This is a genomic window from uncultured Pseudokineococcus sp., from assembly GCF_947499845.1.
Lineage (GTDB): Bacteria > Actinomycetota > Actinomycetes > Actinomycetales > Quadrisphaeraceae > Pseudokineococcus.
In genome coordinates, this window is the sequence record NZ_CANMPM010000002.1 from 57,672 (window position 1) to 173,014 (window position 115,343).

The following is a 115,343-nucleotide window of genomic DNA, read 5'->3' on the forward strand; positions in this document are numbered from 1 at the left end:
TACTCCCCGGACGGCAGGTACTTCGTCGTCAGCACCACGGGCGCCTTCGGCGGCGGCAGCGGCAGCGGCACCCTGTGCGACAGCGTGAGCCGCTGGGAGACCGCCGCGGCCGGGACGGGCGCCGGCGCCCAGCCCTCCTGGGTGGACTACACGGGGGGCGACACCTCCTACGGCGTCGCGGTGACCGGGACGGCCGTCTACGTCGGCGGGCACTTCCGCTGGTTCAACAACCCCTACCGCGCCGACCGCCAGGGCCCCGGCGCCGTCTCCCGCGAGGGCGTCGCCGCCCTCGACCCGCGCAACGGCCTCCCCCTCGCCTGGAACCCGGGGCGCACCCGGGGCGTCGGCGCCCAGGCGATGCTCGCCACGGACGCAGGGCTGTGGGTGGGCAGCGACACCGACCGCTTCAACGACCGCCTCCGCGCCCGCATCGCCTTCGTGCCGCTGACCGGTGGCACCTCGGTGGCAGCCGACGACGACCCCGCCCCCTCCTTCCTGCACCAGCACCTGTACTCCGTGCAGCGCTCCGGCACCCTCTTCACGCCCGCGGCGCTGCAGCGCACGCCCGCTGACAGCCTCGCTGCCGGCACGCCCGCCCCGACCACGGTCGACCAGACCGTCGACTGGGCGAACACGCGGGGCGCCTTCCGCGTGGGCTCGACGCTGTACTACGGCCGCAGCACCGGCCTCTTCGCCCGCAGCTTCTCCGCCCAGGGCGCCCTCGGCCCCGAGCGCAAGGTCGACCTGCGTCCGGACCCGGCCACGGGAACGGCCATCCCCTTCTCGACGGGCAACCTGAGCGGCGCCTTCTACGACCCGGAGCGCCACCGCCTGTATTACACGCTGACCAACGACTCGAAGCTCTACTACCGGTACTTCACGCCCTCGAGCGAGGTGGTCGGCGCCGTCACCTTCACCGCCGGCACCGGCGGCCTGGACCTGCGGTACGTCGGCGGCATGACGCTCTCCGGCGGCCGCGTCTACTACGGCAGCACGAGCGACGGCGGCCTCCGCTCGGTCGCCTTCTCCGGCGGGTCCATGGTCAGCGGCACGGCGGTGCGCGTGGGCACGAGCACGAGCTGGCGGGGCAGCGGCATCTTCGTGGGCGGCCCCCAGGTCGACCAGCCGCCGACGGCGGTCGCCAGGGCCACCTGCACCGACCTGACCTGCTCCTTCGACGGCACCGGCTCCACCGACCCGGACGGGCCCCTGGCCTCCTACACCTGGGACCTCGGTGACGGGACGACCGCCAGCGGCCCGACGGTCTCGCACACCTACGCGAGCGCCGCGTCCCGCACGGTCCGCCTCACGGTGACGGACTCCGCCGGGACGTCGGCCTCCACCACGGCCACGGCGACGACCACGCCGCCGCCGGACAGGGCGCCGACCGCGGTGGCCACCGCCTCGTGCACCGACCTCTCCTGCACCTTCGACGGGTCCGGCTCCAGCGACCCCGACGGCCCCCTCGCCCGCTACACCTGGCAGCTCGGTGACGGCACGACGGCCGACGGCGCCGTCGTCTCGCACACCTACACCGACCCGGGCGAGCGGACGGCGACCCTCGTCGTCACGGACTCCGCCGGGACGACCGCCTCGGCCACGACCGTGGCGAGGACCTTCGCCCCTGCCACCACGCAGGTGGCGCACCGGGCCACCGCCTCGGCCGGGAGCACCAGCAGCTCGGTCTCCGTGGTCGTCCCGGCCGAGGTCCAGGCCGGCGACCAGCTGCTGCTCGCCGTCTCGACCAACCGCGCCGCGGTGTCCGCACCGCCCGCGGGGGTCGGCGACTGGACCGAGGCCGGCCGTGCGGTCGGCGACCGGGGCGAGCTCGTGACGACGCTCTGGGCGCGCACCGCCGACGGCACGGAGGCGGGCCGGCCCGTCGTCGTCCAGCACGACGCCGCGACGAAGTCGACGGCCGTGCTCGGCGCCTGGTCCGGCGCCGTGGTGGACGCGGTGGCCGTGGGCGGCTCCACGCCGACGGCGGGCACCCACGTCACCCCGACGGTCGAGGCGCAGCGCCCCGGCTCATGGGTCGTCTCGGTCTGGAGCGACAAGTCGAGCGCCACGACGACCTGGACGCCGCCCGTCGGCGTCCTCCCCCGGGCCACCGCCCTCACGGGCGGGAGCGGCCGGGTCACCGCGCTGGTCGCCGACTCGGGCGCCCCCGTCGCCGCCGGCACGGCCGGCGGCCTCGCCGCCACGACCGACGGCGGCTCCCTCAAGGCGGCCATGCTCTCGGTGGTGCTGCGCCCCCTCTGAGCCGCTGCGGGTCCTCACCCGCGACCCGCGACGCCCTGCTCCGGCCACGCCGGAGCAGGGCGTCGCCTTGCCGGTCGTCGGTCACCGTGCGTCCACGGCGAGGTCCACCTCGCCCGTCCTGCCCGGATGGCCCTACGCGCTGGTGCGCCTCCCCCGCCGATCGGGTGATTACGGGGACGACGGTCTCCGGAGGCGTCTACCGTCTGTGACGACTCGGGGCGCGGACGACGCCAGCAGCCGGGCGAGCGGGACGGGGACACCAGCATGGGCGTGCAGCAGCGGACGTGGACGACGAGGACCGGGCCGGGAGCCGCGCTCCTCGCGGCTCTCGCCGCCCTCCTCCTGGCCGTCACGACGGCGACGGACGCCTCCGCCGTCAACGCTCCGCACGCCGGCGTCGTGTCGGCTCGGCCCGCGGCGACGACGCCCGACGTCCTCGACGGCGCCGTCCTCGCCATCACGCAGGTCGGCGGCACCGTCTACGTCGGCGGCAGCTTCACGCAGGTGCGTGACCGCAGCACCGGCACCACGCTCGCGCGGCGCTCCCTCTTCGCCATGGACGCGACGACGGGTCGGGTGCTCACCAGCTTCGCCCCGGCGCTCGACGGCGCGGTCAACTCCCTCAGCACCGACGGCACCTCGCTCTTCGCGGGCGGCTACTTCAGCACCGTCAACGGCACGACGCAGCGACGCGTGGCCAAGCTCACCTCGAGCGGGGCGCTCGCGAGCGGGCAACCCCCGATGCCGAACAGCGGTGTCAACGAGGTGGTCGTCAGCGGTCAGCGCCTCTACGTCGGCGGCTCCTTCACGTCGATGGGGGGGATGGTGCGGAGCGGCCTGGCCGCCGTCGACAGGACGAGCGGGCGACTGCTGGCCGACGTCGACGTCCCCTTCGAGGGCCAGTACAACGGCGGCGCGACGAACGTGAAGCGCTTCGACGTCAGCCCGGACGGACGCACCCTCGTCGCCGTCGGCAACTTCACCACCGTCGGCGGCCAGCCGCGGCAGCAGGTCGCGGTGCTCGACCTGCCCGCCACCGGGCCCGCCGCGGTGAGCAGCTGGGCGACGGACCGCTACGACGCGGCGCGCAACACGGGCTGCTCGAAGAACTTCGACACCTGGACGCGCGACCTCGACATCTCCCCCGACGGCACCTACGTGGTCATCAGCACGACCGGCGCCTACGGGGGCGGCGCGAACGCGGGCGTCCTGTGCGACACGACGACGCGCTGGGAGATCGGCGCGGACGCGAAGGCCCCCGGCCAGCAGCCGACCTGGGTCGACTACACCGGCGGTGACACCACCTACGGCGTCGCCGTCACCGGTGCCGCCGTCTACGTCGGCGGTCACATGCGCTGGCAGAACAACGCCTTCCAGGGCGACCAGGCCGGCCCGGGCGCCGTCCCCCGCGAGGGAATCGCCGCGCTCGACCCGAAGAACGGCCTCCCGCTGTCGTGGAACCCCGGCAAGGAGCGGGGCGTGGGCGCCCAGGCGCTCTTCGCCACCTCTCAGGGCCTGTGGGTGGGCAGTGACACCGGTCGCTTCGCCGGGCTGCTCCGCCAGCGCCTCGCCTTCCTCCCCCTCGCGGGGGGGACGTCGGTCCCCGAGGTGCAGCAGGCCTCCCTCCCGGGCAGCGTCTACGCCGTCCAGCGCGGCACCGCCCCCTCGTCCGTGCTCTACCGGGTGAACGCCGGCGGACCCCTCGTGCTCAGCCAGGACGACGGGCCCGACTGGGCGGCCGACACGGCGACGACGTCCCCGCTGCGCACGTCGGGCAGCTCGACGTCGTCGGGGACCACGTCCTCTCTCGACGCGAGCGTCCCCGCCGGCACGCCGCGCGCCCTCTTCGACACCTACCGGTGGGACGGCGCCGGCGGCGACGAGATGCGCTGGCGCTTCCCCGTGACCGCCGGCCGGACGGTCGAGGTCCGCCTGCTGCTCGCCAACCTCTGCAGCTGCACGAGCCGGGCCGGCCAGAGGAAGTTCGACGTCGCGGTCGACGGACAGCTGTGGCTCGACGACCTGGACCTGTCGGCCTCCCCGGGCCACACGGTCGGCACCGTCCTGCGGCGCACGGTCGTCAGCGACGGCTCCGTCGACGTCGACTTCCTCCACGTCCTCGAGAACCCGATGGTCAACGCCATCGAGATCGTCGACCCGGCCGCCTCGGGGACGAGCGCCGTCTCCCTGGTCCGCCGTCCCGTCGACGCGACCGGAACGCCCGTCGGGCCCTCGGAGACCGTGTCGACCGACGCGAGCTGGGCGGCCGCCCGCGGCACCTTCCTCGTCGGGACGACCATGTACTACGGGACGTCCACCGGCCTGCTGGCGCGCGACTTCACCGACGGCGTCGCCGGGGCACCGCGGGAGGTCGACCTCCACGACGACCCCGAGGACGGACGGCGGATCCCCTTCCCCACGGGGCAGCTGACGGGAGCCTTCTTCGACCCCGCGACTCACCGCCTCTTCTACACGGTGAACGGCGACGCCCGGCTGCTGTACCGCTACTTCACGCCCGAGAGCGAGGTCGTCGGCGCCCAGACCTTCGTGGGCGACGCCGGCGGCCTCGACCTCTCCGGCGTCACGGGCATGGCGCTCGCCGACGGTCGGGTGCTCGTCGCCGGTCGCGACGGCTCCCTGCGCTCCATCGCCTTCACCGGTGGCGCCCTGAGAGGACCCGCGACCACGCTGTCGAGCGACGGCAGCTGGGCCTCCCGCGGTCTGGTCGTCGCCGGCCCGGCGCCGGAGCCGCCTAACCGGGCGCCGTCGGTGGTGGCGGCGGTGACGTGCGCGGGTCTGACCTGCACCTTCGACGCGACCGGCTCGACCGACGCCGACGGGACCATCACCGGCTACGCCTGGGACTTCGGTGACGGCACCACCGGCACCGGCGCCAGCACCCAGCACCCCTACACCACCCCCGGCGAGCGGACCGCGACCCTGACCGTCACCGACGACGACGGCGCCACCGCCACGACGTCCGTGACGGCCGCGCCCGAGCCCCCGCCGACCAACGTCGCCCCGACCGCCGCGGCCACCGCGACCTGCGACGAGCTGGCCTGCACCTTCGACGCCACCGGCTCGACCGACACCGACGGCACTATCACCGCCCACGCCTGGGACTTCGGCGACGGCACCACCGGCACCGGCGCCACCACGCAGCACACCTACGCCACCGCCGGTGACTACACCGCCACCCTCACCGTCACCGACGACGACGGCGCCACCGCGACCACCACCACGACCCTCTCCCCCCGCACCACCCCGCCGCCGGCACCGACCACCCCGATCGCCTTCCGCGCCGCCGCCGACAACCAGGGCAACGCCGGCGCCGCCACCGTCACCCTGCCCGCGTCCCTGCGGGCCGGCGACCAGCTCCTCGTCGTCCTGACCACCAACCGCGACGCCACCCTCGGCGCCCCCACCGGCGCCGGCGACTGGGGCCAGCCCGTCCAGCAGGGCACCGGCGACAAGGGACAGGTCGAGACCACCGTCTACGCCAAGACCGCCGACGGCACCGACGCCGGCCGCACCCTGCGCATCACCTTCGACGAGTTCTCCAAGTACACGATCACCGCCACCGCGCACAGCGGCGCCGTCCTGGAGTCGGCCACCCTGGCCGCCGAGACCGCCAACCGCGCCGCCCACACCACCCCGCCGGCCACCACGACCGTCCCCGGCTCCTGGGTCGTCTCCTACTGGGCCGACAAGACCAGCGCCACCACCGGCTGGACCTCCCCCGCCGCCACCACGGACCGCGCCGAGACCATCGGCACCGGCGCCGGGCGCATCACCTCACTGCTCACCGACTCCGGCGCCCCCCTGCCCACCGGCCCCCACCCCGGCCTCACCGCGACCGCCGACTCCGCCACCCTCAAGGCCACCACCCTCACCCTCGTCCTGCACCCCACCCCCACCGACGGTGGCGGTGAGGGCGGAGACGGGACCGCGGAGCCGCCTAACCGGGCGCCGTCGGTGGTGGCGGCGGTGACGTGCGCGGGTCTGACCTGCACCTTCGACGCGACCGGCTCGACCGACGCCGACGGGACCATCACCGGCTACGCCTGGGACTTCGGTGACGGCACCACCGGCACCGGCGCCAGCACCCAGCACCCCTACACCACCCCCGGCGAGCGGACCGCGACCCTGACCGTCACCGACGACGACGGCGCCACCGCCACGACGTCCGTGACGGCCGCGCCCGAGCCCCCGCCGACCAACGTCGCCCCGACCGCCGCGGCCACCGCGACCTGCGACGAGCTGGCCTGCACCTTCGACGCCACCGGCTCGACCGACACCGACGGCACCATCACCGCCCACGCCTGGGACTTCGGCGACGGCACCACCGGCACCGGCGCCACCACGCAGCACACCTACGCCACCGCCGGTGACTACACCGCCACCCTCACCGTCACCGACGACGACGGCGCCACCGCGACCACCACCACGACCCTCTCCCCCCGCACCACCCCGCCGCCGGCACCGACCACCCCGATCGCCTTCCGCGCCGCCGCCGACAACCAGGGCAACGCCGGCGCCGCCACCGTCACCCTGCCCGCGTCCCTGCGGGCCGGCGACCAGCTCCTCGTCGTCCTGACCACCAACCGCGACGCCACCCTCGGCGCCCCCACCGGCGCCGGCGACTGGGGCCAGCCCGTCCAGCAGGGCACCGGCGACAAGGGACAGGTCGAGACCACCGTCTACGCCAAGACCGCCGACGGCACCGAGGCCGGCCGCACCCTGCGCATCACCTTCGACGAGTTCTCCAAGTACACGATCACCGCCACCGCGCACAGCGGCGCCGTCCTGGAGTCGGCCACCCTGGCCGCCGAGACCGCCAACCGCGCCGCCCACACCACCCCGCCGGCCACCACGACCGTCCCCGGCTCCTGGGTCGTCTCCTACTGGGCCGACAAGACCAGCGCCACCACCGGCTGGACCTCCCCCGCCGCCACCACGGACCGCGCCGAGACCATCGGCACCGGCGCCGGGCGCATCACCTCACTGCTCACCGACTCCGGCGCCCCCCTGCCCACCGGCCCCCACCCCGGCCTCACCGCGACCGCCGACTCCGCCACCCTCAAGGCCACCACCCTCACCCTCGTCCTGCACCCCACCCCCACCGACCGCTGAGGGGAGCAGGCCGCGAGGAGCGAGGTCGCCTCAGCCGTCTCCGAGGAGGAAGACCTCGTCGAGGACGCCTAGGAACTGGTCGTTGTCCTCGCGCGTGCTCTTGCCGCCGATCCTCAGGGGCCCGCTCGGCGACACGTCGAGGCCGGGAGGCAGTTCGGCCACTCCTCGCCGGGCTCCGTCGACCAGCACCTCGAGGCGCGCGCCGGACCTCTGGCAGGAGAGCTCGTGCCATCGACCGTCCGCGACGGAGACGTCCGCCTTCGCGACGTGGATGTCGGACGACCCGGTCCCGACCACGACGCACGACGGCCGCCCGGGCGTCCCGTCCACCTGGAGCTTCCACTGGCCGCCACCGTCGGTGGAGAACCCACGCTGGAGGACGTTGGCTCCCTTGGAGGTCTCCTGCGGCGTCATGAGGATCGCGGCGCCGTAGGCGAAGTGGCCGTCCCCGGGAGGCGGGTCGTCGTCCTGGACCACCAGCAGCGCCTTGCGGCACGCGGAGGGCGCGTCTGGACGGCAGGATCCGTCAACGAGTCGGAGCGCGCGGCCTCGTCCGTCGCGCCCCGGGACGAGGAGGGGTCCACGCCCCGAGCCCTCGGCGCGCACGACGGCGAAGCGAGACGGGCCCGCTGCCAGCACCGCGCCGTCGCCGAGCTCGTCCGAGCCACCACCGACCTCGTCCAGCGTCAGGTCGAGGTGCTTGACGCCGGCCGGGGTCGTCGGTGCCGGGGAGACGGCGGTCGTCGGGTCGCTCCGAGCACCCGCCCCGCGCGCCGGCGGCTCCGAGGGACCGGAGCAGGCCGCGACGGCTGCGAGCAGTGCGATCGAGGCGAGCAGCGGCCCGGGCGCGAGTCGTCCGAGGTGCGTCATCCAGCGAGGCTCCCACCGGGTCGACGCGAGCGTCGGCCGACGGGCGGGTCGGGCGCCCCTCGCGCACGACGCCACCCGGTCGGCCGAACCGTCGTCGGGCGCGCAGGCGAGCGGTGCCCACCCCGCTACTCTCTCGTCGACCCAGTGGTCCGCGGACGTCCCGCGGTCCCGGACCGACACGCGGGAGGACGAGATGGCGCCCCCGGGGCCCCCTGCAGGCCGAGGCGTCGACGTCCTCTACGTGGGCGGCGTGCCGCGCAGCGGATCGACCCTCACGGACCTCATGCTCGACGGGCTGCCCGGCCACGTGGCCGTCGGCGAGCTCTTCTACCTGTGGCGCAACGGCGTGCAGAGGGACAACCTCTGCTCGTGCGGCGCCGCCTTCAGCCGTTGCCCCTTCTGGGACGCCGTGGGCGAGGTGGCGTTCGGCGGGTGGTCGGGCGCTCTCGCGACGAGAGTCCTGCGCTTGCAGGACGAGGTGGACAGGACGTCCCGCATCCCGCTCCTGCTCTCCAGGCGCGGCAGCGCGGCGTTCCGCGCGGCGCTGGCCGAGTACGACGACGTCCTCGGCCGGCTGTACCGGGCGATCCGGGACGTGTCCGGGGAGCGCGTCGTCGTCGACTCGTCCAAGCGCCCTTCCCTCGCCTACGTGCTGCGCGGTGCACGCGACGTGGACCTCCGCGTCGTCCACGTCCTACGAGACCCGCGCGGGGTCGCCTACTCCTTCAGCAAGGTCGTGCCCCTGCCTGCGGGGGCCTCCCACGAGTCGACGATGCCCCGCAGCTCGACGCTGAAGGTCGCTCGACGCTGGAACACCGTGAACGCCAGCATCAGCGCACTCCGGGCGACGGGCGTCCCCCTCGTCCAGGTCCGCTACGAGGACCTGGTCGCCCACCCCCAGCAGCAGCTGCGACGCGTGGCTGCCCTGCGCCCGGACCTCCCCCTCGCCCTGGGCGACCTGTCCTTCGTCGAGGACGGCGTGCTCCGCACGGGGACGACGCACGTCGTGGTCGGCGGACGGGTCCGCCTCGGCGACGACGCGGTGCGCCTCCGTCTCGACGAGGCCTGGCGTCGCGAGATGCCCGGGCGCTCCCGTCGCGCGGTCAGCGCCCTCACCGCCCCGGCGAGAGCGGTCTACGGCTACCGCTGAGGCCCCCGCCAGGTCCGAGCGGGTGGCGGGACGCTCGAGCAGGGCCGACGACCCCCGCAGCGGACCTATCATCTCCAGGGTTCGCGCGCCCCGGACCGGTAGAGCGCGAGGAGGGGGGGACGAGATGAGCAGCAGCAGCGGGACGGACTTCGGGTCGACTGACGTCGCCGACTACGGCCGTCGCATCACGCGACGCTGGTGGCTCGTGCTCGGGGGGGTCGCGCTCGGCCTCGCCGGTGGTGCGGCGGCGACGTGGGCCCAGACCCCCCTCTACACGTCGACGACCTCGGTCCTCGTCGAGTCGCCGAGCACCGGGGCCGACCAGCGCTCGGCCGAGATCAACCTGGACACCGAGGCCCAGCTGGTCAGGTCGACGCGGCTCGCCGACGAGGTGCGCGCCCGCCTCGACGTCGACCTCTCTACGACCGAGGTCCGTGAAGCGGTCACCGTCACGGTCCCCCCCAACAGCCAGGTGCTCGACCTGACCTTCTCGGCGTCCACGGCCGAGGACGCCCAGGCGGGTGCGAGCGCCTACGCGGAGGTGTACCTCGACCAGCGCGAGGCCGTGGCCGAGCAGCGCGTCCAGGACACCATCGACTCCCTCACGGCCCAGCTCGCCTCGCTCCGGGAGGACCTCGACCAGTCGGCGACACCGGGGACGGTCCTCCCCGGTTCGACCCAGCAGCTCCTGGCCGAGTCCCAGCGGGACATCATCATCAGCCAGATCACCGATCTCAACAGCCGCCTGGCGCCGCTGCGGGCCACCGCCGTCGAAGCCGGCGAGGTCATCTCGCCGGCCGGGCTGCCGCGGTCGCCGACCTCTCCCGTCCTCCTGCTGGACCTGGTGGCGGGGGCCCTCGTCGGCCTGCTCCTCGGCCTGGTGGCCGCGCTGGCCGCCGACCGCCTCGACAGGCGGGTCCGGCGAGCGTCCGACCTGGAGCGGGCGGCTGCTGTGCCGGTGCTGGCCGAGGTCCGCGACGGCGACCTCCGGGGCGCAGCCCTGTGCGCTTGCCACGACCGCGACTTCGACCTCATCCGCAACGAGCTGACCAGCGCCGACCCCACCCTGCGCGCCGTGCAGGTCCAGGACCTGGCCGGTGGAGGACCCGGGGCTGCCTGCTCCGCCCGGCTCGCCGCCGCCCTGCACCGGACCACCGGCTCCGGCACGCTGGTCCTCGCGTCCGCCGAGTCCCCCCTCGCGTCGTGGCTCGCTCTCGACGGTCGGCCGGGCCTCGCGGACGTCCTCCGCGGCGACGTCCCGCTGGAGGACGTGTGGATGCGTAGCGAGCAGCTGGGCGGCGTGGTCGTCCTCCCTCCGGGCCGCTCCGCGGACGACCTCGCCGACCTCGTGCAGTCCCCGCGCTTCACCGACGTCTTCACGCAGCTCCTGCGCGACCAGCGCGGTGGGGTGGTGGTCGACACCCCGGGTGCCGACACATCACCGGGCGCCCAGTCCGTCTCCCGCCTCACCGACGCCGTGGTGCTGGTCGCCCGCGCCGGCGAGACAGGGCTCGACCGGGCTCGCACGGCGGCGTCGGTCAACGAGCGGATGGGGGCACGGGTCTCCGGCGCCGTCCTGGTCGCGGGTCCCCGCCGAGGAGCACCCCGCCACGAGCACCGAGACGGCACACGCGCTGCCAGCGCTGCGCCGACGACGTCACGAGCGCACCGCTGAGCGCGCCGACCGGCACCCACCCGCGCACCAGGCCGCCCACCGCCGGCGCTGAGGTGGCCCCCTCGGCGGGGCGTCGCGCGCCGTGGACGCTCCCCGCGGGCTGGCCCGTCGCAGCGCTCGTCGCCGGCTACCCCGTCTGGTGGGTCCTGGGCCTCACCGAAGTCATCCTCCCTCTGGCCGCCGTGCCTCTCGCCCTCCAGCTGGTCAGGACCAGGCAGAAGCTCCGCCTCCCGCGGGGTGCGGGGCTTTGGGGGCTCTTCCTGCTGTGGGTCGTGCTGAGCGTCGTCGCCATGGACGTCGTCCCGGAGGGCACCCTGCCGCCGTCCGGAGGCGGGCGCTACGTCGCGGTCGCCGCGCGCCTGGCGAACTACGTGGCGGCCACGGTCGTGCTGCTGTACGTCGGCAACGCGTCCGAGCGGGTGCTGCCTCGCCGTCGGGTCATCACCTGGATGGCGCTGCTCGCCGTGTGGATGGTCGCGCTGGGCCTGGTCTCGCTCGTCCTGCCGGGTGCTCGCGTGCCGACTCCCCTCGGCGCCCTCCTGCCCGGGGGCAGCGCCTCGGCCCCCCTCGCCCAGGTGCAGAGCATCCTCGGCGCCAGCGCGCCGAGGCCGGCCGCCCCCTTCGCCTACACCAACATCTGGGGCTACGTCCTCTCGCTGCTGCTCGTGTGGGTCGTGGTGGGCTGGGTCGTCCTGCGCTCCGGACGCGGGCGCCTCCTCGGCGTTGGACTGCTCGTCGCGGCGGTCGTCCCTCTCGTCCTCTCCCTCAACCGCGGCGTGTGGCTGGGGCTGGCGCTCGCAATCGCCTACGCCGCGGTCCGCCTCGCCCTCCGGGGGAAGCTCCTCGCAGTGGGGGCGCTCGTCGTCGTCGTCCTGGTGGGCGGCGGCGCCACGGCGGCGACCCCTCTGGGGGACGTGGTCAGCGCCCGCGCCGACGCGGGGCACAGCGACAGCGTGCGAGAGACGCTCGCGCGGGACGCCGTCAGGGTCGCCGTGGACTCCCCTGTGCTCGGCTACGGCACCACGCGCGCGGCCCGGGGCAGCGCGTCGTCCATCGCCGTCGGTCCCTCACCGGACTGCCCCCAGTGCGGGAGCCGCAACATCGGCAGCACTGGACAGCTCTGGCTCCTGCTCGTCTCGCAGGGGATGGTGGGGGCCGCGCTCTACTTCTCCTTCTTCGCCTCGGTGCTCTGGTCGGCGAGGAGGGACCACTCGGCCGTGGGCATCGCCGGGAGCGCCGTCGTCCTGCTGTCGCTGTACTACTCGACGATCTACGTCGCCCTCAACATGCCGCTCGTCATCACGCTGCTGTCCGTCGCGCTCCTCTGGAGGAACGGGCGGGACGCGAGCACACCGCTCGTCCCCGCGGCGGTGCGCCCGTGAACGAGCACCCGGGCGCTTACGTGGAGTCCATGGTCGAACGGCTGCACGGCGGTCCGCCCACGGAGCGCAGGTCTGGCAGCGCCTGGGCGGCGTTGCCGTCGAGATCCCGTCCGCGCCTGGTGGTGGGACCCGGCTCCGCGCTCTCCGCGGCCCGCTCGGTCAGCCGTCAGACACAGGGCCGCCGCGCCCGCACGCGCGTGTTCCGTGCCCTGGCGACCGCAGCCGTGGTCTCGGGCCTGCCCGCCCGCCTGTCGGCGTGCGCCGTGCCCGTCCGCGCGGACGACGACCGCTCCTCACCGCTCGGGGCCGTGCTCGACCTCCTGGGCGTTCCGAGGGCGCAGGTGACCATGTCGGTCGGTCCGCCCCGCGCCAACAGGAAGCCGGTCCTGCAGCTCAGCGACGAGGGGGGCCAGCCCCTCGCCTACGTCAAGGTGGGGCACGACGACCTGACCCGCTCGCTCGTGCGGCACGAGGCGCACTCGCTCGCGCGCGTCGCGGAGGCCGCCATCCCGACGCTCCGCTGCCCCGACGTCCTGGGCCTCGTGGAGCGGGAGGGTCTGGCGATGCTCGTCCTCGCCCCACTCCCCTTCCCCGGTCGGGCCCTGCCCAGCAGACGCGCCCAGGAGGCGCTCGTCCGCTGCGTGGCCGACGTGGCCTCCATCTCGGGCCCTCGACGCTCGTCGTGGTCGACGGGGCCCTGGGCACAGCGCCTCCGGGCGTCGCTGGCCGACTCGGGGCCGACAGGAGGACGGCTCCTCGAGCAGCTGGCCACGCTCACCGATCTCCATCCGGATCTGATCACCAGCACCTGGCACGGCGACCTGAACCCGGGGAACGTCCTCCTGCACCAGGGCGGGGCTGTGGTCTGGGACTGGGAGCGCTTCGAGGACGGACCTCCGCTGGGGGCGGACCTCCTCCACCACCACCTCTCCCGATCGCTCTTCGTCCGCGGTCAGGACCCGGCCGCCTCGGCCCGCTCCTCGCTCGAGACGGCACCCGACCTCCTGGCACCGCTCCTGCCGGCCGCAGACGGCCAGGAGGCGGTGGCCGTGGCCCGCATCTACCTCGTCGCCCTCGCGGCTCGCTACCTCGAGGACCGCCGGGACAACCCGACCTCGCCCGTCGCACGCGTCGAGGACTGGCTCCTCCCAGCGCTGGAGCGTGCACCGACCACCCCCCACACGACCCATCGCAGGAGGCGACCATGACGAGGCACCCGCTCGCGGAGACGGCGCGACGAGGGCTGCTCCGGGCCTCCGACGCGACGCTCCGGCTGTCGGCGCCGCTGCGCATGCAGCCCGACTTCCTGATCGTCGGGGGCCAGCGCTGCGGGACGACCTCCCTCTTCAAGACGCTGGCCCAGCACTCGGGCGTCGCACGGCCCTTCCTCCGCAAGGGAGTGCACTACTTCGACACCTCCTACGACGAGGGGCCCGCCTGGTACCGGGGGCACTTCCCCGTCGCAGCGACGTCCCGCCTGCGACGGGGCGGCCGTCGCGCCCTGACTGGCGAGTCCAGCCCGTACTACATGTTCCACCCCTTGGCGGCCGAGCGGATAGCCCGTGACCTACCGGGCGCGAAACTGCTGGCGCTCGTCCGCGACCCTGTCGAGCGCGCGTACTCGGCGCACGCGCACGAGAGCGCTCGCGGCTTCGAGACGGAGACCTTCGAGCGGGCGCTCGAGCTGGAGCCCGAGCGCCTCGCCGGCGCCCGCGAGCTGGTCCGCGCCGACCCCACGACCACCCACTTCTCCCTGCAGCACCACGCCTACGTCGAGCGGGGCCACTACGCCGAGCACCTCCGGAGGGTGGAGGCCCTCGTGGGGCGCGAGCGGCTGCACGTCGTGGACAGCCAGGACTTCTTCGACGAGCCCGTCCCCGTGTTCCGCGAGGTGCTCGACTTCTTGGGCCTGCCCGAGCAGCCCGGCATCCGCTTCGAGCAGCACAACGCTCGGAGGCGCTCGCCGATGGCCGGGGACCTCCGGAAGTCGCTCGAGGAGCACTTCGCTCCGCACGACGAGGCCCTGGCCCGCTGGTGGGGGCGGACGCCCTCGTGGCGGAGGTGACGGCACAGGCCGGACCGGCCGAGCCCTCCGTCGACGCCGGCGACCGCCACCTGCGGCGAGTCGCCCGCGGCGGCGCCTTCAGTCTCGTCGGGGCCGTCGTCTCCGCCGTCCTGACGCTCGCCTTCACGGTGCTCGTCACGAGGAACCTGGACGGGGCGGACGCAGGCATCTTCTTCGCGGCGACGAGCGCCTTCGTCATCGCCTGCGCCGTCGCGCGGCTCGGCGTCCCGACCGGTGTCGTCTACTTCCTGTCCCGGCTGCGCGCCACGCACGAGGAGCACCGCCTGCGGCCGGTCGTGCAGCAGGCGGCGGTGGCGGTCGCCCTGCTCTCGGTCCTCCTGGCGGTCGCGGGCATCGTGCTCGCCCCGCAGCTGGCCGACCTCCTCGCCGCCGGCGCACGCGCGCCCGAGGTCGTCACGCTGGTCCGTCTCCTGGCCGCCTTCGTGCTCGTGGCGTCCCTCAACGACGTCGCCGTAGGGGTCACGCGCGGGTACGGGACCGTCCGCCCCTTCGTGCTGGTCGAGCGCATCACCCGCCCCCTCCTCCAGCTCCTGCTCGCCGGAGCAGCCCTGGCGGCAGGGGCGCGGAGCCCGCTCTGGCTGGGGCTCGCCTGGGTGGCTCCCTACGCCGTCAGCGCTGTGGTCCTGGGTCTCTGGTCCTCACGCCTGCGCCGTACCGTCGAGCGCCGGGCCGGTGCGCGGGAGCACGGCGGCTGGAGGGCCGAGGTCGCGACCTTCTGGCGCTTCACAGCCCCGCGCAGCGTGGCGGGTGTGACGCAGATGCTCCTCCAGCGGGCCGACATCCTGCTGCTCGCGGCCATGCGCGGCCCGGCTGAGGCGGCCGTCTACACGGCGGCCACACGCTTCCTCGTCTTCGGCCAGCTGGGTGGCGGCGCCATCAGCACGGCCGTCCAGCCGAAGATCGCCGCTCTCGTCGCACGGGACGACATCAGCGGCGCCCAGAAGGTGTACCGGGCCGCGACGGTCTGGCTCGTCCTCGCCTCCTGGCCCGTCTACCTCCTCTCGGCCGTCTTCGCCCCTCAGCTGCTCACCATCTTCGGCGCCGACTACGCACGCGGCACGAGCACCGTCATCGTCCTGAGCCTCACCATGCTCGTGGCCACGGCCTGCGGGGCGGTCGACGTCGTCCTGATGATGGCGGGCCGGTCGTCCTGGACGATGGCGAACTCGTTGGTGGCCCTGGCCGTCAACCTCGCGCTCAACCTGCTCCTCATCCCGCCCCTCGGGATCTTCGGCGCCGCGCTCGCCTGGAGCGCCTCCATCCTCGTCGGCAACCTGCTGCCGCTCGCCCAGCTGGCCCGCCACCTCCACCTCCACCCCTTCGGCCGCCCGGGTGTCGTCGCCATGGGACTGGCCGCGGGCTGCTTCGGCCTGGCGCCTGCGCTGGCGGCCCTCGCCTCCTGGACGGCGGCCGCGGTCGTCGCCGCCCTCGGCGCCTGCGTCTACACAGGTGCGGTCTGGCGCCACCGACGGCTCCTCGACCTGCACCAGTTCGCGGCCGTGCGCAGGAGGAGCTCATGAGCCCCCCCTCCCCTGCGAGCTCGTCCTCGGAGGGACGCCCACGAGCGCGCCCGGCGGGCCCCGTGGTAGTCGGCGTCCTCAGCCACCGGGACGCGCCCCTGCTGCGCCGACTCGTCGACCGACTGCTGGACGGGGAGGAGACCGTCGTCCTCGTGCACCACGACCCGCGCGGGCCCGAGCTCGACCTGCCGCGGTCCGACCGCGTCCTGCTGGCCAGGTCCCCTGTCGAGTGCCGTTGGGGTCGCCCGTCCCTCGCGCGCGCCGTGCTGGGCACCGCCACCGAGGCGCGCGACCGTGTGCCGGAGCTGTCGTGGTTCCTCCTGGTCTCCGGGCAGGACTACCCGTGCAGACCGATCGGTGACATCGAGCGGGAGCTCGCCTCGAACGACGCCGACGCCTACCTCAGGTGGTTCGAGGTCCCCACGGTGCCGGGCGCCGACGAGCACCCCTGGCAGGCGGTCACCCGGCGTCGGTACCTGCACCGGCGCCGGCTGCCCCGGTCGCACCGGTCGTTACCCCTGCCCCGGCGCCACCCCTTCGACCAACGGACGCCCTTGGTCGTCGGAGACATGTGGGTCAACCTGGGTCGACGTGCGCTCGACCACCTCATCGAGCAGCGAGCACGCCGTCCAGAGCTCGAGAGGTACCTCATGACCTGCTCGGTGCCCGACGAGGCGGTCGTCACGACGCTGCTCCACGACGGCGCGGAGGGTCTCCGGGTCGTCGGCGACCGGCGGCGGTACATCCGCTGGGTGCAGGGCGAGGCCCATCCGGCCGTGCTGGGCCTCCAGGACCTCGAGGCGATCAGCACCGGTGGTGACTTCTTCGCCCGGAAGGTCGACGGCGACCTCTCCCGGCCCCTGCTGGACGCGCTGGACGCACGGGCGCAGCGATGACGGGGACGACGACACCGGGTGGTGACCAGGTCCTCTTCATCGCCGGCCTCGGCCGCAGCGGCTCGACGCTCGTCGAGCGCCTCGTCGGCGACCTCCCCGGGGCCTGCCCCCTCGGTGAGGTGGTGCACCTGTGGGAGCGGGCGCTCCGCGACGACGAGACGTGCGGCTGCGGCACGCGGTTCTCCGCGTGCCCCTTCTGGACGGCCGTGGGCGAGCACGCCTTCGGGGGCTGGCACCACGTCGACGTGGACGAGGTGCTGGCGCTCAAGGCGAAGGTGGACCGGACGCGCCACATGCCGCTCATGCTCTGGCCCGTGCTGTCCCGACGTCGCGCGGCGGACGTGCGCCGGTACGCAGACCTCTACGAGCGCGTCTACGCGGCCGCGCGCGAGGTCTCGGGCGCCGAGGTCGTCGTCGACTCCAGCAAGCACGTCTCCCTCGTGCTCGTCCTGCGCAGGACCCTGACGGGGCTGCACGTGCTCCACGTCGTCCGAGACGTCCTCGGCGTGGCCCACTCCTGGCAGAAGGCCGTCCTCCGCCCCGAGGTCCGGGACGGGGACGCCCTCATGCCCCGCTATCGACCGGGCTACGTCGCCGTGGCCTGGAGCCTCTACAACAGCGTCCTCCTGCTTCTTCCCCGGACGGGGACCGACGTCCTCCTGCTCCGCTACGAGGACTTCACGGACGACCCTCGCGGAGCGCTGCGACGAGTGGCAGCGCACGCCGGTCTCCCGGCGGCCGGCGCTGACGAGCTCTTCGTCTCCGACCACGAGGTCGTCCTCTCCCCGAGCCACACCGTGGCCGGCAACCCCATGCGCTTCAAGACGGGGCGGACACCGCTGCGGCGGGACGAGAGCTGGCGAGCAGGACTCCGGCGCCGGGACGCGCTCCTGGTGACCGTCGGCACGGCACCCATCAGACGCCTTCTCGGCTACGGCCGGTTGGCCCGCTCGACGAGGAGGTCCCGTTGGACCAGCAGCACGTGACGGCGACCGGCGAGGCCGAGCACCCGGACGTCACGGTGGTCATCCCCACCCGGGACCGACCAGACCTCCTCCGCCAGGCGGTCGACGCCGTGGTGGCGCAGGAGTACGCGGGCCGTGTGCACGTCCTCGTCGTCTTCGACGGGACGAGCCCCGACCCGGGCCTCGAGCGGCAGGGGGAGCAGCGTCGGGTGACCACGACGACCAACGTCCGCAGCCCCGGGCTCGCGGGGGGCAGGAACACCGGCCTGGAGGCGGCCACGACCGAGCTCGTCGCCTTCTGCGACGACGACGACGTCTGGCACCCGTTGCGACTGGCGCGTCAGACGGCTCTCCTGACGACCCGCCCCGACGCCGTGATGGCGACCTGCGGCATCCGGGTGCGGTACGCCGACGTGAGCGTGGACCGACGCCTCGAGGCGGAGGCGGTGCTCCACGCGGACCTGCTGCGTTCGCGCCTCACCGAGCTGCACCCCTCCACCTTCCTCATGCGACGCGAGCCTCTCCTCCGGGAGGTCGGGCTCGTCGACGAGGCCATCCCCGGGAGCTACGCCGAGGACTACGACTTCCTCCTGCGGGTCGCCCGTGTCGCCCCCCTGGCCAACGTCCCCGACGCCCTGGTCGACGTCAGATGGCACGAGAGGTCCTTCTTCGAGGGCCGCTGGCGAACCATCGTGGAGGCCCTCGAGTGGCTGCTTCGCCGGCACCCCGAGTTCCACGGAGAGCGGCGCGGTCACGCGCGCGTGCTGGGGCAGATCGCCTTCGCCGAGGCGGCCCAGGGGCACCGGCGAGCGGCTGTGGGACGAGCGGTGCAGACGCTGCTGCGCTGGCCGCTGGAGCCGCGCGCCGCCCTGGCCGTCGCCGTGGCCAGCGGTGCGGCTTCGCCCGAACGCGTCCTGCGGGCGCTCCACCGGCGCGGCAAGGGCGTCTGACCGCCGCCCGCCCGTCCCGGGTGGGCAGCGGGCCGGCGCGCTCGACCGAAGACGCACAAGAGCGGGCGTGGGCGCGGCGTCGCCGCGTCCACGCCCGCTCTGGGCACTCTGCTCAGCTCGCGACGGCGGTCCGCCATGCGGCGATGGACGAGGCGTCCAGCAGCCGGAAGTCACCGCCCACCGTGCAGTCGAAGTAGAGGACCCACGACGCGCGGTTGTCGCGCAGCCACTTCGCCGAGGCGTCGAGCCAGCGCCCGCGCCCGACGCCGGTCGGGTCGTTGGCGAGCATCCGGCTGCCGAACTCGGCGATGCCCCACGGCTTGCCGACGCTCTCGGAGGCCTTCTTCACCGGACCGAAGAGGTCAGTCGGCGAGACGAACACGCCACGGTCCGCCTGCAGGTTGTAGCAGTCCCACCCGAGCTCGTCGACGACGTCGTCGCCCGGGTAGTAGTCCTTCCAGTTGCGTCCGGACCGGCTGTTGAGCGTCCAGCACATGAGGACGGGCGTGGCCTTGAGCTGGTCGTTGCCCACGCTGTCGGCGATGCGGTCCAGCCGCGCGAAGGCCGCGCGGAACTGCGCGGTCGTGAACTCGCCGCGCTCCACGTTGTCCTCGGGCTCGTGGAAGTAGGTCCAGCTGACCTGACGGTCGCGGGGCGCCTTCGCGAACCAGTCCTTGAAGTGCGCGTCCAGCTTGCCGGAGATGATGTCCGCCGGCGCCGCCTTGAAGGACACGACGACCGGACGTCCGCTGACCCCGGCGGCACCGGACCACGAGCCCGGCAGCCCCGGGTAGAAGACGCGCGTGGCGTCCATGCGCCCGAACTTGGCGTCCTGGCCCTTGAGCGCGTCGACGTAGCTCTGCTGTCCGACGGGGAAGACGTTGCTGCCGAAGAGCGTGCCCGACGTCGCGGGCGCGGGCGCCGGCGGCGGCGGGGTCGGCGTCACGGGCGGCGGCGGCGGGGTCGGCGTCACGGGCGGCGGCGGCGGGGGCGTCGGCCTGGCGGGCGGCGGCGGGGTGGCGGTCGTCACCGAGTACTTCACGACGAGCTTGGGCGCCGTGGCGCTCCCCGACTCCTTGCTGAGGATCTCGCTGACGCCGCTCGGCACGGTGACCGCGAAGTTGAGGTCCGCCGCCTCCTTGACCAGGCCGGTGACGTCCACGGAGAAGCCCTTGGTCCTCGCCGCGGGCGCGATGCTCGTGACGGAGCCCTTGGCGGCGGGCGCGGTGCGCCACGTCACGGTCTTCTCGTCCCAGCGGGCGGAGCCGAGGTTCGCCACGTCGACGCGCGCGGGCTGGTTGCGGCTGGAGCTGATGCGGAGCTCCGCCCCGGTGACCTCGGCGCCGGCGGGCAGCTTGGGCGCCTCGAACCGCAGGAGGGCCTTCTTGGTCATCGACGAGGTGGCCGCGGCCACCACCTTGGTGCTGGCGCCCGTGGTGCGCGTGGGCGCCTCCTTCTCGACGTAGGCGTCGGCCTTGACGACGCTCGTGGCGGTGCCGTTGGTCGTGGCGGCCTGGGCGGCCGGCAGCGACACGAGCGCCGCGCCGGCGACAGCGGCGCTCGCGGTCAGCGCCGTCAGCGAACGGCGAGCGCGGCGATGGTTCCTGGGCATATCTTCTCCTCGAGGGCGTGGGGCACGGGTGGTCGTGCCACTGCCTCGTCCCGCCGGGGGACGACCTGTACGCGGTGGATCGGTGGCGGTGCGCTGACGCAGCCGAACGGCGCATCCGTCGTGCTCTGTACGGGTGAGGAGCGGGGCGCTCGGCTCCTCGGGACTCTCGGTGCAGCGACATATCAGTTCAGCTGGGCCGCAGGAGGCACGGCCGAGCAGGCCACCGACGAGCGTGAGCAGTCGTCACCGACCGTGACATGCCCGTTCGGGGACGGAGGAGGATAAGCACGTGTACGCGCAGATGGGTGAAGTCGGCACCATCCAGGTTGACGAGGACGTCGCCGAGGTGGTCGACCTCCTGGCCCGTTCCGGCGTCGCGGGGGTCGAGGTGGCGCTCGTCGACGGGAGCGTCGCTGCCTCCCTCCTCCCCACATCGTCCGACCCCCGGGCGAGCACGCTGACGCTCGCCCTCCCCGACGTGGCCCCGGTCGACAGCGGTGGCTCACTACGGCTCGTCGACCCCGAGCTCGTCACCTTCGCCGTGCTCGAGGACGTGGCCACCGCCCCCGCCCGCGTCGGGAGCCGCCTCGAGGGCCGCCTACGGCAGGCCTCGGAGCGAACGGCCGCCACCTTCCCCGAGCTGGACCTCCTCTTCGATGCTGACGCTCGCGGAGCGCGCGCCGTCGTCACCGACCGACTGCTCCTCGCCGAGGACCTCGAGACGTTGCGAGCGCGGGAGGGCGACCGTCGCCTCGTGCTCGTCGGCCTCGTCGGGGAGGGACGCCCCGTCCCTCGAGAGGTCATGGCCCGGGGACTGAGCGCCGCGGCGGCGGAGCTGGCCGGGGAGGACGGCGCGACGTCCGCGGTCGTCACGCTGCTGCGTCTGCCCGCCGTCCGCGACGCGGACGTGCTCCTGCCCGGGCTGCTCGAGAGCGCGGGGACCGTGGACGCGGTGCGGGTGGCTCCCGTCGACCGCAGCGGTGGGAGCGCCGACTCGCTCCCCGTGCTGACGGGCGGCCCGACAGCCGAGGCGTGGGAGGAGCTGGTCCGCGGGCTCCGGCGCGGTGTGGAGCCAACGTGGCCGGCGGCCCCGCCCGCAGTCCTCGAGGAGCTCCGACACCTGTACCCCCCGCGCACCGCCCAGGGCGTGGCCCTGCTCTTCACGGGCCTCTCTGGATCGGGCAAGTCGACCGTTGCCGCGGGCGTCGTCGCCGCGCTGCGCGCCGAGGGCAGCCGGACCGTCACCGTCCTCGACGGCGACCGCGTGCGGACGATGCTCTCCTCGGGGCTCACCTTCTCCCGGGAGGACCGCGAGCTGAACGTGCGCAGGATCGGCTACGTGGCCGCGGAGGTGGCCCGGCACGGGGGCACGGCCGTCTGCGCCCCCATCGCGCCCTACGCGTCGACGCGCGCGGAGGTGCGGAGCATGGTGGAGGAGGCCGGCGGCGTGCTGCTCCTCGTGCACGTGGCCACGCCCCTGGAGGTCTGCGAGGCGCGAGACCGCAAGGGCCTCTACGCCCGGGCGCGTCGCGGCGAGATCCCCGCCTTCACAGGAGTCAGCGACCCCTACGAGCCGCCGACGGACGCGTCGCTCGTCCTCGACACCAGCCGGCAGGGGCTCGAGGAGTGCGTCTCCGCCGTCATGGCGCTCCTCCGCGACGAGGGGCTGGTGCTCGCGCCCGCCCCGGCCCCGTAGGTCAGCCGTCCGCCCGACGGGCGCCGATGCGCCGGCGAGCAGGCTTCCGGCGTCGGCGCGCCTCGTCCACGACGGCGCCGACGACGACGCCCACCCGGCGCGCGGACGCCTCGCGCCGCGCCTGCTCCCCCTCGGGCGTCGTGCTCGCCGCCGAGGGGTCGCCCAGCACCCGCTCGACGAGGCGGTCGAGCTCGTCGACGTCCTCGCAGAGCAGCACCATGCCCTCGCGCCCCATGCGCCGGCTGAACAGCTGCTGGTGCTCGTCGACGTGCTCCCCTCGGGACGGGTCGCGCGGGACGACGACCGGGACGAGCCCGGCACGACGCGCCTCCATGATCGTCGCCGGGCCCCCGTGGCAGACGACGGCGCTCGCCTGCTGGAAGAGGGACTGCATCTCCTCGTGCGGGACGAGGGCGCTGGCCCGGACCCCCGACGGGGCCGGCGTCGCCCCGTGCTGCACGTGGACGACGACGTCACGCCGCCCGCTCCCCCAGCGCTCGGCCCACTGCACCAGCCGGGCGAAGGGGTGGTGGTCGGTCCCGACGAGGACGAGCACGAGCGGCGGCTCGGGCAGCGACTCGATGGGCAGGGCCTCGCGCGGCCGGAAGGTCGTCACAGCAGGGGTCCCACCACGGTCGCCCCCGGGTAGAAGGCGAGCTGCTCCTCCCACTGCACGAGCATCCGCGTGGTGAAGGGCCGACACAGCCGCCCCGTCAGCGTCGGGCCGTCGAGGCGGTCGAAGACCTCGACGTAGACGGTCGGCACGCCGAGGGCGCGGGCGAGGACGAAGAAGGGCACCGCCACCGCCGCCCCCGACGAGATGACGACGTCAGGACGCCTGTCGCGCAGCACCTCCCAGGCGAGTCGGGTGTTGCGGAGCAGGTTCCTGATGTTCCTCGTCGTCGGGTGGTGGGCGGGAATGAGGACCTCGTCGGCGAGGAGACTGAGGGCGTCCTCGGTGTCGAAGCAGACCCACCGGCGCCGGCTCTCCACGAGCTCGGAGGAGAGGGTGACGAGCTGGGCGAGGTGCCCACCGCTCGAGCAGACGAGCAGGACGTCTGGCGGCACGCGCCGCTCGTCGGCTCCGGCCGCGCGCTGGCGGAAGGGGACGGCCGCGCGTCGCTCGACCAGCACGTGCTCCCGGTCCGCCGTCGAGGACGACCGGCGACGGACGCGCGGTGCCGCGTCCTCCCGCGTCCTCGTGAAGAGGCTCATTCCGCGGCCGTGATCATGCCGGCACCCACGGTCCTGTTCGTGCCCTCGTCGATGAGCACGAAGCCGCCGGTCGTGCGGTTGCGGCGGTACTCGTCGGCCAGCAGCGGCGTCGTGGTCCGCAGCCGGATGCGCCCGATCTCGTTGAGCCCCAGCTGGGTCGAGGACTCGTCGCGGTGGAGCGTGTTGACGTCGAGCCGGTACTGCAGCTCCTTGACGACGGCGCGCGCCGTCCGCGTCGTGTGCTTGATGGCGTACTTGCGGCCCGGCACGAGCGCCGACGACTCGTCCATCCAGCTGACCATCGCGTCGATGTCCTGGCTCGGCGTCGGGGCGTTGTGCGGGCGGCAGATCATGTCGCCGCGCGAGACGTCGAGCTCGTCCTCCAGCCGCACGGTCACCGACATGGGCGGAAAGGCCTCGGCCACCGGCCCGTCGGCCGTCTCGATGGAGGCGATCCGCGTCGTGAAGCCCGAGGGCAGCACCATGACCTCGTCGCCCGGCTTGAGGACGCCGCCGGAGACCTGCCCCGCGTAGCCGCGGTAGTCCAGGTGGCGGCCCGACTGCGGCCGGATGACGTACTGCACGGCGAAGCGGGCGTCGACGAGGTTGCGGTCGCTCGCCACGTGCACGTGCTCGAGGTGGTGCAGCAGGCTCGGCCCGTCGTACCAGGGGGTGCGCGAGGAGCGGGAGACGACGTTGTCGCCCTCGAGCGCCGAGACCGGGATGACCGTGAGGTCGGGCACCTCGAGCTTCGTGGCGAAGGAGGCGAAGTCGCGGCGGATGCCCTCGAAGACCTCCTCGGAGAAGTCGACGAGGTCCATCTTGTTCACCGCGAGCACGAGGTGCGGGACCTGGAGCAGCGTCGCGAGGAAGGCGTGCCGGCGCGACTGCTCGACGAGGCCCTTGCGGGCGTCGACCAGGATGAGCGCCAGGTCGGCCGTGGAGGCTCCCGTGACCATGTTGCGCGTGTACTGGATGTGGCCCGGGGTGTCCGCGATGATGAACTTCCGCCGCGGCGTCGCGAAGTAGCGGTAGGCGACGTCGATCGTGATGCCCTGCTCGCGCTCCGCGCGCAGGCCGTCGGTGAGCAGCGCGAGGTTGGTGTACTCGTCGCCGCGGTCGCGGCTGGCGCGCTCGACGGACTCGATCTGGTCCTCGAAGACGGTCTTGGTGTCGTAGAGCAGCCGCCCGATGAGGGTGCTCTTGCCGTCGTCGACGGAGCCGGCCGTCGCGAAGCGCAGCAGGTCGGCGTCCCGCTGCATGGCGACGGGGGCGCCGGCGACGGGCTCGGTCGGCTCGCTGGTGTGCGTGCTCATCAGAAGTACCCCTCGCGCTTGCGGTCCTCCATGGCGGACTCGCTGAACTTGTCGTCGCCGCGGGTGGCCCCGCGCTCGGTGATCCGCGTCGTCGCGACCTCCTCGACGATCTTCTCGACCGTGTCGGCCTCGGACCGGACGGCGGCCGTGAGGCTGGCGTCGCCGACCGTGCGGTAGCGGACCCGCGCGGTGAAGACCTCCTCGCCCTCCCGCGGGCGGCAGACCTCGTGGACGGCGAAGAGCATCCCGTTCCGCTCGAACACCTCGCGGTCGTGGGCGAAGTAGATGGCGGGCAGCTCGATGCCCTCGGCCGCGATGTAGGACCAGATGTCGAGCTCGGTCCAGTTCGAGAGGGGGAAGACGCGGATGGACTCCCCGGGGTGGATCCGCCCGTTGTAGAGCCCCCACAGCTCGGGCCGCTGGTTCTTCGGGTCCCACTGACCGAAGTCGTCGCGGAAGCTGAAGATGCGCTCCTTGGCCCGCGCCTTGTCCTCGTCGCGGCGGGCCCCGCCGAAGACCGCCGTGTAGCCGCCCTTCTCGAGGGCGTCGAGGAGGACGGGCGTCTGGATGCGGTTGCGCGTGCCGTCCGGCGGCTCGGTGACGAGACCGCGCTCGAGGGCGTCCGGGACGCTCGCGACGACGAGCTGCAGGCCCAGCTGGGCCGCGCGGCGGTCGCGCAGGTCGAGGACCTCGGCGAAGTTGTGGCCCGTGTCCACGTGCATGACCGGGAAGGGGATGGGCGCCGGTGCGAAGGCCTTCTCGGCCAGGCGCAGCATGACGATCGAGTCCTTGCCGCCCGAGAAGAGCAGGACGGGGCGCTCCAGCTCCGCGACGACCTCGCGGATGATGAAGATCGCCTCGGCCTCGAGGGCCTGCAGCTGGGTGAGCTGGTAGCGGCCGGCGGACGACGTGCCGGGGGAGGTCATCGGGCGGTCTCCGGGGTCGGTGCGGTCTGGTCGGACGGGCGGGCCGCCACCCGGGCGATGGCGGCGAGCACGCGCTCGGCCACCTCGGGGCGGGCGACGACGAGGTCGGGCAGCGTCGGGTCGGGGCGGTTGTAGACCAACGGCGAGCCGTCGACCCGGCTCGTGTGCAGCCCGGCGGCCCGCGCGACGGCGACGGGCGCCGCGGAGTCCCACTCGTACTGCCCGCCGGCGTGCACGTAGGCGTCGGCCTCGTCGCGCAGCACCGAGGTCGCCTTCACGCCGGCCGACCCCATGGGGACGAGCTCAGCGCCGAGCTCCTCGGCGAGGGCGGTGACGAAGGCGGGCGGCCGGGAGCGGCTCACCGCGAGGCGGACGACGTCGGGGGCGCCCTCGGGCCGCTGCGGCGCCGGGTCGGTGGAGTAGGTCGTGCCCGCGGCGGGCATCGCCACCGCGCCGGCGACGAGCTCGCCGTCCTCCCACAGCGCCACGTGGACCGCCCAGTCCGTGCGGGCGGGGACGCCGTCGCCGCCGACCTCGGAGAACTCCCGGGTGCCGTCGAGCGGGTCGACGATCCAGACGCGGCGGGAGGTGAGGCGGACGGGGTCGTCGGCCGCCTCCTCGGAGAGGACGGCGTCCTCGGGGCGGTGCTCGGCGAGGAAGGCGGCGAGCGCCTCTTGCGCGCTGCGGTCGCCGGCGTCCTTGAGCTCCCGCCCCCCGCGACCCTCCGACGCGAGGCGCTCGCGGACGGCGAGGAGCACCCGACCGGCCTCGTCGGCTGCCTGGCGCGCCAGGTCGGCGTCGCTCGTGGCGGTCGGCATGGTCGGGTCCTCCTGTGCTGGCGTCGTGGACGGGGCCGCGGTCGGTCCGGGGAAGGCCCGCCCTGCCCGCCGAGGCTATCTGTCATGAACACCGCATGTCCGCGCGTTCACCCATCGGCTCACCGGCTGTCACCCGACGGTCTAGCGCGGAGCCGCCCCCGGACTGTCGTGGACGTTCAGTAGGCGCCCGACCGCCCCAGCACCGCCCGTGCGGTCTTCCACAGGATCAGCACGTCCATCGCCAGCGACCAGTTGTCGACGTACCGCAGGTCGAGCCGCATGGACTCCTCCCAGGAGAGGTCCGCGCGCCCGCTGACCTGCCACAGGCCGGTCAGCCCTGGGCGCACCCGCAGCCGCAGGTGCACGGAGTCGTGGTACTCGACGTACTCGCGCGGGAGCGGCGGGCGGGGCCCGACGAGCGACATGTCGCCGCGGACGACGTTCCACAGCTGCGGCAGCTCGTCGAGCGAGAACCGGCGCAGCACGCGGCCCACCGGGGTGACGCGCGGGTCCACCTTCATCTTGAACATGAGGCCGTCGCGGTCGCTCTGGTCGGTGAGGTCGTCGACCTGCCGGTCGGCGCCCACGACCATGCTGCGGAGCTTGTACATCGTGAAGAGGGAGCCGTCGACGCCCACCCGCTCCTGGGCGAAGAAGGCCGGGCCGGGGCTCGTGAGGCGCACCGCCAGCGCGGAGGCCAGGAGCACCGGCGACGCGGCGAGCAGGAGCAGCGACCCGAGGGTGCGGTCCAGGACCGCCTTGCCCAGCAGGCGGCCCGAGCGCGCCGACGGACGCTCGACGTGCAGGAGCGACAGGCCGGCGGCGGGGCGCAGGTGCACCGACGGGCCGGTCACCTCGACGAGCCCGGGGGCGACGACGAGGTCGGCGCCCGTGGGCTCGAGGGCCCACGACAGGCGGCGCAGGGCGGGCCCCGACAGGTGGGAGCCGACGACGATGACGACGTCGACGTCGTGGTCGACGACCGCCTGCGGCACCTCGGCGACGGCACCGAGGCAGGGCGGTTCCCCCTCCCCGTCGAGGTCCCACTGGCGCGGGAGCGGGACGGCCACGCCGACGACCCGCATGCCGTGGTCGGCGCTCCGGCGGAGGTCGCCGACGACCGACCGGACGCTGGAGCCGTCGCCCACGACGAGGGTGCGCAGGGCCGCCGTCCCGTCGGCTCGCCGCTGGCCCCGCAGCCAGACGCGCAAGCGGTGCCGGTGCAGGGCGGTCAGCAGGGCGACGAGCGGGACGACGACGAGGACCATCCGCCGCGGCACGAGGAGCTGGAGGCTGAAGGAGACGACGCCCACCGCCGCCACGACGGCGACCGCGGCGCGCAGGATCGAGGAGAACTCGTCCGGGCCGTCGCCGACGCGGCGCCACTCGTAGCCGCGCAGGACGGCGAGGGTCCCCACCCAGCCGGCGGCCGAGAGGACGGAGAGCCCGACCACGGCCAGGGCGTCGAGCCGCACCCCGACGTCGCGCAGGGTCACGGCGGCGACCGCGACGACGACGAGCGCGACCACGGCGTCACCGAGAGCCGCGCGCACGAGGAGCGGCGTCGTCCACGCGGAGCGACGGCGCACCGCCGCGAGGGCGGGGTCGTCGCGGTAGACCTCCCGCTCGAGCACGAAGGGCGTGCGGTCGGTCCAGGGGCGGCGGCTCGGCGCGGGGTGGGCGCGGCGGTCGGGGTCCGGCGGCAGGTCGCCGCCGAGGCGGTCTTCCTCGACGCGGGGTCCGACGTCAGCGCTCATGCGCTCGTGCACCTCCAGGCGGTCGAGGGGCGGGGTGTCCAGGGGCTCGTCGCCCGCCGGAGCGGGCGGGTCTGGTCCGGTCGGCCTCCGGGACGCTACTCAGCGCCGGGGGCGGTGGCACGCACTTCGTCCAGATCCACCCGGACGGACCCGTCCCGCCGCCCGGCGGTGGAGCAGCGCGGCTAGCGCGGGGCGTGCACCTGCTGCTGGGCGGCCTCGAGACCCCGCAGGACCACGAGCTCGACGGCGTCGGCCGCCTCCTCGAGGAGCACGGGGAGGTCCCGGCGCTCCGCGGAGCCGAAGGGCTTGAGGACGAAGTCGGCCGGGTCCATGCGCCCGGGCGGACGGCCGATGCCCACGCGGACGCGGACGTAGTCCTTCGTGCCGAGCGCCTTGGACGTGTCGCGCAGGCCGTTGTGGCCGCCCTCCCCGCCGCCGCGCTTGAGGCGCACGACGTCCCCGGGCAGGTCGAGCTCGTCGTGGACGACGACAACCCGCTCCGGGGGGACGGAGAAGAAGCGCGCCAGCCCGGCGACCGGGCCGCCGGAGACGTTCATGTACGTGCTCGGCTTGGCCAGCACGACGGCCGGGCCGGGGCGCCCGCCGGGCAGCACGCCCAGGCGGGCCTGCGCGACGGCCGCGCGCGCCTTGTGCGAGCGGAAGCCCGCCCCGGCGCGCGCCGCGAGGACGTCGAGCACCATCTGGCCGACGTTGTGCCGCGTGGCCGCGTAGTCGGGGCCGGGGTTGCCGAGCCCGACGACGAGCCAGGGCCCGTCCTCGGCGCCGTCGGCCGGGGACGCGGCAGCGCCCCCGGCGGAGCGGTCCGCCGGGGGCGCGGGGTGCGCGGGAGCCAGGGTCAGCTCTCGTCGCTGGTGGCCGGAGCCGCCTCGGCCTCGGCGTCGGCGTCGGACTCGTCGCGCTCGATGCCGAGCTCGCCCTCGGCCTCGGCCAGCTCGGCGTCGACCTCCTCGGCGGTGCGCGCCGCGGAGACGTTGACGACGAGGGCCTCCGGGTCGGTGACCAGCGAGGCGCCGGCCGGGAGGGAGACCTGGCCGGCGAGGACCTGCGTGCCGGCCTCGGCGCCCTCGACGGAGACGGAGACGCTCTCGGGGATGCGGAGCGCGTCCACCTCGACGAGGAGGGTCTGGTGGTCCACCGTCACGACGGTCTCGGCGGCGGCCTCGCCCTCGACGTGGACGGCCACCTCGACCTCGACCTTCTCGCCGCGGCGCACGAGGACGAGGTCGACGTGCTCGATCTCGCGGCGGCGGTGCTCGCGCTGCACGTCCTTGACGAGCGCGAGGACCTCCTCGCCCTCGACGTCGATCGTCAGCACGGCGTTCTCGCGCTTGACGGCGAGCATCGTCGCGTGGCCCGGTAGCGTGACGTGGCGGGGGGCCTCGCCGTGGCCGTAGACGACGGCGGGGATCATGTCCGAGCGGCGGATGCGGCGGGCGGCGCCCTTGCCGAACTCGGTGCGGGTCTGGGCGGACAGGCGGATCTCGTCGGCCATGGCGGTGCTCCTGGGGGCTCGTCGGCGGCGTGCGCGGTGGTCTCGCGTCCTGCGGCGGCTCGCGCGGACGGCACGGGGCGGGCGCCGCCGTGACCACCGCGTCGAGTGCGGGGCGCCCGGCCGAGCCGGTGCGCCTCCCTCGCCGAGGCAACCGCGCGAGCATAGCCGCCGGCGCGGGCCCCGCGCGCCACGGGGCGACGAGGGCTCCGGCGGGCGGCCGGCCCCGAGGACCGGCCGCGGCAGCAGCCGTCAGGAGCGGGCGGCGGTGAGCTCGCGCTCCCCCTCGTCCTCCCCGGAGCCCTCCCCCGGGCCCCAGCCGGCGTCCTGCCCCAGCGCCCGCTCTCGCCGGTGGCGGCGCACGGCGTAGACGACGGCGCCCGCCCACAGCAGCGCGAGCAGCGGGTAGACCCAGACGCCGGCGGAGCCCTCGACGTCGAAGGCCCGCAGGAGGGTCCGCACGTTCGTGACGACGATGACGCCGCCCACCGCCGCCCCGAGCACCCGCGCGGGCAGGTACCGGACGACCCAGGCGGCGACGGGCGCCGCCACGACCCCGCCGACGAGGAGGGCCGACACGACGACGAGGTCGAGCCCGGCGGTGCCGAGCCCCAGGAGGAAGCCGAGGCTGGCCGCGACGGCGACGACGAACTCCGAGGTGTCCACCGAGCCCACGACCTTGCGCGGCTCGACGCGGCCGGAGCCGAGCAGGGCCGGCGTCGCCACCGGCCCCCAGCCCCCGCCGCCGCTGGCGTCGAGGAAGCCGCCGAAGAGCCCGACCGGCACGAGGAAGCGCGAGCGCAGGCGCCCGGGGCGGCGCACCAGCGAGCCTGTGGTGAAGCGGACACCCACGTAGACGCCGAGCGCGAGGAGCACGCCCGCCATGTACGGCGCGGCCGCCTCCGTGGAGAGGCTGCTGAGCGCCGTGGCGCCGAGGAAGGAGCCGACGGCACCGGGGACCGCGAGCCGGCCCACGATGCGCCAGTCGACGTTGCCGAAGCGCCAGTGCGAGGCGCCGGAGGCCAGCGTGGTGCCGATCTCGGCCAGGTGCACCGAGGCCGACGCCAGCGCCGGCGACGTGCCCGAGGCGATGAGCAGCGTCGTCGACGTCACCCCGTACGCCATGCCGAGGCTGCCGTCGACGAGCTGCGCCGCCAGTCCGACGAGAGCCAGGACGATCCATCCGCGCACGGTGACCTCACTAAGTTGACCAGTCTTGTCGGGAACACCGTGGTGCTCATCGACCGCCGCGTCAAGGGCGGGGCGGCGAGGTCGCCGGATCGGGCGACGCGCGCCGCTCCGCTGCTCCACACTCCCCTCGGGGCGGGGCGTGGGCGCCGCGACGAGGGGAGCCGTCATGGCAGGACGACCGGTGGCACGCCGCACGGTGCTCGCGGCAGCGGCGGCGGGGGCCGCCGCCACGGCGCTCGGCGACCGAGCGGTCCCCACGGCCGCCGCCGCCACCCCGGCGCTCGGCGTGGACGAGCGCGCCGTCTCCATGGCCATGCACGTGCACAGCTCCTTCAGCGAGGGCACGGCGAGCATGCACGCGCACCTCGACCAGGCGAGCCGCCTGGGCGTCGACGTCGTCATGTGGACCGACCACGACTTCCGGCTGCTGGCGCACGGGTACCGGACGGCGGTGCGCTTCGACGGCCTCGTCGAGGACGACGCGGTGAGGGCGACGTGGACGTGGACGCGCGCCGACGAGGGCACCGCCAGCTACGCGGCCGCCACCTTCGTGACCGACCCGCGCTCCCCCCGCCAGGACGGGCGCGCCCTCCGCCTGCAGAACCGCGCCCCCTCGCGCGCGACCACGTGGTGCTCGACGCGCTTGACGGGCTCGGTGAAGAACTCCCTGGCGACGACGAGCCTGGCGGCCACGGTCCTCGAGCTGGACGTCCTCGCCCAGGAGCTGGGCCCGGACGCGGAGCTGGTGCTGGCCGCCACGTCGTCCTACCGCCCCGCGACGGCGGGACGGCCCGCCGGCCAGTACCGCCTGGAGTACCGGATGGGGGGCCGCACCGGGCGCTGGACCGAGGCGGGGGGCCTGGTCGGCGTCGTCGGGCTGCCCGTCGCCGCCGGCTGGCAGTCCCTGGCGCTCGACCTGCAGGCGGACGTCGAGGCCCTGTGGCCCGACCTCGTCGCCGTGGACGCCGGCTTCTGCGGCGTCGCCGTCAGCGCCCGCTCGCGCCGGGGCGCCGCCGCGAAGGTCGTCCTCGACCGCCTCGAGATCGTCCGCACCCACCGCAGCGGCGAGCCGCTCGCCCTGCAGCGGGAGGCCATGGCGGCGTACGCGCAGCGCTACCGGTCCGTCCGCCAGCACCAGGGCAGCGAGATCTCGCTCGTGCGCCACCTCAACGCCTACGGCGACGGCCTGGTCCTGCCCACGCCCCCGACCCCGCGGGCGACGAAGGACACGAGCGTCGCCGCGGCGGAGGCGGCCGTGCGGGAGCTCCGGTCGAGCGCCGACCTCGTGGCTTTCAACCACCCGCTCGAGGACGCCCGGACGACCGAGGCGCTGGCCGACCTGCTGGTCTCGACGAGGGCCCTGGGGGCGGACGTCGTGGAGGTCGGCAGCAAGGAGGACCTGGCCTCGACCGTGGCCGCCTACGACGTGGCCGCCCGCAACGCGGTGCTCGTCACCGCCACCGGGGTGAGCGACGACCACACCGGCCGCGACTGGCTCGGCCAGGCCCAGCGCTGGCTGACCTCGGCGTGGGCGCCGTCGACCGACCTCCCCGACCTCGCCGCGGCGCTGCGGGCGGGGCGCGCCTGGTTCTGGGACCCCCGCGCGTGGCGCGGACAGGTGGACCTGCTGGCCGACGGGCGCACGCGCATGGGCGGCGTCCTCCTCACCCGGTCCGACTCCGTGGAGGTCGTCGTCACGGCGACCCCCGCGCCCGCGGGCGGGACGACGACGCTCGTCGTCGGCGCCGTGGACATGGCCGGCCGAGCGGACCTGTCGCCGCGCGTCACGCGCGTCCCGCTCGACGCCGGCGGCACGGTGCTCGTGGACGCGTCCCGGGACCGCGGCGCCTACGCGCGCGTGGAGGTCAGGGACGCCGGCGGGAGCCTGGTCGGCTTCTCCAACCCCCTGTGGATGCTGCACGAGGCGCCGGCCGGGGCACCCGCCGAGCGGCTCGGCTAGATGTCCATCCCGACCTCGTAGGGCGGCCGCCGGTCGGGCAGGTGGTCGACGACGACGTCGGGCAGCTCGTCGCGCACGACCATGGCGACGGTCGTGGCCTCGAGGATGGCGCGCTCGCTGGCGCGCAGGGCCACCCACACGTCCTGGAGCGCGACGGACGCCCCGCGGTAGTCGAGCTGCTCGGGCCGCAGGTTGCGCACAAGGGCCAGCGGGCCGTCGATGGCCCGGATGACGTCGGCCACCGTGAGCTCCTCGGGGTCGACGGCCAGGGCGTGCCCGCCGTCGGGCCCGCGCCGGCTCGTCACGAGGCCGGCGCGCCGCAGGTCGCGCAGGATCGCCTCGAGGAAGCGCTGCGGCACGGCCTCGGCCTCGGAGATGCGGTCGCTCGTGGCGCCGCCCGGCCGCGAGGCCAGCTGGCACACGGCCCGCAGCGCGTAGTCGGTCTTGGCGGTCAGGCGCACCGCTGGCTCTCCCCTCGGCCCCGTCGTCGCAGCCGGGGGCTCAGCTGTTGCCGTCGAAGAGGCTCGTGACCGAGCCCTCGTCGAAGACGGCGCGGATCGCGCGGGCCAGGAGCGGGGCGATGGACAGCACCGTGAGCTGGGGGAACCGGCGCTCGTCCGCGATCGGCAGCGTGTTCGTCGTGACGAGCTCGGTGATGGGGCTGTCGCGCAGGCGCTCGGGCGCCGGCCCGGAGAGGACGGCGTGCGTCGCCGCGACGAGCACCTGCGCCGCGCCGTTGTCGACGAGCGCCTGGGCCGCCTGCACGATGGTGCCGCCGGTGTCGATCATGTCGTCGACCAGCACGCAGGTGCGGCCCTCGACCTCGCCGACGAGCTCGTGCACCTTCACCTGGTTGGGCACGGTGGGGTCGCGGCGCTTGTGGATGATCGCGAGCGGCGCACCCAAGCGGTCCGACCACTGGTCGGCCAGGCGCACGCGCCCCGCGTCGGGCGACACCACGGTCAGCTGCTGGCGGTCGACCCGCGAGGCGATGTGGTCGGCGAGCAGCGGCATGGCCCAGAGGTGGTCGACGGGGCCGTCGAAGAAGCCCTGGATCTGCGCCGTGTGGAGGTCCACGCTCATGAGGCGGTTGGCGCCCGCCGTCTTGAACATGTCGGAGACGAGGCGGGAGGAGATGGGCTCGCGGCCGCGGTGCTTCTTGTCCTGGCGCGCGTAGGGGAAGAAGGGCGCGACGACGGTCGTGCGCTTCGCCGAGGCGCGCTTGAGCGCGTCGACCATGAGCAGCTGCTCCATGAGCCACTGGTTGATCGGCGCGGTGTGGCTCTGCAGGACGAAGGCGTCGGCCCCGCGCACCGACTCCCCGAAGCGCACGTAGATCTCGCCGTTGGCGAAGTCGTACGCCGACGTGGGGACCAGCTCGACGCCGAGCTCCTCGGCGACCTCCGCGGCGAGCTCGGGGTGAGCCCGCCCGCTCACCAGGACGAGCCGCTTCTCGCCGGTGGCCTTGATGCCCGTCATCGCGCGTCTCCCGAGGTGTCGCCGGTGGTGTCGTTGGTGGTGTCGCTGGGGGTCTCCCCGGCCGCGTCCTCGCGGGCCGACCGGGCGCGGGCGGCGGCCTCGGCCGACGGGCTGCCGGCCCGCCGCCGCTCGACCCAGCCCTCGATCGTCCGCTGGCGCGCCCGCGCCACCGCGATGGCGCCGGGCGGGACGTCGGCGTCGATGACCGACCCGGCCGCCGTGTAGGCGCCGTCGCCGACGACGACGGGGGCCACGAGCATGGTGTCGCTGCCGATGCGCACGTGGTCGCCGACGCGGCTGCGGTGCTTGGCGACGCCGTCGTAGTTGACGAAGACGGTGGCGGCGCCGATGTTCGAGCCCTCGCCGATCTCGGCGTCGCCGACGTAGGTCAGGTGCGGCACCTTCGAGCCGCGCCCGATGACGGCGTTCTTCGTCTCCACGTAGGCGCCGATGCGCCCCTCGGGCCCGAGCCGGGTGCCGGGGCGCAGGAAGCTGAAGGGCCCGACGGAGGCCCCCTCCCCCACCTCCGCGCCCCTGCCGTCAGTGCGCACGACCGACGCGCCGGCGCCGACGACGCAGTCGCGCAGGGTCGAGTCGGGCCCGACGACGGCGCCGCCGGCCACGCGCGTGGCCCCGAGCAGCTGCACGCCGGGCTCGAGCCGCACGTCGGGGGCGAGCTCGACGTCGACGTCCACCCACGTCGTCGCCGGGTCGACCACGGTGACCCCGGCCCGCATCCACCCCTCGAGCACGCGCCGGTTGAGCTCGGCGCCGGCCCGGGCCAGCTGCACCCGGTCGTTGACGCCCTCGGTCTGGGCGACGTCGTCGACCGGCACGGCGGAGACGGCGAGGCCGTCCGCGCGGGCCAGCGCCAGGACGTCGGTGAGGTACACCTCGCCCTGGGCGTTGTCGCGGCCCACGCGCGCGAGCGCGGAGGCGAGCACCGCGGCGTCGAAGGCGTAGACGCCGCTGTTCACCTCGGTGACGGCGCGCTCGGCCTCGGTCGCGTCCTTCTGCTCGACGATGCGCTCGACGCCGCCGTCGGCGCCGCGCAGGACCCGGCCGTACCCGGTCGCGTCCTCGAGGACCGCGGTGAGCACGGTGACCGCGCTGCCGGCGGCGGCGTGCGCGGCGGCGAGGTCCCGCAGCGTCGCCGGCTGCAGGAGCGGCGCGTCGCCGCAGGTGACGAGGACCGTGCCGGAGGGCTCGGCGCCCGTCGCCGCCACGAGGGCCTCGAGGGCGCAGGCGACGGCGCGGCCGGTGCCGGGGACGTCGTCCTGCTCGGCGACGACGACGTCCGCGTCCACCGCCCGCGCCTCGGCGGCGACCCGCTCGCGCTCGTGGCGGACGACGACGACGAGCCGCTCCGGGTCGGCGCCGCGCGCCGCGACGAGCGCGTGGCCGAGGAGGCTGCGCCCGCCGAGGGGGTGCAGCACCTTCGGCAGGGCCGAGCGCATCCGGGTGCCCTCCCCGGCGGCGAGGACGACGACGGCGGCGGGCCTGGGGCTGCTCACGCGAGCGGGCTCCTCGGGGCGGGTGGTCGGGGTGCACCGGAGCGGATGGTCGGGGGTGCACGGGGCGGTCGGCAGGCTCGGGGCGTCAGGCTCGGGGCGTCGGCGGCTCCCGCGGACGGCGGCGACCCTACCGCCCGTGCGGCCGGGCGCCGTCCGCGCGAGAGCCGGACGGGTGCGGGAGCGCGGCCCTCGCCGCGGCGCCCGCGGCGGCTCCCCCGCGAGGACTCGAACCTCGACCTCACGCTTCCAAAGAGCGGCGTCCTGCCGTTGGACCACGGGGGACCGCGGGCGGGCGCCCGCGCGCGGCGGGGCGGCACCGGCCCGCGCGCCGACGCTACCGGCAGCCCGTTCCCAGACGACTGCCAGCCGCTCGGCGGGCATGGCTACGCCCCCGTAGGTTACGGTCCCGTAGGTGACTTCCTCCACCGACAGCCCCGAGGCCGCCGCGGCCCTGCAGACACGGCTCCTGCGCGACCTGGAGCCCGTCGTCGCCGACAACCTCGAGCGGCACCTCAAGGCCACCCAGGCGTGGAACCCCCACGACTACGTGCCGTGGAGCGAGGGGAGGGACTTCGCCTACCTCGGCGGCACGGACTGGGAGCCGGGCGACTCCAAGCTCGACCCGGTGGCGCGGACGTCGATGGTCGTGAACCTCCTCACCGAGGACAACCTCCCGAGCTACCACCGCGAGATCTCCACGAGCTTCGGCCGGGACGGTGCGTGGGGCCAGTGGGTCGGGCACTGGACGGCCGAGGAGGGCCGCCACGGCATCGCGCTGCGCGACTACCTCGTCGTCACGCGCGGCACCGACCCCGTCGAGCTCGAGCGGCTGCGCATGGAGCACATGGCCGCCGGCTACGACCAGGGCGACAAGCCGATGCTCCAGACCCTCGCCTACGTCTCGTTCCAGGAGCTGGCGACCCGGGTGAGCCACCGCAACACCGGCCGCGCCACCGGCTGCCCCGTCGCCGAGGGCCTGCTGGCCCGCGTGGCGAAGGACGAGAACCTCCACATGGTCTTCTACCGCAACCTCCTCGCGGCGGCCTTCGACCAGGCGCCCGACGAGACGATGGAGGCCGTCCGCAACGAGGTCATGAGCTTCGCCATGCCGGGCGCGGGCATGCCCGGCTTCGCGCGCTCCTCGATGATGATCGCCAAGGCGGGCATCTACGACCTCAAGCTCCACCACGACGACGTCCTCATGCCGGTGCTGCGGTTCTGGAAGGTGTTCGAGCGCACCGACCTCGGCCCCCGCGGCGAGGCGGCCCGCACGGAGATGGCGCAGTTCCTCGAGACGCTCGACGAGCAGGCGACCCGCTTCGTCACGCGCCGCGAGGAGGCCGAGGCGCGGCGCGCGGCGCGCGTCGCGGGATGAGCGCCGCCCGCCCGAGCACGTGAGCACGACGGCCGGGGCCCCCCGGCGCGCGTCGCCGACGGGCGCGCGCCCCGGACGGGTGCCCCGGCGCACCTCTCCGGGGGAGGATGGGGCCGTGACGAGCACCAGGCCGCCCGCGCCGCGGCGGGCGCGGATGACCGGGGCCGAGCGCCGGGAGCAGCTGCTCGACGTCGGCCGGGCGCTCTTCGCGGAGCGCGGCTTCGAGGGCGCGAGCGTCGAGGAGGTGGCGGCGCGCGCCGCCGTCTCCAAGCCGGTGGTGTACGAGCACTTCGGCGGCAAGGAGGGCCTCTACGCGGTCGTCGTCGACCGGGAGGTCCGCCAGCTCCTCACGGCGATGACGGAGGAGCTCGACGTCGCGGGGCTCCACCCGCGGCAGGTGCTCGAGCGCGCGGCGCTGCGGCTGCTCGACTACGTCGAGGAGTCCACGGACGGCTTCCGGATCCTCGTGCGCGACTCGCCCGTCGCCACGAGCGGGGGCACCTTCGCGACGCTCCTGTCCGACATCACCCGGCAGGTCGAGCACCTCATGGCGCGCGAGATGGCCAAGCGGGGCCTGCCGGAGGGCGCGGCCCCCATGTACGCCCAGATGCTCGTCGGGATGGTCGCCCTCACCGGGCAGTGGTGGCTCGACACGCGGCAGCCCGACAAGGCGACCGTCGCGGCGCACCTCGTGAACCTCGCCTGGAACGGCCTCTCGCACCTGGAGGAGGACCCGGCCCCCGTCGACCCCGCGCGCCCGAGCGCCGCCGACCGCTCCCGCCCGGCCCGAGCCGAGCGGGCGGACGGCCCCCCTCAGCGCTCGAGGACCGCCACGACCCCCTGACCGCCCGCCGCGCAGACGGACACGAGCGCTCGGCCGCCGCCGCGGACGGCGAGCGCCTTGGCCGCGGAGGCGAGCACGCGCCCGCCGGTGGCGGCGAAGGGGTGGCCGGCGGCCAGCGAGCCGCCGTGGGGGTTGAGCCGCGCGCGGTCGACGGAGCCGATCGGCTCGTCGCGCCCGAGGCGGACGCGGCAGTAGAGCGGGTCCTCGAGCGCCGCGAGCGTGCAGAGCACCTGGCTGGCGAACGCCTCGTGGATCTCCACGACGTCGAAGTCCTGCAGGGACAGCCCCGTGCGGGCGAGGAGCCGGGAGATGGCGTGGACGGGCGCCATGAGCAGCCCCTCGGCGCCGCTGACGTGGTCGACGGCCGCGGTCTCGGCGTCGACGAGGTGCGCCATCGGCTCGAGCCCCCGCGCGGCGGCCCACTCCGGTGAGGACAGCAGGACGGCGCTGGCGCCGTCCGTCAGCGGGGTCGAGCTGCCCGCCGTCATGGTCGCCGTCCCCCCCTTCCCGAACACGGGGCGCAGCCCCGCCAGCTGCTCCGCGGTGAGCCCGGGGCGCAGGACGTCGTCGCGCTCGAGCCCCCGGTGGGGCACGACGAGGTCGTCGAGGAAGCCGCTCTCGTAGGCGGCCTCGAGCCGGTGGTGGCTCGTGAGCGCCAGCTCGTCCTGCGCCTCGCGCGAGATGCCCCACTCGAGCGTGGTGCGCGCCTGGTGCTCGCCCATGGAGAGGCCGGTGCGCGGCTCGGCGTTGCGCGGCGGCACGGGCACGAGGTCGCGGGGGCGGACGGCGGCGAGGGCGCGGGCACGGCCGAGCGCCGTCTTCTCCCGGTTCGCGCGCAGCAGCGCGCGGCGCAGCCCCTCGGAGACGACGACCGGGGCGTCCGACGTCGTGTCCGCGCCGCCGGCGACGCCGACCTCGACCTGCCCGAGCGCGATCTTGCCCGCGACGGACAGCGCCGCCTGCAGGCCCGTGCCGCAGGCCTGCCCGACGTCGTGCGCCGGGGTCGTCGGGTCCAGGACCGAGCCGAGGACGGCCTCGCGGGTGAGCACGAGGTCGCGGCTGTGCTTGACGACGGCGCCCGCGACCACCTCGTCGACCCGCTCGCCCACGAGGCCCGTGCGCCGCGCCAGCCCGTCGAGGACGGCGGTGAGCATCTCCTGGTTCGAGGCGCTCGCGTAGGCGCGCCCCGACCGGGCGAAGGGGATGCGCGTGCCGGCGACGACGGCGACGGGGCGCGGGCTGCTCGCGGGCCCGTACGGGCGCGGGGTGGGGGCCATGGCGTCACTGTGCCACGGACGGACGACGGGTGTTACCCGCGGGTAACTTCCGCCCTCGGTCGGCGGTAGCCTCGCCCCGTGCCCGAGACCACGCCGACCTCCTCGTCGCCCGGCGCCCCACCCACCGGGCCCACCCGAGCGCCGTCCACGGGGCCGTCCGCGGGGCCCGCTGCGGCCCCCGCCACGGGACCGCTCGCCGACCCGGGCGGACCGGTGGACCGCTACGCCGCCTTCGCGCGCAGCGGGCTCGGCCGCCGGCTCGTGCCGGGCCTCGGCCTGCCGGACCCCGTGCCGCTGCGCCGCGACGCGCCGGGCGCCCCCCTGGCGCCCGGCCCGGTGCTCGTCACGGGCCTCGTCCCGCCCGACGGCGCACCGCTCGTCGGCGACGCCGCCGGCGTGGCGGCCGCCGAGCTGGCCGCCGCGGGCGCGCGGGTCGTCGGTCCGGACGGAGCGGGCGGGGACGCGACCGCTGGTGCGGCCGGCGCGGTCGCCGGCGACGAGCGGTGGGGCGGCCTCGTCGTCGACGCCACCGCCGCCGCCTCCCCCGCCGACCTCGTGGGCCTCGTGGGCGCCTGCACGCCGCACCTGCGCCGGCTCGCGCGCGGGGCCCACGTCGTCGTGCTGGGGCTCGACCCCGACCGCCTCCCCGCGGGGTCGCCGGCCGCGGTGCGGGTGGCGCAGCGCGCCCTCGAGGGCTTCACGCGCTCGCTCGGCAAGGAGGTCGGCGGCGGTCGGACGGTCCAGCTGGTGCTCCTCGCCGAGGGCGGCGTCGGGGCCATGGGCTCGACGCTGCGCTTCCTGCTGTCGGGCCGCTCGGCCTTCGTCAGCGGCCAGGTGGTGCGGGTGGGCGCCCCCGTCCACGACCTGCCCTCCGGCGAGGACGCCCGCGGGCCGCGGCCGCTGGCGGGCCGTCGCGCCGTCGTCACCGGCGCGGCCCGCGGCATCGGCGCCGCCGTCGCGCAGCTGCTGGGAGCCCGGGGGGCGCACGTGGTGTGCGTCGACGTCCCGGCCGCGGCCGGCGACCTGGCGGCGACGGCCCGGGCCGTCGGTGGCGAGCCGCTCGTCCTGGACATCACCTCCGACCTGGCGCCCGGCCGCCTCGCGGAGGCCTGCGAGCGCCTCGGCGGTGTCGACGTCGTCGTGCACAACGCCGGCATCACCCGCGACCGGCGGCTGCGCAACATGCGGCCCGACGCCTTCGCCGCGGTGCTCGACGTCAACGTCGGAGCGCCGCTGCGCCTCACCGAGCACCTCCTCGGCGCCGGGCTGCTGGGCCGGGGCGGCCGGGTCGTCGGCGTCTCGTCGCTCGCCGGCATCGCGGGCAACGACGGCCAGACGAGCTACGCGGCGTCCAAGGCCGGGGTCATCGGCCTCGTGGACGCCCTCGCGCCGCGGGCGGCCGCCGCCGGGACGACGGTCAACGCCGTCGCGCCCGGCTTCATCGAGACGCGCATGACGGCGACCGTCCCGCCCCTGACGCGCCAGCTCGGGCGGCGCCTCGCCTCGCTCGGGCAGGGCGGGCTGCCCGTCGACGTCGCCGAGGCCATCGCCTGGTTCGCCGAGCCCGCGACCGCCGGGGTGCACGGGCAGGTGCTGCGCGTCTGCGGCCAGAGCCTGCTGGGGGCGTGAGGGTGGCCGCGCGGACCTCGCCCGGCGCCGGCTCGCCCTCCTCCGGCGGCCCCTCCTCCGGCGCCTCCCTCTCCGACGCCCGGTCCGGCCGTGCCGCGCCCCCTGCCACCGGCCGTGCCGCGCCCCCTGCCACCCGGGGCCGCCGACCGGCGTCCGCGGTGCCGCTGGCGCCGTCGCCCGTCCTGCTGGCGGGCGCCCTGCTGCCCCGGCGGCGGCCGGCGGACCTGCCCGACCGCGTCGTCGAGGCTCGCGGCGTCGTCGCCGACCCCGCCCACCTCGACGCGTGGGTGCGGGTCTGCGCCGGGCGCACCGGCGCGCCGGTGCCCGGGTCGCTGCCGGGCGCCTTCACGCACGTCCTGGCGTCCGGGGCGTCGATGCGGCTCCTCCTCGACCCGGCCTTCCCGCTGCCGCTGCTGGGGCTCGTCCACGTCGTGCAGCGCCTCGAGGTGCTGCGGCCCGTCGGCGTCCGCGAGCCGCTCGACCTCGCCGTCGGCGCCCGCGACCTGCGCCCGCACCGCCGGGGCCGCCAGCTCGACGTCGTCGCGACGGCGAGCGCCGCCGGCGAGGTCGTCTGGCGCGGCACGAGCACGTACCTGCACCGCGAGCCGGTGCCCGGCGGCGCCGCGCCGTCCTCGGCCGGGGCGTCGTCCTCGCCCGACGGGGAGCGCCCCGCCCCGCCCGCCGGCGCCGTCCGCTGGGTCGTGCCGGCCGGCACCGGCCGCGCCTACGCCGCCGTCTCGGGCGACCCCAACCCCATCCACCTCTCGCGCCCGACGGCGCGGCTGCTGGGCTTCCGCCGTCCCATCGCCCACGGCATGTGGACGCTGGCGCACGCCCTCCTCGACCTCGAGGGCCGCCTGACGCCCGCGCACGACGTCACCGCCCGCTTCCTGCGCCCCCTGTCCCTGCCGGGCCGCGCCGTCCACGGGTGGCGGGCGCAGGAAGACGGCGAGGGCGCCCTCTCCCTCGCCGTCCGCCGCGAGCGCGACGGCGAGCCGCACCTGCTCGCGGAGGTCGCGCCCCTCTGAAGCCGACGCCGCCACCCTCGCGCCCGCCCGACGACATCGAGGCTGCAGCCACCGAATGCCTTCCTCGTGGCTGCAGCCACGATGTGGTGAGCGGGGCGCGGGGAGCCGTGGTCAGAGAGCGGACCGGACCATGGCCGGCAGGCGACCCGGGTGCTCGACGTCCGCCCAGGTGCAGCGGATGACGTCCACCCCCAGCGCCACGAGGGCGTTGGCCCGCCACCGGTCGCGGTAGAGCGCGTCCGGGGCGGCGTGCACGTCCTTCCCGTCGCACTCGAGGAGCAGCAGCCGCCGCTCCGGTCGTGAGCGGCGGTGGAAGCCGAGATCGCCGCGCGCCACCACGTGACCGTCCCCCGTCCGCACGACCACCTGGAGCTCGTCCGGTGGGACGCCGGCCTCCACGCACGCCAGACGAGCCCTGCTCTCCAGCGGGCTCTCGGCGCGGCCGTCAGCGAGGACCCAGAGGTCGGCCGCCCCGCTGCTGCCCCGGCGGCCCGCACACCGCTCGCGCGCGACCAGGAGGTCCTCGGGCGTCACGAGGCCCAGGGCGAGCGCCGAGTCGAGCACCGACAGCGCTGCGGGCCGGTCGAGGCGGGGCACGAGGTCGACGAGGGTGCGGAGCGCCGAGGTCGTCGCGACGCCGCGCACGTCGACGACGTCCTGCGGCGCGAGCGCCGACACGACGACGGCCAGTCCGGGGCGGGAGGGCTTCTGGCGGCCGGGCGGCAGCACCACCTCGGCGCCCGCCGGCACCGGGGCGCCCTGCACGCCGAAGAGGTGAGCGGCGCTGCTCCGGCCGGCCACGGCACCCGGGACGACGAGCGACGCAGCGCGGCTCCAGGCCCGCACCCGCTGGACACCCACCCGGCCCGGGCGGACGAGGTAGGCGCCGCGCAGCAGGCGCTCCCACTGACCCGCACGGACGAGCCGGCGGGGGACGTGCGGCCCCAGCCCGAGCGCGCTGAGGTCGGACGTCGTCACGACGCCGTCCTGACGCGCGGCCCGCGTCAGGAGGGCGGCGACGACGGCCGGGTCGAGGACGTCCACGCGGTACAGGCTCGCGGTCGAGGCGCCGCCGCGCTCCGGCCCTGTGGACGCCGCATCGACATCGAGGCTGCAGCCACCAGGCCGGGTCCTCGTGGCTGCGACCCCGATGTCGCCGCCGGAGGCGCGTCGAGAATCTCGACGTCGAGAGACCCGGCGTAGCATCGCCGGGTGGCGCCGGGGACGTCGGGGGGCGCACCCCCGGGAGCGGCGGTCGATCGGGACGAGGTCGACCGCATCGTCGACGCGTGGCGCCGCGAGCGCCCGGACCTCGACGTGTCGCCGCTGCAGGTGCTCTCCCGCGTGAGCCGGCTCGCCCGGCACCTCGACCTGGCGCGCCGCGCCGCCTTCGCCGAGCACGGCCTCGAGGTCTGGTCCTTCGACGTCCTGTCGGCGCTGCGGCGCTCCGGGGCGCCGCACCAGCTGACGCCGGGCCAGCTCGTGACGTCGACGCTCGTCACGAGCGGGACGATGACGAACCGGGTCGACCGCCTCGTCGCGCTGGGCCTCGTCGAGCGCCACCCCGACCCGGCCGACCGGCGCGGCGTCCTCGTCCGCCTCACGCCGGCCGGGGCGTCGCGCGTCGACGCCGCGATGGCCGACCTGCTGGCCCGCGAGCGGCGCCTGCTCGCCGGTCTGGACGCGGGCGAGCAGGACCGGCTCGCCGACGTCCTGCGGTCCCTCGCGAGCGGCTTCGACGCCACGTCGGGCAGCCGGGGCGGGCTGCCGCCGGAGGTCTGAGCCCTCGCCGTCAGGACCACGGCACTCCCTCGTGCCCACATCGTGGACACTGGCGGGGTGACCGCTCGCTCCGGCCCCCGCTCGTCCTCACCCGCCGCGCAGGACGGCGACCGGCCGGTCGTCGCGCCGGACCCCGTCACCGTGGCGACGACGCGCGTCGCCGACCCGGGCCAGCGCCTGGAGATGATGACGTGGGCGAGCGCGGGCGCCCGGATGGCCGAGTCCTTCCCCGGCTTCCTCGGTGCCGGCTGGGTCCGGGGCGGCGCGGGCTCACGGGAGTGGCACATGCTCTACCGCTTCGCCGACGAGGACTCCCTCGCGGGCTGGGAGGGCTCGGCGCAGCGGCGCTGGTGGCTCGCGGGGGCGCCGGGCACGGTGCGCGAGGCGCAGACCGAGCGCCGGACGGGCATCGAGGGTTGGTTCGACGCCGCGCACGGCAGCGTCGTCGGCCCCGCGCCGAAGGGCGCGCCTCCGCGGTGGCGGCAGATGCTCGTCATCTTCTCGGTGTTCCTGCCGCTGTCGCTGCTCGTCAACGCGACGCTCGGCGTCGTCCTCGCCCCGCTCGTGCCGCTCGTCGTGCGGGTGGCGCTCGTGACGACGCTCATGACGCCCGTGATGACCTACCTGGCGCTGCCGTGGGCGACGCGGAAGCTGCAGTGGTTCCTGGACGGCGAGAAGGCCCCCTGGCGGCGGAACCGCTGATCCGACCCTGGCGGCGGAGCCGCTTCTCGAAGGCCGGCGGCGGAGCCGCCGACCGCGTTCTCAGCCGGCGACCTCGGCGGCCTCGAGCCACGCCTCCTCGACCTGCTCGCGCTCGGCCTGGACGGCGCGGAGCTCGGCGTCGAGGGAGGTCATGGCCGCGTGGTCGGTCGCGGCGGCGGCCATGCGGCCCATGAGGTCGGCCTCGGAGGCCTGCAGCTTCTCCAGGCGCCGCTCGAGCCGCTGCGCCTCCTTGCGCGCGGTGCGGACCTCCGCGGCGGAGGCCCCGGCCACCGGGGCGGTCGTCGAGGACGCGGCCGACGCCGTGGCCGTGGCGGACGACGCCGAGCCGGGCAGCGCCGCGCCGGCGCTCGGCCCGTCGGCCTTGGCCGCCGAGCGCAGCGACAGGTACTCCTCGACGCCGCCGGGCAGGTCGCGCACCTGGCCGTCGCCGAGCAGGGCGACCTGGTGGTCGGTGGTGCGCTCGAGCAGGTACCGGTCGTGGGAGACGACGACGAGGGTGCCGCGGAAGCCGTCGAGGACGTCCTCCACCGAGGCCAGCACGTCGGTGTCGAGGTCGTTCGTCGGCTCGTCGAGGAGCAGGACGTTGGGCTCGTGCACGAGCAGGCGCAGCAGCTGCAGGCGCCGGCGCTCGCCGCCGGAGAGCTCGCCGACCGGCGTCCACGCGCGGTCGCGGGTGAAGCCGAGCCGCTCGACGAGCGAGCTGGCGGTCACCGGCTTGCCGTCGACGACGAGCTCGCGCCGCTCGCGCTCCACGGCCTCGAGCGCGCGCAGGTCCGCGACCTCCTCGAGCTCCCGCAGGGACTGGGAGAGCACGGCGACCTGGACGGTCTTCCCCCGCCGCACGCGGCCGCCGTCGGGCTCGAGGTCGCCGGTGAGCAGGCGCAGCACCGTGGTCTTGCCGGCGCCGTTGACGCCGACGACGCCGACCCGCTCCCCCGGCGCGAGCCGCCAGGTGACGCCGTCGAGGAGCGTGCGGGGGGCGCCGCCGGCCTCCCCGGGCACGCGGTAGACGACGTCCTCGAGGTCGAGCACGTCCTTGCCGAGGCGCGCGCTCGCCGTCGCCGTGATCTCGACGGTCTCCCGCGGGGGCGGCTCGGCGGCGACGAGCTCGGCGGCGGCGTCGAGGCGGAACTTGGGCTTGCTCGTGCGCGCGGGCGCGCCGCGGCGCAGCCAGGCCAGCTCCTTGCGCAGCAGGTTGGCGCGGCGGTCGGCCGTGACCTGGGCGACGCGGGCGCGCTCGGCGCGGGCGAGGACGTAGGCGGCGTACCCGCCGTCGTACTTCTCGACGCCGCCGCCGGTGACCTCCCACGTCTGCGTGCAGCAGGCGTCGAGGAACCACCGGTCGTGCGTGACGACGAGCAGCGCCCCGCGGCCGGCGGGCCACCGGGTGCGCAGGTGCTCCGCGAGCCAGGCGACGCCCTCGACGTCGAGGTGGTTGGTGGGCTCGTCGAGGACGACGAGGTCGTGGTCGCCGACGAGGACGGCGGCGAGCGCGGCGCGGCGGCGCTGGCCACCGGACAGGGCCGACAGCGGCGCGTCGAGGCCGCCGGGCACGGAGGTCTGGACGTCGTCGAGGAGACCGCTGACGACGTCGCGCACCCGGGCGTCGCCCGCCCACTCGTGGTCGGCGGCGTCCCCGACGACGAGCTCGCGGACCGTGCCGGTGGCGTGCGGGTCGTCCGCCTGCGGCAGCACGCCCACGCGCAGGCCGCGGGTCTGGGTGACGCGGCCGCCGTCGGGCTCGTGCTCGCCGGTGAGGACGCGCAGGAGCGTCGACTTGCCGTCGCCGTTGCGGCCGACGACGCCGATGCGGTCCCCGTCGTCGAGGCCGAGGGAGACGCCCGCGAGCACGTCGCGGGCGCCGAGGACGACGGAGACCGACTCCGCGTTCAGCAGGTGCGCCACCCCACCAGCGTGCCGCACCGGCCGGGGTGCTCCGCGCCGCGGCCCGGGCGCGGAGGTGACGCCGACGGCATCGCCACCAGCCCGCCCTGACGCGGAGGGGACGCCACCTGCACCCCCAAGGCCGCCCGGACGCGAAGGTGACGCCTCCTTCACCCCCAGGAGCCGCCCCTACGCGAAGGTGACGCCTCCTTCACCCCCACGAGCCGCCCTCACGCCAAGGTGACGCCTCCTTCACCCCCACGAGCCCTCCGGACGCGAAGGTGACGCCTCCTTCACGCCCACGGGCCGCCCCTGGGCGAAGGTGGCGCCACCTCCACCACGGGCGGTGGGGAGACGAGGCGGCGGTCAGCGCCCGACGTCGACGACGCGGGCGCCGTGCACGGGCCCGGTGACGCGGCGGACGTCCGCGGCGGCCCCGGAGGCGGCGAGCGCCACCGCCACGGCGAGGCCCTGCTCGCGGCCCTCGACGAGGAAGGCCGTCGTCGGCCCCGAGCCGGAGACGAGCGCCGCCACGGCTCCCGCCTCGAGGCCCACCTGCAGCGTCGTCGCGAGGTGGGGCGCGAGGGCGAGCGCCGGCTCCTGGAGGTCGTTGACGAGGGCGGCCCCGACGGACGCGGCGTCCCCGGCGCGCAGCGCCTGGAGGAGCTCGTGCACCGCGGTCTCGTCGACGTCGAGCGCGGCGTCCGCGGCAGCGCGACCCGCCTCGCCCCGCCGGCGGTCGAGCTCGCCGTAGACGGCGGGCGTCGAGAGGCCCGACGCGGACAGCGCCAGCACCCACGAGCGCTCCCCGCGGGCGAGGGCCGGGACGACCTGCTCGCCGCGGCCCGTGCCCACCGCCGTGCCCCCGAGCAGCGCGAAGGGGACGTCGGCGCCGAGCTCCCTGCCGAGCGCGAGGAGGTCCTCGCGCCCGAGCCCGGTGCCCCACAGGGCGTCGCACGCGACGAGCGCGGCCGCGGCGTCGGCGCTGCCGCCCGCCATGCCCCCGGCGACGGGCACCGTCTTGGTGATGTCGAGGCGCACGCGCGGCGGCACCCCGGCCCGCTCGGCGAGGAGCAGCGCGGCCCGGACGGCGAGGTTGCGCTCGTCGACGGGGACCTGCGCGGCGCCCTCCCCCGTGACGGCGCACTCCAGGCCCCGGGACGGCGAGGCCCGCACGTCCTCGGGCAGGGACACCGCCTCGAAGACCGTGACGAGCTCGTGGGAGCGGTCGGGCCGCAGGCCGCCGACGCGCAGCGCCAGGTTCACCTTGGCGTGGGCGCGGGCGACGACCGACGCCCCGGGGACGGGCAGGACGCGCACCTCGCCGCTGCCCATGCGGGGACCATAGGCGACGCCGTCGGCGGGCACCCGCGGTACCCGGCAGTCACCATCCGTGGTCACGGTGCGGCGACGCCCCACCGCGGGTGGAGCGATCAGGCGACGACTCGCCCCTCCGCGAGGCGCCCCAGCGCCAACCGGCGACGACTCGTTCCTGCACGAGGTGGCAGCGGGCGAACAGGTGACGACTCGCCCCCGCGCGAGGCCGCCTCGGGCGAACCGGCGACGACTCGCCCCCGCCCGACCCCTCGGAGGGGCGAGCAGGCGACGACTCGCCCCCGCCCGACCCCTCGCAGGGGCGAACGGGCGACGACTCGCCCATCCCGATCTCTTCGGAGGGGCGAACGGGCGACGACTCGCCGTCAGCGGGCGGGCGCCTCGACGCCGTCGGGCGCGAGGACGTCGAGGGCGGCGTCGGCGACGGCGACGAAGCCGGCGACGTCGAGGCGCTCGCCGCGCAGGGCGGGGTCGACGCCCGCGGCGCGGAGCACCTCCTCGGCCCGTGCGGCGCCGCCGGCCCAGCGCGCCAGCGCGGCCCGCAGCGTCTTGCGGCGCTGCGCGAAGGCGGCGTCGACGACGGCGAAGACGGCCTCACGGCCCGCCCGGCTCGCCGGGGGGTCGCGGCGGAGGAGGTGCACGAGCCCGGAGTCGACGTTGGGCGCCGGCCAGAAGACGGTGCGGCCCACCGCCCCCGCCCGGGCGACGTCGCCGTACCAGGCGGCCTTCACGGACGGGACGCCGTAGGCCCGGCTGCCGGGCTCGGCGGCGAGCCGGTCGGCGACCTCGGACTGCACCATGACGAGCGCGCTGCGCAGCCCGGGCAGCCGCTCGAGGAGCGTCAGCAGCACGGGCACCGCGACGTTGTAGGGCAGGTTGGCCACGAGCGCCGTCGGCGCCCCGGCACCGGCGCCGAGGACGTCGTCCGCCCCGACCCGCAGCGCGTCGGCGCCGACCACGGCCAGCCGCGGCGGGACGGCGTCGCCGGCCCCCCGGCGGGCGGCGACCGTGCGCGGCAGCTCGGCGGCGAGCACGGGGTCGACCTCGACGGCGACGACGCCGGCGCACCGCTCGAGGAGCGCGAGCGTCAGCGACCCCAGCCCGGGGCCGACCTCGAGCACGACGTCGTCGGCCCCCACCCCGGCGCGGCGCACGATGCGCTGCACCGTCCCCGCGTCCGTGACGAAGTTCTGCCCGAGGGTCTTCGTGGGCCGCACGCCGAGGCGGGTGGCCAGCGCGCGCACGTCGGAGGGGCCGAGGAGCGCTCGCTCCTCGGCCCCTCCGACGCGGTCGGTCTCGCTCAGGGCGTCAGAGCCCCAGCTTGCGCGAGCACGCGGGCCAGGCGCCGTAGCCGCCGCGGTCGGCGCGCACCTTCTCGGCGATGGCGATCTGCTGCTCGCGGCTGTTCTCGTGCGGGTAGCCCGAGCCGCCGTAGGCGCGCCACGTCTGCAGGTTGAACTGCAGCCCGCCGTAGTAGCCGTTGCCCGTGTTGATGGCCCAGTTCCCGCCCGACTCGCACTGCGCGAGGCGGTCCCACGCACTGCCGCTCGCCACCGGCGCGGAGGGCGTGGACGGCGCTGACGAGCTCTCGTCGTCGTCGTCGTCGGAGGAGCGCGAGGAGCCGGACGAGGAGCCGGAGGAGCTGGACGAGCTGGACGAGGAGCCGGAGGAGCTGGACGAGCTGGACGAGGAGCCGGACGAGCTCGAGGCGGCCCGGGTCGGCGCGGGCTCAGGGGCGGGCTCGGGCTCAGGCTCGGGCTCGGGCTCGGGCTCGGGGGCGGGCCGCTCGGCCGTCCCGACCAGCACGACGCGCGGCTGGGGGGCCGTGGTCACCTCGTCGGAGATCTCCTCCTTGGAGACCACCTGGCCGTCCGCGGTGGTCTGGCGGAAGCGCACCTGGTGGACGCCGCGCTCCCCTGCGCTCTGCACGCGGGTCTGGCCGACGAAGAGGTCGTCCGTCTCGCGCTCCTCGACGGCGAAGGGGACGGGGCCCTCCTCGACGACCTCCTCGGTGAGGACGCGCACGACGGTGACGACGAGCCCGGGGGTGAGCGGCGAGGCCTGGTCCACCGACACCCGGTCGGCGTCGCCGACGGCGACGCCGGCCTCGGACAGCAGCGCGCCCACGGAGGTGGCGGTGCTCGTCAGGGGCTGGGCCTTCCCGTCCGCGACGACGGTGACGTCCTTCGGCGTGACGAGCTCGACGCTGCCCCCGCCGCGCCCGAGGGGCATGGACCGCGACGCCGAGAGCGCCGCGCCCTGCGAGCGCACGCCGAGGTCGTCGAGGGCCTCGTCGAGCGTGAGCGCCGTCGTCCAGTGCGTGGTGGTCTCGCCGTCGACCGTGAGCTCGAGCTGGCGGGCGTGGCGGACGACGACCGTGCCGCCGTCCTCGACGTCGCCGTCGACCGCGGGGGCCACGAGGTCGCGCGGGCCGACCTCGACCCCGCCCTCGGCGAGGACGTCGGCGACGTCGTCGCCGAAGAGGCGGACCTCCTGGCTCGCGCCGTCGACGTCGAGCTCCACCGTCGTCGACCCGGCCGCGTACACCGCGGCCCCGCCGAGCAGCGCCACGAGGGCGGCGCCCTGGACGGCGGCGGTGGCGGCGCGACGTCCGCGCGAGCGGCGGGCCGGCGCGGCCAGCGTCGCCGACTCGTCCAGCAGGGCGTCGAGGCGGTCGGCGCCGGGCTCGGACGGGGTCCCGGAGGACGAGGGGGGCGTGGCGGGCGAAGAGCTCAACAGGCGTCCTGACGTCGCGCGTTCCCGGGCGCTCGTGCGGGGAGGGCGGGCCGCGCGCAGCCGAGCGGGCCCCGCGCGGTGGAGGTCCACCGGGGGCCGCGTCGGTGCAGAGGGCGTCGCCCGGAGCCTTCCCCAGCCCCGGCTGACACGCCGACCGTAACCGATCCGAGACCTGGTGTCACACCCCTGGCCCCCTCCCGGCCCACCGCCGGCCACCCGCCGGCCTGCGGCCGACCGCTCAGCCGACGCCGGACCGGGACGCCGCGGCGCGGGTCACCAGGGCCCGTAGAGCTCCTCGGCGGTGGCGGCGACGGCCGTGCACAGCTCCTCGAGGGGCACGTCGAGGACGCCCGCGACGACGCGCGCCGTGTGCGGCACGAGGTAGCTGGCGTTGGGGCGCCCGCGGTGCGGCGAGGGCGTGAGGAAGGGCGCGTCGGTCTCGAGGAGCACGCGCTCCAGCGGGACGACGGACAGCGCGCTGCGCAGGCCGCCGGCGTTGGAGAAGGTCACCGTGCCGGCGAAGGACAGCCAGTAGCCGCGCGCCACGCACTCGCGGGCCATGTCGACGTCGCCGGAGAAGCAGTGGAGGACGACGCGCTCGGCGCGCTCCTCGGCCAGGACGCGCAGGACGTCGGCGTGGGCGTCCCGGTCGTGGACCTGCACGGGCAGCCCCAGCTCCTCCGCCAGGCGGACGTGCGCGCGGAACGACTCCTCCTGCGCGGCGACGGCGGCCGCGTCGCCCGCGTCGGTGCGGAAGGCGTCCATGCCCGTCTCCCCCACCACCCGGATCCGGTCGGCGCGGGCGAGGCGGCCGATCTCCTCGAGGGCGTCGTCCAGCTCGCCGCGCGCGGCGAGGACGGGCGCCTCGTTGGGGTGCAGGGCGACCCCGCCGACGAGCTCGGGGTGGCGCTGCACGGCCTCGACCGTCCACCGGGCCGCGGGGAGGTCGCAGCCGATCTGCACCGCGCGCGGGACGCCGGCCGCCGCCGCGAGGGCGAGCAGGTCCTCGACCGTGCGCCGGTCGCCGTCGTCCGACCGCTCGTCGGCGCCGGGCCCGTCGACGATGTCGAGGTGGGTGTGGTCGTCGACGACGGGGACGGGCAGGGGCTCGGGGGCGGGCGGCCAGGACCGGTCGCGCCGCCGGCCGTCGGCGCCCGTCGACGACCGCGCACGCGGGCGGGCGGGCTCCTCAGCCACCGGCCTGCTCCTCGCGGAGCCGCTCCAGCTCGGTCTCGACGACGTCCTCGTCCAGCTTGGTGAAGACGGGGGTCGGCTTGCCCACCGGCGTGCCCGGCACGACCGGCACCGAGCCCCAGCCGGGGGCGCCGTCCCCGCCGCGCGGCGTCTGCAGCACCGGGTAGGGGCTGCCGCCGTCGAGGTCGTCGACCTCCCGGAGCTCGGGCATCGGCGAGACCGTGCCGGTGCCGCCCATGACCTCGTGCACGGCCTGCGCGCTGTGCGGCAGGTACGGCGCGAGCAGGCCCCGGCAGTCCGAGACGCCCTGCGCGGCGACGTGGAGCACCGTGCGCATGCGGTCGGGGTCGCTCGTGCGCAGGGCCCACGGCGCCGTCTCGGACAGGTAGCGGTTGACCTCCCCGACCGCGCGCATGGCCTCGGACAGCCCCTGGCGCTGGCGGTGGGTGGCCACGAGGTCGCCGACGACGCCGAAGGCGCCCGACGTCGTGGCCAGGAGCTCGCGGTCGCGGTCGGTGAGGTCGCCCGCCTCGGGGATGCTCCCGACGTTCTTGGCGACGAGGCTCGCGGTCCGGTTGACGAGGTTGCCCCAGCCGGCGACGAGCTCGTCGTTGGTGCGGCGGGTGAACTCGCGCCACGTGAAGTCGGTGTCGTGCGCCTCGGGGCCGGCGGCCGACAGGAAGTAGCGCAGCGCGTCGGGCTGGTAGCGCGAGAGGACGTCGCGGACGGAGATGACGACGCCCCGGCTGGAGGAGAACTGGCGCCCCTCCATCGTGAGGAACTCGCTGGCGACGACCTCCGAGGGCAGGGCCAGGTCGCCGAAGGCGCCGGGCCGCCCGCCGCGCGAGCCGCGCCCGTCGTAGCCGGCCAGCTCGGCCGGCCAGATGAGCGAGTGGAAGACGATGTTGTCCTTGCCCATGAAGTACGCGCCGCGCGCGCCCTCGGACCAGTAGGGCCGCCAGGCCTCCGGGTCACCCGTGCGGCGGGCCCACTCGACGCTGGCGGACAGGTAGCCGACGACGGCGTCGAACCACACGTACAGCCGCTTCGTCGGGTTCTCCTCCCAGCCCGGCAGCGGCACCGGGATGCCCCAGTCGATGTCGCGGGTGATCGCGCGGGGGCGGATCTCCTCGAGGAGGTTCCGGCTGAAGCCGAGGACGTTGGGACGCCACGACGGCGAGCCCGTCTTCGTCTCGAGCCACGCGCCGACGGCCTCGGCGAGCGCGGGCAGGTCGAGGAAGAAGTGCTGGCTCTCGACGAACTTCGGGGTCTCGCCGTTGATGCGGCTCACCGGGTTCTTGAGGTCGACCGGGTCGAGCTGGTTGCCGCAGTTGTCGCACTGGTCGCCGCGGGCGCCGTCGAAGCCGCAGATCGGGCAGGTGCCCTCGATGTAGCGGTCCGGCAGCGTGCGGCCCGTCGACGGCGAGACGGCCCCCATCGTCGTCCTCTCGACGAGGTAGCCGTTGCGGTGGACCGTGCGGAACATCTCCTGCACGACGGCGTAGTGGTTGCGCGTCGTCGTGCGGGTGAAGAGGTCGTACGACAGGCCGAGGGCCTGCAGGTCCTCGGCGATGACGCGGTTGTACCTGTCCGCCAGCGCCTGCGGCGTCACGCCCTCGCGCTCGGCCTGCACGAGGATCGGCGTCCCGTGCTCGTCGGTGCCCGAGACCATGAGGACGTCGTGGCCCGCCATGCGCTGCTGCCGCGCGAACACGTCGGAGGGGACGCCGAAGCCGGCGACATGACCGAGGTGGCGGGGGCCGTTGGCGTAGGGCCAGGCCACCGCGGCGAGGACGTGCGTCATGCCGCCAGCGTAGTGACGGCGCCGGCCACCCCCCGCCGCCGCCGACGGGGCGGTCGCGCGGCCCCCGGGCTCAGGCGGGTGCGACGTCCGTGACGACGACCTGCGTGCCGGCGCAAGCGGTCCCGCGCTCGACGGGGCGGGGCGTGCCCGTGACGCGGACGCGGTCGCCCACCGAGACCTCGACGCCCGCGGGCAGTAGCAGCGAGAAGACCTGGCCGCCGCTCGTCATCTCGACGCAGCCCGCCGCCGAGGGCTCGACGACCTCGCCGACGAGGACGGTCGGGCGCGGCACGTCGGTCGGCGCCGTCGGCGGCGCCGTCGGGCGCGGCAGCAGCGGCAGGCTGCCGCCGCTCGGTCCCGGGGACGGCGGCGAGGTGGCGCCGGGCTCGTCGCCGGGCGCCGGAGGGCTGGTCGTCATGCCGCCCATCGTCGGGCCGCCCGTCGTCGGGCCGCCCGTCGTGGGAGCGCCGGTCGACGTGGCGGTCCCCTCGTCGGGAGCGCCGGAGGTCGGCGCAGGACTCGTCGCCGAGCCGGCCGCCGGGGACCCGGCCCCTGCGTCGTCGGCGCCGCAGCCGGCGAGGGCGAGCAGGGCGGCGACGGCCACGACCGCCGGGAGGGCCGCGCGCCGGGTCGCCGTGGGCCGGGTCGCCGTGGGCCGGGTCGCCGTGGGCCGGGTCGCCGCGCCACGGGTCCCGGCGTCGCGAGAGCCAGCGGAGGGCGCGGAGGGGACCGGGCAGCCGGTGGGGAGCGTCACGGGGCTGGGACGCACGGGGGCGCCCCTCCGGTTCCCGGTGCGGCCGCGAGGCCCTGCCTCCGGTCGTGACCGCCGCCGGGCACCCCGGCACTCGGGCCCCCGGCACCCCGGCACCCCGGCACCCAGCGGCTGCGGTGCCGGTCTGGTGGGATCGGCGTCATGGCGCCGCCTCCCGCACCCCCCGACCGGCTCGCCGCCAGCACCGTCGGCGAGGAGGGTCCTCGCGTCGTCTTCGTGCACGGGCTCTTCGGGCAGGGCCGCAACTGGGTGACGGTGGCGCGGTCGCTGGCCGGTGGACCGCGGCGGGTGACGGTCCTCGACCTGCCCGACCACGGGCGCTCCCCGCGGTCGGAGCGCGTCGACTACCTCGCCATGGCCGAGCGGGTGGCCGTCGAGCTCGAGGAGCTGGGGGAGCCCGTCGTCCTCGTCGGCCACTCGATGGGCGGCAAGGTCGCGATGCAGCTGGCCCTCCGTCGCCCCGAGCTGGTCCGGGCGCTCGTCGTCGTGGACATCGCCCCGGTGGAGTACCCGCTCGCCGGGGGGCGCACCGACGACCCGGACGAGGAGGCCTCCCCCTTCGCCGACTACATCGACGCGATGCGGGCCGTCGACCTCGACCGCCTCGGCAGCCGGGAGGAGGCGCACGACGCCCTGCGCGACGTCGTCCCCAGCGACGCCGTGCGCGGGTTCCTCCTCCAGAGCCTGCTGCGCGAGCGCGGTGACGGCGGAGGAGGGCCCTCCTGGCGGTGGGCGCTCAACCTGCCCGTGCTGCGGGAGGGCCTCGAGGTGCTGCGCGGCTTCCCCGAGCCGCCGGAGGGCGCGGTCTTCGACGGACCGGTGCTGTGGGTCGCCGGGGCCACGTCCCACTACGTCCTCGACCAGGACCGGTCCCGCATGCAGCAGCTCTTCCCCTCGACCCGGCTGGTGCGCGTCAAGGGGGCCGGGCACTGGGTCCACTCCGAGCAGCCCGAGGTGTTCACCGCCACCCTCGAGCGCTTCCTCGCCTCGGTCGAGGCCGACGGCGCACCGTCCTAGAGCTCGCTCGGTCGACGCGCTCGCCGCGTCGCGGCGTCGTCGCGTCGCGGCGTCGTCGCGTCGCCGCGTCGTGTGCGCCTGGGACACACGCGTCGGGCGTCGGGCGTCGTGCGCCGACGCCGGTCCGCGCCGGCGACGTCCGCCCCACCTCCTCGAACCACGCCTCGACCTGGGGGAGGTCGTGCGCGTTCGTCGCCATCGACGAGGAGCAGCGGTCAGTACGGCGGCTCGCCGTCCCCCCACGAGTCGTGCTGGTGGGTCGGCGCCTCGTCCGCCTCCCCCGGGGCCGTGCTCGGGCTCGCGGTGGCTGACGCCGCGCCTCTGCGACCGCTGGGGGACCGTCCTCCGTCACCCCCGGGACTCCGGCGCAGCTCCTGCTGCTGGCGGGCGAGCTCGGCGTGCACCCGGTCGAGGTCGTGGGCGGCGGCGTCCCGGGTGGGGTAGCACGCGGGGCCGAGGAGCCGGTCCTCGAGCGCGGCGGCGGCCGCGGACTCAGCCCTCATCGCGGCACGGGCGCCGTCGGCGACACGCGGCGCGGGGCGCGGCAGGAGGGGCCGGGCGGGGACGTGGGCGACCTGCCCGAGCGGGGTGGTCCAAGTCAGGCCAGGGTCGCGGGCGTCGTCGGTCATGGGGACGGCCTTCCATCCGAAGTGGTGCTTGGCGAGGTGGTGGCGCCGGCAGAGGACGTCGAGGTTGCACGGGCACGTCGGTCCGCCAGCGGCGTGGGGCGTGCGGTGGTCGAGGTCGCAGCGGGTCGCGGGCATCCGGCAGCCGGGGGCCTGGCAGCGCGGTGAGCGGGCTCTCACCCAGCGGGCGCAGGCATCGGTCGGCGCGTAGGGGCCGGGTCCGCCGGTCGCGGCGGCGTAGGAGCAGGCGGACCGTCGGGCCGCGTGGCGCAGCGAGGCGTGCCACGAAGTCGACGAGGGACTCGTCTGCGGCCGGGGCGGGGAAGGCGACGATGGCGACGACGCCAGCTCGGCTGCGGTCGCGGCTGCGCGCACAGCTGCCCTCCCGGCCGCCGGTGCGGCTGCGGGCGCAGCTGTCGTGCCAGCCGCGGCTGCGGGCGCAGCTGTGGTCGCGGCCGCCGCTGCGGGCGCCGCTGCGGCTGCGGCGGGGTCGGTGGGTGACGGCGACGACGTCGGCAGCGACGTGGGGTCGTCGGGCGTCTCGACGCGCACGCTGATGGCTTCCCTGCGGCTTCGGCGGGCCGGTGTGGTCCCTGGGCCCTTCCCCGGCGGACCGGTCAGCGGCGCGGCCGTGGTCGTGGGGTCGAGAGTCTGGAGGTGGCCGTCGAGGCCGACGAGGTGGCCGGTGAGCGGTGCGGTCAGGGCGCGGCGGAAGCGGTGCCCGTTGGCGAGGAGCTCGGCGACGGCCACCGCCGGGACGGGTCCGAGGGTGGGGTGCTGGGCGGGGTCGTCGTCCAGGCCGAGCAGGCTGGTCAGGGCCACGGTGACCTGCGGACCGTGGGGGCTGCGCGCCCGGGGCGTGACCGTGGCGCCCGCCGAGGCTGTGCCCGCGCTGGCGTTCGCGTCCGCGCGCGTGGCAGGGGCGACGGCGTGCGCGCCGGTGGGCAGGTCAGCGGTAGTGAGGTCGGTGGTGGTGGCGAGGTCGACGAGGACGTCGAAGCGGCGCGCGTCGATGCCCCGCCGGTCGGGCAACCCCGCGGCGGCACCGTCGCCCACAGTTAGGGGGTCCAGGCCGGCGGTGGTCGCGGCGTGCGGGTCGAGGCGCCCGTGCTCCCCGGCGCGGGCCCGGGCGGTGGTGGTCAGGCGCTCGAACACGCACGCCAGGTCCAGCACCGGGCCCGTCGCGACCAGCTGGGCCATCCCGTCGTCGACCGGGAACAGGCGCACGCCGCGGGCGCACGTGGCCCGCCGCACCCGGCGGCGCACCGCTTCGGGGTCGGTCGTCGCGACCAGGTGACGCACCCGCGCCCGCAGCGCCGGGACGGTGAGGGGGCCGAGGTCGTCGGCCAGGGCCGCGTCGACCTTCGCGGCGTGCACCGGGGACAGGGCGACGGTCTCCTCGGCCACCAGCCGGGAGCGCTGGGGGTCGATCCTCCCGGCCTCCAGCGCGGCCAGGGTCACCGGCAGGCGGGTCGTCACCGCGAGGGCCTCGGCGACCAGGTCCTGCGCCCGCCGCAGCGGCACCACCAGCGCGACCGCCAGCTCGGCCGCGGCGGCCTCGAACGCCAGACCCGCGTCCCGCCCCGACCCTGACGTCGGCACCGACCCCGCGCTGGAGCCGGCCGACCTCACTGCGACATCGACCGCACCTGCCGCGCGGTCACCGGCGCCGGACCCGCCGCCGTCGGCCACCGGCGCCGCCGGCCCACCCGACACCGACACCTCCTCCACCAGCGCCGCGACCTGCCGCAGCAGCCCCGCCCACGCCACCGACCGCGCCGCCTCCAGCGCGACCACCGCCCGCACCCGACCCAGCGCCCCCGCTCGCACCGCCGACCGCACGCGACCGACCTCGCCAGCGAGCTCGACGGCGCCGCCGTCCTGGTCCCCGGTAGCACCAGTCGCGTCAGGGGCGCCGGCGCCACGAACGGCGCGCGGCGCGGCGGACGGCAGGACGGCGTCGTCCCCCTCGCTCCCGCCCACGCCCATCTCGAACACGTGTACGAGACTAGGGATGGGGTACGACAGCGCCCCGCCAGTTCCGTGGCCTGTGGACGACGTCCCGCTCCGCCGTCCTGTGCGCAACCACCGGACACCGCCGACGGCTGGCGCGCCCCGACGTCCACGAACGCCCCCCTGGACCAGGAGGCGGCCCGAGGACGGCCGAGGGCCCGGCGGCAGACGCCGCCGGGCCCTCGGTCCGTGCTGAGCCCGAGCCGTCGCCCGGGCGGAGGGGTCAGCTCACGCGGACCCGCATGGACGTGCCGTCCTCGGAGACGACGCGCATCTTCACGCCGACCCCGGGGAGCTTCACGCCCTGCGACGGGAACTCCTCGAAGAAGAACTTCTTCGTGTCGTCGAACACCCGCGCGGGCTTCTGCCCGCGGATGTAGCTCGGCTGCCCGTCGACGTGGAGGGTGAAGGAGTCCACCGGCTGCGTCCCGAAGGGCGCGTCGTAGGACTGGATCCGCGTCCTCCAGGGATTGCCCTGGAGGTTGTAGATCGGACGCGGGTGCGCGTCGACGATGAGGTTGCGCCCCTCGCCGTAGTGGTCGCTGACGTTGTTGTCCGCCATCGAGGTGTCCCAGTAGGTGACGAGGAGCCCCTCCTGGTACGGGAAGTGCTCGACGAAGTCCGGCAGCGCGCTCCCGAAGCCGAAGTTGTACGGCCCCGTCCGCAGGTACTGGTCGTAGCTCACGTAGCTGCGGTGACCGGCGATGTAGTAGTTGTCGTAGCCCTTCGTCTGGCTCGCCCCCACCGCCGTGAAGCCGTCCAGCGCCAGCACCGACGGGACGCTCTCCGCGCCGTTGCTGAACACGGTGCGGCCGTTCGCCGTGATGGCGATGTCGTCGGCGAAGAAGCCGGCCTCGGTGTACCCGCCGTCCGTGCGGTAGAGCATGCGCAGCTGCACCCGCTGGCCCGCGTAGGCGTCGAGCGGCACGACCACGTCGCCCCACTCGGGGTGCATGCCCGAGAGCGACGGGGCGCCCGAGCTGTCCGTGTCGAAGGCGGTGCCGTCGACCGTGCCCTGCAGGGACGTCCAGTTCTTCCCGCCGTCGGTCGACGCCTGGAAGTAGAGGTAGTCGTAGTCGGCCTCGATGCCCCAGCGGGCCTTCAGCGTCGCCTGCGCGGTGGTGGCCCTCCGCAGGTCCGCCGTCGCCGTCATCGTGCTGCTGAGGTTGTCGGCGCGGCCGGACCACCACTGCTTCTCACCCGCGAAGGGGGCGCCGAACTGCGTCGTCACCTCCTTGTCCGGGAGCACCGAGACGATGGCCTGGGCCTTCGCGCTGTTGTACTCCTGCGGGCCGAGGTCGATGGTGCGCTTCTGCCCCGCGGGGACGACCTCGTAGTCGAGCCAGCCGAGCTGGAGCTTCTCCCACGCGCCGAGGTCGCCGGCGCGGGAGCCGAGGGGCTCGCCCTCCGCGCCGAGACGGCTCTGCGCCATGAGCGACCAGTACTCGACGTTGTTGCTGGCCTTGTTCGTCGTGTCGTAGTCGTCGGGGAGCCCGAGGTCGTGCGCGAACTCGTGGGCGAAGACCGAGTAGCCGCCGTTCTCCGGCTGGACGGTGTAGTCGCCGACCCAGATGCCGGTGTCGCCGATCTGGGTGCCGCCGAGCCTGTTGGTCTCCGGGCCCGTCACGCCCTGGTCGGTGCCGAAGGCGTACCAGCGGTGCGCCCAGATGGCGTCCTCGCCGTACGTCGGGTCGCCGTCGGACTCGTCGCCGCCCGCGTGGACGATCTGGAAGTGGTCGATGTAGCCGTCGGGCTCGTTGAAGTCGCCGTCGCCGTCGTAGTCGTAGCGGTCCTGCTGGTCGAACTCGGCCAGCTCGGCGGCGATGTCCTCGTCGCTCATGCCCGCGGCCTCGCGCTCCGCCACCCACTGGTTCACGGCGTCGCGGACGAGGTACCAGGCACCGGCGTCCGTGCGGCCGTAGCGGGCCTCGTTGTAGGGCACCCGCACCCAGTCGGAGACCTCGCCGTCGACGCTGTAGCGACCCGAGGACTGGGCCTCGTAGTAGCTCTTGAGCGTCGCGTCGCCGTCGCCGAAGTAGAGGTCCTGGTAGTGCTGCTGGTCGTAGTCCGGCTGCCAGACCGTCGTGTTGTCGACGGAGCGGTCGGGCTCGGGGATCTCGTTGTGGCGGGGCCCGTCGAAGCGGGTCGGCCCCGGCGTCGTCGGGTCCGAGTCCACGTCGGGGAAGTCCGGGTGACGCTGGTCGCCGAACTCGGCCAGGATGACGAAGATCTTGTCGGTGCTCTCGTGCGAGAGCTCGACGTACTGGTCCTGCGTGGCGTTGGGGCCGCCCTCGGCCTTCGCCGGCGCGGTGCCCTCCGGCGCCGCCTCGGCGCCGACCTTCACGACGGTGCTGCCGTCGATGACCTCCGGCTGCAGCTCGCCGTCGAGCACGCCGGTGAGGGCCGCCTCGCGCAGGGCGCGACGCTTGTCCTCGAGGGGGTTGGGGAGGTCGTCGACGAAGGGCGTCGCCTGCGGCGCCTCGGTCGTGGCCGTCCCGGAGGGTGGGGCCGCGGCGGCGGGGGCGGTGGCCGCGTAGACCAGGCCGCCTCCCAGGGCCACGCTGACCAGCCCGCACGTCAGCTTGCGCATCTGTCTCCTCGGTGAGTACCTGCGCGGAGGTCCTCCGCGCCGCGAGGGACAGTAGGCGCAGTTGCGCCGTTCGGGTAGGTGTCCGGGCGAACTACTTGACTCGACCCGGGACCGACCGAGGGCACGGCTTCGTCGCAGCTCGGTCTCCCCGCCCGGGGGGACGTCGGAGGCGCGCCGGGACGGCGAGGCGCCTCAGCCCAGCTTGACGAGGCCCTTGCGCAGCTGGCGCACGGCCTGGGCGATGCGCTGCTCGTTCTCGATGAGGGCGAAGCGCACGTAGTCGTCGCCCTCGGGCCCGAAGCCGACACCGGGCGACACCGCGACGTCGCACTCGGTGATGATGTGCTTGGCGAACTCGATCGACTTCATCTCCGCGTACGGCTCCGGGATCTTCGCCCAGGCGAACATCGTCCCCTTGGGCGCCGGCAGGGGCCATCCCGCGCGGTTGACGCCCTCGACGAGGGCGTCACGTCGCGACTGGTACACCGCGTTGACCTCGAGCGGGTAGTCGCTCGCCTCGTTGAGCGTGACCGTGGCGGCGATCTGGATGGGCTGGAAGGTGCCGTAGTCGAGGTAGCTCTTGAGCTTCGCGAGGGCGCCGACGACCTCCTTGTTGCCCACGAGGAACGCCACGCGCCAGCCGGCCATGGAGAAGGACTTCGTCATCGAGTACAGCTCGACGGCGCACTCGGTGGCGCCCTCGCACTGCAGGATCGACGGCGGCATCCAGCCGTCGAAGGCGGTGTCGGAGTAGGCGAAGTCGTGCACGAGGACGACGTCGCGCTCCCGCGCCCAGTCGACGAGCCGCTGCAGGTCGGGCAGCTCGATGGTCGCCGTCGTCGGGTTGTGCGGGAAGGACAGGACGACCACGCGCGGCTTGGGCCAGCCCAGCTCCCACGCCTCCATGACGTTGTCGACGTACGCCGCGCCGCTCGGCCCGCCCGGCCCGTTGAGGGAGACCTGACGGGCGTCGGCGCCGGCGAAGTAGGGGCCCCAGATGTGGATGGGGTAGCTGGGCGAGGGCACGAGGGCCGCGTCGCCCGCCTGCAGCAGCACCCACATGAGGTGGCTGAAGCCCTCCTTGGCGCCGATGGTGCTGATGACCTCGGTCTCCGGGTCCAGGGTCACGGAGAAGCGGCGCTGGTACAGGTCGGCCACCGCCTGGCGCAGCTTCGGCAGGCCTCGCGAGGAGGAGTAGCGGTGGTTGCGGGTGTTGTGCGCCGCCTCGGCCAGCTTCTCCACGGTGAGCTCCGGGGAGGGGATGTCGGGGTTGCCGAAGCCGAGGTCCACCACGTCGCGTCCGGCTCGCCGGGCCTCGATCTTCAGCGAGTCGATGATCGTGAAGACGTACGGCGGCAGGCCCGGGATGCGACGGAACTCCATGTCCGGAGGGTAGACCTGCGCCCCCCGCGAGCGCGGGAGGGCCCGCTTCCCGGACACGGTCGGGGACGCCCACCCGCCGACCTGCGCAACCTCGTTCCCGGCGGTCCGGCGCGCCCCTGACCTGCGACGACGCGGAGTCACCGAGCGGTGCGCGGGTCGCCGTGCGCGGAGGTCAGGCCTTGCGGGCCGCCACCGCCGCGTCGTAGAGGTCGCGGCTCGTCGCACCGTGCTCGGCCGCGACGGCGCGGGCGGCGTCCTTGAGCCGCTCCCCCGCCTCCGTGCGTGCGAGCACGAGCGCCAGCAGCTCCTCCGGGCCGGGCCGGGACGGGCGGGCGCCCGCGACGACGAGGGTGATCTCCCCGAGGAGCGTCCGGTCCGACCAGGCGAGCAGCCCGTCGAGGTCGTCGCGCACGACCTCCTCGTAGGTCTTGGTCAGCTCCCGGCAGACGGCCGCGCGACGGTCGCCGCCGAGCACCTCGGCCATGACGGCGAGGGACGCCGCGAGCCGGTGCGGGGACTCGAAGAAGACCATCGTGCGGCGCTCGTCCGCGAGCTCGCCGAGGACGCGGCGCCGGTCGCCGTCGCGGCGCGGGAGGAACCCCTCGAAGGTGAAGCGGTCCGTCGGCAGGCCCGAGACGGCCAGCGCGGCGAGGACGGCGGACGGCCCCGGCACGGCGCTCACCGGCAGGTCCGCGGCGACCATCGCCTGCACCATCCGGAAGCCGGGGTCGGAGACCGACGGCATGCCCGCGTCGCTGACCAGCACCGCGGTGCCGCCGGCGCGGACGACGGCGACGACCTCCTCGGCGCGCGCGGCCTCGTTGTGCTCGTGGCAGGAGACCACGCGACCGCGCGGCTCGACGTCGAGGGCCCGCAGCAGGCGGCGCAGGCGCCGGGTGTCCTCCGCGGCCACGAGGTCGGCGGTGGCGAGGGCGTGCGCCAGGCGGGGCGGGGCGTCGCGCGCGTCGCCGATGGGGGTGGCCGCCAGCAGCAGCCGCCCGCCCGCGCGGGGGGCGACGGGCTCCAGACCCGGCGCCGCGTCGTCCGCGTCGTCCGACGCCTCGACGTCCGGTGCCTCGACGTCCGGTGCCTCGACGTCCGACACCTCGTCGGCCAGCCCGTCGTCGACCGGTCCGTCCTCGTCCTCCGGCCGGGGGTGCTCGCGCTGGCTCACCCGGCCGAGTCTCGCAGCCCCGGCGCGGGGAGGCGCCCGGCGGACGTCCGGGACGCCGTCGCACGCCCCGCCTAGCATCCCCCTCGTGACGACGACGCCGGACGCGCCGCCCGCCGGGACCTCCCCGGCGCGCCCCTCCGGCGCCGAGTCGGAGGGAGCCGGGGCCCCGCCGCCGGCGTCGACGTCGGACGGCGCACCGTCCCTGCGGGAGCGGCTCGTCGGCCGCCCGCCCACCGACCGGCTGTGGGGATGGGTGGGGCCCCTCGCCGTCACCGCGCTGGCCGCGGTCCTGCGGCTGTGGGACCTCGGCCGGCCCCACCAGCTCGTCTTCGACGAGACGTACTACGTCAAGCAGGCCTACTCGCTGCTCGTCGCGGGCTACGAGCTGCGCTGGCCCGAGGGCGCCGACGAGGCCTTCGCCGCGGGCACGCCGTCACCGCTCGACACCGCGGACTTCCCCGTCCACCCGCCCGTCGGCAAGTGGGTGCTCGCGCTCGGCCAGCTGCTGCTGGGCCAGGACAGCTCCACGGGCTGGCGGCTCGGCGCCGCGGTCGCCGGCGTCGTCTCGGTGCTCCTCGTCGCCCGCATCGCGCGGCGCCTGTTCTCGTCCACCCTGCTCGGGACGGTGGCGGGCCTGCTGCTCGCCGTCGACGGCCAGCACATCGTGCACTCGCGCACCGGGCTCCTCGACGGCGTCCTCACCCTGTGGGTGCTGGCCGCCTTCGGCGCCCTCCTGCTCGACCGGGACGCGAGCCGGGCGCGCCTGGCGCGCGCGGTCACCACCCGCGGTCCCACCGGCGCGCGCCTGGCCGGCCTCGGCCCGTGGCTGCTGGCGCGCCCGTGGCGCCTCGTGGCCGCCGTCTGCCTCGGGCTCGCCGTCGGCACGAAGTGGTCCGGGCTCTACGCCTTCGTCGCCCTCGGCCTCATGACGGTGCTCTGGGACGCGGGCGCCCGCCGCGCCGCCGGGGTGCGCCACTGGTTCGCCGCCGGGGTGCTCAAGGATGGCGTGCCCGCCGCCGCGGGGATGCTCGTCGTCGCGCTCGGGGTCTACCTCGCCTCGTGGGCCGGCTGGTTCGCCAGCACCGGGGCCCACCTGCGCCAGTACGCCGCCGAGCGGCCGGACTACCTGCCGTGGCTGCCCGACGCCCTCGCGTCGCTGTGGCGCTACCACCAGGAGATGTACGGCTTCCACGTCGGCCTCTCCAGCCCTCACCCCTACCAGGCGAGCCCGGAGTCCTGGCTGGTGCAGGGCCGCCCGACGTCCTTCTTCTACGAGGCGCCCACCCTCGGCGTCGACGGGTGCGCGGTCAGCGCGTGCTCGCGCGCCATCACGGCGCTCGGCAACCCGGTCGTGTGGTGGGGCGGGGCCCTGGCGGTCGTGGTCCTCGTCGGCGTGTGGGCCCTGCGGCGGGACTGGCGCGCCGGCGCCGTGCTCGCGCCCCTGGCCGGCCTCTACCTGCCGTGGTTCCTCTACCCCGAGCGCACCGTCTACACCTTCTACTCCGTCGCCTTCTCCCCCTACGTCGTCCTGGCGCTGGTGATGGTGCTCGGCATGGTGCTCGGGCGCCCCGACGCGCCGCCGCGACGGCGCCGCTGGGGCGCGGCGGTGGCGGGCGCCGTCGTCGTCGCCGCCGTGCTGGCGGCCGCCTTCTTCTGGCCCGTGTGGGCCGCGCAGGTCATCCCCACCGAGCACTGGCGCTGGCGGATGTGGTTCCCCAGCTGGATCTGACGGACCGCCGCCGCCGCGGTCGGCTCAGTCCCGGTCGACTCAGCCGCGGTCGGCTCAGCCCCGGTCGGCTGAGCCGTGGTCCGTGGGCGCCGGTCGGCGGCCGTGGTGGCGCCCGAGCGGCACCACCATCGGCGTGCCGCACACGGGGTCGGGGACGACCTCGCAGTCGAGGCCGTAGACCTCGCGCACCGTCTCGACCGTGACGACCTCCGAGGGCGTCCCCTCGGCGACGACGGCGCCGTCGCGCATCGCGACGACGTGGTCGGCGTAGCGGCAGGCGAGGTTGAGGTCGTGCAGCACGAGGACGACCGTGACGCCGCGGTGGTTGAGGTCGGTGAGGAGGTCGAGCACCTCGACCTGGTGGGCGAGGTCGAGGTAGGTCGTCGGCTCGTCGAGCAGGAGGACGTCGGTCTCCTGGGCGAGCGCCATGGCGATCCACACCCGCTGCCGCTGGCCCCCGGACAGCTCGTCGAGGGGGCGGTCGGCCAGGTCCTCCGTGCCCGTCCACGCCAGGGCGCGGGCGACCGCCTCCTCGTCGGCGGCGGTCCAGCGGCGCAGCCACCCCTGGTGCGGGTAGCGGCCCCGGCCCACGAGGTCGGCCACCGTGATGCCGCCGGGCGCCGCGGGGCTCTGCGGGAGGATGCCGAGGACCTCGGCGACCTCCTTGGTGGGCATCTCGTGGACGGCCCGGCCGTCGAGGAGCACGGCCCCCGACGCCGGGGCCAGCAGGCGGGCGACGCCCCGCAGGAGGGTCGACTTGCCGCACGCGTTGGCGCCGACGACGACCGTCACGCGCCCCGGCGGGACGGTGAGGTCGAGGTGCCGGACGACGGGGCGCTCGTCGTAGACGAGCGTGAGGTCGCGGACGACGAGGGAGCGCTGGGCCGTCACGTCGCTCAGCCCGCCGTCCCCGCGCGGCCCGCGCGGACGAGGAGCCAGAGCAGGTACGGCGCCCCGACGACGCCCGTGACGACGCCGACGGGCAGCTGGGGCAGCAGCGGCGCGTGCTGGGCCACGAGGTCGGCGCCGGTCAGGACGACGGCCCCGACGAGCGCCGAGGCGCCGAGGGCCGTGCGGCCCGGGAGGAGGCCCCGGGCGACCGGGCCGGCCACGAGCGCCACGAAGGCGACGGGCCCGGCGGCGGCGGTGGCGACAGCGGCGAGGCCCGCCGCGACCACCACGAGCAGCAGACGCGCGGGGCCGACGCGGAGGCCGAGGCCGGCAGCGGCGTCGTCGCCCACGCCGAGCCCGGCGAGCAGCCGCCCGCACGCGAGGGCGATGGGGACGAGGACGGCGGCGCCGACGGCGAGGGGCACGACGACGCCCCAGTCGGTGCCGTTGAGGCTCCCGGTGATCCAGACGAGCGCCTGCGCGGCCTCGGTGGCGTCGGCGCGCGTGAGGGCGAGGCTGACGACGGCGTTGAGCGCGGCCGCGGCGCCGATGCCGACGAGGACGAAGCGGTAGCCGCTGAGCCGCCCGCGCGTGGCGAGGGCGGAGATGGCGAGCGCCGTGCCGAGCGCGCCCAGGGCGGCGGCGCCCGACACCCCGAGGCCGGGCAGGCCGGCGCCGGAGGCGTCGAGGCCGAGGACCGCGACGACCGCCGCGGCGCTGGCCCCGGCGGAGATGCCGATGACGTCGGGGCTCGCGAGCGGGTTGCGCAGCAGCGCCTGCAGCACGGAGCCGGAGAGGCCGAAGCAGGCGCCCGCCAGGACGGCGGCCAGCGCCCGCGGCAGCCGCAGCTGCAGGACGACGAGCTCGGCGCCGCCGTCGCCCCGGCCGACGAGCGCCCCGAGGACCTGCGCCGGGGAGAGCGGGAAGTCGCCCACCGACAGCGCCACGAGCAGGAGGCCGAGCAGGACGGCGGCCAGCGCGCCCACCACGGCGAGCTCGCGCCGCCGCGCCAGGCCACGGGCCCGGCGGACCGCCCGCCGTGCCGCCCGCACGCGGTCGGGAGACAGGTCGGGCATCGCCGGCACGACGCCGGCGCCGGGAGCGCCCCTGTGCCCGCTCTCGAGCGCCCGCCCGGTCGTCGCGGCGCTCACAGCTCGAGGCTCCCGCGGCGGCGCCGCACGAGGGCCACGAGGACGGGCGCCCCGAGGAGCGCCGCCACGACGCCGACCTGCACCTCGCCCGGCCGGGCGACCACCCGGCCGAGGACGTCGGCGAGGAGCAGCAGCGTGGGCGCGACGAGCGCCGACAGCGGCAGCAGCCACCGGTGCGCGGGGCCGGTGAGCGCGCGGACGAGGTGCGGGACGGCGAGGCCGACGAAGGCGATGGGGCCGGCGAGCGCCGTCGCCCCGCCGCAGAGCAGCACCGCGGCGAGGGCCCCGAGGGCGCGCACCGCCCCGGTGCGCTGGCCGAGCCCGCGGGCGACGTCGTCGCCGAGCTGGAGCGCGTCGAGCGCCGGCGCGAGCAGCAGGGCGAGGAGGACGCCCGCGGCGACGACGGGCAGCACGGCCGCCACGGCGGAGAGGTCCCGGCCGACGAGGGAGCCGACCTGCCAGAAGCGGAACTGGTCGAAGGTGGCGGAGTCCGTGACGAGGACGCCCGTGGTGAGCGACAGCAGCAGGGCGCTGACCGCCGCGCCCGCCAGCGTCAGCTTGACCGGCGTGGCCCCCTCGCGCCCCGTCGCCGCCACGAGGTGCACGACGACGGCGGCCGCTGCGGCCCCGGCCAGCGCGAACCACACGTAGCCGCCCGGGCTCGTGACGCCGAGCACGCTGATCGCGAGGACGACCGCCGTGGCGGCGCCCGCGTTGACGCCGAGGAGCCCCGGGTCGGCGAGGGGGTTGCGCGTGAGCCCCTGCATGACGGCCCCGGCCAGGCCGAGCGCCGTGCCGGCGACGAGGCCGACCACGGTCCGCGGCAGCCGCAGGTCGAGGACGACGAGGTGGTCGGTGCTCGACCGGTCCGGCGCGAGCAGCGCCTCGACGACGACGCCCGGGGAGATGCCGCGGGAGCCCACGGCGAGGCTCAGCAGGGCGGCCGCCACGAGCGCCGCGAGCGCGAGGAGCACCGCCGCGACGAGCACCGGGCGACCGCGCCGCCGACCGGCAGCGGCGGGGACTGCTCCGCGAGCAGAGGCAGGGGTGCCGGCACCGGCCCGCGCCTGCGGCCCGCGTGCGGCGCCCGGCCGGGCCGACGACGGGGCCGGCGCGCTCATGCAGGCGAGCCTAACCTCGTCCGGCGCGGCCGTCGTCACGCGCGAGGCCCGCTCGCCGGCGGCTCAGGCGTCGGCCGGGGGCGCCCCGCCGTCGGGCTCCATCCACAGGACGCCCCAGGCGTGGCCGTCCGGGTCGAGGAACGTCCGGCGATAGACCGACCCGTCGTCCTGCACCGGCTCCGGCCGCGCCCCGCCGGCCGTCTCGGCGCGCGCCACGAGGTCGTCGACGCCCTCGCGGGAGCTCGCGGGCAGGCACACGACGACCTCGCGGGGATCGCCCGGCGAGGCGACGGGCCCGGGCGCGAGGGCGGCGAAGCGCTCGCGCTGCAGGAGGAGCACCACGACCTCGGTGCCGACGACGAGCGTCGCGCTGGCGCCGTCCTCGGGCAGCGGGTCCACCGGGAGGCCGAGGGTGGTGAAGAAGTCCACCGACCGCCCGACGTCCTCGACGGGCAGGTTGACGAAGACGACGGCCACGAGCGGCTCCCCCGGGGCCGCGGCGGCCGGTGCGGCCGCGGGGCGCGACCCCTCGCGCCCCGCAGCCCATCGTCTCGGCGTCGACGCCGTCAAGGCGGCGACGGACCGGGGCCCCGCGGGGCCCCGGTCCGTCGCCCGGTCTCAGGCGGCGGCGAGGCCGTCGACGCGCCGCACCTCGTCGGGCGAGAGGGAGAAGCCGAAGACGTCGGCGTTCGCGGTGATCCGCTCGGGCGTCACCGACTTGGGGATGACGACGACGCCGTGCTCGAGGTGCCAGCGCAGCACGACCTGCTGCGGCGTCACGCCGTGCGCCTGCGCGACCTCGGTGAGGACGGGGTCGCCCAGGTCGGTCTTCTTGAAGGGGCTGTAGCCCTCCACGACGACGCCGCGCTGGCGGCAGTCGTCGAGGAAGCCCTGGTCGTGGAGGGCGGGCGCCCACGGCACCTGGTCGACGGCCGGCGCCTCGCCGCTGGAGCGGACCAGCTCGTCGAGCTGCGCGGTGCTGTAGTTGCTCACGCCGACGTCGCGGGCCTGGCGGTCCGAGCGGGCCGCGAGGAAGTGCTCCCACGTCTGCGGGCTCGCCTCGCCCCCCGGGGGCCAGTGCACGAGCCACAGGTCGACGAAGTCGAGCCCGAGGAGCTCCAGCGAGCGGGACAGCACCTCGCGGGCTCGCGGCGCCTCGTCGGGCGGCATCTTCGTCGTGACGAAGACCTCGTCGCGCGGGACGCCGGACTCGGCGAGCGCCCGGCCCACCTGGTCCTCGTTGCCGTAGCCGGTGGCCGTGTCGATGTGCCGGTAGCCCGCCTCGAGGGCGTGGAGCACCGACCGGTAGCAGTCGTCGCCCTCGGACTGCCAGGTGCCGAGGCCCAGCAGCGGCATCTCGCCACCGCCGGGCAGGGACGCCGTGGGTCCGGGCAGGGACGTCGTCTCCGTCGTCATGCCCCCCACCCTGGCCGCCGCGGCCGCGGCGCGCACCCCCGCCGTCGTGCACGGGACGGAGGGAGGACCGGCACCGGTCCGGTGAGGTGGCCCGGCTCGGTGGCCGGGAGCCCGGGCGACGGCGCCCGGGCGGGAGGTGCGAGGTGGAGCTGAGGGGATTCGAACCCCTGACCCCCTCGTTGCGAACGAGGTGCGCTACCAGCTGCGCCACAGCCCCTTGGAACGTCCGGAACCCTACCAGCGCCGCCGGGGTGGGCGGCACCGGGAACGCCGGGCGTCGCGGGGGCGGCGCCGGTCCGCGGCGCTCAGGCCGAGCGGCGGCGGCGCGACCCGCCCTGGCGGCGCCGGGGCTCGCGCGCTGCCGACTCGCCGACCTCGCCCGAGCCCTCCCGCGCGGGCGCGTGGTCGCGGGGGCTCGCGGCGCCGGGGCCCCGCAGACCGGCGGCGCCGTCGGCGGCGGCTGCGGCCCGCAGGTCCGCGAGCGACGGGAGCAGATCGGTCACGGCCCCGGTGCGGGCCGTGACCGACGCGTCCGCCGCGGCGCCGTCGGCGGGGGTCGCGTCGAGGTCGAGCAGGACGGCGCCGTCGAGAGGGACGGCGTCGTGGAGGAGGAGAACGGCGTCCGCGCGGGTCGCAGGTGCGGCCTCCGACGTCTCCTCCCGGCCGGCCCCTCGGGCGGTCGCTGCTCGTGCGGCGACGGGTCGGCGCGCCCGGCGGCGCCGGGCCCGGGCGCGCAGGGCGGCGACGTCGAGCACCAGCGCGGCGACGGCGGCGGGGGCGGCGACCAGCGGGAGCACGCCGACGACCGCGAGCACGACCACCGCCACGGCGCCGACGGCGACGGTGAGCAGCTGGACGGCGGGTAGCCGGTGGCTGCGCGCGGCCTCCCCCCGTGCGCCGGCCCCGGCACCGCGCGACGACGCGGTCTCCCCCGCGGCACCGGTGCCGTCGGTGCGCTCCCGCGGCTGCGGCACGGTCGCGGGAGCCGTCTGCGGGCGCTCGGCGGGGCCCTCCACGACCTCGCCGCGCACGAGGGCGCCGGCCGCCTCCGGCGCCGAGGAGCCGCGCGCGCCGACGCGCGACTGGTCGAGTTCCGCAGCAGGAGCGGAGGCAGGAGCTGAGGCAGGAGCTGAGGCATGGGCAGGAGCGGCGAGGACCCGACGGGAGCCCGCGCCCGGGGAGCAGCGGGGGCGCGGCACCGTCGAGCGGCGCTCGAGCACGCGGGGGCCGGGGGTCGCGCGGCGCAGCCCCGTGCCCGCGGACCGCAGCGCGAGCGGCTGCTCGCCGACCGCCCCGGGCGCCGCGAGCCCGACCGAGGTGGAGGGCGAGGGAGCAGCGCCGGCCCGCGGGGCCCGCCGGCGCGAGGAGGCGTCGCGGGGGTCGCCGGCGCGGGAGACGTCGGTGCCGGGGCCGTCGACGTGCTCGCCGCGCCCGGCCGCCTGCCACTCGCCCAGCTCGGCCCGGCGCCGGGCCATGCGCGGCACGCCCACGAGGAGCACCGCGAGGACCAGCAGCGCAGCCATCGCCCCACCGTCCACGCAGCGGACGCTAGGAGGCCCGGACCCCCGCGTCCGGGAGGCGCGCCGCCGCGCCCGGCGGCACGGCGGCGCGGCGCCGTCAGGACGTCGTCGCGCGCCCCCCGCGGGCGGCGAGCCACCGGGAGAGCAGGCCGTCCGGCACCTCCTCCGCCGTGAGCGCGAAGGTGCGGTGGTCGCGCCACGCGCCGTCGATGTGGAGGTAGGCCCGGCGCAGCCCCTCGTCGCGGAAGCCGAGCTTCTCGACGACGCGCAGGCTCGCCGCGTTCTCCGGCCGGATGTTGACCTCCACCCGGTGCAGACCCGCGGAGCGGAAGCAGTGGTCGGTCACCATCGCCACCGCCGTCGGGGTGATGCCGCGGCCCGCCACCCGGTGGTCCACCCAGTACCCGATGGTCCCCGAGCGCAGCGACCCCCACGCGATACCCGCCACCGTCAGCTGGCCGACCATCCGCCCCGCGTGCTCGACGACGAAGGGCATCGCCTGCCCGAGGCGCGCCTGCTGGCGCAGCTCGCGCACCATCGCCGGGAAGGACGGCGGGGGCAGCGACCCCGCGGGCGGGGTGGCCTCCCAGGGCGCCAGCCAGGCCGCGTTGACGTCGCGCAGCCGCGCCCACGCGGTGCGGTCCCCCCGCCGCAGCGGCCGCAGCACGACGTCGGACGACCGCAGCTCCACCGGCCAGCCGTTCACCGCGCCCCCGCGGGCCGCTCACCGGCGCCCGACGCCCGGTGATCGCCCGCGGCGCCCGACGCCTGGTGATCGCCTCCGGCGCCCGACGCCTGGTGATCGCCTCCGGCGATCTGGTCGAGCGCGTGCGGCAGCACCTCCGCCAGCACCTCCAGCGCGTCCCGGCAGGCGCCCGGCGAGCCGGGCAGGTTGACGACGAGCGCCCCGCCCGCCGTGCCCGCGAGCCCGCGGGACAGCGACGACGTCGGCACCCCCTTGTCACGGCCCCGGGCGCGCAGCGCCTCGGCGAGGCCGGGCAGCTCGCGGTCCAGCACCGGCGCCGTCTGCTCGGGGGTGAGGTCGCGCGGCGTCAGCCCCGTGCCGCCCGTCGTCAGCACGACGGCGGCCCCGTGGGCCAGGGCCGAGCGCAGGGCCCGGCCGACGGGCTCGCCGTCCTCGACCACCGCGGGGTCGCCCACGGCGAGGCCCATGGCTCGCAGGCCGTCCACGAGCAGCGGGCCGGCCTCGTCGGCGTAGGTCCCGCGCGCGGCGCGGGTGGAGGCGACCACTACCGCCCCGGTGCGGGGGCCGGCGGCCGTGACGGGCGGCCGCGCCTCAGCCACGGGTCCAGCTCCCCGAGCGTCCGCCCGTCTTCGCGGTGACGCGCACGTCGGTGATGACCGCCTCCCGGTCGAGGGCCTTCACCATGTCGACGAGCGCCAGTCCGGCCACGGCCACGCACGTCAGCGCCTCCATCTCCACGCCGGTCCGGTCGGCCGTGCGGACGGTGGCGGTGAGCTCGACGCCCTCGTCGACGACCACCGCGTCGACCTCGACGGCGTGGACGGCCACCGGGTGCGCGAGGGGCACGAGGTCGGGCGTGCGCTTGGCGGCCTGGATGCCCGCGAGGCGGGCCACCGCCAGCGCGTCGCCCTTGGGCACGCCGTCGCCCCGCAGGGCGTCGACGACGGCGCCCGAGCAGCGCACGAGGCCCGCCGCGCTGGCCGTGCGCACGGTGACGTCCTTGGCCGAGACGTCGACCATCCGCGCGCGGCCGCGCTCGTCGAGGTGCGTCAGACCGCTCACGCGGATCCTCCCGGGGGTCAGTGGTCCTGCGGGTCAATGGGTCTACGGGTCAGGGGGCCCTACCGGTCAGGGGGCCCTACCGGTCAGTGACTCTGGGGCTCGTGGCCGGCGGCGACGCCGGCCCCCCTACGGCCGAGGGCTGGCCGCCCCGCTCCAGCAGCATGCACGTCAGCGTCGTCCCCGGCTCGACGGCCACGACGTCCTCGGGCACGACGGCCAGCGCCGTGGCCGTGACGAGGTCGGCGACGAGGTGGCTGCCCGGCCCGCCGATCGCGCCGACGCGGGCGACGCCGTCCTCGCCCCGCTCGAGGCGCACGCGGTACAGCTGGCGCTTGCCGGCCACCGAGGTCCAGCCCCGCTCGACGACCGCCTCGACGACCGGCCGCCCCCGCTCCTCCTCGCCGAGCACCACCCGCAGCAGCGGCCGGACGAACGCCTCGAAGGAGACGTAGGCGCTCACCGGGTTGCCGGGCAGGGTGAGGACGCGCACGGGCCGACCGGCGTCGTCGGCGAGCCACCCGGCGCCCTGAGGGCCGCCGGGCTGCATCGCGACGCGCACGAAGTCGACGGCGCCGTCGGCGGCCAGGGCCTCCTTGACCACCTCGTAGGCGCCCGCGCTGACGCCGCCGGTGGTGAGCACGAGGTCCGCCGTCGCGAGCTCGGCGCGCAGGACGGCGAGCAGGCGCGCGGGGTCGTCCTCGACGGCGCGCACCCGCCGCGCGAGCGCGCCGGCCTCGCGGCAGGCCGCGACGAGAGCGGTCGAGTTCGAGTCGTGGATCTGCCCGGGTCCGAGCGGCTCCCCCGGCTCGACGACCTCGCTGCCGGTGGAGAGCACGAGGACGCGCGGCCTCGGGTGCACGAGGACGTCGGCGCGTCCGAGCGACGCGAGCAGCCCGAGGTGGCGCGGCGACAGGCGCTCCCCTGGGCGCAGCACCCGCTCGCCGGCGGCGACGTCCTCCCCCGCGCGGCGCACGTTGCGACCGGCCGCGACGGGGCGGCGGACGGCCACCCGGGCCGGCGGCGGGCCCGTCTGCGCGGCGTCGGTCCACTCGACCTGCACGACGGCGACGTCGGCCGTCGCGGCCGGGTCCTCGGCCACGGGCACGGGGGCGCCCGTCATCACCCGGACGGCCGCTCCCGGGCGCAGCCGCGGCACGTCCGCCGCCCCGGCCGGGACGTCCCCGACGACGTCGAGCACCGCCGGGGACCCCTCGCCGGCGCCGGCGACGTCGGGCGCGAGGACGGCGTAGCCGTCCATCGAGGAGCCGTCGAAGCGCGGGAGCGGCTCGGCGGCGACGACGTCCTCGGCGAGCACGAGGTCGAGCGCCTCGAGCAGGGGCAGGCGCCGCGCGGGCAGCGGACCGGCCCCCTCGAGCACGACGGCGAGGTGCTCCTCCAGCGACCGCGCCCCCGCGCCGGGCGCGCGACCGCCGCCACCCGGGGTGGCCGCCGGGCCCGTCGGGGCGGTCACGGGGCCCGGCCGGCTCAGGAGCCCTGGGCCGGGGCGGCCGTGAGCTCGTCGACGCTGTCCCGCAGCCACTCGCGCAGCTCGGGGCCCAGGTCCTCGCGCTCGCAGGCCAGGCGGACCACGGCCTTGATGTAGTCGAGCTTGTCGCCGGTGTCGTAGCGGCGGCCGCGGAAGACGACGCCGTGGACGCCACCGCCCTCCTCGACGGGCATGCCCGCGAGGGTCTGCAGCGCGTCGGTGAGCTGGATCTCGCCGCCCTTGCCCGGGGGCGTGCGTTCGAGCACGTCGAAGACGGCCGGGTGGAGCACGTAGCGCCCGATGATGGCGAGGTTGGAGGGCGCGTCCTCGACGGCCGGCTTCTCGACCATGCCGGTGATCTTGACGACGTCCTCCTCGAGGGCGTCGGACGCCGCGTCGTCGAGGGTGGCGCAGCCGTAGAGGTGGACCTGGTCGCGGGGCACCTCGAGCAGGGCCACGACGCTGCCGCCGACGCGCTCCTGCAGCGCCGTCATCGTCGTGAGCAGCGGGTCGCGCGGGTCGATGAGGTCGTCGCCGAGGAGGACGGCGAAGGGCTCGTCGCCGACGTGCGCCTTCGCCACGTGGACGGCGTGGCCGAGGCCCCGCGGGTCGCCCTGGCGGACGTAGTGGACCTGCGCCAGGTCGGTCGAGGAGCGGACCTTGTCGAGCTTGGAGTCGTCGCCCTTGGCCTCCAGGCCCGCCTCGAGCTCGACGTTGCGGTCGAAGTGGTCCTCCAGCGCGCGCTTGCCGCGCCCGGTGACCATGAGCACGTCCTCGAGCCCGGCCGCGACGGCCTCCCGCACCACGTACTCGATGGCCGGGACGTCGACGACGGGCAGCATCTCCTTCGGCGACGCCTTCGTGGCGGGGAGGAAGCGGGTGCCCTGCCCCGCCGCGGGGATGACGGCCTTGTGGATGCTCATGCGGCGCAGGCTAGCGGCGCCCCCCCGACGCCGGGCGCTCCGCTGCTCCACCCGCGCGGGAGCACCGTCCGGGGGGGTGGCCCGGCGGCCGTCGCTCCCGCACACTCCGGACGTGGGCGGAGAGCGCGCGGGGGGCCGGGCCGGGACCGACCGGGGCGGGATGGACCGGGGCGGGGCGGACGCGACCGGGTGGGCGGCCGACGGGCCGGGGGCGGCCGAGCCCACCAAGGCGGAGATCCGCCGCGCCGTCCTCGCGCGACGCCGTCAGCGCCCCGCCGAGGAGCGGGTCGACTTGGCGGTGCGCCTGCGCGACGTCGTCCTCGGCACGGGCCTGCTGCCCCACGAGGGCGGCACGGTCGCCTGCTACGCCTCCCGGGGCGGCGAGCCCGGCACGGCGGCGCTCGTGCGGGCGCTCGCGGCCCGCGGCACCACGGTGCTCCTGCCCCACACCCACGACGGCTCCGACGGCCGCGGCACGCGGCTCGGCTGGGGCCGCGCGCCCGGCACGGCCCCGGGCTCCGCGCCCGGTCGCCCGGGCGCCGGCGACGAGGCGCCCCTGGTGCCCGGCCCCGACCTCGGCCCCGGGGCTCTGCAGGCGGCCGACGTCGTCCTCGTCCCCGCCCTCGCCGTCGACACGGCGGGCCGCCGCCTCGGCAAGGGGGGCGGGTACTACGACCGGGCGCTCGGCGAGCTGCGCGACCACCGCGGCTGGCTGCCGCCGGTCGTCGCGCTCGTCCACGACGACGAGGTGCTCGACGCCGCCGTGGAGCCCGTGCCGGCGGAGGCGCACGACGTCCGCGTCAGCCACGTCGCCACGCCGGGCCGCTGGATGCGCGTCGACGGGTAGCCGGCGGGTGGTCGACGGCGCCGCCGGGCCGGCGCCGCGCCCGCCGTCCGCCCGGCGTCAGCCCGCGGACGTCGAGCGGGGCGTGAGGACCAGCTCGTCGCGGGCGGCGTCCTCGACGGCGCCCGGCGTCGAGGGCCACGGGAAGGTGCGGCCCTCCGCCCACGCGCCGAGCTGGTCGGTGGCGTGGCCGCTCCAGGGGTGCTCGCTGACGCCCGCGAGGTCGAGCCAGCGGGAGGCGTCGAGGTCGGCGAGGTCCACGACCATGCGCATCGAGGGCACCGCCGTCACGCCGTAGCCCTCGCGGGCGTCCCAGGAGGTGGCGTCGACGAGCGAGGTGCTGCCGCCGAGGTCGACGGGGCCGGCCGTCCACAGCGCGCGCACGGGCGCCGGCACCGACTCGTCGCCCAGCACGTCCTGGCGGAGCACGAGGCGGTGCAGGCGGCCCCACTCCCAGTCCTGCGGGTCGGCCCCGAGGGTCGCGGTGAGCTCCAGGCGCGCCTGCTGCAGCGCGCGGCCGAGCACCTGGTCGCGGGTCTCGACGACGGCCGGCGTCGTCGCGTCGTCCCACCAGGGGCTCTCCGGGTCCTCGAGGAGCTGGCCGACGACGGTGAACCAGCGGCTCCCGCCCCGCGGCTGCGCCGTCTCGGGCAGCTGGTCAGCGAAGGTGAGGCGCAGGAGCGTCGACCAGACGGCGTTGTAGTACGCCGCGGGGGCGCTGTCGGCCGTGGTCGTGCCGTCCCAGCCGCGCAGCAGCTCGACCGCCTCGCGGGTGAAGGCCCGGCGCTCCGGGCTGGAGCCCGGGTCCTGGGGCAGCGGCGCGTCGAGCAGGTACGGGACGAGGACCTCCGCGAAGGGGTCCACCCGGTCGGTCTGCAGGGCCTCCACGTCGTCGGCCGTGACGGGACGGCCCGCCGCCACCTGCTCCTCGAGGACCTCGCGGATGCGCTGGGCGCGGTGGCCCATGTCCGGGTCGGCGGTGAGGAAGGGGTCGAAGGCGTCGGTGATGCGCTGGTTGGCGCTGACGACGAGCCCGTCCGGGGGGTCGAGGACGGACGGCATGTCCGCGAAGGGCACGGCGCCGACCCAGTCGTAGTCGGGGTCCCAGCCGGGGCGGGGCCACGTGCCGGTGCCCTGCCCGAGGCCGGCGCCCGGCTGGCGAAGGGGCACGACCCCGGAGGCCTGGTACCCGATGCTGCCGCTCGTGTCGGCGTAGACGATGTTCTGGCCCGGCACGACGAAGAGGGAGGCGGCCTCCCGGACGTCGTCCCAGTCCTGCGCCGCGTCGAGCGCGAAGACGGCGTCCATCGTGCGACCGGGCTGCAGCGCGGTCCACGACAGCGCGACGGCGTAGCCGTCGGAGCCGGCGGGCGGGGCGTCCTCGGGCACCGGCGCGGCCCGCCCGGCGGCGGCCAGCTCGGGCACGACGTCGGACAGCAGCGGCCCGTGGCCGGAGCTGCGCACCTGGATGGCCACGTCCTCGCCGCCGGCGACGCGGATGGTCTCGGTGCGGGTGGTGAGGGGGACCTGCTCGCCCGCGCGGAGGGCAGCGCCGTCCCGGACGCGCTCGAGGTAGAGGTCGGTGACGTCCGAGCCGGTGTTCGTGAACCCCCACGCGACGTCGGCGGTGTGGCCGATGACGACGCCGGGCATCCCCGCGAAGGAGAAGCCGCTGACGTCGAAGGGGCAGTCCGCGTCCACCTCGGTGCAGTGCAGCCCGACCTGCGACCAGGTGCTGGGGAAGCTCGCGGCGAGGTGGGGGTCGTTCGCGAGCAGCGGCTCGCCCGAGGCGGTGTGCTCGCCCGAGACCGCCCACGCGTTCGAGCCGATGCCCCCGGTGGCGCCGGAGCCGTCTCCGAGGAGGTCGGGCACGGCGGCGAGCGCCCGGTCGGCGCCCGCGACGGGGTCGGCAGGGTCGGCGAGGGCGGCCACGACGCCGGCGAGCACCTCGTCGTCCGCATCGCCGCCGGACGCCGCTGCGCCACGGGTCGCCGTGGCGGCGTCCGACGTCGTGGCGGCCGCGGGCGCGAGGGAGCCCACCGCCCCCACCACGGGCTCGCCGACCGAGGCCGACGGCGGCGGGAAGAGCTGCTCGACGAGGCCGACGTCGCCCACGGCGCCGTACGCCGCGGCGCGGGCCAGCTCGTCGGAGTAGTTGGCGCGCAGCGACCAGGCCATGGCCTTGAGCCACGCGAGGGAGTCGACGGGCGTCCACTCCTCGACGGGCCCGAGGTCCACGCGCGTGCCCAGCGCCGTGTACGCGGCCGAGAGCTCGCTGGGCGAGCGCCCGCCCGTGTAGGCGTTGACGCCGTCCGCGTAGGCCTCGAGGTAGGCGCGGGTCTCCGGGGCCAGGAGGGGCAGCTCGGCCTCGGCGACGCGCCGCCAGCCCATGGTGCGGACGACGGCGTCGGCCTCCACGGCGCCCGGGGCGTCCCCCACGAGCTCGGCGAGGCGGCCCGCCGTCACGTGGCGGCGGAAGTCCATCTGGAAGAAGCGGTCCTGGGCGTGGACGTACCCCTGCGCGAAGAAGAGGTCCTCGGGGTCCTCGGCGTAGACCTGGGGCACGCCGCGCGCGTCGCGCAGCACGCGCACCTGGGCGCCGAGGCCCGGGACGGCCACCTCGCCGGAGGTGTCGGGCAGCGGGCGGCGGAGCAGGACGACGACGGCCGTGACCGCGACGAGCGCCACCACGAGCACCACGGCGAGGGCGACGACGCCGGCGGATCGTGGTCGGGGCACGCGGCGAGGGTAGCCGCCGCCCCGCGACGGCCCCCGCTCCCGGACGCCCGCGCCCGGCGGCGGGTCGACCGTGGTGGGGCGGGCGCGCGCGGGTCGGCCGGGCGGGTCGGCCGTGGCGGGTCGGCCGTGGCCGGGCGGCGCGGAGCACCCACGCGCCCGGGGCGAGTAGCCTTGGCACTCGCGGCGGCCGAGTGCCAGCCGCCGGCGGTCCCCCGGGCCCGCCCGCTCCGAGCTCCGCCCACCGCCGCCCGTCGGCGCGACCCCGTGGAGGCCCCGTGCCCGTCTACGCCTACCGCTGCACCGAGTGCGGCACCCCGCTCGAGGTGCAGCAGTCCTTCAGCGACCCCAGCCTCACCGAGTGCCCCACCTGCTCGGGGCGCCTGCGCAAGGTCTTCAGCACGGTGGGCATCGTCTTCAAGGGGTCCGGCTTCTACCGCAACGACTCCCGCACCGGCACGGGCAGCGGCGGGTCCGGCGGCGCGGCGAGCGGTGGCAGCGGGTCCGGGAGCGCCTCGGGCAGCGGGTCCGGGAGCAGCGGCACGTCCGAGGGCGGCTCCGGCAGCAGCGCGTCGACCACGACGGCGGGCTCCGGCTCCTCCGGCGGCGCGGGCTCGTCGAGCCCGTCCGGCGGCTCGAGCTCCTCCGCCGGCTCCGCCGCCTGACTCGGAGGCCCGGGCGCGTCGCGGTCCTGCGCACAGCCGGCGTCGTCCGGGCGCCCGTCCACAGCCCGCCCCTGACGGGGCCGCCGGTGCCGCCGCGCTCCTAGCGTCCCGGTGTGGCCACCCCCCGCTCCGACCGCGCGCGAGCCCTGCGCGCCGAGCGCCGTCGGCCCGGGGCGCCGTCGAGGTGGTCGCGGCACCGGCGCGGGAATCCCGTCGGGGGCTCCGTGCGGGAGGCGCTGGCGGCCCGGCTGCCGCAGTGGTCGGGGCGCCGCCTCGTCGCGGCCCTCCTGCTCGCCGCCGCGGCGGGCACCGCGGTGCAGGCCCTGCAGCCGGCGCCGGCGGTGGAGGACGGCACGGTCGTCGTCCTCACGGCCGACGCGCCCGCCGGGCACGTCCTGCGGGCGACCGACGTGCGCGCCGCCCCGGCCCCGCCCGGGCTCGTGCCCCGCGGCGCCGCCGCGTCGACCGCCGCGGCCGTCGGACGCCGCCTGGCCTCCCCCGCCCGCGAGGGCGAGGTCGTCACCGACGCCCGCCTCGCCGGCCCCGGGCTGCTCGCCGGGGCCCGCGCCGGGGACGTGGCGGTCGGCCTGCCGCTCCCCGCGGCCTCGAGCGAGCTCGTCGCGCCCGGCGACGCCGTCCTCGTCCTCGCCGCCCCCGCCGACCCCCTGCTCAGCGACCCGTCGGCAGCCACCGCCCCCGGCGCCGCCGTCGTCGCGGAGCGCGCCGTCGTCCTGCGGGTGCCCGAGCGCGGCGGCGACGGCGCGCTCGGTCCGCTCGGCGGCGCGGACCCGGCGGGCGGTGTCGTCGTCCTGGCGCTGGGCCGCGACGAGGCCCGGGGCGTGGCCGCGGCCGTCGCCGCCGGGAGCGGCGTGCAGCTCGCCCTGCTGCCCGACCGGTGACGCCGCGCCCGTGCCCCTGCCCGTGGTCCCGCCCGCGCCCCCGAGCCCTGCCCCGAGCCCTGCCCGCGAGTCGCGTCCCGGGACGCGTCCTGCGCGGACGCCCCCCGGAGCGGTGCCCGGAGTGCGAGGGTTCGCAGCGTCCGCCGTCCGGCGGGCGGTCCGGACGGCGCCGGCCGGGCGGGCGAGGACGGCGGGCCGGGCCCGCCCCCACCGAGGAGGGCACGTGCTCAGCGGCTTCAAGGACTTCATCCTGCGCGGCAACGTCATCGACCTGGCCATCGCGGTCGTCATCGGCGCCGCCTTCACGGCCATCGTCACGGCCATCAGCACGGACGTGTTCGGCAACCTCATCGCCGCGATCTTCGACGCCGAGGACATCGGGACGCTGGGGGTGGACATCCCGAGCCGGACCGGCGACGGCGCCACCACCATCGTCTTCGGGACGACGATCGCCGCGCTCCTCAACTTCCTCATCGTCGCGGCGGTGCTGTACTTCCTCGTCGTCGTCCCGATGAACCGCCTGCTCGCCCTGCGCAAGCAGGGCGCGGAGCCCGACGTCGCCGCTCCGAGCGAGGACATCCTGCTGCTGCAGGAGATCCGCGACCTCCTCGCCGCCCAGCGGGCCGCGAGCGCTGCCGGTGGGGACGGCGACGCCGCGGACGGCGCGGGCCCGGCCGGTCAGCGGGGCCCCGAGCTCCCCTGAGGCCCCGGCGCGGCCCGGCCGGCGGCTCCTCCTCGCGGGGCGCCCGGGCGACGCCGCTCCCGCACCGAGGAGGACGACGAGCGCCGCCCGCGTGCCCGTCGCCGGCGGGCTCACCAGTGCGGCGGCCGCTCCCGCAGGTAGCGCTCGTCGTCCTCCTCGTCGGCGCGCTCGCCCCAGGCCTCGGGACGGTCCTCGGCCGCCCGGTCGGGCAGCACGGGCGGCTCGCCCGCGCCGCGCCCCCCACCGGCCGGGCCCCGCGCCCCCCGGGGCCCGCGCGGCGAGGCCGCCTCGCCCGTCGCGGCCTCCCCGCCCGCCGTCGCGCGCTGGCCCGTCGTCGCGCGCTGGCCCGTCGTCGCGTCCGGGCCCGTCGTCGCGCGGGGCCGCCGCCCGTCGTCGCCCCCGTCCGTCCGGCCCGAGCCGCCCCGCGTCACCGGGGCGCTCCCGCTCCGGGGCGCCGCGCCGCCGCGAGGACGTCCGCCACCTCGCGCGCGGGGTCCACGAGGAGGCCGAGGGAGGCCACGTGCGCCACGGCCCAGCCCTGGCGGCGCAGCGCCGCCGCCTCGGCGACCCGCCGCACGGGGTCCGCGGCCGTCGGGCCGGTCTCCGGCCCGGGCGGGCGCACGTCCGGCAGGACGGCCGCGCAGCGCCCGTCGCGCAGGCGGACCGACAGGTCGGGGTCCCCCGGCCGCTCCGCGGCGCGCACGTGGGCCCCGGCCTCCCCCAGGCGCTCCACGAGCGCGGCGACCAGCGGGTCGGCGCCCCCGTCGTCGGCGCCGGTGCCGGCGCCGGTGTCGGCGTCGGCGCCGGTCGGGGCGGCCAGGCGCGCGTGCGCCCCGAGGGCGCGCGCGGCGTCGTCGCCCGGCGGCAGGAGGTCCTCCGGCGCCACGTCCGGCGGAGCGGCGTCCACGACCCCCGAGGGCCCTGCCGGCCCCTCCGCGGCGCCGCCTCCGGCGCCGCTGCCCGGGGCCGTGCCGGGACCGTCCGCCGAGGGGTGAGCGGCGCGGTGCCGCTCGTCCGCGTCCTCGACCGCGACGAGGAGGGCGCGCAGCGCCCGAGCGCCCGGTGTGCGCAGCCGGTCGGGGGCGAGGTCCTCCGCCGCGAGGCACGTGACCACGACGAGCCGCCGCCGGGCTCCCGCCACGGCGTCGGCCAGCGCGGCGGCGCCCCCTGCGGCGTCGAGGGGCCCGAAGGCCCCGGGCACCCGCCCGCGCTCCGTCGGCGCGAACGCCCCGGACAGGACGACGACGTCGCGGACGCAGCCCTGCGCGCGCCCCACGTCGGTGACGACGAGCGGCTCGTCGCTCCGCGCCGAGCGCGCGACCGCGGCGGCGAGCGCGGCGTCGGCGGCCACGGCCGCCCGCAGGGCGTCGGCGACGCGACGGGCGTGCCCGCGGGTGACGGCGACGACGGCGAGCGAGCGCTCGGGGTCCTCCCGCAGGTGGCCGACGGCCGTCTCGACGACGGCGTCCACCTCGACGTCGAGCGAGTGCACGACGCCCTCGGCGGAGGCCCGGCCGCGGCCGTCCACCCGGCGCAGCACGACCGGCCAGGCCCCGGGCGGCGCGGGCACGGCGTCGTCCCACCCGGTCGCCGGGTCCCCGTCCGGGGAGGCGCTGCCGGTGGACTCGACGCCCGTGGAGGCGCTGCCCGACGGGGTGCCGCCCGACGCGGCGCCCGGCTCCCCGGTGGCGGGCTCGAGGGCCTCGGCGCGCACGGCGGCGACGACGGGCCCGAGCTGGCGCGGCAGCCGGTGCGAGCGCCCGAGGGAGCGCTCCTCCAGCAGGCCGGCGGTGGCGGCCAGGAGGCTCGTCGGCGCCCCCTCCCCCGGGTGCTCGGGAGCCGGCGCGCCGACGACGGCCGACGACGGGGGCGGGCCGGCCGGGTCGCCGACGACGAGCACCTGCGCCCCGCGCGCCAGGGCGAGCGCCCCCTCGGGCACCCCGGCGGCGTGCGCGTCGAGCAGGACGACGAGGTCGACGGCCCCCTGGGCGGCGGGGCCGAGGACCGCGGGCAGGGCCAGGAGGCTGGCGGCGTCGACCGCACCCACCGCCCCGGCGGTCGCCAGGAGGTCGGCGGCCTCGCGCCGTCGACGCGCCGCCGTCCCGGCGACGAGCTGCTCGCGGGCGGCGGCGGCGCTCGCGGGCCGCAGGTCGTCGAGGACGCCCCGGCGCCCGGCCTCCGCGAGCGCGGAGGCGCGGACGACGAGCTCGGCCTCGGCGGCGGCGTCGTCCTCGTCGACGCCCCTGCGCCCGTCGGCGCCCCTCGGCCCCCCGTGGTGGTGGGCGGCGGCGCGGTCGCGGAGGTCCTCGACGAGGCCGCCGAGGCCGAGCTCGCCGAGCCGGACGAGCACGTCGACGCGCGCCGGCAGGTCACCGCGGGCGTCGTCGTCGTCGGCCATGGCCCACAGGCGCCCGGTGAGGGAGGACAGGTCGGCGTCGCGCAGGCCGGCCCCCGCGCGCGTGCCGCGCAGCACCGGCTCGAGCCGGTCGAGCTCCGCGACGACGTCGGCGAGCGCCCGCTGCGCCTCGGCGATGCCGTGCGGGACGTGGGGGCGGCCGCCGTCCTCGGCCGCGGCCGACCACGCCCGCCGCTCGGCGTCGGCCCGGCGCAGCGACGTGCGCAGGTCCGCCGGGCGGGCTCCCGGGCGCACCACCTCGGCCACGACCTTCTGCGCCGTGCGGCGCGTGCGCCAGGTCGCGTCCTGGCCGAGGGCGCGCACGAGCTCGCCGAGGGGGCGCTCGTAGACGCCCGGCGAGAAGTCCTCGAGGGTGCCCCGGACGTCGACGAGGAGCCGCAGCCGCTGCTCCACCTCCGCGGCGGTGGCCGGGCGCCGCAGGCCCGTGCGCTCCCCCAGCGCGTCGAGGTGCTCGGCGAGCCGGGGCAGGCGGGTGCCCGCCAGCTCCTCGGCCCGGCGGCGGGCGACGCGGGCCTCCTCGCCCGAGCCGAGCGCGGCGCCCGCCCACGGGCTGGAGGCGAGCTCGGGGCGGAAGGCGCCGAGGCGGGCCGCCTCGCGCGCGTGCCCGACGACGCGCCCGAGGCCCTCGGCCGCCGTCGCGCGCACGCCGTCCGCGTCGAGGCGCACCGCGCTGCGCGGCGGCCGGGGGGCCCGCGCGAGCCGCACGAGGGCGTGGGCTCCGGCGAGGACGCCCGCGTCGAGGCCGTCGCCGGCCGGGACGTCGAGGGCGCGGGCGCCCGCGCGCAGGCGGGCGGCGGCCGCGTCGGGGCCCGCCCCCTCCTGCGCGCCGACGTCCCCGGCGTCCCCGGCGTCCCCGGCCGGCTGGGGCGCTCCGGGACGGGCGGCGGGCTCGCCCGCGAGGTCGCCGAGGCCCGTGGCGGCGAGACGGGCGAGGACGTCGTGCGCCTCGCCCGTCCCCGGGGCGACGACGAGGCAGCGGCGGCCGGCGCCGACGGCGGAGGCGACCGCTTGCGCGGCCAGCTGGGTGGCGCCCGACCCCGGGCCGGCCAGGACGCGCAGGGAGCGACCCGCGGCCAGGGCGTCGTGCGCGGCGGCCTGGCCCTCGTCCAGGTCGAGGACGCGCCAGCGCGCGACGTCGCCCCAGCCGGGCGCGGCCGGCGGCGGGCCGGCGGGCCGGTCGACGGCGGCCCCCGCCGTCACCGCGGCGAGCCCGGCGACGAGAGGGCCGACGCGCTCGTCGGGCCGCGCCGCCAGGTGCTCGGCGTCGGCGGCGAGCGGTCCCGCGAGCTCGGGGTAGACGCCCACGAGGGTCCGCTCCGCGAGCTCCAGGCCGGGGACGTCCGCCAGCTGCTCGCCGAGGGCGCGCAGGGCCCGGCGGTGGGGGTCCCCGCGGCCGTCCTCGAAGGGGGCGAGGACGGCGCCCGCGTCGAGGCCGTGCCCGCGGCGGGCGAGCGCGTCGACGAGCTCGGGGTTGACCCGCACCTCGGGCCGCAGGTCGAGCTCCTCGTCGAGGACGCCGGTGCCCCGGGGCTGCAGGACGAGGCGCTGCAGGAGGGCGGGGGCGTGGACCTCCGCCGCCGTCGCGCGACCGGCGGCGGGAGCCGACCAGCGCACCAGCCCGACGGCGAGCGCGCAGGCGGGGACGCCGTGCTGGTCGGCGACCTCCTGCGCCGACGCGCGCAGGGCGCGCACCCGCTCGCGGGCACCCTCGTGGGAGCCCCGCTCGCGGAAGAGGCTGGACAGCCGGGTCGGGCGGCCGGCCCAGAAGGCGGCGAGGCCGGAGGGGTGCGCGCCGCCGAGGTCGAGCGGGGGCACGAGGACGTCCGCGGCGGTGCGGTCGTCCACGAGGACCCCTCGGCCGCCCGTGCGCGCCAGCGCGCGCGACCACGTGGCGACGACGTCCGCGACGGGCGCCCGCGGCGTCTCCGGCTCGGGCGGCGCCACGGGCCGGGCCGCGGCGGGCGGTGCCGGCGGCGCGGGCGCGGCGCCGGGGCGCTCGTCGGCGGGCTCCTCGGGCCGGGGGGCCGGCCCGCGGCGCAGCAGCGCGCGCAGGCGAGAGCCGTGCCGCGGGGACCGGGAGGCGCGGGTCGGGTCGGGCACGCGCGCACGCTAGCCGAGCAGGGGCGCCCTCCCGTCGCCCCGGGCCGGGGCGGGGGCGGACGCACGAGCGCCCCGCGTCGGTCGGACGCGGGGCGCTCGTGGGCTCCCCCCGGGCGGGAGGAGCAGGTGGTTGGAGGCAGTGCCCACCGCGCAGGGGGGGCCAGCGGTGGGCACTGCAGGCGCAAGGATGGACAGGCGCCGTTCAACCGTCAACTTCCTCGGCCGCGGACCGGCGTGTCGTCCCGAGGTGTCCGGGTTGCCGCCCGCCGTCCGAGGACCGACGCCCTCCCGAGGAGGCCGCCGGTCCCCCGGGCGGGGCGCTCAGACCCCGACGTCGCGCAGGCGCTCGCCGTCGCCCGTCATCGTCGGGGCGCCGCCGCCCGGCGTGCCCTGGTCCGACCAGCGCAGGAGGGCGCCGACGCCGTCGCCGAGCTCGAGCGGGTCGCTCTCGTCCTGGCGGGTGCCGGGCACGAGCACCAGGCCGGCCGCCCCGCCGACCGCCGCGCGCACGAGCGCGGCGTCGGCCCGGACCTCGACCGGCTCGGCCACGCCCATCTCGAGCAGGTCCTCGCGGCTCTGCGCCAGCTGCAGCGCCTCCGGGCCCACCCAGAGGGTCCACGTCGAGCTCGGGTCGTCGCGCAGGAGGACGTCCTGCACCTGGCCGCGCTGCAGCATCTGCACGACGGCGTCGATCCCGTCGGCGCCGTCCGCGTCCTTGCCGCGGGCCTGGGAGTAGCTGTCGACGACCTCCTGCAGGCGCCGCTCCTGGACCCGCGCCAGCACCTCGCCGAGCGTGCGGGCGAAGTCCTCCGAGCGGATGCCGTCGGCGCGACCGCCGCCCTGGACGACCTCGGCGATGCCCGCGGCCGCGCCGCCGAGGCGCTCGCGGACGAGCGAGACGGCGTTGTCGTCGCCGGTGAGCACGACGACCTCGGGCTTGTACCGGCTCACGAGGTCGTCGACGTCCGAGGCGACCGCCGCGGCGTCGCGCTGCCAGGAGTCCTCGACGCGCCGCTCGTGCGTGTACTCGCCCGTGCCGCCGACCGGCACCTTGTGGAGCACGTCGTCGTCGGAGCCGGAGGTCTCGCGGGCCCGGACGTCGTCGACCGTCGAGCCGACGACGGCGTCGCCGCCCTCGGGACGGGCCGCCGTGACGCCGGAGCCCACGGCCACGGTGAGGTCGGCCCCGTCGTGGTCGGCGGCGACGAGCAGGTAGCGCGTCGAGCCGGCCGCCGCGCGCACCGCGGGCAGCACGTGCGCGACGGGCCCCCACGACGCCTCGTCCTGCGCCGGCGCGGCCGGCAGCACGAGGTCGAGCACGACGCCGCCGGCGCCCGCCACGACCGTGCGGCCCGAGCCGTCGCCCGCGTCGTGGCGCCCGCTGGGCGCCGTGGCGCGCTCGGCGAGCAGGTCGAGGACGTCCTCGGGCGCGCCCTGCTCCTCCAGGCGGCGGCGCAGCTCGCGCCACCGCAGGTCCACCTCGTGCTCGCCCGAGGCGTCGGTGCGCGAGACGTCGAGCGTCACGCTGGCGAGGGGCCCCTCGGCCTCGAACGCCGGTGCCAGCCACTGCAGGTCCATCGGTCCTCCTCGGTCTCGTCCGCGTCGCGGGCCTCCGCGGCCGGAGGTCGGCCCTCCGCCGCGGCGCGCCCGCGGCCCCTGGCCGCGGCGCCGCCCGCGCTCGTCTCCACCCTGGCCGCTCCGCCGCGGGCGTGCGACCCGGCGCCGGTCCCCTCCCGCGCCCCGGCGCCCTCCCCTCGGCTCCCGCTACGCTCGTCGGCGCCCCGGGCCCCCGTAGCTCAGGGGATAGAGCAACGGTTTCCTAAACCGTGTGTCGGAGGTTCGAATCCTCTCGGGGGCACCCTCCTCCGGCGCCGGGCGACCGCCTCGGCGCCCGCCCGCCGCCCGTCGGCACCGCCCGCTCCCACCACCCGTCGGCACCGCCCGCCCCAGCCACCCGTCGGCACCGCCCGCCCCAGCCACCCCGGGGGGCTACCGTCCCCGCCATGGAGAGCAGGCGCCTCGGGCGCACGGGCAGGGACGTCGGCGTCGTCGGGCTCGGGACGTGGCAGCTGGGCGGGGACTGGGGCGAGGTGCGCGACGACGAGGCGCTCGCCCTCCTGCGCACCGCCGTGGACGAGGGCGTCACGCTCCTCGACACCGCCGACGTCTACGGCGACGGCCGCAGCGAGCAGCTCATCGGGCGCTTCCTCGCCGACCTGCCCGAGGGCGACCGCCCGCTCGTCGCCACGAAGGCGGGACGCCGCGCCGACCCCCACGAGCCGGGCCAGTACACCGCCGACAACCTCCGGGCGTGGACCGACCGGAGCCGCGCGAACCTCGGCGTCGAGCGCCTCGACCTCGTCCAGCTGCACTGCCCGCCCACGGCCGTCTTCTCCGACGACGCCGTGTTCGAGGCCCTCGACGCGCTCGTCGACGAGGGCCTCGTGGCGGCCTACGGCGTCTCCGTCGAGACCGTGGACGAGGCGATGACGGCGCTCGCCCGACCGCACCTCGCGAGCCTGCAGATCATCCTCAACGCCTTCCGCCGCAAGCCGCTCGAGCGGGTGCTGCCCGCGGCGGCGGAGGCCGGCGTCGGGGTCCTGGCCCGCGTCCCGCTCGCCAGCGGACTGCTCACCGGGAAGTACGACGAGACCACCACCTTCGCCGAGACCGACCACCGGTCCTACAACCGCGACGGAGCGGCCTTCGACATCGGCGAGACGTTCTCCGGCGTGCCGTACGAGCTCGGCCTGCGGGCCGCGGCGGAGGTCGGCGAGGTGGCCGCGACGCGCGGCGTCCCGACGGCGGCCCTCGCCCTGCGCTGGGTGCTCGACCAGCCCGGCGTCACGTGCGCCATCCCGGGCGCCCGCACCCCCGAGCAGGCACGGTCCAACGCCGCGGCGGCGGAGCTCGACCCGCTGACCGACGACGAGCTCGCCGCCCTCGAGCGGGTCTACGACACCCACCTGCGCGAGGTCGTCCACCACCGCTGGTGAGCGGCCGGGGCCGCCCCGCCGCTCGCCCTGCCGCTCGCCCTGCCGGGCGGCCCCGGCAGGACGCGCAGGACGGACCCGGCAGGACGACCCGACAGGACAGGCCGCCGCTCGGCGCGCACGGTGGACGCATGGCGAACACCCAGCCCGACCGGCCCGGCGGACGGCGACCGTCCGCCCCGCCCGCGCGCGGGGACGGCGAGCCCCTCGAGCCGCGCTACGGCATCGGCGGGTCGGCCCCCGCGCGCAGCGCGCTCACGCTCCGGGCGGTGCTGGCCGCGCTCGGCCTCGTCGTCTGCGCCGGCGGCGCCGCATGGGCGGGCGTGGTCGGCGCGCCGGCGTGGCTCGTCGTCGTCCTCGTGCTCCTCGCCGTCGTCGCGGTGGTGGACCTCGTCGTCATCGGGCGTCGCAAGGCGCGCGGCGAGCCGGGGTAGGCCGCCCCCCACCCGGCTGCCCCGACCGACCGCCCCGACCGAGCGCTGACGCCCGGGCGCCTCCTCGGGTGCCCGGGGCCACGACCTAGGGTCGGCGCGTGGCCCTCCGCGGCGTGCTCCTCGACACGACCCCCCTGCGCGTCCCCGCCTACCGGCGTCTGCTCACCTCCAGCGCCGTCTCGGCGGTCGGCAGCCAGCTGACGGCGGTGGCCGTCCCCGTCGAGGTCTTCCGCATCACCGGCTCCTCCACATGGGTGGGGGTCGCCTCGGCCGCCGGGCTCGTGCCGCTCGTCGTGTTCTCCCTGTGGGGCGGCAGCGTCGCCGACGTCGTCGACCGGCGGAGCCTCATGGCCGTCAGCGTCGCCGGCATCGCGGCGTCCTCGGCCCTGCTGGCGCTGCACGCCGTGCTGGGGGTCGAGTCGCTGGCCGTGCTCCTCGGGCTGGTCGTCGTCCAGCAGGCCTTCTTCGGCCTGTACGCGCCCGCCCGCGGCGCCGCCGTGCCGCGCCTCGTCCCGGCGCGGCAGCTGCCCGCGGCGATGGCGCTCTCGACCACCGTCTTCGGGGTCGGCGCCGTCGCCGGGCCGCTGCTCGCGGGCGCCCTCATCCCCCTCGTCGGGCTCCCGCTGCTGTACCTCGTCGACGCGCTCGGCCTGCTCGCCGCCCTCGCCCTCGTCCTGCGCCTGCCGGCGATGCCCGTGACGGGAGAGCCGGGCCGTCGCGCCGGCGCCGGCAGCGTCCTGGCCGGGCTGCGCTACATCGGCACCCGGCAGGTGCTCCTCGTGTCCTTCCTGGCGGACGTGCTCGCGATGGTGCTGGGCATGCCGCGGGCGCTGTTCCCCGTGATGGCCCACGAGGTCTACGGCGGTCCCGCCGACGGCGGCCTCGCGCTCGGCGTCCTCTACGCCGCCATCCCCGTCGGCTCGCTGCTCGGCGGCCTCTTCTCGGGCCGGGTCGTGCGGATGCGCCGCCACGGCGCCCTCGTGCTGGCCAGCGTGGCGCTGTGGGGCGCGGCCGTCGCCGCCGTCGGCCTGACGACGTCGCTGTGGGTGGCCGCCGTCCTCCTCGCCGTCGCGGGCGCCGCCGACCTCGGCAGCATGGTCTTCCGCGGCGCCATCCTGCAGACCGCCGCGACCGACGAGATGCGCGGGCGCCTGCAGGGCGTCTTCACCGTCGTCGTCGTCGGCGGCCCCCGACTGGCGGACCTGCTCCACGGCGCCGCCGGGGACCTCCTCGGCGCCCGGGCCGCGATCGGCCTCGGCGGCCTCCTCGTGGTCGTGGCCACCGGCGTGCTCGCGCTGCGCGCCCGGCAGTTCCGCCGCTACACCGCCCCCGCCTGACGGCGCCCACCCGCGCGAGGCGGGACGCGGTAGACGGCAGCGGTGGACCCACGACGCCGTCCGGCGCGCCGTGGGTCCACCGCTGCGACCGCTCCCGGTCGGGTGTCAGCCCAGCGGCGTGTGCGCCGGGTCGACGCGCTCGCCCTCGGGCACCGGCCCGGGCGGGGTCCCGTCGCCGAAGGGGCTGCCGCCGAGCTGCTCGCGGCCGTGCGGCGTGAGCCAGCCGGACAGGTCCGGACCCTTCGGCACGACGCCCGTGGGGTTGATGTCCTCGTGGACGACGTAGTAGTGCGCCTTGATGTGCGCGAAGTCGGTGGTGTCGCCGAAGCCCGGCGTCTGGAAGAGGTCGCGGGCGTAGGCCCACAGCACCGGCATCTCGCTGAGCTTGCTGCGGTTGCACTTGAAGTGGCCGTGGTAGACGGCGTCGAACCGCACCAGGGTCGTGTACAGCCGCACGTCGGCCTCGGTGATCGTGTCGCCCATGAGGTAGCGGCGGTCGGCCAGCCGCTCCTCGAGCCAGTCGAGCGCCGTGAACAGGCGGTCGTAGGCCTTCTCGTAGGGCTCCTGCGAGCCGGCGAAGCCGCAGCGGTACACGCCGTTGTTGACCTCGGTGTAGATCCGCTGCATCACCTCGTCCATCTCCGCGCGCAGCGCCTCGGGGTAGAGGTCGGGCGCGCCGTCGCGGTGGTGCTCCCCCCACTCGAGGGACAGGTCGAGGGTGATCTGCGGGAAGTCGTTCGTGACGACCTGCCCGGTGCTCTCCTCGACGAGCGCGGGCACGGTGATGCCCTTGGGGTAGTCGGGGAAGCGGGCGAAGTAGGCCTGCTGGAGGCGCTCGTAGCCCAGGACCGGGTCGACGCCGCCCGGGTCGAGGTCGAAGGTCCAGCTGCGCTTGTCGTGCGTCGGGCCGGCGATGCCCTGGGAGATGACGCCCTCCAGGCCGAGCAGCCGCCGCACGATGATCGAGCGGTGCGCCCAGGGGCACGCGCGCGCGGCGACCAGCCGGTAGCGGCCCGGCTCGACGGGGTAGCCGTCGCGCCCGTCGCGGGTGATGCGCGTCTCGATGTAGGCGGTGTCGCGCTCGAACTCCTGGCCCGCCGTGACGTAGGCGCCCTTCGTGCTCTGCTCGTCGGCGCCCGTCCCGTCGGTGCCGCGGTCGCTCGTCGTGGTGTCGCTGGTCGTCGTCATGGCTCGCCCTCCGCTCCGGCGGTCGCCGCTGCTGGACGACCCGCCGTGGCGTTCACGCGTTCAACCAGTATGCCCGTCCGCGGGGCGCCCGCGCTCAGCGTGACCCGAACGCCGAGGAGGGCAGGTCCTTCTCGTCCTCGACGACGGCGCGCAGCACGCGGTCGGCGACGGCCTGCGGCTCCAGCCCCGTGGGCAGCTTCGGCGCCTCCCCCGCCACGGGCCGGGTCGCGAGGCCCGTCTCCGTGTGGGGCGGCCGGACGTCGAGCACGCGCACCCGGTCGCGCCGCAGCTCCTTGGCCACGGCGGCGTCGAAGGCCGTGAGCGCCGCCTTGGCCGCCGAGTAGGCCGCCATCCCCGCCACCGGCTGCTCGGCGACGACGGCGCTGAGCATCACGGCGACGGAGCCGCCGCGCTCGGAGGCCGAGGCGCGCAGGTGCGGCAGGGCGGCGCGCAGCAGCCGCACGGGGGCGAGGTAGTGCAGCAGCAGGAGCTCGTCGACGAGGTCGTCGTCGACCTCCGCCGCCGGGCCGAAGGCCACGACGCCGGCCGCGTGCACGAGGACGTCGAGGCCGCCGAGCGCGTCGACGGCCGCCCCGACGAGCGCCTCGGGCGCCCCCGGCTGCCGCAGGTCGGCGGGCAGGCGGGCCGCGGCGTCCACGTCCAGCGCCCGCAGTCGCTCCTCGTCCCGCGCCGAGAGGGCCACGGCGGCCCCCCGCTCCGCCATCCCCGCCGCGAGGAGGGAGCCGAGGCCCCCGCTCGCGCCCGTCACCAGCACGCGCGCGCCGTCCAGGTCCGTCATGCGCGCACGGTAGGCGCGGGCGCCGTGCCGGGCTCGTCGAGAGAGGCGGCTCGTCGAGAGGGGCCCGTCGAGGTCCGGCGGCTCAGCCCCGGACGGACTCGTAGCGGGAGAGGGCGACCTTCCGCTCCTCGGCGTGGTCGACGACGCGCTCGGGGTAGCCCTCGGGCGTCCCTCCCGGGAGGGTCCACGGCTCGTGGACGGCGGCGCCCTCGACGTCGCGCAGCTCGGGCACCCAGCGCCGCACGTAGTCCCCGCGGGGGTCGAAGCGCTTGCCCTGCGTGACCGGGTTGAAGACGCGGAAGTACGGCGAGGCGTCGGTGCCCGTGCCCGCCACCCACTGCCACCCGTGGTTGTTGGACGCGAGGTCGCCGTCCACGAGGTGGCGCAGGAAGAAGCGCGCGCCGCCCTGCCAGCGCTGGTGGAGGTCCTTGACGTAGAAGGACGCGACGAGCATCCGCATCCGGTTGTGCATCCACCCCTGCCCCAGCAGCTGGCGCATCGCGGCGTCGACGACCGGGTAGCCGGTGCGGCCCTCCTCCCACGCGCGGACGCGGCGCCGGGCCTCCTCGCCGTCGTCGTGCTCCATGCCCGCGAGCTCGGGCTTGTAGGCCTCGCGCGCCGAGTCGGGCCGGTGCCACAGGACGTCGGCGTAGAAGTCGCGGAAGCACAGCTCGCGGACGTAGGCCTCGGCGCCCGGCCCGCCGCGGGCCGTCGCCTCCTGCACGAGCGTCCGGGGGTGCACGCACCCCAGGTGCAGGTAGGCGGACATGCGGCTCGTCGAGTCGAGGTCGGGGCGGTCGCGCTCGTCGGCGTAGCGGTCGAGCCGCTCGTCGCGGAAGGCCTTCCAGGCGGCGGTCGCGGCCTCCTCGCCGGGCGACGGCAGGTCGGCGTCGACGGCGGGCGCCTCCGGCAGCTCGTCGGGCCCGTCGAGCCGGGCCCACGTGAGCGCGCGGGGCGTCGGGGCCGGGTCGGGCACGCCGTGGGCGCGCCACGCCCGCGAGAAGGGCGTGAAGACCTGGAAGGGCGAGCCGTCGTCCTTCGTCACGAGCCCCGGGCCGACGGCGTAGGCGGTGCCGTCCTCGACGAGCGGCACCCCCTCGCCGTCGCCGCCCTCCCCGGTGGGCAGCCGGGACAGGGCCTCGCGCACGGCGTCGTCGCGGCGGCGTCCGTAGGGGCCGACGTCGCGGGCCACGTGCACCGACGCGGCGCCGGCCTCGCGCACGACGGCGGGCACGACCTCGCGCGGGTCGCCCCGGCGGACGACGAGCGCGCCGTCCGTCGCCTCCCGCAGCGCCTCGAGGCAGCCGACGAGGAAGCGGCGGCGCGCGTCCCCCGCGGGCTCCCAGACGGCCGGGTCCAGCACGAAGAGCGGGAGGACGCCGCCCGCGCCCCCGCGCTCGCGGGCCGCGAGCAGCGCGGGGTTGTCGCCGAGGCGCAGGTCGCGCCGGAACCACAGGACGGCGGGGGGGCTCACGCCCCGAGGGTGCGCGAGGGCCCCCGGGGCTGCCAGTCGGCGGCCTCGGGGGCCCTCGTCCGGGCTCGGTGCCCGGTGGTGCTCGGTGCTCGGTGCCCGGTGGTGCTCGGTGCCCGGTGGTGCTCGGTGCTCGGTGCTCGGTGAGGAGGCTCAGGCCTCGCGCTCGGCGCCGGGGGGCGAGGTGTCCTCGTCGAGGACGACGTCGAGCGCCTCGCGCACCGACTGGCGCGTCGCCAGGCGGACGGAGGCCGCCTGCTGCAGCTCGGCCGTGTCGGCCTCGGCGATGCGCTCGCGCTCCTTCTTCTCCGCCTCGAGGGAGAAGTCGCGCGCCTTGCGGATCCGGTCCCAGATGTCTGCGTCAGCCATGCGGCACAGCACAGCACGGCAGCCGCCGGCGCGCGCGACGGTGGCGGACGGGTGGCGGACGGGTGGCGTTACCCGACCGTGTCGTGGCGAGGTGCGCGTCGAGGATGCGGGCGGGGGTGACCTGCACCACCCTCGACGACGCGGGGAGACCCGCGACGGCCGGGGCGAGGTGGACGCGCCGGTCGTGCACGACGCACGGAAGCGCGCCCATGGCCTACCTCGCCCTCCTCCTGCCCGTCCTCGTCCTGCCCGTCATGCTCGCGATGGCCGCGTTCGAGACGCGGTGCAGCGATCGCACGCCCCTCCTGCGCCGGCGACCCGCCGACGACCTCGCGGCCGAGCCGGCCGTCGCGCCCGCGCTCCCCGCGGGCGACCAGCGCTCCTAGCACCGGGCTCGCGGCGCAGCGTGGCGCGCGGAACCGGTGCGGTGCTGTCGCGCGCCGTCCCTCAGAGGACGCCGGTGCCGCGCAGCAGCCGGGCGAGGCCCGCGCCGTCGGGCGCGGAGACCCACGCGTGGTCGGAGTCCTCGCGCGCGGGCGCCCCCTGCGGCGCCGGGAGGCCCTGCGCGAGGACCGACTCGGTGGGCGAGAGGTGCCGGATCGCCACCGCCGCGACGCTCGCGGGCCGCTCCCGGGCGAAGTCGGCGTAGATGGCCTCGTCGTGCTGGCCGTCGTCGCCGACGAGGAGCCAGCGCACGTGCGGGAACTCGTCGGCGAGCCGACGCAGGCTCCGCTCCTTGTGCAGGCGCCCGCTGCGGAACCACCGGTCCGGCGTCGGGCCCCAGTCGGTGAGCAGCAGCGGCCCGCGCGGGTAGAGGTGGCGGTGCAGGAAGCGCGTGAGCGTCTGCGCGACGTTCCAGGCGCCGGTCGAGAGGTAGACGACGGGGACGTCGGCGTGGGCGCGGGTGATGCGCTCGTAGAGGACCGCCATGCCCGGGACCGGGTTCCGGGCGTGCTCGTCGAGCACGAAGGTGTTCCACGCCGCGAGGAAGGGGCGCGGCAGCGCCGTCACCATGACCGTGTCGTCGATGTCGCTGACGAGGCCGATCTCGACGTCGTCGCCGATGATCCGCACCGGGGCCACGGCGGGCTCGGCGCCGTCGGCGTGGAGGACGACCTCCTGCCACCCGGCCTCGAGGTCGGCCGGGAGGCTGACGTCCACGAAGCCGCCCCGGTCGGTGAGGACGTCGTGGCGCTGCCCGGCCACCTCGACCACGACGGGGGCGTCGCGCACGGGGACCGTGAGGAAGCTCCGCCACCCCCGGACCACCTCGGGACGCTCGCTGGGGCTCCGACCGTCCGGCGCGGTGAGCAGCAGGCGACCGAGGACGCGCACGCGCCGCGGCGAGCCGTACCCGGCGTAGACGCTGATGGACGGCCGCCAGCCCTGCTCGAGGGCTCGCCGGCTGGCGCGGCGGTGCAGGGCGTCGCCGAGGGCGACGGTGCGGGCGTGCAGGGGCCGCAGGGCGGGGGCGGCGTCCTCCGAGGTGGCCACGCCGGAACCCTGCCACAGGGCCCCGACGGCGCCCCTCGAGGCTGCCGCGCCGCTCACGGACGGGTCACGATCGGGCGCGAGCCCTCCCGCTCCGTCGTGCGCTCGCGCAGGATGCCCGGGTGCCCCGCCCGCCCCGGACCTCGCGCACGCCCGGGGGTCCCGCGCTCGCGCGCCCCCGGCTGCTCGCGGGGGCCGTGGCGGTCGCGCTGGCCCTCGTCGCGCTGCCGACGACGGGCCTCCTGCAGCTCCCGGGCGCTCTCGGCGGGGACCTGCGGGAGGGCGCCGCCGCCGGCACCGACCCGCCGGCGCTCGTGCCCGACCCCGTCGTCGAGGCCGTGCCCGACGCCGAGCGCCCCCTCCTCGTCCTGCGGGCCGAGGGCGACGTCGTCCGGGCCACGGAGCTGCCGCACGCCGTCGCGAGGACGGCCGTCCTCGTGCTGCACGGCTACACGAGCAGCGCGGCCCAGGCCGCGGAGCGCCTCGAGGCGGCCGCGCTGGCCCGCGACCTCGGCGCCGTCGTCGTCCTCCCGACCGGCCTCGGAAGGCGCCCCAGCTGGGCCGCGGGCAGCTGCTGCGGGTCGGCCGCCCGCTCGGACGTCGACGACGTCGGCTACCTCTCGCGCCTCCTCGCGGACCTGCGGTCGCGCGGCGCGGAGCGCGCCTACGTCGTCGGCTACTCCAACGGCGGGATGCTCGCCTACCGCCTGGCGTGCGAGCGCCCCGAGGACGTCGACGCCGTCGCCGTCGTCAACGGGACCGTCGCGGTGCCGACGTGCCCGGGCGCCTTCACGGCCCTGCACCTCGCGGGGGCGGAGGACGACGCCGTGCCCGTCGACGGCGTGGACCTCGTGCCCTTCCTCTTCACGGGCTTCCCGGCCCTCGCCGACCTCCCCGCCCTCGCGCCCGCCGCGGACCTCGACGTCCGCGTGCTGCCGGGGGTCGGCCACGAGGTCGCGCCGGGCGTCCCCGCGACGGTCCGCCGCTGGCTCGCGGCGGGACCGACGCCGCCCGCGTAGCTCCCGGGACCCTCAGGCGGACCTCTTGCGCGTCCGCCGGGCGGGGGCGGCCTCCTCCTCGGACCCCTTCGACGCTGTGCCCTTCGACGCTGTGCCCTTCGACGCAGAGCCCTTCGCCTTCGAGGCCGTCCCCGTCGCGGTGGACCGCCCCTTCGCGCCCTCGGACGCCGAGCCCTTCGCCGTCCCCGTCGACGCTGTCCCCTTCGACGCCGTCTCCTTCGCGGCCGTCCCCTTGGACGCCGCCCCCTTCGACGACGTGGCGTTCGCGGACGAGGTCGTCCGGCGCCGCCGTGGCGCCGGGGCCTCCTGCGCGGCGTCGCCGCCCGCGTCCTCCGCAGGCTCCTCCGCGGCCGGCGTGCGACGGCGCGAGCGCCGCGGCGCCGGCGCCTCCTCGGCGGGCTCCTCGCCGCGGTCGCGCCGGGCCCGGTCGACGCTGCGCTGCAGCGCCGAGAGCAGGTCGACCACCTGCGCGCCCTCGCCGGCCTCCTCCTCGCCCTCCGCGGGCGGCCGGCGGACGTCACCGGCGCTGATCTTGGCCTCGACGAGCTCGGTGACGGCGGCCGCGTAGCCGTCGGTGAAGGCGTCGGGGTCGAAGTCGCCGGCCAGGGACTCCACGAGCGAGGCCGCCATGGTCGTCTCCTGCGGGCGCAGCTCGACCTCGGAGGACAGGACGTCGAAGGACGCCTCGCGCACCTCGTCGGGCCACAGCAGCGTCTGCAGGCTGATGACGTCGTCGCGCACCCGCAGCAGCGCGAGCGACTCCCGCTGCCGCAGCGCCACCTTGACCACGGCCACGCGGTCGGTGGCCCGCAGGGCCTCGCGCAGCAGCGTGTAGGGCTTGAGGGCCGTCCGCTCGGGCTCGAGGTAGTACGCCTTGTTGAACAGGACCGGGTCCACCTGGTCCGACGGCACGAACTCGACGACGTCGATCTCGCGGCTCGTCGACAGGGGGAGCTGGTCCAGGTCCTCGTCGGTGAGGACCACCTGCTCGCCGTCCGCCGTCTCGTACGCCTTGGCGATTTCCGGGTAGGAGACCTCCTCGCCGTCGACGCTGCAGACGCGCCTGTAGCGGATGCGCCCGCCGTCGGCCTCGTGCACCTGGTGGAACCGGACGTCGTTCGTGCCGGTGGCGGCGTAGACCTTCACGGGCACCGAGACGAGCCCGAAGGACACGGCGCCCTTCCAGATGGCCCTCACGGCGCACCCCCTCCCCGGCGGGGGCCGGCGCCGGGCGGCTCGCCCGGCGCTCGTCCGCCGTGGCGGCCATGATCGTCCGGTGCGCCCCATGCTCGCCACCCCCGCGCGCACGCCCGGTGCGCTCCCCGAGGACGGGCGCACGTGGGCGTACGAGGTGAAGTGGGACGGCATGCGCCTGCTCGCGTCCACCGCGGGCGGCCGGACGCGCCTCGCGAGCCGCACCGAGCGCGACGTCACGGGCGCCTTCCCCGACCTGGCGGGCCTCACCGCCGCGGGCGAGGACCTGCTGCTCGACGGCGAGGTCGTGGCCCTCGACGCCGCCGGGCGACCGTCCTTCGGCGTCCTCGCGCCCCGGCTCGGCCTCTCGGGCGCGCGGGCGGCGGCGGCCGCGCGCTCCACCCCCGTCGTCTACGTCGTCTTCGACCTCCTGCGCGCCGACGGCCGCGACCTCCTGGCCGAGCCCCTGCGCGCGCGCCGCGCCGTCCTCGAGCCGCTGGCCGCGCGCTGGGAGGGCCTCGACGTCGGCGGGGCGGCGCTGCAGCTCTCCCCCGTCTTCGACCACGGCGCCGACGTGCTCGCCGCCACCCGCGCGCAGGGCCTCGAGGGCGGCGTCGCCAAGCGCTGGGACTCCCCCTACCGCCCCGGCGAGCGCAGCCCGGCCTGGGTGAAGGCCGCCCACCGCGCCGCGCGGACCGTCGTGGTCGGCGGCTGGCGCCCGCAGGAGGGCACGCGCGACCGCGTGGGGGCGCTGCTCGTCGGCGCGCCCGACGCCGACGGCCGCCTCGTCTACCTCGGGCGCGTGGGCAGCGGGATCGGCCCGCGGGCCGCGGCCCACCTCGCACCCCGCCTGAGGCCGCTGGCGCGCGACGCCTCCCCCTTCGCGACCGACGTGCCCGCCGTGGACGCCCGGGACGCGGTCTGGGTCGAGCCCGCGCTCCTCGCCGAGGTGCGCTCGCTCGGGTCGACGACGGGCGGGCGGCTGCGCCAGCCGTCCTACGTCGGGCTGCGCGAGGACGCCGAGCCCGACGTCGTGGACGCGGCGACGGTCGAGGCCGCGGCCGCCGCGAGCGCGCAGGAGCGCCCCGGGCGGTGGCGGCGGTGAGCCCCCAGCACGAGACGACGGTGCAGGTCGTCGAGGTCGGCGGCCGCCGCCTGCGCCTGACGTCCCTGGAGAAGGTGCTCTACCCGGCGACCGGGACGACGAAGGCCGAGGTGCTCGACTACGTCGCCCGCGCCGCCGAGCCGCTCCTGCGCCAGCTGCGCGACCGCCCCGTCACGCGCGTGCGGTGGCCCCACGGCGTCGGCGACGCGTCCTTCTTCGAGAAGAACGCGCCCGCCGGCACGCCGTCCTGGGTGCGCACGGCGCGCGTCCCGCTGCGCTCCTCCGAGCGCGACGGCCGCGCCGTCGGCGGCGCCCCGCCGGAGGTCGTCGTCTTCCCCCTGCTCGACGACGTCGCGGGGCTCGTCTGGGCGGCCAACCTCTCCGCGATCGAGCTCCACACGCCGCAGTGGCGCGTCCGGCGAGCGGAGCCGGACGGCGACGACGGGCCCGTCCGCACCGCGCACCCGGACCGCCTCGTCGTCGACCTCGACCCCGGGCCGGGCACGGGGCTGGCCGAGTGCGCGGCGCTGGCGCACGTCGTCGCCGAGCGCCTCGAGGCCGACGGCCTCGACCCGCGCCCCGTGACGAGCGGCAGCAAGGGCCTGCAGCTCTACGCCGCCGTGTCCGGCGAGCAGGACGCCGACGTCGTCCGCGACTACGTGCGCCGCCTCGCCGAGTCCCTCGCCCGCGACCGCCCGCGCGAGGTCGTCGCGACGATGACGAGGGCGCGGCGCACCGGCCGCGTGCTCCTCGACTGGTCGCAGAACACGTGGTCGAAGACGACCGTGACGCCCTACTCGCTGCGCGGGCGCGAGCAGCCGCGCGTGGCCGCGCCGCGCACCTGGGACGAGCTGGACGAGCACCTCGAGCAGCTCTCCCCCGAGCAGGTGCTCGCGCGCCTGGCCGCTGACGGCGACCTCCTCGACGACGTCACCGGGCCCGGGCCGCGGCTGCCGGAGCGCTGAGCGCCGCCCGCGACCAGCCCGTGTCCGCCCGAGCCATGGGCGCACAGCGACCTGCGCGACGGCACCCTCGCGCGACCGCCGGGCCGCTGACCTGCGACGACGCCCCGTGACCGCGCCGCGCGCTGGTCGCCGTGCACCCTCAGGCCACCTCGGCGGCGGCCGGCAGGTAGTCCGACCACCCCGGCCGCGCCTCGACGCCCGCGACCACCCACGCCGGGCCGGCGGGCGCCGCCGGGCGGGTCCGCAGCGCCCAGCCCATCTCCTCCGGGGTCCGGTCGCCCTTCTGGCCGTTGCACCGCAGGCAGCAGGCCACGAGGTTCTCCCACGTGTCCCGGCCGCCGCGGCTGCGCGGGAGCACGTGGTCGACCGTGGTGGCAGAGCGCCGGCAGTAGGCGCACCGCGCGCCGTCCCGGCGCAGCACCCCGCGCCGGGAGACGGCGACGCCGTGCGCCCGCGGCACCCGCACGTAGCGGGTGAGGAGGATGACGGACGGGCGGGGCAGGCTCAGCGTCGTCGCGACGACGGGGAGCTCGTCGGCCGCGAGCACGACCGCCTTGCCGGCGAGGACGAGCACGAGGGCCCGTTTGAAGGAGACGACGCCGAGCGGCTCGTAGCCGGCGTTGAGGACGAGAGTGCGCATGACGACCCCGATCTGCGCGCCCCGGGCCGGTGCTCCGCACCGGGGGGACGAGCGCTCGCTCCGCGGCTGGGTCGCTCGCGGAGGGTGGGAGACGCACGACGGCGCCGACCATCGGTGGTCGACGCCGTGGGGTGCGGGGAGCGCGGGGCTGGTGCGCAGCCGGGTGGCCACGGGCAGCTGCCCGCTCCCGCCGGGGACGTGACGGGGGCACCGCGGCGCGACCCGGCCCTGGATCGGGCTGGACGCGCCGGTGCTGCCGCCACGGGACCTCCTCGACGGGGCCGGGCGCGGACGTCCGCGCCGGCGCGCTCACGGTACGTCGCCGCGGGCCCCGCGTCACCGGGGTTGCGCCCGCGTCGTGCGCCCGACGTCGCCGCGTCGTGCCGCCGTCGCACGACGGTCGCCCGCGCGTCGCCGTCGCGCCCCGTGCGCGCGAGCGCCGGTCGTGGGCAGGGGAACACCGGGCGGGGTCACCGAGGACGGGCGCGACGACGACGACGGCCCGCCACCCCGGGAGGGCTGGCGGGCCGTCGTCGACGCCCGGCGGGAGCCGGGCGGTGGGTCGTCAGTAGCGCACGAAGTAGACGTCCGAGGTCCACATGTCGCGCAGCGACACCGACTTGCCCGGGCGGGGCGAGTCGTACCACTGGTTGCCGCCGGCGTAGATGCCGACGTGCGAGCCGTCGGAGACGACGGCGAGGTCGCCGGGCTGCGCCTCCGAGCGGGAGACCCGCTGGCCGGCGGCGCCCTGGGCGGCGGCGGTGCGGGGCAGCGAGATGCCCGCCTGGGCGAAGACGTACTGCGTGAAGCCGGAGCAGTCGAAGCCCGCGGGCGTCGTGCCGCCGTAGGAGTAGGGCGTGCCGACGTACTGGGCGGCGATGTCGAGAACCGAGCCGCCGGCCGAGGACGGGGCGGCGGGGGCCGGCTCGGGCTCGGGCGCCGGGGCGGGCTCCGGCTCGGGGGCCGGGGCTGCCTCGGGCTCGGGGGCCTGCTCCACCGGCGCGGGGGCGCTGCGCTCGGCGGTCCGGGAGGTGCTCTCCGTGCCCCGGCCGGACGACTCGCTCGACGAGCCCTCGTCCGAGGAGGTCTCGTCGGCCGGCTCGTCGGCGTCGGCCTCGTCGGCCACGACGACCGGCGCGGGGGGCGGCGGCGGGGGCGGGGGCGCGATGACGCCGAGGGCGGCGCCACGGGCGAAGGTCACGGGCACGTCCGCGGCGACGGTCAGCGCCTCGGTGGCGACGGGCGCCGCCGTCTCGACGCGCTCGGCGGGCGCCGTCAGCGCCGGGGCGGGGCGAGGGGCGCCCTCGCGCGGCTCCGCGACGGAGGCGCTCGTGCCGAGCGTCAGGACGAGGCCCGTGGAGGCGCCGATGACGACGCCGCGGCGGGCGACCACGCCGGCGCGCGCGGCGACGGCCTGCTGCAGGCCGGTGATGGGGGTCGACACGGGCCCGGGGGCGGCGTGGCGGGCGCGGTGGCGCGCGGAGGCGTGCAGGGGCACGGGCGGTGACCTCTCCCAGTCGCCTGCGAGGTGAGCTGTCGGGTTCGGGTGGGAGCCACCCGGCCGTCTCCCCTGGTCGGGAGGACCGGCTTCACCCCGAGGTCCCGCGTCAGCGGGACGGCCGGAGCCGTCCCGCGCCGCGGGACCGGAGATCCTGGGTCCCCCGCCCCTGCCGTCGTCGAGCTCGCTGGGACCTGCGACCCGGCGGCAGGGCTCGGCGCTCCGGGGCAGACGCCGCCCGGTGCGCCGGGCAGCGCGCGGACCGTACCCCACGGTGACGGCGCCCGTCACATCTCGGTAACGGACCCGCGCGCCGCGCACGACACGCCGTGACGACGGCGACGCACCGTCACCGAGGGAGGCTCGCCGCCCGCACCGCGGACGCCGTCGGGGCCAGCCGCCGACGGCGGCTAGCGTCGCCGTCGCGACTGGTTCCGCCGGCGTCCGCGCCGGAGGACGAGAGAGGGAACCCGGTGGGAGACCGGGACTGCCCCGCAGCGGTGTCCGGGAACGACCGCCGTCATCGAGCACTGGGCTCCGGCCTGGGAAGCGACGGCCAGTAGGAGGACCGAGAGGTCCGCGCCCGGGAGTCCGAAGACCTGCCAGCCGTCCGCCCGGGCGACCGCCCGGGCGGTGGATGACGGCCGCTCGGGACGGCCGGAGCCCGCCCGCGCCGGCACGGCGCGCGCCCGCGCCCCGGCGCGCGGGGCGCCCCGCGCCGTCCGCGTCCGCGCGCCCGCCGCCCCCGGGCGCCGTCGTGGACTCGCGCAGGAGAGATCCATGACCAGCACCACCAGCACGGCCCCGACCGGCAGCACCGAGGGCGGGCTCGAACCCGCCCCGGGCCACCGCCCGTCGCCGACCGCCCTCGGGTACCCCCGCCAGGGGCGCGACCGGGAGCTGAAGCGCGCCCTCGAGGCCCACTGGGCGGGGCGGCTCGACGCGGCCGGCCTCCTCGCCGCCGCCGAGGAGGTGCAGGACCAGCGCTTCGCGGCGATGGCGGGCGCCGGGCTGCGGGAGGTGCCCGTCGGGGACTTCTCGCTCTACGACCACGTGCTCGACGCCGCCGCGCTGCTGGGGCTGCTGCCCGGCGCACCGGCGGCCGGGGGCCGGGAGGCCCGGCTCGCCCGGCTCTTCGCCGCCGCCCGCGGCGCGGCGGACGCGCCCGCGTGGGAGATGACGAAGTGGTTCGACACGAACTACCACCACCTCGTGCCCGAGCTGGGGCCCGACGCGGCGCCGTCGCTGCACGCGGAGGACCTGCTTGAGCAGGTGCGCGGCGCGCGGCGCCGCGGGCTCGAGCCCCGACCCGTCGTCGTCGGGCCCGTGACGCTGCTGCGGCTGTCGAAGCCCGCGGACGGCGCCCCGGCCGGGTGGCGCCCCGACGCGCTGCTGCCCCGCCTGCTGCCGGTCTACGCCGAGCTCCTGGCGCTGCTCGCCGCGGAGGGCGTCACGTGGGTGCAGCTCGACGAGCCGGTGCTCGTCACCGACCTCGACGACGACCTCGCCGCGCTGGCCCGGGAGGCGACCGAGCACCTCGCCGGGCTGGCCGACCGCCCCCGGCTGCTCGTCGCCGGGTACTTCGAGCGCCTCGGCGACGCCGCGCCGCTGCTCCTCGCGGCGGGCGCGGACGGTCTCGCGGTGGACCTCGCGGGGGCCGACCGCGCCGAGGTCGAGGCCCTCGCCGCGCTGCCGGGGCTCGCTGGGAAGCGGCTCGTCGCCGGGGTCGTCGACGGCCGCGGGGTCTGGCGCCGCGACCTCGCCGAGGCCCTCGACCACCTCGAGGTGCTCGCGGCATCCGGCGCGCACGTCGACGTCGCCCCCTCGTGCTCGCTGCTACACGTGCCGCACGACGTCGAGCGGGAGGTCCAGCTCGACCCCGAGGTCCGCTCCTGGCTGGCTTTCGCCGACCAGAAGCTCGCCGAGGTGGCCGTGCTCGCCCGCGGGCTCGCGGACGGGCGCGACGCCGTCCGCGCCGAGCTCGCGGCGTCGGCCGCGGTGGTGGCCTCGCGGCGGGCCTCGCCGGTGACGCGCTCGGCCGCCGTCCGCGAGCGCGCCGCTGGTGTCGTCCCGGCCGACCTCGAGCGAGGGACGCCCGCGGCCGAGCGGCGCGCGCTCCAGGCCGCGGCGCTGGGCCTGCCGCTCCTGCCGACGACGACCATCGGCTCCTTCCCGCAGACGCCGGAGATCCGCCGCGCGCGGGCGGCCCACCGCACCGGGTCGCTCGACGACGCCGGGTACGAGGCGGCCATGGAGGCGGAGGTGCGGGCCGTCGTCGCGGCGCAGGAGGCCGCGGGCGTCGACGTCCTCGTCCACGGCGAGCCCGAGCGCGACGACATGGTGCGCCACTTCGCCGCCCGCCTCGACGGCTTCGTCACGCCGCTCCACGGCTGGGTGCAGTCCTACGGCAGCCGGTGCGTGCGCCCGCCCGTCGTCGTGGGGGACGTCTCCCGGCCGGCGCCGATGACGACGCGCTGGACGGCGTACGCGCAGTCGCTCACCGCCGCCCCGGTCAAGGGGATGCTCACCGGCCCGGTGACCGTCCTCGCCTGGTCCTTCCCGCGCGACGACGAGCCCCGGTCGACGACGGCGCGCCAGCTCGCGCTGGCGCTGCGGGACGAGGTGGCCGACCTCGAGGCCGGCGGCGCGCGCGTCGTCCAGGTCGACGAGCCGGGCCTGCGCGAGCTGCTGCCCCTGCGCGCCGCCGGGCGCGCGGAGTACCTCGCCTGGGCCGTCGACGCGTTCCGCCTGGCGACCGCCGTGGCCGCGCCGTCCACGCAGGTGCACACGCACATGTGCTACGCCGAGTTCGGCGACGTCATGGCCGCCATCGACGCCCTGGACGCCGACGTCATCAGCCTCGAGGCGGCGCGCTCGCGCCTGGAGGTGCTCGACGAGCTGGCCGCGGAGGGCTACGACCGCGGCGTCGGGCCGGGCGTGTGGGACATCCACTCCCCGCGCGTGCCCTCCGTCGACGAGGTGGCCGACCACCTGGCACGGGCCCTGGAGCGGCTGCCCGCGGACCGGCTGTGGGCCAACCCCGACTGCGGGCTCAAGACGCGGTCGGTCGAGGAGGTCGCGGCGGGGCTGGCCTCGCTCGCCGCCGGGGCCGCGCGGGCGCGCGAGCAGCTGGCGGGCTGAGCCCGGGAGGGCCGGCCACGTCCCGCGGGTGCGACCACGCGGTCGCGCCCGCGGGACGGGCCCGGCGCCTCAGGCGCGGGGGGCGACGAAGACGTGCGAGGCGACGGAGTCGGCCAGCTCGAGGCCGACCTCGGCGCCGTCGGCGCGCACGACGACCGAGCCCTCGGCGCCGCGGCGCGCGGGCGCCCGGCGCTCCAGGGCCACGGCGCTGCCCGGGCGCACCTGCGCGGCCGCCAGCTGCGCCATGACGACGTGGTCGTACTGCACGGGCTCCCCGAGGCGCCGGACGAGGAAGACGCCCTCCCGCTCGCTCGCCTCGACGAGGGAGACGACGCCGTCGAGGAAGGACGACGACGCGTCGCCCGCGCCGTCGGGCGCGCCGCCCTCGAGCTCGCCCAGGCCGGGGATCGGGTTGCCGTAGGGGGACTCCGTCGGGTGGTCGAGGAGCTCGACGAGCCGCTTCTCGACGCGCTCGCTCATGACGTGCTCCCAGCGGCACGCCTCCTCGTGGACGTACTCCCAGTCCAGCCCGATGACGTCGGTGAGCAGGCGCTCGGCGATGCGGTGCTTGCGCATGACCCGCGTCGCGAGCGTGCGCCCGGTCTGGGTGAGCTCGAGGTGGCGGTCGCCGCTGACGACGACGAGCCCGTCGCGCTCCATGCGGGCGACGGTCTGCGACACGGTGGGGCCGCTCTGCGACAGGCGCTCGGCGATGCGGGCGCGGAGGGGGACGATCCCCTCCTCCTCGAGCTCGAAGATCGTCCGCAGGTACATCTCGGTGGTGTCGATGAGGTCGCTCACGCGGTGTCTCCGTGTCCGTCGTCGTGGCACCGAGCGGCGTCGGTCTTCCCTGGAACGATCCTAGAGTGGCGCGCCCCGGCGGCGCCTCCCCCGCCGCCGGCCCCTCCTCGCCGGCCCTCCTCGCCGACCCCTCGTGCGCCACTCCCCGCCGCCCTCACGGTCTCGTCCGCGGACCCCGCGCAAACCTCTGGCGCGGCGCCGGGGGCGGACGTACGGTGCCGCCACACGAGAGAGGAGGTGGTCCGTACAGTGAGTGGTACAAGGACGCGTGAGGTGGCTGCCCGCTAGCCGCCCGAGCACCTCGGACGACGCTGCCCAGCAGTCGAGTCCGGCCGCCGACCGGGGAACAGGCCCCGGTGCGACAGAGGCGACCGGCGAGATCCCGGCAGCCACCGCAGCCCCCGGGTGCCGTGCCCGTCCAGCACGGCGCGACGTCGACGACGTCGGACCCGGGGGCTGTTCCGCGCCCTGGCCCGGGGCGCCCCCTGCGCGAAGGTGACGCCCCCTTCACATCTGGGCCGCCTCCCGAAGTGAAGGTGACGCCTCCTTCACGCCCGGGCCCCCTCCCCACGCGAAGCTGACGCCCCCTTCACGCCCGGGCCCCCTCCCCACGCGAAGCTGACGCCCCCTTCACACCCAGGGCCCCTCCCCACGCGAAGGTGACGCCTCCTTCACGCCCAGGGCGCCTCCCCGCGTGAAGGTGACGCCCCCTTCACGCCGGCGGGTCGCCCCTCAGGGCTGCAGGCGCGCGAGGCGCCAGGCGCCGGCGTCGTCGAGCCGCGACGGCTCACCCGTGACCGACGTCCACGCCGCGCGGTCGTGCAGGCGCGAGGCGCGCCCGGCCCACAGCTCGACGGCGACGGGCAGCACCCGCACGCCGCCCCAGGTCGGCGGCAGCGGCACCTCCTGCCCGGCGAAGCGCTCCTCCAGCTCGGCGACGCGGTGCTCGAGGTCGGCGCGGCTGGCCACGGGCTGCGACTGCGCCGACGCCCACGCCGCCACCTGCGACCCGCGCGGGCGCTGGGCGAAGTAGGCCGCCGACTCCTCGCGGGTCACCCGCTCCACGCGCCCCCGCAGGCGGACGTTGCGCGACATCGCGTGCCACGGCAGCACCAGCGCCGCGTGCGCGCGGGCCTCGAGCTGGCGCCCCTTGGCCGACGCGAGGTTCGTGTAGACGACGGCGCCGCGCCCGTCGAGGCCCTTGAGCAGCACCGTGCGCGCGTCCGGGACGCCGTCCGCGTCGACGGTCGCGAGGACGACGGCGCCCGGCTCGACGACGCGCTCGTCCGCGGCCGCGTCGGCGTACCACCGCTCGAGCAGGCCCAGCGGCGCGAGGGGCGGGTCGGCGGTCCACAGCGGCGCCTCGTCCTCGAGGCCCGTGCCCGTGTAGGAGACCCGCGCGGACGGGTCGACCACGGGCTCGCGCGCCCCGCCGTGCTCGCCCGAGGCGCCCGACGGCGCCCCGCCGCCCCCACCGCCGTGCTCGTCCGCGACCACGCGCGGCAGAGTAGGCCCGCCGGCGCACGGGCGCGCCGGGCGAGCGCGCCGCCCGCGGGGGCGGTGGAGGGGAGTCGCGGTGGACGACGACAGCGCGGCCGCGCGCGGAGCGGCCGCCGCGGGCGAGCACGGCGCGCCCGGCGGCCTGGCGCGGGAGGCGTCGCTCGCCGCGCGCGCCGCCCGGACCACGGCGGTGAGCGAGACGGGCCCCGGCGTCCTGCGCTACCGCGGGCGCGACGTCGCCGACCTGGCCGGCAGCACCCCCTTCGGGGAGGTGTGGGCGCTCCTCGTCGACGGCGCCCCGCCGTCCGGCGCCCACGACGGCGCCCTGCCCCCCGCCGAGCCCTTCCCCCTGCCGGTGCGCACGGGCGACGTGCGCGTCGACGTCCAGAGCGCCCTGGCGCAGGTCGCGCCCGTCTGGGGGCTCGCGCCGCTCATGGACACCCCGCCCGAGCGGGCCCGCGAGGACGTCGCCCGCGCCAGCGTCCTCGCCCTCAGCTTCATCGCGCAGTCGGCCCGCGGGCCGGAGGCGCCGATGGTCCCCCAGCGCCGCGTCGACCAGGGCCGCACGACGGCCGAGCGCTTCCTCCTGCGCTGGCGCGGCGAGGTGGACCCCGACCACGCCCGCGCGCTCGACGCCGGGTGGACCGTCCTCGCCGAGGACGGGCTGACGCCGGCCACGGTCACCGCGCGGACGGTCGCCGCCAGCGGCGCCGACGCCGCCGCGTGCCTGTCCGCGGCCGTCGGCACGATGAGCGGCCCCCTGTGCGCCGGGGCCCTGCCGCGCGTCCTCCACGTGCTCGACGCCGTCGACCGCACGGGCGACGCCGACCGCGTCGTCGCGTCCGTGCTCGACGGCGGCCACCGCCTCATGGGCTTCGGCCTCCACGGCCGCGGCGGCCCCGACCCGCGGGTGCCGCTCCTGCGCGACGCCGTCCGCGAGCTCGCGCCGGCGCGCCTGCCGAGCGCCCTGGCGCTGGAGGAGGCAGGCGAGGCCGCCCTCGCCGAGCGCGCCCGCCCGGACGCCGACGGCCTGCCCCGCACCGCCAACGCCGCGCTGTGGGCCGCCGTGCTCCTCGACGGCGCCGGCGTCCCGGCGTCGATGCTCACCCCGCTCGTGCTCTGCGCGCGGACGGCGGGGTGGTCGGCGCACGTGCTGGAGCAGCACGCGGTCGACCGGGGGGCACGACCCGCGAGTCGCTGACGGTCGGCCCGAAGCCGGTTACGGTGCGCGGCACGGGAAACGGGACGGGAGGCGCATGACGAGCGGGGGGCACGTCGCCGCGGAGGCGCGCGCTCGCGCGCTCATCGACGCGCAGCTGACGGCGGCGGGCTGGTCAGTCCAGGACAGGGGCGACATCAACCTCTGGGCCGCGAAGGGCGTCGCCGTCCGCGAGGTGCCCATGGCGCCCGGCCACGGCCGCGCCGACTACCTCCTCTACGTCGACCGGCGCGTCGTCGGCGTCCTCGAGGCGAAGCCCGAGGGGACGAGGCTGTCCGGCGTCGAGTGGCAGTCGGCCATGTACGCGACCGGTCTGCCCGCCGACGTCCGCCACAAGGCGGTGACGACGGACGGCCGCCTGCCCTTCGTCCTCGAGTCGAGCGGCACCGAGACGCACCTCACCAACGGCTTCGACCCGTCGCCGCGTGCCCGGCTCGTCAGCCACCCGCCGCAGCCGGCGACGCTCGCCCGGCTCGTGCGCGACACCGAGACGGACCCGGACCGGGCGACGTGGCGCGCGAAGGTGCGGCACCTGCCGCCGCTGGCGGTCGAGGGCCTACGCCCGGCGCAGATCACCGCCATCGGGGGCGTCGAGCGCTCGCTCGCCGAGCAGCAGCACGACCGGTCGCTCGTGCAGATGGCTACAGGCGCGGGCAAGACCTTCACGGCGATCACGCAGGTGTACCGCTTGCTTCAGCACGGCGGCATGCGGCGCGTGCTGTTCCTCGTCGACCGCAACAACCTCGCCGACCAGACGCTCGCGGGGTTTCAGAACTACCGGACGCCGGGCGACGGGCGCCGCTTCACCGAGATCTACAACGTCGACAAGCTGACGAGCGCCGGCGCGCTCGGGAGCAGCTCGGTCGTCATCTCGACCATCCAGCGGGTGCACGCGGTGCTCCGCGGCCGGGAGGCGGGCACCGAGGACGACCCGAACCTCGACGGGTACGTGCCCGACCGGCCCGTCGAGGCGCCGTACAACGCCGCCGTCCCGCCGGAAGCCTTCGACCTCGTCATCGTCGACGAGGCGCACCGCTCCATCTACGGGGTGTGGCGCGGGGTGCTCGAGTACTTCGACGCCCACGTCCTCGGGCTCACGGCGACGCCGGGCAAGCAGACGTTCGGCTTCTTCCGGCAGAACCTCGTCAGCGAGTACACCTACCCGCAGTCGGTCGTCGACGGCGTCAACGTCGACTTCGACGTCTACCGGATCCGGACGCAGATCAGCGAGCAGGGGTCCGTCATCGACGCCGGCACGGTGGTCCCGACGGTCGACCGGCGCACCCGGCAGCGCAAGTACGTCGAGCTCGACGAGGAGCTCGCCTACACGGGACCGCAGCTCGACCGGGCGGTGACGTCGACCGACCAGATCCGCACCGTGCTGGAGACCTTCCGCGACCGTCTCTTCACCGAGATCTTCCCCGGGCGCAGCGTCGTGCCGAAGACGCTGGTGTTCTGCAAGGACGACGCGCACGCCGAGGAGGTCGTCACCACCGCCCGGCAGGTCTTCGGCATGGGCAACGACGCCGTCCGCAAGATCACCTACAACGCGCAGGACCCGAAGCGGGCGCTCAACGACTTCCGCCAGACGGCGGCGATGCGCATCGCCGTGACGGTGGACATGATCGCCACGGGCACCGACGTCCGGCCGCTGGAGTGCCTGCTGTTCATGCGGGACGTGCGCAGCGCCCAGTACTTCGAGCAGATGAAGGGCCGCGGGGCGCGCACCATCGCGCCGACGGAGTACCAGGCGGTCACGCCGGACGCCACGGAGAAGACCCGCTTCGTCCTCGTCGACGCCGTCGGTGTCACCGAGCACCCCTTCGTCGAGCCGCCGCTCAACCGGCAGAAGGGCGCCTCCCTGCAGAAGCTGCTCGACCGGGCAGCCAACCTCACCCTCACCGAGGACGAGGCGGCGACGCTCGCCTCCCGGTTGTCCGCCCTCGAGCTGCAGCTCTCCCCCGCCGAGCGCACCGAGCTCGACGAGGTCGCCGGCGGGTCGGTGCGCGACGTCGTCCGCAGCCTCGTCGACGCCGTGGACCCCGACGTCCAGGCGGGCGTCCGCGCCGGGTTGGAGGGCGAAGAAGCCGACCGGGCCGTCACCGAGCTGCTGGAGCGGGCGACCGAGCCCCTGGCGGCCAACCCGCCGCTACGAGCCCGCATCCTCGAGCTGCGGCGGGCGAAGGACCGCGTGGTCGACGAGGTGAGCGAGGACGTCCTCCTCGACGCCGGCGGCGTGGTGGACACCGACCGCGCCCGCTCGGTCGTCGAGAGCTGGCGCGCCTACCTCGAGGAGCACCGCGACGAGATCACCGCGCTGCAGGTGCTCGAGGAGGCCCGCGACCGGCACCTCTCCTTCGACGACATCGAGGAGCTGGCCAACCGCATCAAGCGCCCGCCGCACAGCTGGACGCCCGACCTGCTGTGGCGGGCCTACGAGGTCGTCGAGACCGGTCGGGTCCGTCACCGCGACAAGGACCGTCTCACCGACCTCGTGTCCTTGCTGCGGTTCACGCTGGGCCAGGATGACGAGCTCGTGCCGTACGCCGACGGTGTGGCCGAGCGCTACGCCGCCTGGCAGCGCCAGCAAGAGCAGGCCGGCGTGCGCTTCACCGACGACGAGACGTGGTGGTTGGACCGCATGGCCGAGGTCATCGCCTCCTCCGCCGGCATCGCCCCGGACGACCTGGAGACGGCGCCCTTCACCGAGCGCGGCGGCCAGGACGGGCTGCTGCGGGCGCTGGGGAGCGACCGAGGGGTCGAGCTGTTCCACGAGCTGAACCGGGAGCTGACGGCGTGACGGCGCTTCCTGACGACTGGCGACCCGCCACTCTGGGCGAGATCAGCACGCGCGTCCGGAACGGCATCTTCGCTCGACGCCCGAGCAACGAGCCCCCCGGCACGCCGATCCTGCGCATTAGTGCGGTTAAGGCTGGGCGCGTCGATCTCTCCGACGTCAAATACGTACAAGAGATCGACTTTACAAGTCGACGAGTTCCGCGTCCGCGATGACGATCTCCTCGTGACGCGTTACAACGGTTCGCGCCACTTGGTGGGCGTGTCGGGCCTCGTCAGCGGTGTCGAGCGCGACATTCTTCATCCGGATAAGTTGATCAAGTTCTCACTCAGTAGCGGGCACGACGCGCGCTTCGTCAACCACCAGTTGGCATCTGCTAACGCGCGCGCCCACATCGAACCGTTGATCCGCACGACGGCTGGCCAATCGGGGATCAGCGGACCTTCCTTGCGGAGTACGCCTCTGGTGCTACCGCCGCTCGACGAGCAGCGGCGCATCGTCGCCGTCCTCGAGGACCACCTCTCCCGCCTCGACGCCGCCGACGCCTACCTCGCCTCGGCTCACGCACGCGCTGAGGCGATGCGTCTCTCGACCGTCCAGCGCCTCCTCGCGGGGGCCCCCTCTGCGGCGACTGCGCTCGAAGACCTCCTGGACGTTTCGATCGGCGGCGTCTGGGGCAGCGCACCGGGTGAAGAAGCAGTCGACGTGGCGGTGCTCCGTGTGACCGAGCTCCGTCCCGGTGGCCGGCTCGACGAACGCACTGCCGCGCGACGCTCGGTCTCACCTGGTCAGCTCGCGAGCCGACGACTACAGGTGGGTGATCTTTTGCTTGAGAAATCCGGCGGGGGGCCCAAGCAACCGATCGGGCGCGTTGGCCTCGTCGAAGCGGTCACCCAGGATTCCGTGTGCGCCAACTTCATGCAGTTGATGCGCCCCGACCCGCGGTGCGCGTTACCCCGGTTCTTGCACCTCTATCTCAATCACCTGCATAGTCGCGGCGACACCCTCAGCATGCAGAAGGCGTCGACCAACATTCGGAACATCAAGGCGTCCGAGTACGTGCGTCTACCCGTACCCCTCCCCTCGTTGGGCGACCAACACCGCATCGTCGCGCAGGCGGCCGCCGTGGACGCCGAGGCTGAAGGCCTCAAGGAAGCGGTCGCCGTGGCGACGCGACGCGGTCGAGCACTCCGTCGCGCCTTCCTCACCGCCGCCTTCACCGGCCGGCTGACGGGCCGGTCCAGCGACATGGACGTCGCGGAGGAGCTGGCCGAGGCGGCGTCGTGACCGTCCCCGACTTCCAGACGCTCATGCGCCCGCTGCTGGCCGAGCTCGTGGAGCGCGAACCCCACCGGGTGCGGGACCTCACCGAGCGGATGTCCGACCCCTTCGAGCTGACGGACGCCGAGCGGGCGCAGCTGCTGCCGAGCGGGCGCGCGCGGCTCATCGTCAACCGCGTGGGGTGGGCGGTGACGCACATGGCGCAGGCCGGCGTCGTCCACCGGCCACAGCGCGGCCACCTCGTGCTCACCGACGCGGGCGCCGAGGTCCTCGCCGCGCACCCGGACCGCGTGGACATGACGGCGCTGTCCACCTTCGCGGCCTACCGCGACTTCCGCAGCCGCACCTCGGCCGAGGCAGCGCCGCCCTCGGTCGACCCCGTCGTGAGCACCACGCCGACGACGCCCGACGAGGCCCCGGACGTCACCGCAGCGACGTCGCCGCAGGACCTGCTGGCGCAGGCCGTCGCCGAGAACCGCGCCGCCGTCGAGAGCGAGCTGCTGGACCGCGCCCTCGCCCTCACCCCCACGGACTTCGAACGACTGGTCCTCGAGCTCCTGCGCGCCATGGGCTACGGCCGGGCGGGCCGGCTCGAGCACTCCGGCGCCTCCGGCGACGGGGGCATCGACGGCATCATCAGCCAGGACTCGCTCGGCCTCGACCGCATCTACCTCCAGGCCAGGCGCTACGCCGCCGACCACTCCGTCGGCAGGCCCGAGCTGCAGGGCTTCGTCGGCGCCCTCGCGAGCAACCAAGGTGATCGAGGGGCCCGCTCGTCATGAGCAGAGGATCACGATGAGCACCTTCACCAAGGACGCCCGGGAGACGACCGACAAGGTGAGCCACCGCGTCGAGCTCGTCGCCGGCGCCCGCCTCGCCGCCCTCATGCTCCGCCACGGCGTCGGCGTGCAGGCCGAGGCGACGGTGACGCCGCACCGTCTCGACCAGGACTCCTTCCAGGCCCCACGCCCCTTGACAGGTTGAGCGCGCCTTAACGCATCTTGTTAAAGTGCGTCCAACTGGTTAAGGTTCCGACGTGGACAGAGCTACGAACCCCTACACGCCCAACGCAGGCGCATCGCCGCGCTACCTCGCCGGTCGGCGCGCCGAGGTCGAAGACTTCCGCATCTTGCTGCGCCGCCTCGGCCGCGGATACACCGAGCAGTCCGTCGTGGTCACTGGCCTTCGAGGCGTCGGCAAGACGGTGCTGCTGGGTCAGTACCAGGCCGTCGCAGCCGACGAGAACTGGGTCGCCATCGACGCCGAGGTCTCGAAGAACACGCCCTTCGGGCCACAGCTCGCCAACCTCGCGCGTCGCGCACTCCTCCAGGTCTCGCCCAAGGCCCGGTGGGGCTCTCGCGCACGAGCCGCCGCGGGCGTGATCAAGTCCTTCTCCCTCACGGTGCAACCGGACGGCTCCCTGACCGGTGGGCTCGACGTCGAAGCCGAGCACGGGCTGGCCGACACCGGCAACCTCAACGACGACCTCGCCGACGTCTTCGAGGCGCTCGGCGCTGCAGCGCGCGAGCGAGACCGAGGTGTCGTCTTCCTCTTCGACGAGGTGCAGTTCCTCTCCAAGACGGAGCTCGAAGCGCTCATAGGCGCAGTGCACCGCACCGTCCAACGCCAGCTGCCGGTGACCTTCGCTGGGGCAGGTCTGCCCCAGCTGCCCGGACTGGCCGGCGACGCCAAATCCTACGCGGAGCGACTGTTCAAGTTCCCTGAGATCGGACCGCTCCCCCCGGAGGCGGCCGCGGAAGCCCTCGTCGAACCGGCGCGCGCTGAGGGCGTCACCTTCGCCGCCGCCGCTGTCACCGACGTCGTCAGCTACACCGACGGCTACCCGTACTTCATCCAGGAGTTCGGCAGGGCTGTGTGGGACGTCGCCGAGGGGCCCACCATCACGGCCGCTGACGCACGAGCGGCGGTGGACCTCGTCGAGGCGGAGCTCGACAGCTCCTTCTTCCGTAGCCGGGTCCAGCGGTCGACCCCCGAGGAGCTGCGCTACATGCGCGCCATGGCCGAGCTCGGAGCGGAGGCGCAGAAGGCCTCGGACGTCGCCGAGGTACTTGGCAAGGCCTCGGAGCAGGTGGCGCCGCTGCGCGCCCGCCTCATCAACAAGGGACTTCTTTACACACCCCGGTATGGCTACGCCAAGTTCACCGTTCCGCAGTTCGACCGCTTCATGCACCGCTACATGGCCCTGGACGACGTCCCACCGGCCTGATGGCAGAGAAGCGCCTCAGGCAACTCGAGACGAGTCGCGTCTACGACAGTCCGTCACTCGACCGGCACGATCGCCACGTCCTCCATCAGATCAACGACGTGCACAGGCGCCTATCCTCGGCGCTGCAGAAATCTCCGCGCTCGACCGCAATTCTCCGGCGCTCCGCGCAGGCGCAAGCCATCCGCGGCTCCAACAGCATCGAGGGCTACGTCGTGTCGGAGCAGGACGCCCTCGCCGCGGTCGACGACGACGAGCCGATGAGCGCCGACCAGCGGACCTGGGCCGAGATCGTCGGCTACCGCCGCGTCCTCACCTACGTGCTGCAGCTGGCGTCCACGCCCGGCTTCCGCCTCGACGCGATGACCCTCCGCTCGATGCACTTCATGCTGCTCGAGCACGACCTGAGCAAGAGCCCTGGCCAGTACCGCCCCGGGGTC

Annotated in this window: 91 protein-coding genes, 3 tRNA genes, 1 pseudogene and 2 riboswitches (2 of these 97 cut by a window edge); of the genes and pseudogenes, 41 read left to right on the top strand and 54 right to left on the bottom strand. The window is 76.6% G+C overall.

The genetic code is table 11. The annotated features are described in order from the left end of the window. Positions 1-2,262 carry the 3' portion of a PKD domain-containing protein gene (locus tag Q0789_RS02330; RefSeq protein ID WP_298801728.1) on the top strand. 885 nt of this gene lie to the left of the window's left edge, so 2,262 of the gene's 3,147 nt are visible here — the last part of the coding sequence; its start codon lies off the left edge, out of view; its stop codon occupies positions 2,260-2,262. 264 nt (positions 2,263-2,526) lie between these two features. Then, complete coding sequence (locus Q0789_RS02335) at positions 2,527-7,395, top strand: PKD domain-containing protein (protein ID WP_298801730.1); 4,869 nt, start codon at positions 2,527-2,529, stop codon at positions 7,393-7,395. A 30-nt stretch (positions 7,396-7,425) separates the two neighbouring features. On the opposite strand, the gene Q0789_RS02340 is transcribed toward Q0789_RS02335, so the two are convergent. Next, positions 7,426-7,872 carry a LamG-like jellyroll fold domain-containing protein gene (locus Q0789_RS02340; RefSeq protein ID WP_298801732.1) on the bottom strand — a complete coding sequence of 149 codons (447 nt, stop codon included), beginning with the start codon at positions 7,870-7,872 and terminating at the stop codon, positions 7,426-7,428. 643 nt (positions 7,873-8,515) lie between these two features. Between Q0789_RS02340 and Q0789_RS02345 the strand changes: the two genes are divergently transcribed. The 9 genes from Q0789_RS02345 to Q0789_RS02385 all read left to right on the top strand — a co-directional run bounded on the left by Q0789_RS02345 (position 8,516) and on the right by Q0789_RS02385 (position 18,889). After that, positions 8,516-9,415: a sulfotransferase domain-containing protein gene (locus Q0789_RS02345; RefSeq protein WP_298801734.1), complete on the top strand. Its 900-nt coding sequence runs from the start codon at positions 8,516-8,518 to the stop codon at positions 9,413-9,415. Positions 9,416-9,539: 124 nt separating this feature from the next. Beyond that, positions 9,540-11,090 (top strand): Wzz/FepE/Etk N-terminal domain-containing protein, encoded by a 1,551-nt coding sequence (locus tag Q0789_RS02350; protein WP_298801736.1) that lies wholly within the window; start codon positions 9,540-9,542, stop codon positions 11,088-11,090. A 290-nt stretch (positions 11,091-11,380) separates the two neighbouring features. Further along, complete coding sequence (locus tag Q0789_RS02355; RefSeq protein WP_298801738.1) at positions 11,381-12,472, top strand: O-antigen ligase; 1,092 nt, start codon at positions 11,381-11,383, stop codon at positions 12,470-12,472. Positions 12,473-12,669: 197 nt separating this feature from the next. Further along, the gene (locus Q0789_RS02360) at positions 12,670-13,680 is read left to right on the top strand and encodes a phosphotransferase (protein WP_298801739.1); all 1,011 of its coding nucleotides are present in this window, start codon (positions 12,670-12,672) and stop codon (positions 13,678-13,680) included. Next, entirely contained in the window at positions 13,677-14,537 is an 861-nt protein-coding gene (locus Q0789_RS02365) for a sulfotransferase (protein ID WP_298801741.1), read from the top strand. Before Q0789_RS02360 ends, Q0789_RS02365 begins: the two co-directional genes overlap by 4 nt. Next, complete coding sequence (locus tag Q0789_RS02370) at positions 14,534-16,078, top strand: lipopolysaccharide biosynthesis protein (RefSeq protein ID WP_298801743.1); 1,545 nt, start codon at positions 14,534-14,536, stop codon at positions 16,076-16,078. The genes Q0789_RS02365 and Q0789_RS02370 overlap by 4 nt, the downstream gene beginning before the upstream one ends. Then, entirely contained in the window at positions 16,075-16,974 is a 900-nt protein-coding gene (locus Q0789_RS02375; RefSeq protein WP_298801745.1) for a beta-1,6-N-acetylglucosaminyltransferase, read from the top strand. The genes Q0789_RS02370 and Q0789_RS02375 overlap by 4 nt, the downstream gene beginning before the upstream one ends. After that, on the top strand, positions 16,971-17,960 hold the full coding sequence (locus Q0789_RS02380; RefSeq protein WP_298801747.1) for a sulfotransferase: 990 nt from the start codon (positions 16,971-16,973) through the stop codon (positions 17,958-17,960). The genes Q0789_RS02375 and Q0789_RS02380 overlap by 4 nt, the downstream gene beginning before the upstream one ends. Then, positions 17,942-18,889: a glycosyltransferase family A protein gene (locus Q0789_RS02385; RefSeq protein WP_298801749.1), complete on the top strand. Its 948-nt coding sequence runs from the start codon at positions 17,942-17,944 to the stop codon at positions 18,887-18,889. Before Q0789_RS02380 ends, Q0789_RS02385 begins: the two co-directional genes overlap by 19 nt. Before the next feature lie 112 nt (positions 18,890-19,001). On the opposite strand, the gene Q0789_RS02390 is transcribed toward Q0789_RS02385, so the two are convergent. After that, on the bottom strand, positions 19,002-20,501 hold the full coding sequence (locus Q0789_RS02390) for a DNRLRE domain-containing protein (RefSeq protein ID WP_298801751.1): 1,500 nt from the start codon (positions 20,499-20,501) through the stop codon (positions 19,002-19,004). A 289-nt stretch (positions 20,502-20,790) separates the two neighbouring features. Here Q0789_RS02390 and cysC point away from each other — a divergent pair, with 289 nt between their 5' ends. Continuing rightward, on the top strand, positions 20,791-22,197 hold the full coding sequence (gene cysC / locus Q0789_RS02395) for an adenylyl-sulfate kinase (protein ID WP_298801753.1): 1,407 nt from the start codon (positions 20,791-20,793) through the stop codon (positions 22,195-22,197). 1 nt (position 22,198) lies between these two features. On the opposite strand, the gene Q0789_RS02400 is transcribed toward cysC, so the two are convergent. From Q0789_RS02400 to Q0789_RS02440, 9 genes and pseudogenes are all read right to left on the bottom strand, one after another. Next, a complete protein-coding gene (locus Q0789_RS02400; protein ID WP_298801755.1) occupies positions 22,199-22,813 on the bottom strand; it encodes a glycosyltransferase in 615 nt (204 codons plus the stop codon). After that, positions 22,810-23,265, bottom strand: a complete 456-nt coding sequence (locus Q0789_RS02405) for a hypothetical protein (protein ID WP_298801759.1) — start codon at positions 23,263-23,265, stop codon at positions 22,810-22,812. The genes Q0789_RS02400 and Q0789_RS02405 overlap by 4 nt, the downstream gene beginning before the upstream one ends. Before the next feature lie 143 nt (positions 23,266-23,408). Continuing rightward, positions 23,409-24,728, bottom strand: a complete 1,320-nt coding sequence (cysN, locus tag Q0789_RS02410; protein WP_298801761.1) for a sulfate adenylyltransferase subunit CysN — start codon at positions 24,726-24,728, stop codon at positions 23,409-23,411. Next, entirely contained in the window at positions 24,728-25,654 is a 927-nt protein-coding gene (gene cysD, locus Q0789_RS02415; RefSeq protein ID WP_298801763.1) for a sulfate adenylyltransferase subunit CysD, read from the bottom strand. The genes cysN and cysD overlap by 1 nt, the downstream gene beginning before the upstream one ends. Further along, positions 25,651-26,472 (bottom strand): 3'(2'),5'-bisphosphate nucleotidase CysQ, encoded by an 822-nt coding sequence (locus tag Q0789_RS02420; RefSeq protein ID WP_298801765.1) that lies wholly within the window; start codon positions 26,470-26,472, stop codon positions 25,651-25,653. Before Q0789_RS02420 ends, cysD begins: the two co-directional genes overlap by 4 nt. Before the next feature lie 176 nt (positions 26,473-26,648). Beyond that, a complete protein-coding gene (locus tag Q0789_RS02425) occupies positions 26,649-28,229 on the bottom strand; it encodes a sugar transferase (protein WP_298801767.1) in 1,581 nt (526 codons plus the stop codon). Between the two features lie 182 nt (positions 28,230-28,411). Further along, positions 28,412-29,005 (bottom strand): annotated as a pseudogene (pth, locus tag Q0789_RS02430) (aminoacyl-tRNA hydrolase); the annotation flags it as partial. Positions 29,006-29,085: 80 nt separating this feature from the next. Further along, the gene (locus Q0789_RS02435) at positions 29,086-29,742 is read right to left on the bottom strand and encodes a 50S ribosomal protein L25/general stress protein Ctc (protein WP_298801769.1); all 657 of its coding nucleotides are present in this window, start codon (positions 29,740-29,742) and stop codon (positions 29,086-29,088) included. Positions 29,743-29,991: 249 nt separating this feature from the next. Beyond that, entirely contained in the window at positions 29,992-30,930 is a 939-nt protein-coding gene (locus tag Q0789_RS02440; RefSeq protein WP_298801771.1) for a sulfite exporter TauE/SafE family protein, read from the bottom strand. Positions 30,931-31,111: 181 nt separating this feature from the next. Between Q0789_RS02440 and Q0789_RS02445 the strand changes: the two genes are divergently transcribed. Further along, positions 31,112-32,890, top strand: coding sequence for a hypothetical protein (locus Q0789_RS02445; RefSeq protein WP_298801773.1), 1,779 nt, complete (start codon positions 31,112-31,114; stop codon positions 32,888-32,890). Here Q0789_RS02445 and Q0789_RS02450 read toward each other — a convergent pair. The 4 genes from Q0789_RS02450 to Q0789_RS02465 all read right to left on the bottom strand — a co-directional run bounded on the left by Q0789_RS02450 (position 32,887) and on the right by Q0789_RS02465 (position 36,165). After that, positions 32,887-33,351, bottom strand: coding sequence for an Rrf2 family transcriptional regulator (locus tag Q0789_RS02450; RefSeq protein WP_298801774.1), 465 nt, complete (start codon positions 33,349-33,351; stop codon positions 32,887-32,889). The two genes, Q0789_RS02445 and Q0789_RS02450, sit on opposite strands and share 4 nt — an antisense overlap. Positions 33,352-33,391: 40 nt before the next feature. Further along, positions 33,392-34,369, bottom strand: coding sequence for a ribose-phosphate diphosphokinase (locus tag Q0789_RS02455; RefSeq protein WP_171201565.1), 978 nt, complete (start codon positions 34,367-34,369; stop codon positions 33,392-33,394). Continuing rightward, entirely contained in the window at positions 34,366-35,883 is a 1,518-nt protein-coding gene (gene glmU, locus Q0789_RS02460; RefSeq protein ID WP_298801778.1) for a bifunctional UDP-N-acetylglucosamine diphosphorylase/glucosamine-1-phosphate N-acetyltransferase GlmU, read from the bottom strand. The genes Q0789_RS02455 and glmU overlap by 4 nt, the downstream gene beginning before the upstream one ends. A 210-nt stretch (positions 35,884-36,093) precedes the next feature. Next, a tRNA-Gln gene (locus Q0789_RS02465) sits at positions 36,094-36,165 on the bottom strand. 130 nt (positions 36,166-36,295) lie between these two features. On the opposite strand from Q0789_RS02465, the gene Q0789_RS02470 reads away from it, so the two are divergent. Continuing rightward, a complete protein-coding gene (locus Q0789_RS02470; protein ID WP_298801780.1) occupies positions 36,296-37,258 on the top strand; it encodes an acyl-ACP desaturase in 963 nt (320 codons plus the stop codon). 154 nt (positions 37,259-37,412) lie between these two features. Further along, positions 37,413-38,102 carry a TetR/AcrR family transcriptional regulator gene (locus Q0789_RS02475; protein ID WP_363326000.1) on the top strand — a complete coding sequence of 230 codons (690 nt, stop codon included), beginning with the start codon at positions 37,413-37,415 and terminating at the stop codon, positions 38,100-38,102. Here the strand turns inward: Q0789_RS02475 and Q0789_RS02480 are convergent. Beyond that, the gene (locus Q0789_RS02480; RefSeq protein WP_298801784.1) at positions 38,072-39,379 is read right to left on the bottom strand and encodes an acetyl-CoA C-acetyltransferase; all 1,308 of its coding nucleotides are present in this window, start codon (positions 39,377-39,379) and stop codon (positions 38,072-38,074) included. The two genes, Q0789_RS02475 and Q0789_RS02480, sit on opposite strands and share 31 nt — an antisense overlap. Before the next feature lie 78 nt (positions 39,380-39,457). On the opposite strand from Q0789_RS02480, the gene Q0789_RS02485 reads away from it, so the two are divergent. After that, positions 39,458-41,008: a 3-oxoacyl-ACP reductase gene (locus Q0789_RS02485; protein ID WP_298801786.1), complete on the top strand. Its 1,551-nt coding sequence runs from the start codon at positions 39,458-39,460 to the stop codon at positions 41,006-41,008. A 158-nt stretch (positions 41,009-41,166) separates the two neighbouring features. Then, entirely contained in the window at positions 41,167-42,036 is an 870-nt protein-coding gene (locus tag Q0789_RS02490; RefSeq protein WP_298801788.1) for a MaoC/PaaZ C-terminal domain-containing protein, read from the top strand. 111 nt (positions 42,037-42,147) lie between these two features. Here the strand turns inward: Q0789_RS02490 and Q0789_RS02495 are convergent, their stop codons facing one another. After that, positions 42,148-43,080, bottom strand: a complete 933-nt coding sequence (locus tag Q0789_RS02495) for a type IV toxin-antitoxin system AbiEi family antitoxin domain-containing protein (protein WP_298801790.1) — start codon at positions 43,078-43,080, stop codon at positions 42,148-42,150. A gap of 168 nt (positions 43,081-43,248) precedes the next feature. Between Q0789_RS02495 and Q0789_RS02500 the strand changes: the two genes are divergently transcribed. Next, positions 43,249-43,818, top strand: a complete 570-nt coding sequence (locus Q0789_RS02500) for a MarR family winged helix-turn-helix transcriptional regulator (RefSeq protein WP_298801792.1) — start codon at positions 43,249-43,251, stop codon at positions 43,816-43,818. Between the two features lie 183 nt (positions 43,819-44,001). Then, complete coding sequence (locus Q0789_RS02505) at positions 44,002-44,520, top strand: antibiotic biosynthesis monooxygenase (RefSeq protein ID WP_366917616.1); 519 nt, start codon at positions 44,002-44,004, stop codon at positions 44,518-44,520. Positions 44,521-44,580: 60 nt separating this feature from the next. On the opposite strand, the gene Q0789_RS02510 is transcribed toward Q0789_RS02505, so the two are convergent. From Q0789_RS02510 to Q0789_RS02540, 7 genes are all read right to left on the bottom strand, one after another. After that, a complete protein-coding gene (locus Q0789_RS02510) occupies positions 44,581-46,446 on the bottom strand; it encodes an ABC-F family ATP-binding cassette domain-containing protein (RefSeq protein ID WP_298801796.1) in 1,866 nt (621 codons plus the stop codon). A 345-nt stretch (positions 46,447-46,791) separates the two neighbouring features. Beyond that, complete coding sequence (locus Q0789_RS02515) at positions 46,792-47,760, bottom strand: 4-(cytidine 5'-diphospho)-2-C-methyl-D-erythritol kinase (RefSeq protein ID WP_298801798.1); 969 nt, start codon at positions 47,758-47,760, stop codon at positions 46,792-46,794. A 365-nt stretch (positions 47,761-48,125) separates the two neighbouring features. Then, complete coding sequence (rsmA, locus tag Q0789_RS02520; RefSeq protein WP_366917617.1) at positions 48,126-49,064, bottom strand: 16S rRNA (adenine(1518)-N(6)/adenine(1519)-N(6))-dimethyltransferase RsmA; 939 nt, start codon at positions 49,062-49,064, stop codon at positions 48,126-48,128. A 4-nt stretch (positions 49,065-49,068) separates the two neighbouring features. Further along, positions 49,069-50,496: a resuscitation-promoting factor gene (locus tag Q0789_RS02525; protein WP_298801802.1), complete on the bottom strand. Its 1,428-nt coding sequence runs from the start codon at positions 50,494-50,496 to the stop codon at positions 49,069-49,071. Positions 50,497-50,769: 273 nt separating this feature from the next. After that, entirely contained in the window at positions 50,770-51,693 is a 924-nt protein-coding gene (locus tag Q0789_RS02530) for a TatD family hydrolase (RefSeq protein WP_298801803.1), read from the bottom strand. Next, positions 51,686-53,494: a methionine--tRNA ligase gene (gene metG / locus Q0789_RS02535; RefSeq protein WP_298801805.1), complete on the bottom strand. Its 1,809-nt coding sequence runs from the start codon at positions 53,492-53,494 to the stop codon at positions 51,686-51,688. Before metG ends, Q0789_RS02530 begins: the two co-directional genes overlap by 8 nt. 70 nt (positions 53,495-53,564) lie before the next feature. After that, complete coding sequence (locus Q0789_RS02540; protein WP_298801807.1) at positions 53,565-53,912, bottom strand: hypothetical protein; 348 nt, start codon at positions 53,910-53,912, stop codon at positions 53,565-53,567. Between the two features lie 495 nt (positions 53,913-54,407). On the opposite strand from Q0789_RS02540, the gene Q0789_RS02545 reads away from it, so the two are divergent. Beyond that, a complete protein-coding gene (locus tag Q0789_RS02545; protein ID WP_298801808.1) occupies positions 54,408-55,283 on the top strand; it encodes an alpha/beta fold hydrolase in 876 nt (291 codons plus the stop codon). A 215-nt stretch (positions 55,284-55,498) separates the two neighbouring features. Here the strand turns inward: Q0789_RS02545 and Q0789_RS02550 are convergent, their stop codons facing one another. The 4 genes from Q0789_RS02550 to rsmI form a co-directional block, all read right to left on the bottom strand. After that, positions 55,499-57,898: an HNH endonuclease signature motif containing protein gene (locus Q0789_RS02550; RefSeq protein ID WP_298802192.1), complete on the bottom strand. Its 2,400-nt coding sequence runs from the start codon at positions 57,896-57,898 to the stop codon at positions 55,499-55,501. Between the two features lie 247 nt (positions 57,899-58,145). After that, positions 58,146-60,512: an immune inhibitor A domain-containing protein gene (locus Q0789_RS02555; RefSeq protein WP_298801810.1), complete on the bottom strand. Its 2,367-nt coding sequence runs from the start codon at positions 60,510-60,512 to the stop codon at positions 58,146-58,148. Positions 60,513-60,704: 192 nt separating this feature from the next. Then, the gene (locus tag Q0789_RS02560) at positions 60,705-61,895 is read right to left on the bottom strand and encodes an aminotransferase class I/II-fold pyridoxal phosphate-dependent enzyme (protein WP_298801812.1); all 1,191 of its coding nucleotides are present in this window, start codon (positions 61,893-61,895) and stop codon (positions 60,705-60,707) included. A gap of 172 nt (positions 61,896-62,067) precedes the next feature. Beyond that, the gene (gene rsmI, locus Q0789_RS02565) at positions 62,068-62,922 is read right to left on the bottom strand and encodes a 16S rRNA (cytidine(1402)-2'-O)-methyltransferase (RefSeq protein WP_366917618.1); all 855 of its coding nucleotides are present in this window, start codon (positions 62,920-62,922) and stop codon (positions 62,068-62,070) included. A gap of 232 nt (positions 62,923-63,154) precedes the next feature. Between rsmI and Q0789_RS02570 the strand changes: the two genes are divergently transcribed. Continuing rightward, on the top strand, positions 63,155-64,798 hold the full coding sequence (locus Q0789_RS02570) for a phospholipid carrier-dependent glycosyltransferase (protein ID WP_298801816.1): 1,644 nt from the start codon (positions 63,155-63,157) through the stop codon (positions 64,796-64,798). A gap of 54 nt (positions 64,799-64,852) precedes the next feature. Here Q0789_RS02570 and Q0789_RS02575 read toward each other — a convergent pair whose 3' ends face one another. From Q0789_RS02575 to galU, 12 genes are all read right to left on the bottom strand, one after another. Further along, positions 64,853-65,689: an ABC transporter ATP-binding protein gene (locus Q0789_RS02575; protein ID WP_298801818.1), complete on the bottom strand. Its 837-nt coding sequence runs from the start codon at positions 65,687-65,689 to the stop codon at positions 64,853-64,855. Between the two features lie 5 nt (positions 65,690-65,694). After that, positions 65,695-66,840 carry an iron chelate uptake ABC transporter family permease subunit gene (locus Q0789_RS02580; protein ID WP_298801820.1) on the bottom strand — a complete coding sequence of 382 codons (1,146 nt, stop codon included), beginning with the start codon at positions 66,838-66,840 and terminating at the stop codon, positions 65,695-65,697. After that, a complete protein-coding gene (locus tag Q0789_RS02585) occupies positions 66,837-67,961 on the bottom strand; it encodes an iron chelate uptake ABC transporter family permease subunit (protein WP_363326140.1) in 1,125 nt (374 codons plus the stop codon). The genes Q0789_RS02580 and Q0789_RS02585 overlap by 4 nt, the downstream gene beginning before the upstream one ends. Before the next feature lie 63 nt (positions 67,962-68,024). Then, positions 68,025-68,438: a VOC family protein gene (locus Q0789_RS02590; protein WP_298801824.1), complete on the bottom strand. Its 414-nt coding sequence runs from the start codon at positions 68,436-68,438 to the stop codon at positions 68,025-68,027. A gap of 141 nt (positions 68,439-68,579) precedes the next feature. Then, positions 68,580-69,377, bottom strand: a complete 798-nt coding sequence (locus Q0789_RS02595; protein WP_298801826.1) for an aldo/keto reductase — start codon at positions 69,375-69,377, stop codon at positions 68,580-68,582. Between the two features lie 144 nt (positions 69,378-69,521). Further along, a tRNA-Ala gene (locus Q0789_RS02600) sits at positions 69,522-69,594 on the bottom strand. Between the two features lie 88 nt (positions 69,595-69,682). Next, entirely contained in the window at positions 69,683-70,900 is a 1,218-nt protein-coding gene (locus Q0789_RS02605; RefSeq protein ID WP_298801828.1) for a hypothetical protein, read from the bottom strand. 94 nt (positions 70,901-70,994) lie between these two features. Continuing rightward, entirely contained in the window at positions 70,995-71,588 is a 594-nt protein-coding gene (locus Q0789_RS02610; RefSeq protein ID WP_298801830.1) for a GNAT family protein, read from the bottom strand. Between the two features lie 11 nt (positions 71,589-71,599). Continuing rightward, complete coding sequence (locus Q0789_RS02615; RefSeq protein WP_298801832.1) at positions 71,600-72,202, bottom strand: MogA/MoaB family molybdenum cofactor biosynthesis protein; 603 nt, start codon at positions 72,200-72,202, stop codon at positions 71,600-71,602. Further along, positions 72,195-72,623, bottom strand: a complete 429-nt coding sequence (gene moaC, locus Q0789_RS02620) for a cyclic pyranopterin monophosphate synthase MoaC (protein WP_171203906.1) — start codon at positions 72,621-72,623, stop codon at positions 72,195-72,197. The genes Q0789_RS02615 and moaC overlap by 8 nt, the downstream gene beginning before the upstream one ends. A 118-nt stretch (positions 72,624-72,741) precedes the next feature. Then, positions 72,742-74,136, bottom strand: a complete 1,395-nt coding sequence (gene glp / locus Q0789_RS02625) for a gephyrin-like molybdotransferase Glp (protein ID WP_298801836.1) — start codon at positions 74,134-74,136, stop codon at positions 72,742-72,744. A 14-nt stretch (positions 74,137-74,150) separates the two neighbouring features. Next, positions 74,151-75,074 carry a UTP--glucose-1-phosphate uridylyltransferase GalU gene (gene galU / locus Q0789_RS02630; protein ID WP_298801838.1) on the bottom strand — a complete coding sequence of 308 codons (924 nt, stop codon included), beginning with the start codon at positions 75,072-75,074 and terminating at the stop codon, positions 74,151-74,153. Positions 75,075-75,186: 112 nt separating this feature from the next. On the opposite strand from galU, the gene Q0789_RS02635 reads away from it, so the two are divergent. Beyond that, positions 75,187-75,921: a 5-formyltetrahydrofolate cyclo-ligase gene (locus tag Q0789_RS02635; RefSeq protein WP_298801840.1), complete on the top strand. Its 735-nt coding sequence runs from the start codon at positions 75,187-75,189 to the stop codon at positions 75,919-75,921. Positions 75,922-75,978: 57 nt separating this feature from the next. Here the strand turns inward: Q0789_RS02635 and Q0789_RS02640 are convergent, their stop codons facing one another. Next, positions 75,979-78,657, bottom strand: a complete 2,679-nt coding sequence (locus Q0789_RS02640) for a penicillin acylase family protein (protein ID WP_298801842.1) — start codon at positions 78,655-78,657, stop codon at positions 75,979-75,981. Positions 78,658-78,932: 275 nt separating this feature from the next. On the opposite strand from Q0789_RS02640, the gene Q0789_RS02645 reads away from it, so the two are divergent. From Q0789_RS02645 to mscL, 3 genes are all read left to right on the top strand, one after another. Continuing rightward, on the top strand, positions 78,933-79,319 hold the full coding sequence (locus tag Q0789_RS02645) for an FmdB family zinc ribbon protein (protein ID WP_298801844.1): 387 nt from the start codon (positions 78,933-78,935) through the stop codon (positions 79,317-79,319). Positions 79,320-79,432: 113 nt separating this feature from the next. Beyond that, positions 79,433-80,218 carry an SAF domain-containing protein gene (locus Q0789_RS02650; protein ID WP_298801846.1) on the top strand — a complete coding sequence of 262 codons (786 nt, stop codon included), beginning with the start codon at positions 79,433-79,435 and terminating at the stop codon, positions 80,216-80,218. Between the two features lie 223 nt (positions 80,219-80,441). Then, a complete protein-coding gene (gene mscL, locus Q0789_RS02655) occupies positions 80,442-80,921 on the top strand; it encodes a large conductance mechanosensitive channel protein MscL (RefSeq protein WP_298801848.1) in 480 nt (159 codons plus the stop codon). 110 nt (positions 80,922-81,031) lie between these two features. Here the strand turns inward: mscL and Q0789_RS02660 are convergent, their stop codons facing one another. The 3 genes from Q0789_RS02660 to Q0789_RS02670 all read right to left on the bottom strand — a co-directional run bounded on the left by Q0789_RS02660 (position 81,032) and on the right by Q0789_RS02670 (position 87,015). After that, positions 81,032-81,352, bottom strand: coding sequence for a hypothetical protein (locus Q0789_RS02660; protein ID WP_298801850.1), 321 nt, complete (start codon positions 81,350-81,352; stop codon positions 81,032-81,034). Continuing rightward, the gene (locus Q0789_RS02665; RefSeq protein WP_298801852.1) at positions 81,349-85,437 is read right to left on the bottom strand and encodes a hypothetical protein; all 4,089 of its coding nucleotides are present in this window, start codon (positions 85,435-85,437) and stop codon (positions 81,349-81,351) included. The genes Q0789_RS02660 and Q0789_RS02665 overlap by 4 nt, the downstream gene beginning before the upstream one ends. Before the next feature lie 321 nt (positions 85,438-85,758). Continuing rightward, positions 85,759-87,015, bottom strand: coding sequence for a Vms1/Ankzf1 family peptidyl-tRNA hydrolase (locus Q0789_RS02670; RefSeq protein WP_298801854.1), 1,257 nt, complete (start codon positions 87,013-87,015; stop codon positions 85,759-85,761). 207 nt (positions 87,016-87,222) lie between these two features. On the opposite strand from Q0789_RS02670, the gene Q0789_RS02675 reads away from it, so the two are divergent. The 4 genes from Q0789_RS02675 to Q0789_RS02690 all read left to right on the top strand — a co-directional run bounded on the left by Q0789_RS02675 (position 87,223) and on the right by Q0789_RS02690 (position 90,201). Continuing rightward, positions 87,223-87,295, top strand: a tRNA-Arg gene (locus Q0789_RS02675). A gap of 145 nt (positions 87,296-87,440) precedes the next feature. Further along, a complete protein-coding gene (locus tag Q0789_RS02680) occupies positions 87,441-88,433 on the top strand; it encodes an aldo/keto reductase (RefSeq protein WP_298801856.1) in 993 nt (330 codons plus the stop codon). A gap of 128 nt (positions 88,434-88,561) precedes the next feature. Next, a complete protein-coding gene (locus tag Q0789_RS02685) occupies positions 88,562-88,864 on the top strand; it encodes a DUF6343 family protein (protein ID WP_298801858.1) in 303 nt (100 codons plus the stop codon). A 98-nt stretch (positions 88,865-88,962) separates the two neighbouring features. Further along, positions 88,963-90,201, top strand: coding sequence for an MFS transporter (locus Q0789_RS02690; RefSeq protein ID WP_298801860.1), 1,239 nt, complete (start codon positions 88,963-88,965; stop codon positions 90,199-90,201). Between the two features lie 105 nt (positions 90,202-90,306). On the opposite strand, the gene Q0789_RS02695 is transcribed toward Q0789_RS02690, so the two are convergent. The 4 genes from Q0789_RS02695 to Q0789_RS02710 form a co-directional block, all read right to left on the bottom strand. Further along, a complete protein-coding gene (locus Q0789_RS02695; protein WP_298801862.1) occupies positions 90,307-91,389 on the bottom strand; it encodes a glutathione S-transferase family protein in 1,083 nt (360 codons plus the stop codon). Positions 91,390-91,483: 94 nt separating this feature from the next. Then, the gene (locus Q0789_RS02700) at positions 91,484-92,188 is read right to left on the bottom strand and encodes an SDR family oxidoreductase (RefSeq protein ID WP_298801864.1); all 705 of its coding nucleotides are present in this window, start codon (positions 92,186-92,188) and stop codon (positions 91,484-91,486) included. Between the two features lie 82 nt (positions 92,189-92,270). Next, positions 92,271-93,662: a deoxyribodipyrimidine photo-lyase gene (locus Q0789_RS02705; RefSeq protein ID WP_298801867.1), complete on the bottom strand. Its 1,392-nt coding sequence runs from the start codon at positions 93,660-93,662 to the stop codon at positions 92,271-92,273. A gap of 150 nt (positions 93,663-93,812) precedes the next feature. Further along, complete coding sequence (locus Q0789_RS02710; protein WP_298801871.1) at positions 93,813-94,028, bottom strand: hypothetical protein; 216 nt, start codon at positions 94,026-94,028, stop codon at positions 93,813-93,815. A gap of 209 nt (positions 94,029-94,237) precedes the next feature. Here Q0789_RS02710 and Q0789_RS02715 point away from each other — a divergent pair, with 209 nt between their 5' ends. Further along, complete coding sequence (locus Q0789_RS02715; protein ID WP_298801873.1) at positions 94,238-94,414, top strand: hypothetical protein; 177 nt, start codon at positions 94,238-94,240, stop codon at positions 94,412-94,414. A gap of 61 nt (positions 94,415-94,475) precedes the next feature. On the opposite strand, the gene Q0789_RS02720 is transcribed toward Q0789_RS02715, so the two are convergent. After that, on the bottom strand, positions 94,476-95,450 hold the full coding sequence (locus Q0789_RS02720; RefSeq protein ID WP_366917619.1) for a phosphatase domain-containing protein: 975 nt from the start codon (positions 95,448-95,450) through the stop codon (positions 94,476-94,478). A gap of 191 nt (positions 95,451-95,641) precedes the next feature. Between Q0789_RS02720 and Q0789_RS02725 the strand changes: the two genes are divergently transcribed. Next, positions 95,642-96,538, top strand: a complete 897-nt coding sequence (locus Q0789_RS02725) for an alpha/beta fold hydrolase (RefSeq protein WP_298801877.1) — start codon at positions 95,642-95,644, stop codon at positions 96,536-96,538. A gap of 12 nt (positions 96,539-96,550) precedes the next feature. Here Q0789_RS02725 and Q0789_RS02730 read toward each other — a convergent pair whose 3' ends face one another. Then, positions 96,551-97,735, bottom strand: coding sequence for a Ku protein (locus Q0789_RS02730; RefSeq protein WP_298801879.1), 1,185 nt, complete (start codon positions 97,733-97,735; stop codon positions 96,551-96,553). 88 nt (positions 97,736-97,823) lie between these two features. Between Q0789_RS02730 and ligD (Q0789_RS02735) the strand changes: the two genes are divergently transcribed. Beyond that, the gene (gene ligD, locus Q0789_RS02735) at positions 97,824-98,837 is read left to right on the top strand and encodes a non-homologous end-joining DNA ligase (protein ID WP_298801881.1); all 1,014 of its coding nucleotides are present in this window, start codon (positions 97,824-97,826) and stop codon (positions 98,835-98,837) included. Continuing rightward, positions 98,834-99,802 carry a non-homologous end-joining DNA ligase gene (gene ligD, locus Q0789_RS02740; RefSeq protein ID WP_298801882.1) on the top strand — a complete coding sequence of 323 codons (969 nt, stop codon included), beginning with the start codon at positions 98,834-98,836 and terminating at the stop codon, positions 99,800-99,802. Before ligD (Q0789_RS02735) ends, ligD (Q0789_RS02740) begins: the two co-directional genes overlap by 4 nt. Positions 99,803-99,941: 139 nt before the next feature. Here the strand turns inward: ligD (Q0789_RS02740) and Q0789_RS02745 are convergent, their stop codons facing one another. Together Q0789_RS02745 and Q0789_RS02750 are read right to left on the bottom strand one after the other, a co-directional pair. Continuing rightward, positions 99,942-100,442, bottom strand: coding sequence for an HNH endonuclease (locus tag Q0789_RS02745; protein ID WP_171204312.1), 501 nt, complete (start codon positions 100,440-100,442; stop codon positions 99,942-99,944). Between the two features lie 565 nt (positions 100,443-101,007). Then, positions 101,008-101,940: a C40 family peptidase gene (locus tag Q0789_RS02750; RefSeq protein WP_298801884.1), complete on the bottom strand. Its 933-nt coding sequence runs from the start codon at positions 101,938-101,940 to the stop codon at positions 101,008-101,010. Between the two features lie 5 nt (positions 101,941-101,945). After that, positions 101,946-102,073, bottom strand: a riboswitch (cyclic di-AMP (ydaO/yuaA leader). A 328-nt stretch (positions 102,074-102,401) separates the two neighbouring features. Next, positions 102,402-102,541: riboswitch (cobalamin riboswitch) on the top strand. Positions 102,542-102,720: 179 nt separating this feature from the next. Between Q0789_RS02750 and metE the strand changes: the two genes are divergently transcribed. Then, complete coding sequence (metE, locus tag Q0789_RS02755) at positions 102,721-105,081, top strand: 5-methyltetrahydropteroyltriglutamate--homocysteine S-methyltransferase (RefSeq protein ID WP_298801886.1); 2,361 nt, start codon at positions 102,721-102,723, stop codon at positions 105,079-105,081. A gap of 69 nt (positions 105,082-105,150) precedes the next feature. Here metE and Q0789_RS02760 read toward each other — a convergent pair whose 3' ends face one another. Further along, positions 105,151-105,882, bottom strand: a complete 732-nt coding sequence (locus Q0789_RS02760; RefSeq protein ID WP_298801888.1) for a metal-dependent transcriptional regulator — start codon at positions 105,880-105,882, stop codon at positions 105,151-105,153. 732 nt (positions 105,883-106,614) lie between these two features. Next, positions 106,615-107,379, bottom strand: coding sequence for a pyridoxamine 5'-phosphate oxidase (gene pdxH / locus Q0789_RS02765; RefSeq protein ID WP_298801890.1), 765 nt, complete (start codon positions 107,377-107,379; stop codon positions 106,615-106,617). A 79-nt stretch (positions 107,380-107,458) separates the two neighbouring features. On the opposite strand from pdxH, the gene Q0789_RS02770 reads away from it, so the two are divergent. The 7 genes from Q0789_RS02770 to Q0789_RS02800 all read left to right on the top strand — a co-directional run. Next, entirely contained in the window at positions 107,459-108,583 is a 1,125-nt protein-coding gene (locus tag Q0789_RS02770) for a citrate synthase (RefSeq protein WP_298801891.1), read from the top strand. Positions 108,584-108,638: 55 nt separating this feature from the next. Then, the gene (locus Q0789_RS02775; protein ID WP_298801892.1) at positions 108,639-111,401 is read left to right on the top strand and encodes a DEAD/DEAH box helicase family protein; all 2,763 of its coding nucleotides are present in this window, start codon (positions 108,639-108,641) and stop codon (positions 111,399-111,401) included. 222 nt (positions 111,402-111,623) lie between these two features. Next, positions 111,624-112,685 carry a hypothetical protein gene (locus Q0789_RS02780; RefSeq protein WP_298801893.1) on the top strand — a complete coding sequence of 354 codons (1,062 nt, stop codon included), beginning with the start codon at positions 111,624-111,626 and terminating at the stop codon, positions 112,683-112,685. After that, positions 112,682-113,461 carry a winged helix-turn-helix domain-containing protein gene (locus Q0789_RS02785; protein ID WP_298801894.1) on the top strand — a complete coding sequence of 260 codons (780 nt, stop codon included), beginning with the start codon at positions 112,682-112,684 and terminating at the stop codon, positions 113,459-113,461. The genes Q0789_RS02780 and Q0789_RS02785 overlap by 4 nt, the downstream gene beginning before the upstream one ends. 13 nt (positions 113,462-113,474) lie before the next feature. Then, positions 113,475-113,663 (top strand): hypothetical protein, encoded by a 189-nt coding sequence (locus Q0789_RS02790; RefSeq protein WP_298801895.1) that lies wholly within the window; start codon positions 113,475-113,477, stop codon positions 113,661-113,663. A gap of 52 nt (positions 113,664-113,715) precedes the next feature. Next, positions 113,716-114,906, top strand: coding sequence for an AAA family ATPase (locus Q0789_RS02795; RefSeq protein ID WP_298801896.1), 1,191 nt, complete (start codon positions 113,716-113,718; stop codon positions 114,904-114,906). Continuing rightward, positions 114,906-115,343: the beginning of a Fic family protein gene (locus Q0789_RS02800; RefSeq protein WP_298801897.1), read on the top strand. It continues 774 nt past the right edge of the window; the window shows 438 of its 1,212 coding nt (coding positions 1-438); the start codon lies at positions 114,906-114,908; its stop codon lies beyond the right edge, outside the window. Before Q0789_RS02795 ends, Q0789_RS02800 begins: the two co-directional genes overlap by 1 nt.

Bases quoted from the DNA above. Each gene is read 5' to 3' on its own strand.
- Q0789_RS02560 (WP_298801812.1), bottom strand. From the start codon at position 61,895: ATGGAGTTCCGTCGCATCCCGGGCCTGCCGCCGTACGTCTTCACGATC.
- Q0789_RS02335 (WP_298801730.1), top strand. From the start codon at position 2,527: ATGGGCGTGCAGCAGCGGACGTGGACGACGAGGACCGGGCCGGGAGCC.
- Q0789_RS02700 (WP_298801864.1), bottom strand. From the start codon at position 92,188: ATGACGGACCTGGACGGCGCGCGCGTGCTGGTGACGGGCGCGAGCGGG.
- Q0789_RS02375 (WP_298801745.1), top strand. From the start codon at position 16,075: ATGAGCCCCCCCTCCCCTGCGAGCTCGTCCTCGGAGGGACGCCCACGA.
- Q0789_RS02540 (WP_298801807.1), bottom strand. From the start codon at position 53,912: ATGACGACCAGCCCTCCGGCGCCCGGCGACGAGCCCGGCGCCACCTCG.
- metE (WP_298801886.1), top strand. From the start codon at position 102,721: ATGACCAGCACCACCAGCACGGCCCCGACCGGCAGCACCGAGGGCGGG.
- Q0789_RS02695 (WP_298801862.1), bottom strand. From the start codon at position 91,389: ATGACGACGACCAGCGACACCACGACGAGCGACCGCGGCACCGACGGG.
- Q0789_RS02390 (WP_298801751.1), bottom strand. From the start codon at position 20,501: ATGCCCAGGAACCATCGCCGCGCTCGCCGTTCGCTGACGGCGCTGACC.
- Q0789_RS02515 (WP_298801798.1), bottom strand. From the start codon at position 47,760: ATGGGCAGCGGCGAGGTGCGCGTCCTGCCCGTCCCCGGGGCGTCGGTC.
- moaC (WP_171203906.1), bottom strand. From the start codon at position 72,623: ATGGTCGACGTCTCGGCCAAGGACGTCACCGTGCGCACGGCCAGCGCG.
- cysN (WP_298801761.1), bottom strand. From the start codon at position 24,728: ATGAGCACGCACACCAGCGAGCCGACCGAGCCCGTCGCCGGCGCCCCC.
- Q0789_RS02380 (WP_298801747.1), top strand. From the start codon at position 16,971: ATGACGGGGACGACGACACCGGGTGGTGACCAGGTCCTCTTCATCGCC.
- galU (WP_298801838.1), bottom strand. From the start codon at position 75,074: ATGAGCATCCACAAGGCCGTCATCCCCGCGGCGGGGCAGGGCACCCGC.
- cysD (WP_298801763.1), bottom strand. From the start codon at position 25,654: ATGACCTCCCCCGGCACGTCGTCCGCCGGCCGCTACCAGCTCACCCAG.
- Q0789_RS02775 (WP_298801892.1), top strand. From the start codon at position 108,639: ATGACGAGCGGGGGGCACGTCGCCGCGGAGGCGCGCGCTCGCGCGCTC.
- Q0789_RS02715 (WP_298801873.1), top strand. From the start codon at position 94,238: ATGGCCTACCTCGCCCTCCTCCTGCCCGTCCTCGTCCTGCCCGTCATG.
- Q0789_RS02350 (WP_298801736.1), top strand. From the start codon at position 9,540: ATGAGCAGCAGCAGCGGGACGGACTTCGGGTCGACTGACGTCGCCGAC.
- metG (WP_298801805.1), bottom strand. From the start codon at position 53,494: ATGACGCACGTCCTCGCCGCGGTGGCCTGGCCCTACGCCAACGGCCCC.
- Q0789_RS02710 (WP_298801871.1), bottom strand. From the start codon at position 94,028: ATGGCTGACGCAGACATCTGGGACCGGATCCGCAAGGCGCGCGACTTC.
- Q0789_RS02425 (WP_298801767.1), bottom strand. From the start codon at position 28,229: ATGAGCGCTGACGTCGGACCCCGCGTCGAGGAAGACCGCCTCGGCGGC.
- Q0789_RS02480 (WP_298801784.1), bottom strand. From the start codon at position 39,379: ATGGCCCCCACCCCGCGCCCGTACGGGCCCGCGAGCAGCCCGCGCCCC.
- Q0789_RS02585 (WP_363326140.1), bottom strand. From the start codon at position 67,961: ATGAGCGCGCCGGCCCCGTCGTCGGCCCGGCCGGGCGCCGCACGCGGG.
- ligD (WP_298801881.1), top strand. From the start codon at position 97,824: ATGCTCGCCACCCCCGCGCGCACGCCCGGTGCGCTCCCCGAGGACGGG.
- Q0789_RS02595 (WP_298801826.1), bottom strand. From the start codon at position 69,377: ATGACGACGGAGACGACGTCCCTGCCCGGACCCACGGCGTCCCTGCCC.
- Q0789_RS02505 (WP_366917616.1), top strand. From the start codon at position 44,002: ATGATGACGTGGGCGAGCGCGGGCGCCCGGATGGCCGAGTCCTTCCCC.
- Q0789_RS02745 (WP_171204312.1), bottom strand. From the start codon at position 100,442: ATGCGCACTCTCGTCCTCAACGCCGGCTACGAGCCGCTCGGCGTCGTC.
- Q0789_RS02420 (WP_298801765.1), bottom strand. From the start codon at position 26,472: ATGCCGACCGCCACGAGCGACGCCGACCTGGCGCGCCAGGCAGCCGAC.
- Q0789_RS02555 (WP_298801810.1), bottom strand. From the start codon at position 60,512: ATGCGCAAGCTGACGTGCGGGCTGGTCAGCGTGGCCCTGGGAGGCGGC.
- Q0789_RS02680 (WP_298801856.1), top strand. From the start codon at position 87,441: ATGGAGAGCAGGCGCCTCGGGCGCACGGGCAGGGACGTCGGCGTCGTC.
- Q0789_RS02790 (WP_298801895.1), top strand. From the start codon at position 113,475: ATGAGCACCTTCACCAAGGACGCCCGGGAGACGACCGACAAGGTGAGC.
- Q0789_RS02670 (WP_298801854.1), bottom strand. From the start codon at position 87,015: ATGGACCTGCAGTGGCTGGCACCGGCGTTCGAGGCCGAGGGGCCCCTC.
- Q0789_RS02605 (WP_298801828.1), bottom strand. From the start codon at position 70,900: ATGGCTGCGCTGCTGGTCCTCGCGGTGCTCCTCGTGGGCGTGCCGCGC.
- Q0789_RS02365 (WP_298801741.1), top strand. From the start codon at position 13,677: ATGACGAGGCACCCGCTCGCGGAGACGGCGCGACGAGGGCTGCTCCGG.
- Q0789_RS02550 (WP_298802192.1), bottom strand. From the start codon at position 57,898: ATGGGCGTGGGCGGGAGCGAGGGGGACGACGCCGTCCTGCCGTCCGCC.
- Q0789_RS02435 (WP_298801769.1), bottom strand. From the start codon at position 29,742: ATGGCCGACGAGATCCGCCTGTCCGCCCAGACCCGCACCGAGTTCGGC.
- Q0789_RS02545 (WP_298801808.1), top strand. From the start codon at position 54,408: ATGGCGCCGCCTCCCGCACCCCCCGACCGGCTCGCCGCCAGCACCGTC.
- Q0789_RS02685 (WP_298801858.1), top strand. From the start codon at position 88,562: ATGGCGAACACCCAGCCCGACCGGCCCGGCGGACGGCGACCGTCCGCC.
- Q0789_RS02355 (WP_298801738.1), top strand. From the start codon at position 11,381: ATGGACGTCGTCCCGGAGGGCACCCTGCCGCCGTCCGGAGGCGGGCGC.
- Q0789_RS02475 (WP_363326000.1), top strand. From the start codon at position 37,413: ATGACCGGGGCCGAGCGCCGGGAGCAGCTGCTCGACGTCGGCCGGGCG.
- Q0789_RS02455 (WP_171201565.1), bottom strand. From the start codon at position 34,369: ATGACGGGCATCAAGGCCACCGGCGAGAAGCGGCTCGTCCTGGTGAGC.